Source organism: Rhodococcus sp. 05-2254-2 (genome assembly GCF_002259095.1).
Classification (GTDB): domain Bacteria; phylum Actinomycetota; class Actinomycetes; order Mycobacteriales; family Mycobacteriaceae; genus Rhodococcoides.
In genome coordinates, this window is the sequence record NZ_NOZJ01000009.1 from 1 (window position 1) to 115,343 (window position 115,343).

General features: G+C 65.3%; 107 protein-coding genes, 1 tRNA gene, 1 rRNA gene and 1 pseudogene (1 of these 110 running past the window's edge). 39 read left to right on the forward strand and 71 right to left on the reverse strand.

The window, feature by feature from the left end; translation table 11 throughout:
- From CH283_RS14640 to CH283_RS14650, 3 genes are all read right to left on the reverse strand, one after another.
- Positions 1-95, reverse strand: a 16S ribosomal RNA gene (locus CH283_RS14640); the annotation flags it as partial.
- A 582-nt stretch (positions 96-677) separates the two neighbouring features.
- Entirely contained in the window at positions 678-1,952 is a 1,275-nt protein-coding gene (gene tyrS, locus CH283_RS14645; protein WP_094640062.1) for a tyrosine--tRNA ligase, read from the reverse strand.
- 38 nt (positions 1,953-1,990) lie between these two features.
- Positions 1,991-2,635, reverse strand: coding sequence for a DNA-3-methyladenine glycosylase (locus tag CH283_RS14650; protein ID WP_094640378.1), 645 nt, complete (start codon positions 2,633-2,635; stop codon positions 1,991-1,993).
- Positions 2,636-2,715: 80 nt separating this feature from the next.
- On the opposite strand from CH283_RS14650, the gene CH283_RS14655 reads away from it, so the two are divergent.
- Entirely contained in the window at positions 2,716-3,447 is a 732-nt protein-coding gene (locus CH283_RS14655; RefSeq protein WP_094640063.1) for an ABC transporter ATP-binding protein, read from the forward strand.
- Positions 3,444-4,199 carry an ABC transporter permease gene (locus CH283_RS14660; RefSeq protein ID WP_094640064.1) on the forward strand — a complete coding sequence of 252 codons (756 nt, stop codon included), beginning with the start codon at positions 3,444-3,446 and terminating at the stop codon, positions 4,197-4,199. The genes CH283_RS14655 and CH283_RS14660 overlap by 4 nt, the downstream gene beginning before the upstream one ends.
- A gap of 29 nt (positions 4,200-4,228) precedes the next feature.
- Here CH283_RS14660 and CH283_RS14665 read toward each other — a convergent pair whose 3' ends face one another.
- The 17 genes from CH283_RS14665 to infC form a co-directional block, all read right to left on the reverse strand.
- Positions 4,229-4,435 (reverse strand): Trm112 family protein, encoded by a 207-nt coding sequence (locus CH283_RS14665; protein ID WP_094640065.1) that lies wholly within the window; start codon positions 4,433-4,435, stop codon positions 4,229-4,231.
- A gap of 86 nt (positions 4,436-4,521) precedes the next feature.
- Positions 4,522-7,539, reverse strand: a complete 3,018-nt coding sequence (locus CH283_RS14670; protein WP_094640379.1) for an AMP-binding protein — start codon at positions 7,537-7,539, stop codon at positions 4,522-4,524.
- 109 nt (positions 7,540-7,648) lie between these two features.
- Complete coding sequence (argH, locus tag CH283_RS14675; RefSeq protein WP_094640066.1) at positions 7,649-9,097, reverse strand: argininosuccinate lyase; 1,449 nt, start codon at positions 9,095-9,097, stop codon at positions 7,649-7,651.
- The gene (locus CH283_RS14680) at positions 9,094-10,293 is read right to left on the reverse strand and encodes an argininosuccinate synthase (protein WP_094640067.1); all 1,200 of its coding nucleotides are present in this window, start codon (positions 10,291-10,293) and stop codon (positions 9,094-9,096) included. The genes argH and CH283_RS14680 overlap by 4 nt, the downstream gene beginning before the upstream one ends.
- Before the next feature lie 51 nt (positions 10,294-10,344).
- Positions 10,345-10,860: an arginine repressor gene (locus CH283_RS14685; RefSeq protein WP_037192611.1), complete on the reverse strand. Its 516-nt coding sequence runs from the start codon at positions 10,858-10,860 to the stop codon at positions 10,345-10,347.
- Entirely contained in the window at positions 10,857-11,792 is a 936-nt protein-coding gene (gene argF, locus CH283_RS14690; protein WP_094640068.1) for an ornithine carbamoyltransferase, read from the reverse strand. Before argF ends, CH283_RS14685 begins: the two co-directional genes overlap by 4 nt.
- The gene (locus CH283_RS14695; RefSeq protein WP_094640069.1) at positions 11,789-12,994 is read right to left on the reverse strand and encodes an acetylornithine transaminase; all 1,206 of its coding nucleotides are present in this window, start codon (positions 12,992-12,994) and stop codon (positions 11,789-11,791) included. Before CH283_RS14695 ends, argF begins: the two co-directional genes overlap by 4 nt.
- The gene (gene argB, locus CH283_RS14700) at positions 12,991-13,905 is read right to left on the reverse strand and encodes an acetylglutamate kinase (protein ID WP_094640070.1); all 915 of its coding nucleotides are present in this window, start codon (positions 13,903-13,905) and stop codon (positions 12,991-12,993) included. Before argB ends, CH283_RS14695 begins: the two co-directional genes overlap by 4 nt.
- Positions 13,902-15,104 (reverse strand): bifunctional glutamate N-acetyltransferase/amino-acid acetyltransferase ArgJ, encoded by a 1,203-nt coding sequence (gene argJ / locus CH283_RS14705; RefSeq protein WP_176460295.1) that lies wholly within the window; start codon positions 15,102-15,104, stop codon positions 13,902-13,904. Before argJ ends, argB begins: the two co-directional genes overlap by 4 nt.
- A gap of 32 nt (positions 15,105-15,136) precedes the next feature.
- Positions 15,137-16,192, reverse strand: a complete 1,056-nt coding sequence (gene argC / locus CH283_RS14710) for an N-acetyl-gamma-glutamyl-phosphate reductase (protein ID WP_094640072.1) — start codon at positions 16,190-16,192, stop codon at positions 15,137-15,139.
- Positions 16,193-16,244: 52 nt separating this feature from the next.
- Entirely contained in the window at positions 16,245-16,802 is a 558-nt protein-coding gene (locus tag CH283_RS14715) for a hypothetical protein (RefSeq protein ID WP_068050959.1), read from the reverse strand.
- 113 nt (positions 16,803-16,915) lie between these two features.
- Positions 16,916-19,402: a phenylalanine--tRNA ligase subunit beta gene (gene pheT, locus CH283_RS14720; protein ID WP_094640073.1), complete on the reverse strand. Its 2,487-nt coding sequence runs from the start codon at positions 19,400-19,402 to the stop codon at positions 16,916-16,918.
- 56 nt (positions 19,403-19,458) lie between these two features.
- On the reverse strand, positions 19,459-20,526 hold the full coding sequence (pheS, locus tag CH283_RS14725) for a phenylalanine--tRNA ligase subunit alpha (protein ID WP_068283211.1): 1,068 nt from the start codon (positions 20,524-20,526) through the stop codon (positions 19,459-19,461).
- A 73-nt stretch (positions 20,527-20,599) separates the two neighbouring features.
- Complete coding sequence (locus CH283_RS14730; RefSeq protein ID WP_094640074.1) at positions 20,600-21,406, reverse strand: TrmH family RNA methyltransferase; 807 nt, start codon at positions 21,404-21,406, stop codon at positions 20,600-20,602.
- Between the two features lie 38 nt (positions 21,407-21,444).
- Entirely contained in the window at positions 21,445-21,834 is a 390-nt protein-coding gene (rplT, locus tag CH283_RS14735; RefSeq protein WP_032378959.1) for a 50S ribosomal protein L20, read from the reverse strand.
- Positions 21,835-21,920: 86 nt separating this feature from the next.
- Positions 21,921-22,115 carry a 50S ribosomal protein L35 gene (gene rpmI / locus CH283_RS14740; RefSeq protein WP_008715923.1) on the reverse strand — a complete coding sequence of 65 codons (195 nt, stop codon included), beginning with the start codon at positions 22,113-22,115 and terminating at the stop codon, positions 21,921-21,923.
- 116 nt (positions 22,116-22,231) lie between these two features.
- Entirely contained in the window at positions 22,232-22,972 is a 741-nt protein-coding gene (gene infC, locus CH283_RS14745) for a translation initiation factor IF-3 (protein ID WP_045199680.1), read from the reverse strand.
- 382 nt (positions 22,973-23,354) lie between these two features.
- Between infC and CH283_RS14750 the strand changes: the two genes are divergently transcribed.
- On the forward strand, positions 23,355-23,741 hold the full coding sequence (locus CH283_RS14750) for a DUF1844 domain-containing protein (RefSeq protein ID WP_068050975.1): 387 nt from the start codon (positions 23,355-23,357) through the stop codon (positions 23,739-23,741).
- 112 nt (positions 23,742-23,853) lie between these two features.
- Here CH283_RS14750 and uvrA read toward each other — a convergent pair whose 3' ends face one another.
- Positions 23,854-26,784, reverse strand: coding sequence for an excinuclease ABC subunit UvrA (gene uvrA, locus CH283_RS14755; protein ID WP_094640381.1), 2,931 nt, complete (start codon positions 26,782-26,784; stop codon positions 23,854-23,856).
- Positions 26,785-27,044: 260 nt separating this feature from the next.
- Here uvrA and CH283_RS14760 point away from each other — a divergent pair, with 260 nt between their 5' ends.
- The 3 genes from CH283_RS14760 (at position 27,045) to CH283_RS14770 (ending at position 31,533) form a co-directional block, all read left to right on the forward strand.
- A complete protein-coding gene (locus CH283_RS14760) occupies positions 27,045-27,734 on the forward strand; it encodes an MBL fold metallo-hydrolase (RefSeq protein ID WP_094640075.1) in 690 nt (229 codons plus the stop codon).
- A 137-nt stretch (positions 27,735-27,871) separates the two neighbouring features.
- Entirely contained in the window at positions 27,872-29,062 is a 1,191-nt protein-coding gene (locus CH283_RS14765) for a DoxX family protein (protein ID WP_068050978.1), read from the forward strand.
- 149 nt (positions 29,063-29,211) lie between these two features.
- The gene (locus CH283_RS14770) at positions 29,212-31,533 is read left to right on the forward strand and encodes a HelD family protein (protein WP_094640076.1); all 2,322 of its coding nucleotides are present in this window, start codon (positions 29,212-29,214) and stop codon (positions 31,531-31,533) included.
- A 70-nt stretch (positions 31,534-31,603) separates the two neighbouring features.
- On the opposite strand, the gene CH283_RS14775 is transcribed toward CH283_RS14770, so the two are convergent.
- Positions 31,604-32,056, reverse strand: a complete 453-nt coding sequence (locus CH283_RS14775) for a universal stress protein (RefSeq protein ID WP_068050983.1) — start codon at positions 32,054-32,056, stop codon at positions 31,604-31,606.
- A 184-nt stretch (positions 32,057-32,240) separates the two neighbouring features.
- Here CH283_RS14775 and CH283_RS14780 point away from each other — a divergent pair, with 184 nt between their 5' ends.
- The gene (locus tag CH283_RS14780) at positions 32,241-35,096 is read left to right on the forward strand and encodes an alpha/beta fold hydrolase (protein ID WP_094640077.1); all 2,856 of its coding nucleotides are present in this window, start codon (positions 32,241-32,243) and stop codon (positions 35,094-35,096) included.
- Complete coding sequence (locus tag CH283_RS14785) at positions 35,093-35,950, forward strand: ABC transporter permease (protein WP_094640078.1); 858 nt, start codon at positions 35,093-35,095, stop codon at positions 35,948-35,950. The genes CH283_RS14780 and CH283_RS14785 overlap by 4 nt, the downstream gene beginning before the upstream one ends.
- 6 nt (positions 35,951-35,956) lie before the next feature.
- Here the strand turns inward: CH283_RS14785 and CH283_RS14790 are convergent, their stop codons facing one another.
- Positions 35,957-36,823: an SCO6745 family protein gene (locus CH283_RS14790; protein WP_094640079.1), complete on the reverse strand. Its 867-nt coding sequence runs from the start codon at positions 36,821-36,823 to the stop codon at positions 35,957-35,959.
- 19 nt (positions 36,824-36,842) lie between these two features.
- Positions 36,843-39,005, reverse strand: a complete 2,163-nt coding sequence (gene uvrB / locus CH283_RS14795) for an excinuclease ABC subunit UvrB (RefSeq protein WP_094640080.1) — start codon at positions 39,003-39,005, stop codon at positions 36,843-36,845.
- Positions 39,006-39,083: 78 nt separating this feature from the next.
- On the opposite strand from uvrB, the gene CH283_RS14800 reads away from it, so the two are divergent.
- Positions 39,084-39,629, forward strand: coding sequence for a DUF402 domain-containing protein (locus CH283_RS14800; protein ID WP_094640081.1), 546 nt, complete (start codon positions 39,084-39,086; stop codon positions 39,627-39,629).
- Between the two features lie 16 nt (positions 39,630-39,645).
- On the opposite strand, the gene coaE is transcribed toward CH283_RS14800, so the two are convergent.
- On the reverse strand, positions 39,646-40,863 hold the full coding sequence (coaE, locus tag CH283_RS14805) for a dephospho-CoA kinase (protein WP_094640082.1): 1,218 nt from the start codon (positions 40,861-40,863) through the stop codon (positions 39,646-39,648).
- A 129-nt stretch (positions 40,864-40,992) separates the two neighbouring features.
- Between coaE and CH283_RS14810 the strand changes: the two genes are divergently transcribed.
- Positions 40,993-41,202: a hypothetical protein gene (locus tag CH283_RS14810; protein ID WP_068050934.1), complete on the forward strand. Its 210-nt coding sequence runs from the start codon at positions 40,993-40,995 to the stop codon at positions 41,200-41,202.
- A 157-nt stretch (positions 41,203-41,359) separates the two neighbouring features.
- Here CH283_RS14810 and rpsA read toward each other — a convergent pair whose 3' ends face one another.
- The gene (gene rpsA / locus CH283_RS14815; RefSeq protein ID WP_027497255.1) at positions 41,360-42,838 is read right to left on the reverse strand and encodes a 30S ribosomal protein S1; all 1,479 of its coding nucleotides are present in this window, start codon (positions 42,836-42,838) and stop codon (positions 41,360-41,362) included.
- A 215-nt stretch (positions 42,839-43,053) separates the two neighbouring features.
- Between rpsA and CH283_RS14820 the strand changes: the two genes are divergently transcribed.
- Positions 43,054-43,881, forward strand: a complete 828-nt coding sequence (locus tag CH283_RS14820) for a class I SAM-dependent methyltransferase (protein ID WP_068051863.1) — start codon at positions 43,054-43,056, stop codon at positions 43,879-43,881.
- 15 nt (positions 43,882-43,896) lie between these two features.
- On the opposite strand, the gene CH283_RS14825 is transcribed toward CH283_RS14820, so the two are convergent.
- The gene (locus CH283_RS14825; protein ID WP_094640382.1) at positions 43,897-44,994 is read right to left on the reverse strand and encodes an isocitrate/isopropylmalate dehydrogenase family protein; all 1,098 of its coding nucleotides are present in this window, start codon (positions 44,992-44,994) and stop codon (positions 43,897-43,899) included.
- Between the two features lie 10 nt (positions 44,995-45,004).
- Between CH283_RS14825 and CH283_RS14830 the strand changes: the two genes are divergently transcribed.
- The 3 genes from CH283_RS14830 to trxA all read left to right on the forward strand — a co-directional run bounded on the left by CH283_RS14830 (position 45,005) and on the right by trxA (position 47,178).
- A complete protein-coding gene (locus tag CH283_RS14830) occupies positions 45,005-45,511 on the forward strand; it encodes a 2'-5' RNA ligase family protein (protein WP_094640383.1) in 507 nt (168 codons plus the stop codon).
- Between the two features lie 210 nt (positions 45,512-45,721).
- The gene (locus CH283_RS14835) at positions 45,722-46,720 is read left to right on the forward strand and encodes a helix-turn-helix domain-containing protein (RefSeq protein ID WP_068051869.1); all 999 of its coding nucleotides are present in this window, start codon (positions 45,722-45,724) and stop codon (positions 46,718-46,720) included.
- Positions 46,721-46,806: 86 nt separating this feature from the next.
- Positions 46,807-47,178 (forward strand): thioredoxin, encoded by a 372-nt coding sequence (gene trxA, locus CH283_RS14840; protein WP_037192657.1) that lies wholly within the window; start codon positions 46,807-46,809, stop codon positions 47,176-47,178.
- A gap of 84 nt (positions 47,179-47,262) precedes the next feature.
- Here trxA and polA read toward each other — a convergent pair whose 3' ends face one another.
- A complete protein-coding gene (gene polA / locus CH283_RS14845) occupies positions 47,263-50,004 on the reverse strand; it encodes a DNA polymerase I (protein WP_094640083.1) in 2,742 nt (913 codons plus the stop codon).
- Between the two features lie 260 nt (positions 50,005-50,264).
- On the opposite strand from polA, the gene CH283_RS14850 reads away from it, so the two are divergent.
- From CH283_RS14850 to CH283_RS14865, 4 genes are read left to right on the forward strand one after another with little or no spacing between them, the layout of a single operon-like run.
- On the forward strand, positions 50,265-51,605 hold the full coding sequence (locus CH283_RS14850) for a branched-chain amino acid ABC transporter permease (protein WP_068052133.1): 1,341 nt from the start codon (positions 50,265-50,267) through the stop codon (positions 51,603-51,605).
- Positions 51,606-51,612: 7 nt separating this feature from the next.
- Entirely contained in the window at positions 51,613-52,602 is a 990-nt protein-coding gene (locus CH283_RS14855; RefSeq protein WP_068052136.1) for a branched-chain amino acid ABC transporter permease, read from the forward strand.
- On the forward strand, positions 52,595-53,692 hold the full coding sequence (locus CH283_RS14860; protein WP_255183226.1) for an ABC transporter ATP-binding protein: 1,098 nt from the start codon (positions 52,595-52,597) through the stop codon (positions 53,690-53,692). The genes CH283_RS14855 and CH283_RS14860 overlap by 8 nt, the downstream gene beginning before the upstream one ends.
- On the forward strand, positions 53,689-54,489 hold the full coding sequence (locus tag CH283_RS14865; protein WP_032394315.1) for an ABC transporter ATP-binding protein: 801 nt from the start codon (positions 53,689-53,691) through the stop codon (positions 54,487-54,489). The genes CH283_RS14860 and CH283_RS14865 overlap by 4 nt, the downstream gene beginning before the upstream one ends.
- Before the next feature lie 143 nt (positions 54,490-54,632).
- Here CH283_RS14865 and CH283_RS14870 read toward each other — a convergent pair whose 3' ends face one another.
- Entirely contained in the window at positions 54,633-55,967 is a 1,335-nt protein-coding gene (locus tag CH283_RS14870; RefSeq protein WP_068052226.1) for an ABC transporter substrate-binding protein, read from the reverse strand.
- 173 nt (positions 55,968-56,140) lie between these two features.
- Positions 56,141-56,773 (reverse strand): ANTAR domain-containing response regulator, encoded by a 633-nt coding sequence (locus CH283_RS14875; protein ID WP_068052227.1) that lies wholly within the window; start codon positions 56,771-56,773, stop codon positions 56,141-56,143.
- A gap of 120 nt (positions 56,774-56,893) precedes the next feature.
- Between CH283_RS14875 and CH283_RS14880 the strand changes: the two genes are divergently transcribed.
- From CH283_RS14880 to CH283_RS14885, 3 genes are all read left to right on the forward strand, one after another.
- Positions 56,894-56,970 (forward strand) — tRNA-Leu (locus CH283_RS14880).
- A gap of 58 nt (positions 56,971-57,028) precedes the next feature.
- Positions 57,029-57,205: a hypothetical protein gene (locus CH283_RS28315; protein WP_176460260.1), complete on the forward strand. Its 177-nt coding sequence runs from the start codon at positions 57,029-57,031 to the stop codon at positions 57,203-57,205.
- Between the two features lie 3 nt (positions 57,206-57,208).
- A complete protein-coding gene (locus CH283_RS14885) occupies positions 57,209-57,940 on the forward strand; it encodes an AAA family ATPase (protein ID WP_094640084.1) in 732 nt (243 codons plus the stop codon).
- Here the strand turns inward: CH283_RS14885 and CH283_RS14890 are convergent.
- Positions 57,925-59,019, reverse strand: coding sequence for an AraC family transcriptional regulator (locus CH283_RS14890; RefSeq protein WP_255183227.1), 1,095 nt, complete (start codon positions 59,017-59,019; stop codon positions 57,925-57,927). The genes CH283_RS14885 and CH283_RS14890 overlap by 16 nt on opposite strands.
- Positions 59,020-59,037: 18 nt before the next feature.
- Here CH283_RS14890 and CH283_RS14895 point away from each other — a divergent pair, with 18 nt between their 5' ends.
- Positions 59,038-59,529, forward strand: coding sequence for an anthrone oxygenase family protein (locus CH283_RS14895; RefSeq protein WP_094640384.1), 492 nt, complete (start codon positions 59,038-59,040; stop codon positions 59,527-59,529).
- Here CH283_RS14895 and CH283_RS14900 read toward each other — a convergent pair.
- Complete coding sequence (locus CH283_RS14900) at positions 59,505-59,708, reverse strand: hypothetical protein (protein WP_141215240.1); 204 nt, start codon at positions 59,706-59,708, stop codon at positions 59,505-59,507. The genes CH283_RS14895 and CH283_RS14900 overlap by 25 nt on opposite strands.
- A gap of 57 nt (positions 59,709-59,765) precedes the next feature.
- Between CH283_RS14900 and CH283_RS14905 the strand changes: the two genes are divergently transcribed.
- Complete coding sequence (locus tag CH283_RS14905; protein ID WP_094640087.1) at positions 59,766-60,284, forward strand: DNA-deoxyinosine glycosylase; 519 nt, start codon at positions 59,766-59,768, stop codon at positions 60,282-60,284.
- Here CH283_RS14905 and CH283_RS14910 read toward each other — a convergent pair.
- From CH283_RS14910 to CH283_RS14965, 12 genes and pseudogenes are all read right to left on the reverse strand, one after another.
- Entirely contained in the window at positions 60,250-61,074 is an 825-nt protein-coding gene (locus CH283_RS14910; RefSeq protein ID WP_231893833.1) for an acyl-CoA thioesterase, read from the reverse strand. The two genes, CH283_RS14905 and CH283_RS14910, sit on opposite strands and share 35 nt — an antisense overlap.
- Positions 61,075-61,179: 105 nt before the next feature.
- Entirely contained in the window at positions 61,180-62,598 is a 1,419-nt protein-coding gene (pyk, locus tag CH283_RS14915; protein ID WP_082073683.1) for a pyruvate kinase, read from the reverse strand.
- Between the two features lie 122 nt (positions 62,599-62,720).
- Positions 62,721-64,226: a glutamate synthase subunit beta gene (locus CH283_RS14920; RefSeq protein ID WP_094640088.1), complete on the reverse strand. Its 1,506-nt coding sequence runs from the start codon at positions 64,224-64,226 to the stop codon at positions 62,721-62,723.
- On the reverse strand, positions 64,219-68,802 hold the full coding sequence (gene gltB / locus CH283_RS14925) for a glutamate synthase large subunit (RefSeq protein WP_094640385.1): 4,584 nt from the start codon (positions 68,800-68,802) through the stop codon (positions 64,219-64,221). The genes CH283_RS14920 and gltB overlap by 8 nt, the downstream gene beginning before the upstream one ends.
- A gap of 266 nt (positions 68,803-69,068) precedes the next feature.
- Positions 69,069-69,563 (reverse strand): annotated as a pseudogene (locus CH283_RS14930) (TM2 domain-containing protein); the annotation flags it as partial.
- Positions 69,564-69,703: 140 nt separating this feature from the next.
- A complete protein-coding gene (locus CH283_RS14935; protein ID WP_094640089.1) occupies positions 69,704-70,603 on the reverse strand; it encodes a TM2 domain-containing protein in 900 nt (299 codons plus the stop codon).
- Complete coding sequence (gene lgt / locus CH283_RS14940; protein ID WP_068052596.1) at positions 70,596-71,615, reverse strand: prolipoprotein diacylglyceryl transferase; 1,020 nt, start codon at positions 71,613-71,615, stop codon at positions 70,596-70,598. The genes CH283_RS14935 and lgt overlap by 8 nt, the downstream gene beginning before the upstream one ends.
- A complete protein-coding gene (gene trpA, locus CH283_RS14945) occupies positions 71,612-72,415 on the reverse strand; it encodes a tryptophan synthase subunit alpha (protein ID WP_068052599.1) in 804 nt (267 codons plus the stop codon). Before trpA ends, lgt begins: the two co-directional genes overlap by 4 nt.
- Positions 72,412-73,683, reverse strand: a complete 1,272-nt coding sequence (gene trpB, locus CH283_RS14950) for a tryptophan synthase subunit beta (RefSeq protein ID WP_094640387.1) — start codon at positions 73,681-73,683, stop codon at positions 72,412-72,414. Before trpB ends, trpA begins: the two co-directional genes overlap by 4 nt.
- A gap of 108 nt (positions 73,684-73,791) precedes the next feature.
- Positions 73,792-74,601: an indole-3-glycerol phosphate synthase TrpC gene (gene trpC / locus CH283_RS14955; protein ID WP_037192691.1), complete on the reverse strand. Its 810-nt coding sequence runs from the start codon at positions 74,599-74,601 to the stop codon at positions 73,792-73,794.
- A 79-nt stretch (positions 74,602-74,680) separates the two neighbouring features.
- On the reverse strand, positions 74,681-75,346 hold the full coding sequence (locus CH283_RS14960) for a TIGR02234 family membrane protein (protein WP_094640090.1): 666 nt from the start codon (positions 75,344-75,346) through the stop codon (positions 74,681-74,683).
- Positions 75,343-76,911, reverse strand: a complete 1,569-nt coding sequence (locus CH283_RS14965; RefSeq protein ID WP_094640091.1) for an anthranilate synthase component I — start codon at positions 76,909-76,911, stop codon at positions 75,343-75,345. The genes CH283_RS14960 and CH283_RS14965 overlap by 4 nt, the downstream gene beginning before the upstream one ends.
- A gap of 56 nt (positions 76,912-76,967) precedes the next feature.
- Between CH283_RS14965 and CH283_RS14970 the strand changes: the two genes are divergently transcribed.
- Together CH283_RS14970 and CH283_RS14975 are read left to right on the forward strand one after the other, a co-directional pair.
- Positions 76,968-77,429 carry a peroxiredoxin gene (locus tag CH283_RS14970; protein ID WP_068052614.1) on the forward strand — a complete coding sequence of 154 codons (462 nt, stop codon included), beginning with the start codon at positions 76,968-76,970 and terminating at the stop codon, positions 77,427-77,429.
- 88 nt (positions 77,430-77,517) lie between these two features.
- Positions 77,518-78,024: a MarR family winged helix-turn-helix transcriptional regulator gene (locus tag CH283_RS14975; protein WP_068052632.1), complete on the forward strand. Its 507-nt coding sequence runs from the start codon at positions 77,518-77,520 to the stop codon at positions 78,022-78,024.
- Here the strand turns inward: CH283_RS14975 and hisI are convergent.
- The 12 genes from hisI to CH283_RS15035 all read right to left on the reverse strand — a co-directional run bounded on the left by hisI (position 78,015) and on the right by CH283_RS15035 (position 86,988).
- On the reverse strand, positions 78,015-78,368 hold the full coding sequence (hisI, locus tag CH283_RS14980) for a phosphoribosyl-AMP cyclohydrolase (RefSeq protein WP_068052616.1): 354 nt from the start codon (positions 78,366-78,368) through the stop codon (positions 78,015-78,017). The genes CH283_RS14975 and hisI overlap by 10 nt on opposite strands.
- 15 nt (positions 78,369-78,383) lie before the next feature.
- The gene (gene hisF, locus CH283_RS14985) at positions 78,384-79,157 is read right to left on the reverse strand and encodes an imidazole glycerol phosphate synthase subunit HisF (RefSeq protein ID WP_068052619.1); all 774 of its coding nucleotides are present in this window, start codon (positions 79,155-79,157) and stop codon (positions 78,384-78,386) included.
- Positions 79,154-79,984: an inositol monophosphatase family protein gene (locus tag CH283_RS14990; RefSeq protein WP_094640092.1), complete on the reverse strand. Its 831-nt coding sequence runs from the start codon at positions 79,982-79,984 to the stop codon at positions 79,154-79,156. The genes hisF and CH283_RS14990 overlap by 4 nt, the downstream gene beginning before the upstream one ends.
- A 7-nt stretch (positions 79,985-79,991) precedes the next feature.
- On the reverse strand, positions 79,992-80,726 hold the full coding sequence (gene priA, locus CH283_RS14995; RefSeq protein ID WP_008715867.1) for a bifunctional 1-(5-phosphoribosyl)-5-((5-phosphoribosylamino)methylideneamino)imidazole-4-carboxamide isomerase/phosphoribosylanthranilate isomerase PriA: 735 nt from the start codon (positions 80,724-80,726) through the stop codon (positions 79,992-79,994).
- A 56-nt stretch (positions 80,727-80,782) separates the two neighbouring features.
- Complete coding sequence (locus CH283_RS15000) at positions 80,783-80,989, reverse strand: hypothetical protein (RefSeq protein ID WP_094640093.1); 207 nt, start codon at positions 80,987-80,989, stop codon at positions 80,783-80,785.
- Positions 80,986-81,615 carry an imidazole glycerol phosphate synthase subunit HisH gene (gene hisH, locus CH283_RS15005; protein WP_094640094.1) on the reverse strand — a complete coding sequence of 210 codons (630 nt, stop codon included), beginning with the start codon at positions 81,613-81,615 and terminating at the stop codon, positions 80,986-80,988. Before hisH ends, CH283_RS15000 begins: the two co-directional genes overlap by 4 nt.
- Positions 81,612-82,730: an MFS transporter gene (locus CH283_RS15010; RefSeq protein WP_094640388.1), complete on the reverse strand. Its 1,119-nt coding sequence runs from the start codon at positions 82,728-82,730 to the stop codon at positions 81,612-81,614. Before CH283_RS15010 ends, hisH begins: the two co-directional genes overlap by 4 nt.
- Before the next feature lie 61 nt (positions 82,731-82,791).
- Positions 82,792-83,415, reverse strand: a complete 624-nt coding sequence (hisB, locus tag CH283_RS15015; RefSeq protein ID WP_032394340.1) for an imidazoleglycerol-phosphate dehydratase HisB — start codon at positions 83,413-83,415, stop codon at positions 82,792-82,794.
- The gene (locus CH283_RS15020; RefSeq protein WP_068052629.1) at positions 83,412-84,542 is read right to left on the reverse strand and encodes a histidinol-phosphate transaminase; all 1,131 of its coding nucleotides are present in this window, start codon (positions 84,540-84,542) and stop codon (positions 83,412-83,414) included. The genes hisB and CH283_RS15020 overlap by 4 nt, the downstream gene beginning before the upstream one ends.
- Entirely contained in the window at positions 84,539-85,891 is a 1,353-nt protein-coding gene (gene hisD, locus CH283_RS15025; protein ID WP_094640095.1) for a histidinol dehydrogenase, read from the reverse strand. Before hisD ends, CH283_RS15020 begins: the two co-directional genes overlap by 4 nt.
- A gap of 89 nt (positions 85,892-85,980) precedes the next feature.
- Positions 85,981-86,499 carry a DinB family protein gene (locus tag CH283_RS15030; RefSeq protein WP_094640096.1) on the reverse strand — a complete coding sequence of 173 codons (519 nt, stop codon included), beginning with the start codon at positions 86,497-86,499 and terminating at the stop codon, positions 85,981-85,983.
- A 21-nt stretch (positions 86,500-86,520) separates the two neighbouring features.
- Positions 86,521-86,988: an SRPBCC family protein gene (locus CH283_RS15035; RefSeq protein ID WP_094640097.1), complete on the reverse strand. Its 468-nt coding sequence runs from the start codon at positions 86,986-86,988 to the stop codon at positions 86,521-86,523.
- 82 nt (positions 86,989-87,070) lie between these two features.
- On the opposite strand from CH283_RS15035, the gene rhtB reads away from it, so the two are divergent.
- The 3 genes from rhtB (at position 87,071) to CH283_RS15045 (ending at position 88,235) form a co-directional block, all read left to right on the forward strand.
- The gene (gene rhtB / locus CH283_RS15040; protein ID WP_068052647.1) at positions 87,071-87,697 is read left to right on the forward strand and encodes a homoserine/homoserine lactone efflux protein; all 627 of its coding nucleotides are present in this window, start codon (positions 87,071-87,073) and stop codon (positions 87,695-87,697) included.
- Between the two features lie 11 nt (positions 87,698-87,708).
- The gene (locus CH283_RS28320; RefSeq protein WP_155292933.1) at positions 87,709-87,855 is read left to right on the forward strand and encodes a hypothetical protein; all 147 of its coding nucleotides are present in this window, start codon (positions 87,709-87,711) and stop codon (positions 87,853-87,855) included.
- 65 nt (positions 87,856-87,920) lie between these two features.
- The gene (locus tag CH283_RS15045; protein ID WP_306437453.1) at positions 87,921-88,235 is read left to right on the forward strand and encodes a YchJ family protein; all 315 of its coding nucleotides are present in this window, start codon (positions 87,921-87,923) and stop codon (positions 88,233-88,235) included.
- Here CH283_RS15045 and CH283_RS15050 read toward each other — a convergent pair.
- The gene (locus CH283_RS15050) at positions 88,232-88,648 is read right to left on the reverse strand and encodes a DUF5997 family protein (protein WP_094640099.1); all 417 of its coding nucleotides are present in this window, start codon (positions 88,646-88,648) and stop codon (positions 88,232-88,234) included. The genes CH283_RS15045 and CH283_RS15050 overlap by 4 nt on opposite strands.
- A 78-nt stretch (positions 88,649-88,726) precedes the next feature.
- On the opposite strand from CH283_RS15050, the gene CH283_RS15055 reads away from it, so the two are divergent.
- Both CH283_RS15055 and CH283_RS15060 read left to right on the forward strand, forming a co-directional pair.
- Entirely contained in the window at positions 88,727-89,710 is a 984-nt protein-coding gene (locus tag CH283_RS15055) for a LysR family transcriptional regulator (protein WP_094640100.1), read from the forward strand.
- An 80-nt stretch (positions 89,711-89,790) separates the two neighbouring features.
- Positions 89,791-91,704, forward strand: coding sequence for an HNH endonuclease signature motif containing protein (locus tag CH283_RS15060; protein ID WP_094640101.1), 1,914 nt, complete (start codon positions 89,791-89,793; stop codon positions 91,702-91,704).
- Between the two features lie 53 nt (positions 91,705-91,757).
- Here the strand turns inward: CH283_RS15060 and CH283_RS15065 are convergent, their stop codons facing one another.
- From CH283_RS15065 to nadA, 5 genes are all read right to left on the reverse strand, one after another.
- Positions 91,758-91,940 (reverse strand): hypothetical protein, encoded by a 183-nt coding sequence (locus CH283_RS15065; RefSeq protein WP_068052666.1) that lies wholly within the window; start codon positions 91,938-91,940, stop codon positions 91,758-91,760.
- Positions 91,941-92,004: 64 nt separating this feature from the next.
- A complete protein-coding gene (locus CH283_RS15070; RefSeq protein WP_037192726.1) occupies positions 92,005-92,379 on the reverse strand; it encodes an RNA-binding S4 domain-containing protein in 375 nt (124 codons plus the stop codon).
- A gap of 33 nt (positions 92,380-92,412) precedes the next feature.
- Positions 92,413-93,288 carry a carboxylating nicotinate-nucleotide diphosphorylase gene (gene nadC, locus CH283_RS15075; protein WP_094640102.1) on the reverse strand — a complete coding sequence of 292 codons (876 nt, stop codon included), beginning with the start codon at positions 93,286-93,288 and terminating at the stop codon, positions 92,413-92,415.
- A gap of 1 nt (position 93,289) precedes the next feature.
- Positions 93,290-94,858 (reverse strand): L-aspartate oxidase, encoded by a 1,569-nt coding sequence (locus CH283_RS15080; RefSeq protein ID WP_094640103.1) that lies wholly within the window; start codon positions 94,856-94,858, stop codon positions 93,290-93,292.
- Complete coding sequence (nadA, locus tag CH283_RS15085) at positions 94,855-95,913, reverse strand: quinolinate synthase NadA (protein ID WP_176460261.1); 1,059 nt, start codon at positions 95,911-95,913, stop codon at positions 94,855-94,857. Before nadA ends, CH283_RS15080 begins: the two co-directional genes overlap by 4 nt.
- 67 nt (positions 95,914-95,980) lie before the next feature.
- Here nadA and CH283_RS15090 point away from each other — a divergent pair, with 67 nt between their 5' ends.
- A complete protein-coding gene (locus tag CH283_RS15090) occupies positions 95,981-96,691 on the forward strand; it encodes an NUDIX hydrolase (RefSeq protein ID WP_176460262.1) in 711 nt (236 codons plus the stop codon).
- 10 nt (positions 96,692-96,701) lie between these two features.
- Here CH283_RS15090 and CH283_RS15095 read toward each other — a convergent pair whose 3' ends face one another.
- The 3 genes from CH283_RS15095 to bioB are packed head-to-tail and all read right to left on the reverse strand — an operon-like array spanning position 96,702 to position 98,538.
- On the reverse strand, positions 96,702-97,298 hold the full coding sequence (locus CH283_RS15095; protein WP_255183228.1) for a DUF2567 domain-containing protein: 597 nt from the start codon (positions 97,296-97,298) through the stop codon (positions 96,702-96,704).
- Entirely contained in the window at positions 97,299-97,523 is a 225-nt protein-coding gene (bsaP, locus tag CH283_RS15100) for a biotin synthase auxiliary protein BsaP (RefSeq protein ID WP_094640104.1), read from the reverse strand.
- 22 nt (positions 97,524-97,545) lie between these two features.
- A complete protein-coding gene (bioB, locus tag CH283_RS15105) occupies positions 97,546-98,538 on the reverse strand; it encodes a biotin synthase BioB (protein WP_094640105.1) in 993 nt (330 codons plus the stop codon).
- A 125-nt stretch (positions 98,539-98,663) separates the two neighbouring features.
- On the opposite strand from bioB, the gene CH283_RS15110 reads away from it, so the two are divergent.
- On the forward strand, positions 98,664-99,251 hold the full coding sequence (locus tag CH283_RS15110; protein WP_094640106.1) for a TetR/AcrR family transcriptional regulator C-terminal domain-containing protein: 588 nt from the start codon (positions 98,664-98,666) through the stop codon (positions 99,249-99,251).
- 4 nt (positions 99,252-99,255) lie between these two features.
- On the opposite strand, the gene CH283_RS15115 is transcribed toward CH283_RS15110, so the two are convergent.
- From CH283_RS15115 to CH283_RS15125, 3 genes are all read right to left on the reverse strand, one after another.
- Positions 99,256-99,663: an META domain-containing protein gene (locus CH283_RS15115; RefSeq protein WP_068052689.1), complete on the reverse strand. Its 408-nt coding sequence runs from the start codon at positions 99,661-99,663 to the stop codon at positions 99,256-99,258.
- Positions 99,656-101,959, reverse strand: a complete 2,304-nt coding sequence (gene secA2 / locus CH283_RS15120) for an accessory Sec system translocase SecA2 (RefSeq protein WP_094640107.1) — start codon at positions 101,957-101,959, stop codon at positions 99,656-99,658. The genes CH283_RS15115 and secA2 overlap by 8 nt, the downstream gene beginning before the upstream one ends.
- Before the next feature lie 66 nt (positions 101,960-102,025).
- Positions 102,026-102,415, reverse strand: a complete 390-nt coding sequence (locus CH283_RS15125) for a hypothetical protein (protein WP_094640108.1) — start codon at positions 102,413-102,415, stop codon at positions 102,026-102,028.
- A 62-nt stretch (positions 102,416-102,477) separates the two neighbouring features.
- On the opposite strand from CH283_RS15125, the gene CH283_RS15130 reads away from it, so the two are divergent.
- Positions 102,478-102,858 carry a helix-turn-helix transcriptional regulator gene (locus CH283_RS15130; protein WP_231893909.1) on the forward strand — a complete coding sequence of 127 codons (381 nt, stop codon included), beginning with the start codon at positions 102,478-102,480 and terminating at the stop codon, positions 102,856-102,858.
- A 38-nt stretch (positions 102,859-102,896) separates the two neighbouring features.
- On the opposite strand, the gene CH283_RS15135 is transcribed toward CH283_RS15130, so the two are convergent.
- Complete coding sequence (locus tag CH283_RS15135; RefSeq protein ID WP_094640109.1) at positions 102,897-103,676, reverse strand: SIR2 family NAD-dependent protein deacylase; 780 nt, start codon at positions 103,674-103,676, stop codon at positions 102,897-102,899.
- Between the two features lie 47 nt (positions 103,677-103,723).
- Here CH283_RS15135 and CH283_RS15140 point away from each other — a divergent pair, with 47 nt between their 5' ends.
- Positions 103,724-104,323, forward strand: coding sequence for a CHAP domain-containing protein (locus CH283_RS15140; protein WP_094640110.1), 600 nt, complete (start codon positions 103,724-103,726; stop codon positions 104,321-104,323).
- 3 nt (positions 104,324-104,326) lie between these two features.
- On the opposite strand, the gene CH283_RS15145 is transcribed toward CH283_RS15140, so the two are convergent.
- Positions 104,327-105,196, reverse strand: a complete 870-nt coding sequence (locus CH283_RS15145; RefSeq protein ID WP_176460263.1) for a GGDEF domain-containing protein — start codon at positions 105,194-105,196, stop codon at positions 104,327-104,329.
- Positions 105,197-105,343: 147 nt separating this feature from the next.
- Here CH283_RS15145 and CH283_RS15150 point away from each other — a divergent pair, with 147 nt between their 5' ends.
- On the forward strand, positions 105,344-106,141 hold the full coding sequence (locus CH283_RS15150; RefSeq protein WP_094640112.1) for a MerR family transcriptional regulator: 798 nt from the start codon (positions 105,344-105,346) through the stop codon (positions 106,139-106,141).
- A 214-nt stretch (positions 106,142-106,355) separates the two neighbouring features.
- On the opposite strand, the gene CH283_RS15155 is transcribed toward CH283_RS15150, so the two are convergent.
- Positions 106,356-107,570, reverse strand: a complete 1,215-nt coding sequence (locus CH283_RS15155) for an MFS transporter (RefSeq protein ID WP_068051889.1) — start codon at positions 107,568-107,570, stop codon at positions 106,356-106,358.
- Positions 107,571-107,864: 294 nt separating this feature from the next.
- On the opposite strand from CH283_RS15155, the gene CH283_RS15160 reads away from it, so the two are divergent.
- From CH283_RS15160 to treZ, 4 genes are all read left to right on the forward strand, one after another.
- Positions 107,865-109,997, forward strand: a complete 2,133-nt coding sequence (locus tag CH283_RS15160) for an acyltransferase family protein (RefSeq protein ID WP_094640113.1) — start codon at positions 107,865-107,867, stop codon at positions 109,995-109,997.
- Between the two features lie 78 nt (positions 109,998-110,075).
- A complete protein-coding gene (gene glgX, locus CH283_RS15165) occupies positions 110,076-112,367 on the forward strand; it encodes a glycogen debranching protein GlgX (RefSeq protein WP_094640114.1) in 2,292 nt (763 codons plus the stop codon).
- Positions 112,368-112,370: 3 nt separating this feature from the next.
- A complete protein-coding gene (gene treY, locus CH283_RS15170; protein ID WP_094640115.1) occupies positions 112,371-114,746 on the forward strand; it encodes a malto-oligosyltrehalose synthase in 2,376 nt (791 codons plus the stop codon).
- Positions 114,747-114,772: 26 nt separating this feature from the next.
- Positions 114,773-115,343: the start of a malto-oligosyltrehalose trehalohydrolase gene (treZ, locus tag CH283_RS15175; protein ID WP_094640392.1), read on the forward strand. The gene runs 1,175 nt beyond the window's last position; only the first 571 of its 1,746 coding nucleotides appear in the window; its start codon is at positions 114,773-114,775; its stop codon lies beyond the right edge, outside the window.

Genomic DNA, 115,343 nt, shown 5'->3' on the forward strand with positions numbered 1-115,343 from the left:
CCGCTCGTGTACCCCGAAAGGCCTTACCGCTCGACTTGCATGTGTTAAGCACGCCGCCAGCGTTCGTCCTGAGCCAGGATCAAACTCTCCGTAAAAGACTCTCGATCAACAGTCGAAACTGCAAATCAGTCATAAACATAAAGAGTCAAATCACTAGCAAAAAAACTCAACTAGCAAAACAAACAAAACCTTCTCACCTCAGACGGGAAGAATGAAGCAAGAAGATGTCACACCCACACCCCAAAAGGCATGAGCGCCAAAAACATTCGGCACTGACATTCATCGACACACTGTTGAGTTCTCAAAGAACACGCGCACACCATTCACCTTCGAGCTGAAGCTCGTGGATGTCCGGGGCAACCGTTCCAGCTTAGATCAGATGATCGAGCGCAGTCAAACTGGCTTCTCATCCGTGAAGAAGTCGAACCTTTCGGCTTTGACATCTTCATGGTGTCGGAAGCGAACTCCGCGTTGCTCAGGCCTTGCGGTCTGGGCTGGCGTCCGTGTCGCTCTGACCTGGACAAAGTTACGCCCCGGATAACAACGCGTCAAATCCCCAGGTCGTTCACGCGTGAATCGCGTGAACGGCCTGGTCGCAACCGGTCACTTACCCACCTGACGGGCGTCGTAACCAAATTACATGGATGTGACTCCGCCCACTGACTACAACTGAAAACTCAGTCCGCGATTCGGGCGCCTGCGAAGTTCCGCTTTCCGCGTCGGACCACCAACCACCGGCCGTGCAGGAGATCGTCCGCACCGGGCGTCCATTCTTCGTCGGAAATCTTGACGTTGTTGACCGATGCGCCGCCCTCCTTGACTGCGCGTCGGGCAGCGCCCTTGCTCTCGCTCAACCCCGTAGCGACGAGCAGATCGACGATGGTGTTCGGTGCACCGGCCTCGATGTCGGCCACAGACGCTTCCTGTAGCGCGGCGGCGAGCGTCTTCTCGTCGAGTTCGGTCAGTTCGGCCCGCCCGAAGAGCGCCTGGCTGGCCAGTTCGACCGAGCGAGTCGCTGCTTCGCCGTGGACGAGCGTGGTCATCTCGGCGGCCAGGCGCTTCTGCGCCTCACGCGCGTGCGGACGCTCGGTGGTCGCCGTCTCGAGTTCTGCCAACTCGTCCTTCGACAGGAAGGTGAACCAGCGCAGGTACTTCACCACGTCTGCGTCACCGGTGTTCACGAAGTACTGGTACCAGGCGTACGGGCTCGTCATCTCCGGGTCGAGCCACAGGCTGCCGCCTCCGGTGGATTTGCCGAATTTCTTGCCGTCGGCGGAGGTGACCAGCGGAACCGTCATGGCGTGCACCGACTCGGCGTCCTGGCGCCGGTTCAGCTCCACCCCGGCGATGATGTTTCCCCACTGGTCGGAGCCGCCGATCTGAAGACTGCAGCCGTATTGCCTGCGGAGCTGCACGTAGTCGTTCGCCTGCAACAGCATGTAGCTGAACTCGGTGTACGACATTCCGTCGCTCTCGAGCCTGTTCTTCACCGTCTCGCGAGCAAGCATGACGTTGATCGAGAAGTGCTTACCGATGTCGCGAAGGAAATCGATCGCGGACAGCTCCCCCGTCCAGGACAGATTGTTCACCACCACTGCACCCGTCGGGCTCTCGTCCAGGTCGACGAACCGTTCGAGCTGACCACGGATACGCGAGGCCCACTCGGTGACGACCTCGGGGGAATTCATGGTGCGCTCCCCTACATCGCGAGGGTCACCGATGAGTCCCGTCGCACCACCGGCGAGGATGATCGGGCGATGGCCGGCCCGCTGGAAACGCTTGAGCGCCAGCAACGGCACGAGGTGCCCTGCGTGCAGCGAGGGACCTGTCGGATCGAAACCGGAGTACAGCGTGATCGGGCCCTCGGACGTAGCCTTCTTCAGCGCGTCCACATCGGTGGACTGTGCGATCAGTCCACGCCAGGTCATTTCGTCGATGATGTTCTCACTCACGACGTCGATCCTCCCGTATGGACGCATCCAGGCGTCGGTCAGGCCTCCGAGCCACCGGGAGCGGCGGCGCGGGGACTGCGTTTGTAGCTCGACACCGCCTGCGACCCGATCACCCAGAAGCGCCACAGACGATCGGCTTCCGAACTCACCCCTACCCGTCGGCCGGATGCAACCGCCTTCTCGTTCAACGGGCGCTCGAGTAATTCGAGGGTGACGGCCGACGACGCGTCGAACACGTCCGATCCGTTGTCCGCCAGCGAGACGCCAAGGGCTCGACCGAGATTTCCGGGCCCGCGGGCCCAACCGGCCTCGACCCGCGCGGAGCGTGGACCGCGGCCCGCGCGCCTGGTCTCGACGATATGGTGACCGGCCACCACTTCACCCGCTCGAAGCAACACCGCAGCGGCGGTACCGTCCGGGCCGCAGCTCACGTTCACACAAAGATGCATTCCGTAGCTCAGGTAGACGTACAGACGCCCCGCAGGACCGAACATCACCTGGTCACGAGGGGTTGGGCCCCGGAAGGAATGCGCGGCCGGATCCGGCCATGGACCATCGAGCGGACCACCGTAGGCCTCGACTTCCACGATGCGCACCGACACGTCGCCCACGGTGACGGTTCCGCCGAGGATGCGTCGGGCTGCGGCGTCGGGTTCCCCGATCTCCAATTCAGCGACATTCATCGATCCCATGATGCTTCGCCCTTGACCACCGTGCGCCGACGGGGCTATGACTTCGACATCCGACAAGTCTGGAGGCCGCTATGGCGTTCACCTGTGAACACGCCGTCGAGATCACAGGGCTGACGGTTCGCCGCGGCAAGCGAACGGTGCTGAACAATCTGTCCCTGACAATCCCCCGTGGTGTCATCACCGGACTTCTCGGTCCATCGGGCTGCGGTAAGACGACTTTGATGCGATCGATCGTCGGCACTCAGATCGTCAGCAGCGGAACCGTGACAGTACTCGGATCGCCGGCCGGCTCGGCACCGTTGCGCCGCACCGTCGGGTACGTGACCCAGGCACCGAGCGTCTACCGAGATCTCACCGTTCGCGAGAACGTGCAGTACTTCGGGTCGCTGTACGGTCGCCGGCGCGCGGACGTGGCATCCGCCATCGCATCGGTCGGGCTGGCCGACCACGCGTCGTCACGGGCGGGCGAACTCTCCGGCGGCCAACTGGGGCGGGTCTCCCTGGCCAGCGCGCTGGTTGCCGAACCCCAGCTGATCGTCCTCGACGAACCGACGGTCGGCTTGGATCCCGTGCTGCGCTCGGAGCTGTGGTCGCGTTTCGCCGATATCGCGGCAAGCGGCACAACGGTGCTGGTCTCGAGCCACGTGATGGAAGAGGCGGAGCACTGCAGCCGTCTCGTTCTGATGCGCGACGGCACCGTTCTCGCCCACTCGAGCCCGGACGCGCTACTCGCGCGCACGAACGAAACGACCCTCGATCGCGCATTCCTGTCCCTCATCAGATCTACCGAGGAGACATCGTGAACGCGCGTATCTACGCAGCCGGCACGGGCCGCATACTGCGACAGCTACGAGCAGACCATCGATCGGTGGCCATGGTGCTGCTCGTTCCGTCCCTGCTGATGGTGTTGCTCTACTTCCTGTACCGAGATGTGCCGACCCCGCCTGATCAGCAGTCGTTGTTCGATCGGATCGCCATCACGATGCTCGGCATCCTGCCGTTCGTCGTCATGTTCCTGATCACGTCGATCTCGATGCAGCGTGAACGCTCCTCGGGAACGCTCGAACGCCTGCTGACGACTCCGATGTCCAAACTGGATCTGCTCGCGAGCTACGGGTCCGCGTTCTCACTGGCCGCCATCGGACAGGCGGTACTCGCATGCACCGTCGCGTTCGGATTTCTCGGGCTCGACATCGAGGGCTCGGTAGGGTGGGTACTGGTGATCGCAGTCCTGGGAGCGATGCTCGGCGTGGCCATCGGACTGCTGTGCAGCGCATTCGCTCGCACCGAGTTCCAAGCCGTCCAGTTCATGCCGGTGGTCGTGATTCCACAGCTGTTTCTCTGCGGACTCCTGGTGCCGCGCGACCAGATGCCGAACTGGCTGAGCACGATCAGCGATGTCCTGCCGCTGAGCTACCTGGTCGACGCGCTCCAGGAGATATCCAGGTACCCCGGAGTCACCGGGCGCATGTGGACCGACATCGCCGTGGTCACGGCGTTCACCGTCGCCGCGCTCAGCGGAGCCGCCGCGACATTGCGCCGACGAACCCAGTAGTCGACTAACCCAGTGCGCGGCCGAGAGTTCTAGGACGTGGCGCGCGCCAGGATCGACTCGTGCTCGGCGTCGTCGATATCGCGGGCGTCGTCGGCCAGCAACACCGGGATGCCGTTCTCGATCGGATATGCACGCCGCAGTCGCGGGTTGTAGAGCAGTTCCCCTTCGATCAACAGCAGCGGGCCCTTGTCCACCGGGCACGCGAGTATGGAAAGCAGTGTCGAATCGATTGCCACAGGTGTCCTTTGCTCTGCTCCGGTCGAACCGGAGTGGTGTACTCGCTTACGCTACCGAACCCGTTTTCTTCCGTGCCGACTCGTTCCTACGACGATTTTTCGGCCGCGGCCTCGCGCCCGACGAACCGTTCGGCCACAACAGCTTTCGTCAATCGACGGTAGCTGTTCGACGCGGAGTCGTAGAACCACGAACGCGCACTCGGCGTCGGAATGCCGACCTTCTTGAACGCCGTCGCGGTCGGTCGGTACGCGCGTCCCACCGGAATCTCGGGCACCACGTGCACGATCGCCGGACGCTCGGCCGGGAGCAGCACTCCGAGTGCGTCCGTCAATGCACGAGCGGTGATCACCGCCTCCGGTTGCAGCGAGATGGCGCAGACGGCGACCTCGGTGGCCGACGCCTCGACGCGCACCGATCGTGGCCGATCGGATGTCACCCGCACTCCGTAGACCACGGCCGAATCGACCTGATCCAGGTCACCTACCGCGTCGACGATCGGCTGGGTGTACACCGGACCGCACGCCGAACGCACCACGGTGTCCTTGCGGTCGACGAGCCAATAATCGCCGTCGGAATCGCGACGGAACAGGTTCTCGGTGGGGATCCAGGCGTCCGTGGGCTCGAACACTCCGCGCATGACGTGACTGGTCGCTTCGCCGTCTCCGCTCGGTCGGCCGAGGAGCAGGCCGATCTCGTCGTCGCGGCACTGCCGGACGAAACCGTCGTCGTCCTCTTCGAGGCGGCCGGTGATGGGGTCGTAGGCCGCCAGCGCAACCCGTGCGCTGCCGGGCAGCGGACGACCCTTGGAACCGATCTTCGAGCCGGCCACATTGGCCAGGATCACGTCGTTCTCGGTGGATGCGTAGAACTCGAGCACTCGAGCCGGGCTGAACCGCGCCAGCGTGCGACGCCACAGCCCCACCGGCATACCGGAGCCGATGAACAGGCGCACCGGGTGGCCGGAGTCGACCGGGAACCGGCCGTCGTCGAGAATCTGCCGCATCATCGTCCAGGTGTAGCTCACGACCGTGACGCCGTAGCGGTACACCTCTTCGCTGAACCGCTCGGGCTCGAGACCACGGGAGAGCGCGATGCGTGACCCGCCCGCGAGCGCGCCACCGATCGTGACGAGAATACCGGCCGAATGGTGCAGCGGGGCAAGGCAATAGACGGTATCGCCGGGTCCGAGCGCGGCCGTCGTCGCGGTACCGAACGCAGACAACGCCCAGCGATGATTGGTGATGTATCTCGGTTCGAGACCGCGATCAGTGGTCGTGAACAGAATCATCGCCAGTTCGCGGGCACGACCGGGATCCGGCTCGTACCACTGAGGCAGACGCACCGCGTCGGGATCGATGGCCTCGAGATCGACCACCTCGTAGCCTGCCGGGATGTCGAGTTGCCGCGTCTCACCACCGCCGAGCACCAGGACGTTCGGGGCCACCGGGACCGCCGCCGCAGCATTCTCCGGATCGGCGATCACCGTGTCGACGTCGACGGTCCGCAGCGCTGCGGTCAGGTCGCTGCCCGGCTGCAACAGAACAGGTACTGCCCCGATCCGCGAGAGCGCCGCCATCGCGGCCAATGCGCTGGGACGAGTCTCCATCAACACACCGATGCGCGACGCGGGTCGCACCCCGACACTGATCAGTCCACGCACCACGTTGTCGATGCGCACGTTGACCGCGTCGTAGGTGTGCACTCGGTCGTCGAACAGGAAGCACTCGCCGTTCGGAGACTTACGTCCCTGCTCGGCGATCAAGCGGCCCAACGAGACTCGACTGTGCGGCTGCATCTGCCCGAGGCGGGCGAGCCTCGGCAACGTGCGCACGGCCTCGGAGGAGATCTCGCGAGTACCACGCACCGCGCCGGTCGCCGCCGATGCCAGCCCGCGGCCGACACCGACGCCCACCTCGGCGATGGAGGCAGCGGTGTGGATCAGGCGATTGGTGATCGACACACCGCTCTCGGAATCGCCGTGGCCTTCGCGCTCCATCACGCGGACCGCCTCCGGCTTCGGTCCGAGGTCCTCACGCCACCGAATCCAGTTTCCCGTCGTCGGCCAGGTCTGTGCAGCCGCGGTACTTCCGACAACCAGACCGAAATGGCCTGCACGCAAAGTGGTTTCGAAGACCCGGGCGCGCGGGGCTGCACGCTGAATGCCGCGCACGGCCAACGGTTGCCCGATGTCGTCGACTTCGCCGACGAAGGCGAGCACCGGCACTGTGAGCTCGGCCAGAGTCAACAATCTGTCCTTGATGACGAACCCGCCGGTCATCATGCGGTTGTGGACGACGAACTGCTTCAACAACTCCGCAACAGCCGGGCCCGACCACGCCACCCACCCGTCCATCGCCAGAAAGCGACGCTGCGGCTCGCGCGGCAACAGTGCCTCACGATCGTGCAACTGACGCAGAAAATCCACTCGCGATCGCACGGTCTTCGCCGGATCGAGTAGCTGAAATCCAGTCCGCGCCATCCACCCCGATACAGCGAGCCGGGTGAACACATGGTCGGCCAGGAACTCCGCTCCCCGCGTGGCCACGCCGGCCGGAATCCCGAGAGGCAGACCGGCGAGAGTGTCGACCGGAGCTCCGAACGTGATGAGGCTGGCCAGATTTCGGCCACCGCGATAGGCGGCTGCCTGGTAGCAGAACATGCCGCCCTGAGAGTAGCCACCCAGGTGGACGTCGCGACCGGTGTGCTCGTGCACCTTGTCGACGACCTCACTGATCGCCACGACGTGATCGGCGAGCGTGCGCCCCCATCCGCCCTCTTCGGTATCGGGCGAACCGAAGTCGACCACCCACGGATCGAGCCCCATGCCGTGCAGGATTCCGGCGGCGCCCTGGTCGGTCGTGACGTCGTAGACGTCGGCGGAGACCATCATCGGCGGAATGAGCACCACCGGAGGACTGTCGGCGGGCACATCGTCGGGGAAGTACCGCCGAAGCCGATACATCGGCTCGCGGTCCATCACCCGAAACGGCGACGGATCCACCTCGGTCTCGAGACCACCGAGTCGGATGACCTCGAGACCGTTCTGCGCCGTGGCGATGGCACGGCGCAGTGGACCACGTACGGCGTCTGCATTCAGTCCCACAAATACACTCCTGCGTTCGGCCCCGACGGAACGACCGGCATCGGTCTTCGCGTGACGAAAGCTTCTCACATCACACTCGCGGAAACCGGCACGGATATCGATTGCGCACTCAGTGCCGCAACACCGGTTCCTCGGCCCATGCACGCAGGGTCGCGGCAGTCGTCCGCACTCCCCCGAGCTGATGCGCGACCTGCACGGCCGCCGTGCCACCGCGCGCATCCCGCGACGAGATGGAACCCTCCACCGTGAGCACCTCACGAACGGCCGGAGTGAGGGACGAATCGATCGCGGCCAGCTCCTCGTCGGTCAGATCCGCCAGCCCGACGCCGCGCGCCTCGGCCGCCCGGACACAGGCTCCTGCAGCCTCGTGAGCAACGCGGAACGCAATCCCCTGCCGCACCATCCATTCGGCGATATCGGTGGCGAGCGTGAACCCGGCCGGTGCCAGCTCCGCCATCCGTTCGGTGTGGAACTCGAGCGTCGCCGTCAATCCGGTGAGCGCAGGCAGCAACAGCTCGAGTTGCGCCACCGAATCGAACACCGGCTCCTTGTCTTCCTGGAGATCACGGTTGTACGCCAAAGGCTGTGCCTTGAGCGTGGCCAGCAGGCCGGTCAGATTACCGATCAATCGGCCGGTCTTTCCGCGGGTCAACTCCGCGACGTCCGGATTCTTCTTCTGCGGCATGATCGAGCTGCCGGTCGACCACGCGTCGGCCAGCGTGACGTAGCCGTACTCGGGAGTGCTCCACGAGATGACCTCCTCCGCGAATCGCGACAGATCGACCGCCGTCATCGCCAATACGAAAGCCGCCTCGGCGGCGAAGTCGCGCGAGGACGTGGCGTCGATCGAGTTCTCGGCGGACGAGTCGAACCCGAGCTCGGCTGCGATCTTCTCCGGACTCAGACCCAGCGACGAACCGGCGAGAGCACCGGAACCGTACGGCGACACCGCTGCTCGCGTGTCGAAATCTGCGAAGCGCTGCACATCACGCAACAACGGATGGGTGTGCGCGAGCAGATGATGCGCCAGCAACACCGGCTGCGCGGCCTGCGAATGCGTCTTGCCCGGCATGACGGCCGTCGGATGCGCCGCTGCCTGGGTGGCCAACGCGTCGACCACGTCGAGAACGCCGACCGACACCCGGCGGACGGCGTCGCGCAGCCACATGCGGAACAGCGTGGCCACCTGATCGTTACGCGACCGGCCCGCGCGCAGCCGGCCACCGACCTCGGGTCCGACCCGGTCGATCAACCCGCGTTCGAGAGCGCCGTGCACGTCCTCGTCCGATTCGGCTGCCACGAACGCGCCCGACGCGACATCGTCGGCGAGTCGTTGCAAACCGTCGAGCATGGTCTCGAGGTCCTGCGGGGTGAGCAGTCCGGCGCCGTTCAGTACGCGGGCGTGCGCCATGGATGCGCGGATGTCGTACGGCGCGAGGACCCAGTCGAAGTGCGTCGACTTGCTCAACGCTGCCATGGCGGCGGCCGGCCCCGATGCGAATCTGCCGCCCCAGAGCGAGCCTTCGTTGGTTCCGTGCGAGGTCTCAGAATTCGTCACAGGCCCAGGTCCCGCTTCGCGGCGATCTTCGACGACAATCCGTGCAGCTGAACGAATCCCTTGGCCGCGGACTGGTCGAACGTGTCGCCCTCGTCGTAGGTGGCGAGATTGAAGTCGTACAGCGACTCGCCACTGCGGCGTCCGTTGACGATGATCCCGCCCGCGTGCAGAACCAGGCGAATATCGCCGGAGACGTGCTCCTGCGTGTGCTCCACGAACGTGTCGAGAGCACCCTTGAGCGGGGAATACCACAGGCCGTCGTACACCAGCTCGGCCCACTTCTGGTCGGTGTGGCGCTTGTAGCGACCGAGTTCGCGCTCGAGGGTCACGTGCTCGAGCTCCTCGTGGGCGCGGATGAGCACCATGGCACCGGGTGCCTCGTAGATCTCACGACTCTTGATGCCGACGAGCCGATCCTCGACCACGTCCAACCGGCCGACACCCTGCGCTCCCGCACGAGTGTTGAGCTCCTGGATCGCTTCGAGCACCGAGACCGGGCGACCGTCGATCGCGACCGGGCGACCCTTGTCGAACGAGACGATCAGTTCGTCCGGAGCCTGGAAGTTGACCGTCGGATCCTCGGTGTAGTCGTAGACGTCCTTGGTCGGCGCGTTCCACAGGTCTTCGAGGAAGCCGGTCTCCACCGCGCGTCCCCAGACGTTCTGGTCGATAGAGAACGGCGACTTGGTGGTCACGTTGATCGGGATGTCGTTCTCCTCGGCGAACTTGATCGCCTTCTCGCGCGTCCACGCGTAGTCGCGAACCGGTGCCAACACCTCGAGCTCGGGGGCGAGGGTGTTGAAGCCGACCTCGAAGCGAACCTGGTCGTTGCCCTTGCCCGTGCACCCGTGTGCGACAACGGTTCCGCCGTGCGCCCGCGCGTTCTCCACGAGGTGCTTGACGATGAGCGGACGACTGATCGCCGACACGAGGGGATACCGATCCATGTACAGCGCGTTGGACTGCACGGTCGGCAGGCAGTACTCGTCGGCGAACTCGTTCCTGGCATCGACGACGACGGATTCGACTGCGCCGCAATCGAGTGCGCGTTGGCGCACGACGTCCATGTCCTCGCCGCCCTGCCCCAGATCGATGGCGACGGCAACGACCTCCTTGCCGGTCTCCCTGCCGATCCAGCTGATGGCGACGGAGGTGTCGAGTCCGCCGGAGTAGGCGAGGATGACGCGTTCGGCCATGGTGTTCAAGCTCCTTCGTTGTTCTTGATGCGCATGATGGGTAACCGGATCTCAGTTACCGCGTCGAGCAAGCTTTTCGATCTTGTCCGCGACCTCGCCACCGGTGTGTGGCTCGCGGGCGATCAACAGAATCGTGTCGTCACCGGCGATGGTCCCGACGATCTCCGGCATCGCAGCACGGTCCAGAGCGCTGGCCAGGTAGTGCGCCGCGCCCGGTGGCGTGCGAAGGACGGCCTGGTTCCCACTGTGATCGGTGGACACCAACAACTCCCCCAGCAACTTCAGGAGTCGGTCGGTGCCGCCGGACACTCCCCGGACCGGGCTGCCGTCCTCGGGCACGACGTACACCCCCACTCCACCGTCCGGCGCGCGCAGTTTCACGGCACCCAGTTCCTCGAGGTCCCGCGAGAGGGTGGCCTGAGTGGTGTCGATCCCCTCGGCTGCGAGCAACGACGCCAGCTGCGGTTGACTGCGCACCTGATGGGTGGCCAGCAACGCGATGATCCGTGCCTGCCTGCCCGCGCGGGTCGACGCGGTCAACGGCACCGCAGTGACGTCTTCGCTCATGGTCGTCGGGCCTGTTCGAGGAGCCACACAAGCAGTGCCTTCTGCGCGTGCAGGCGGTTCTCGGCCTCGTCCCAGACAACACTCTGGGGGCCGTCGAGCACCTCGTCGGTGATCTCCTCGCCGCGATGTGCGGGTAGGCAGTGCAGCACGACGGCGTCCGACTGGGCCTTCGAGAGCAGGTCCGAATCGATTCGATACGGCCGGAACGGTGCGACGCGATCGAGACCGTCGTTCTCCTGGCCCATCGACGTCCAGGTGTCGGTGACGAGCGCGTCGGCACCGGCCGCGGCCTCGACCGGGTCCTCGGTGATGGTGATGGTGGCCCCGGTTTCCTCGGCGCGCGCATGCGCCGCGTCGAGAACGTAGCCGAGCGGCGCAAATTCCTTGGGCGCAGCGATCCGCACGTTCAGCCCGGCCGTCACTCCGCCGATGAGCAGCGAGTGCGCCATGTTGTTGGCACCGTCACCGAAGTAGGCCAAGGTGCGCCCCTGCAGATTTCCCTTGTGCTCGATCAGGGTCTGCAGATCCGCCAGAACCTGGCACGGGTGGAACTCGTTGGAGAGGGCGTTGACGATCGGAATCGTTGCGCCGGTCGCCATTTGCTCGAGCCGCTTCTGCCCGAACGTGCGCCACACGACCGCCTCGACGTAGCGCGAGAGAACCCGCCCCGTGTCCTGCAGCGTCTCCTCACGCCCCAGCTGGGTGTCGCGGCCCGTCACCACCACGGCATGACCACCCAACTGCGCGATGCCCATCTCGAACGAGAAGCGGGTCCGTGTCGAGTTCTTCTCGAAAATGACGCCGACCCCCTTGGGGCCCTCGAGCGGACGCTTCGAGAACGGGGCACGCTTGAGTTCGGCTGCCAGAGCAAGGATTTCACCCTGCTGCGCGGGCGTGATGTCGTCGTCCCGGAGGAAATGCTGAACGGTCATGGCTGATGAGCCTCCTGTGCTGCGTCGAGAATTGCCGGTAACGCCGTCACGAACGACGCGGCTTGCTCTTCGGTGATGATCAACGGTGGTGCGAGCCGAAGCACGTCGGGCTGGGCCGCGTTGAGGAGGAAGCCCGCCTCGCGCGCGGCGGCTTCGGCCGCCGGTGCGACGGCGGCGGTGAGGACCACGCCGAGGAGAAGGCCCGAACCCCGAACATGGCTCACCAGAGGGTGATCCAGATTCTCGATGGAGTGTGCGATGGTCTTGCCGATGCTGTCGGCGTGCGAGAGCAGGTCCTCGTCGGCGATGGTGCGCAGCACGGCCAGAGCCGCCGCCGCGCATACGGGGTTACCACCGAACGTGGTGCCGTGCTTGCCCGGATGCAGCAACTCCCCCGCCGCTCCGATGCCGATGCAGGCCCCGATGGGCAGGCCGCCGCCCAGACCCTTGGCGAGCGTGATGACGTCGGGCACGATGCCGACCGACTGGTGAGCGTAGAACCAACCCGTTCGGCCGATACCGGTCTGCACCTCGTCCAGGACCAGCAGTGCACCGTGCTTCGCGGTGATCTCACGGGCGGCGAGAAGATATCCCTCGGGCGGAACCACCACGCCTCCCTCACCCATGATGGGTTCGAGAAACACTGCGGCAGTGTCGGAATCGACAGCGGCTTCGAGCGCGGCCACATCGCCGTACGGAACGTGGTGCACGCCGGCAGGCATCGGCTCGAACGGGATCCGCTTGTCCGGCTGACCGGTCAGCGCGAGAGCACCCATCGTCCGTCCGTGAAACGACTTCTCCGCCGCCACGATGTTGGGACGGCCGGTCAGGCGAGCGATCTTGAACGCCGCCTCGTTGGCCTCGGTTCCCGAGTTGCACAGGAACACCCGACCGGTGGCCCCGGCACCGAGCTGCGCGAGCAATTGCTCGGCCAACGCGATACCGGGTTCTGTCGCATACAGATTCGAAGTGTGCCCGAGGGTGGACAGCTGAGTGGTAACCGCCTCGATCACCGCCGGATGGGCATGTCCGAGGATGTTCACGGCGATACCCGCGAGCAGGTCCAGATACTGCTTTCCGTCGGCGTCGGTCACCACCGCGCCCTCGCCGCGGACGAGCCCCACGCGCGGAACACCGTAGTTGTCCATCAACGAATTCGACCACCGCTGTTGCAGATCGAGGGTGGACTCGGTGCCGGTCATGGCGTGGCTCCTGACGTGGAAGTGTGATCGGGGGTGACCATGGTGCCGATTCCCTCACCGGTGAACAGCTCCACCAGCACGGAATGTTCGACGCGACCGTCGATGACATGAGCCGACGGAACACCGGCTCGAACCGCCCGCAGGCACGCTTCCATCTTCGGCACCATCCCGGCGTCGAGTGAGGGCAGCAACGCCTCGAGCGTGGACGCGTCGATCTCGGAGGTCAACGAGCTGCGATCGGGCCAATCCGTGTACAGGCCTTCGACATCGGTGAGCACCACCATCTTCTCGGCACCGAGGGCACTGGCGAGCGCCGCTGCCGCAGTGTCGGCGTTGATGTTGTGGACGACGCCGTCGCGGTCGGGCGCGATGGTGGACACCACCGGAATACGTCCTGCGGCAATGAGATCGAAGACCGCGGCAGGATCAACCGACGTGACGTCGCCGACGAGACCGATGTCGGTCTCGGTGCCGTCGACCAGCACGGTGCGACGCGTCGCGGTGAACAGGTGCGCATCCTCACCGGAAATTCCGACGGCGTACGGACCGTGACCGTTGATCAGGCCGACGAGCTCGCGCCCGACCTGACCGAACAGCACCATCCGCGCGACGTCCATGACCTCGGGGGTGGTGACGCGGAATCCGCCGCGAAATTCACCGGCCAGGCCGAGTCTGGTCAGCATGGCCGAGATCTGCGGCCCGCCGCCGTGAACGACGACCGGATGGATTCCGACGGTGCGCAGAAACACCATGTCGGCCGCGAACGCCCGCTTCAGATTCTCGTCGATCATGGCATTTCCGCCGTACTTCACGACGACGACCTTGCCCGAGAATCGCTGCAGCCAGGGCAGAGCCTCGGCGAGCGTGAAGGCCTTCTGCGCGGCCGTCAACTGCAGTGCGGCCGAGGTCATGACGAGTACGCCGAATTCTCTTCGACGTACGCGTGCGAGAGATCGGTGGTTCGAATGGTGGCAGACCCTGCGCCGAGACCGAGATCTATGGTCACCGAGATGTCGACACCGGACAGATCGACCTGCCGAGCTCCCGGCGCTCCCACGCCGTCGATACAGACCGGATTTCCGTTGAAGGACACGGCAATTCGATCCGGATCGAGCTCGATCGGGGCGATACCGATTGCCGCGAGCACCCGGCCCCAGTTGGGATCCGACCCGAAGAGGGCCGTCTTGGTCAGGGAGTCCCTGGCGACCGCGCGAGCGCCGATCAGGGCGTCGTCCTCGCTCATCGCGCCCGACACGGTGATCCGCACCCGCTTGGTCACGCCCTCCGCGTCGGCCATCATCTGGTCGGCCAGGTCGTCGCACACCGCCAGGACCGCGGCGTCGAGTTCTTCCTGAGACGGTGCCACTCCGCTGGCCCCGGACGAGAGCAGCAGCACGGTGTCGTTCGTCGAGGACGCGCCGTCGACGTCGAGCCGGTCGTAGGACATTCGAGTCGCCGCGCGCAGTGCCTTGTCCAACTGGTCCGCGGTGGCGACGGCATCGGTGGTGATGACGCTGAGCATCGTGGCCAACGACGGTGCGAGCATGCCTGCCCCCTTGGCCATACCGCCGACGTTCCATTTGTCGGCATGATGAACGGCCGCCTGCTTGGGCACGGTGTCGGTGGTCATGATCGCGTACGCCGCATCGGTGCCACCCGAAATCCCGCCCGCGAGTTCGTGCACCACCTCGGTCACGCCGGGCAGCAGCTTGTCCATCGGGAGCCGGTCACCGATGAGACCCGTCGAGCACACGGCGACCTCGATCGCTCCGGTCTCGGAACCCCAATTGCTCAGTGCGGAGGCCACTTCCTCGGCTGTACGGTGCGAGTCCTGAAAGCCCGGCGCACCCGTGCAGGCATTGGCACCACCGGAATTGAGAATCACCGCGCGCAGCCGTCCGGTGGAGAGCACCTGCTGCGACCACAACACCGGCGCAGCCTTGACCTTGTTGCGGGTGAACACACCCGCCGCAGCGAAATCGGGACCCTCGTTGAACACCAAGGCAAGATCGGACTTGCCACTCGCCTTGATTCCGGCCGGAATACCGGCAGCGCGGAAACCCGCAGGACAGGTGACACCCTGCGTGCGCACGAGCTTGCCCGCCACCATGCCGACGGCCTCCGCCTGGCTCCCGACGCTGCTCATGGTGCTACTCCTACGGTAGAGAGACCATCGGTCTCGGTGATTCCCAGTGCAAGATTCATGGATTGGACGGCGGCTCCTGCCGTGCCCTTGGCCAGGTTGTCGATGGCGGCGATCACGACGAGCAAGCCGGCGTCCGCATCGACCGACACGCTCATCTGCACGGCGTTCGACCCGATGACCGAACCGGTCTGCGGAAGGCGACCGGCTGGAAGCACGTGCACGAACGGCTCTGCGGCATATGCCTTCTCGTAGACCTCGACGGCCTGCGCCTGCGTGGCGGTGGTGATCGCGGTGCAGGTGGCCAGGATTCCGCGAGGCATCGGTGCGAGAACCGGCGTGAAGGACACTGCAACAGCGCTACCGGCGAGCGCCGAGAGGTTCTGCACGATCTCGGGAGTATGGCGGTGCGCGCCCGCAACCGCGTACGCCCGAACCGAACCCATCACCTCCGAACCGAGAAGATCGGCCTTCGGAGCTCGGCCGGCACCCGAACTACCGCTGACGGCAACGATATTGACGCGGGGCTCGATGATGCCTGCGGCGACGGCAGGTGCGAGCGCGAGAGACGACACCGTCGGGTAACACCCGGGAACCGCGATGCGAGTGGCACCGACCAATCGCTCACGGCAGCCCGGCAACTCCGGCAATCCGTACGGCCAACTGCCCGCATGGGGACTCTTGTAGTACTTCTCCCAGGCCGCACCGTCGGTGAGGCGGAAGTCGGCCCCGCAGTCGATGATCACCACGGACTCGGGCAGCTGCAGCGCGAGTTCGGCGGACTTGCCGTGCGGGAGCCCCAGGAACACGACATCGTGACCCGCGAGCTCGTCGACGGTGGTCGGCGCGAGAACGCGGTCTGCGAGAGGCAACAGATGGGGATGGAATTCACCCAGCGTCGCACCGGCATTGCCGCCCGCGGTCAGCGTGCCGATGACCAACGAACCGTCGCGCACTCCCGGGTGCCCGAGCAGCAATCGAAGAATCTCGCCGCCGGCGTACCCACTTGCGCCCGCCACCGCGATGCGCCTCGGCGTGGCCTCCGAAATAGTCATGCGGTTTATTATGCAGCATCATGCAAGCTCATTCATGAACGGGTCCGGTGTGTCAGCGTCCGCCCATGGACCTGCGGATCTCGTCGAGCTTCTTTCGGCCGGCGTCCTGCCGCTCGTTCCACTGCTCGTCGAGGTCACGGCCCGCCCTGGACTCTCGGTCCAGTTCCTCCGCGCCGACGGCTGTGCCCGATCGCTGTTCGACCTTGTCGCGTACACCGTCCCACGTGGGCACCCCCGAATCGGTGAAGTCACCGATCGGCGCGCTCACCGCACCGGCACCGTATCCGCTACCGACGGGCTGGTCCTCGACCAGCTCCGCATCGATTATCCCCGGAACCGTGCCGCCGAGCGGAGCCCCCGGCGGTGGATCACCGAGCGGCTGGTCGATCCGCGGCTTGGTCACCTGCGGAACGTCGACGTCGGGAACCGTCCCGGGTGGTGCACCGCGATCGGGTCCAGTGGATTCGGGCTCAGCATTGCGCAACTCGACCGCCAGCGCCGATGCGGCTGCCGCCACCGGGGCCAACCGGGACCGACCGGCCACTGCAGCCAGGATCTCCTCGATCACCTGAAGATCCGTCGCCGCACCGTCTGTTCCGAATTCACTCATGCGCTGCTCCCGTCACCCGTCGTACTCGTGACTCCACGCTACGGACACCGGAGCCCGGGTGTGCACGGATCGACTGCGCAACTGCGCTTGTTCAACTGCGCAACTGCGCTGGTTCAACTGCGCAGCTGCGCGCCGACGGCCTTCGATGCCGCGTCGACCGCCGCATCGCGTGCAGCCGTTGCCTGATCCTCGGTCAAGGTGCCGTCTGCACCTCGGAACCGCAGCGCGAATGCCAGCGACTTGCGACCCTCGCCGACCTGTTCGCCCTCGTAGACGTCGAACAGCCGGATCGACTCGAGCAGGTCGCCCCCGCCGATCGTGAGCGCGGCTTCCACCGACGCCGCAGGTACGGACGCGTCGACCACCACGGCCACGTCCTGCAGCACCGCCGGATACGGCGACACCTCGGGGGCAGGGAGCGACTCGACGACGGGAAGAGCGCTCAAACTCAACTCGACGGCACACGTACGCGGCGGCAGGCCCGCCCGCTCGAGCACGGCCGGATGCAGCTCGCCCGCGTATCCGACGACCTCACCGTCGAGCAGGACCTCCGCGCACCGACCCGGATGCCACGGAAGGTGCTGCGCCGCCCGAAGATCGACGTGCACTCCGGACGCCTCGGCAACCGTACGTACCGCAGCGAACGCATCGGCGGCCTCTGCCGCGCGGCCGGGACCCCACGGACCCGACAACTCACGCTGACCGGTCAGCACCATGCCCACGTGCACCGGCTGCGCCGGCAACGAACCACGAAGCATGGCGATCTGGTCGTCGGTGGGACGACGGTCGACCGGCAACGCGTCCACAGCTGCGGTGGCATCGTGTCGGAGCACCACCTGAGCAATGCCGAACAGCGAGACGTCTCGCTGACCGCGCGCGATGTTCCGGCTCAGCATCTCGAGCAAACCGGGAAGCACAGTGGTCGCGAGCTCGGGACGGTCGGCCTCGAGTGGATTGAGCACCGAGGTGGTTGCGCGCCGTGGGTCGTCCGCGTCGAGACCCCACGTGTCGAACACGCCCTTGGGCAGGAACACCGGAGGCAACACCTCGACGTACCCGGAGAACGCGAGTGCCTTGCCGACGGCACGCCTGCGCTTCTGTTCGGCAGTGAGGCCACGACCGCCCGGGGCCGACGGCAGTACCGACGGGATCTGTTCGAGCCCTTCGAGCCGCAGCACCTCTTCCACCAGGTCGGCGCGCTGCACCAGATCCGGTCGCCAGGACGGCGGGGTGACGATGAGCTGGCCGTGTCCGGCGTCGTCGACCGATACCTCGACTCCGCAACCGATCTGCGTCAACCGTCGGGCAGCGGTTCCATTGGGGTACTGCACTCCGGCGATTCGGTCCGGCAGGTCGAAGTCCATCGTGACCGTGGGATATTCGGCTGCCTCGCCGATATCGGTCAACACGGGCTCGATCCGGCCGCCGGCGATCTCGACCAACAACTGTGCGGCCCGATCGAGTGCTGCGACAGGCAGAGCCGAATCCACGGTCCGCTCGAAACGCTTGCTGGCCTCGCTGGAGAGCTTGTGGCGACGACCGGTGCGGAACACCGCGAGCGGATCGAACGATGCCGCTTCGAGCACGACCTCGGTGGTCGAGTCGTCGACTTCGGTGGACGCGCCGCCCATGACACCGGCCAACGAAATCGCTCCCGAGCCGTCGGCGATGACGACGTCCTCGGCATCGAGAGAACGCTCGACGCCGTCCAGCGTGGTCAGCTTCTCCCCCGCGTTCGCGCGGCGGACGACCAGATCGCCGTCGAGCTTGGCCGCGTCGAATGCGTGCAGCGGCTGGCCGAGTTCGTGGAGCACGTAGTTGGTGACATCGACGGCCGCCGAGATCGGGCGTACGCCTGCCAGCAGAAGTCGACGCTGCATCCACCAGGGCGTCGTCGCCGTCGGATCGATGCCGACGATCTTGCGCAACGCGAATCGCGATGCGCCCGAGTTCGGTTCGACGCTGACCGACCAGGCGTCACCGGTGACCTCGGTGGGGACCGTGCGCGCCGGATCCACGAACGGAAGATCGAAACTGCAGGCCAGTTCGCGGGCGAGGCCGCGGACCGAGAAGGCGTAGCCGCGATCCGGGGTCACGTTGAGCTCGATGACCGAGTCCAGCAGACCGAGAACGGCTTTGGCGTCGTCACCCGGAGCGGCCGTGCCCTCGGGCAGCACCAGAATTCCGGAGTGATCCTTACCCAACCCGAGTTCGAGCGTCGAGCAGATCATGCCGTTGGAGTTGCGGCCGTAGGTCTTGCGCGACGCGATGGCGAATCCCCCGGGCAGGACGCTGCCCGGCAGCGCGGCCACGATCAGGTCACCCTCGGCGAAGTTCCTGGCCCCGCACACGATTTCCTGTGGCTCGGCTGCTCCGACGTCCACCAGGCAGAAGCGAATCGGTTTCTTGAACTCGGTCAGCTCCTCGATGGAACTGACCCGACCGACCACGAGTGGTCCGGTCACGTTGTCCAGCGAATCGAGTTCCTCGACCTCGAACCCGACCCGCACGAAACCGGCGTCGAGCTCCTCGGGCGAGACGGCCCAGTCGGGCGTCCCCGCGTGCAGGACCTCGGTCAGCCAGGATTGTGGGACTCGCACGTGTGCTCAGCTCTTTCTTGTATCCGAGAAGAAGTGGGGCGGGTGAAGAACGTCCGTCAGGCCTGAACACCGAAGGGCAAAGTGAACCTGATGTCGCCCTCGACGATGTCGCGCATGTCCGGGATGTCGTTGCGGAACTGGAGCGTCCGCTCGAGACCCATTCCGAACGCGAATCCGGTGTAGACCTCGGGATCGATGCCGCTGGCCTGCAGCACCTTCGGGTTGACCATTCCGCAGCCACCCCACTCGACCCAACCGGCCCCGCCCTTCTTCTTCGGGAACCACACGTCGACCTCGGCCGACGGCTCGGTGAACGGAAAGTAGTTGGGGCGCATGCGTGTACGGGTGTCGTTGCCGAACAACGCCTTCGCGAACGCATCCAGTGTGCCGCGCAGGTGCGCCATGGTCAGGCCCTTGTCGATCGCAAGACCCTCGACCTGATGGAAGACCGGAGTGTGCGTCGTGTCGAGTTCGTCCGTGCGGAACGTCCGTCCCGGGCAGACGACGTAGATCGGAACCTCACGCGAGAGCATCGACCGAACCTGCACCGGGGAGGTATGAGTGCGCAGAACCTGACGCGAACCCTCCGGCGCGATGTGGAACGTGTCCTGCATCGTGCGTGCCGGGTGGTCGGGCAGGAAGTTCAGCGCGTCGAAATTGAAGTGTTCGGTCTCTACCTCGGGGCCTTCTTCGACCTCCCAGCCCATTCCGACGAACACGTCGGCAACCTGTTCGGCGATGATCGTGATCGGGTGCCGGGCACCGACGGGAGCTCGGTCGGTCGGCAGTGTCACGTCGATGGTTTCTGCGACCAGGATGGCGGCGTCACGCTCGGCCGACAGCACGGCGCGTCGCTCGTCGAAGGCCTTCTGCACTCGATCACGCGCTGCCTTGACGCGTTTGCCCGCGTCCGCCTTCTGGTCCCCCGGGATCGCACCGAGCGCGCGCTGCGCCAGTGCCAACGGAGCCTTGCCGCCCACGTGATCGATCTTGACCTTGGTCAGAGCATCGAGGTCCGACGCGTCGGCGAACGCCTGCTCGGCCGAGTCCACTGCGGATCCGAGCGCGGACTCCTCGAGAACGGACGGATCTACCGGCTCGGGTCCGCCATCTTTCTTCGCCACGACAGCTGCACTCCTCGAGTAATAGTAGGTGTCTGCTCAGAACAGACAGGTATCGATCCTAGGTGAGACCTGCTCACGGGGTTTCGGAGCGTCGCTGCGCCCTGGCACTCGCGTACAGGCAGATCGCCGCGGCGGTCGCCAGGTTGAGGCTCTCGGCGCGGCCGTGGATAGGGATTCGAATGCGGTGATCGGCGTCGCGCGTCACGGACTCCGAGAGTCCGTGTGCCTCGTTGCCGAACAACCACGCGGTCGGTTGCGTGAGCAGCTCGTCCGCGTCGTCCAAGTCCACTTCGCCATCGGCGGCCGTCGCGACGATGGTCAGACCCGCCCTGCGCAACGCGTCGATCCCGGACTCGATCGATCGCTCCCGAGCGATGGGCAGATGGAACACGCTGCCCGCCGAGGCGCGGACGCATTTGCCGTTGTGGGGATCCACCGAATCGCCCAGCAGAACGACCGAATCCGCTCCTGCCGCGTCGGCGACGCGAATCACAGTCCCGGCATTGCCCGGCTCGGCCGTCTCCACCGGTACGGCCACCAGCCGCGGTGTTCCGGCCAACGCACGGTCGATCGGGACGTCGATCAATTCGGTGACTGCGATCAAGCCCTGCGGAGTGACCGTGTCGGACAATGCCTTCGCAGCACGGTCGGTGATCGGGTGAACTCGTGCGCCACCCGCCTCGATGGACGTGATGAGGTCATGGTGGCGCTCGAGAGCATCCGCGGTGAAGAACAGCTCACGAACCAACCGGGACCGGGCCGCCTCGGACACCGCATTGAAGCCTTCGGCCAGAAAGAGCCCGGTCTTCTTGCGTTCTGCGGCTCGAGCGAGCTTGACGGCCGAAACGACCCGCGGAGTTCGCTCGGTCAGCGAATCCACGGGCCGTTTCGGTGTTGAGTCGTCGTACGTCGACTCGCTCAGGCTGCTTCTCCGGCCGGAGCGTTGACATCGGCAGGCAGCGCGGCCTTGGCGATGGCGACCAGGCTTGCGAACGCCGCAGCATCCGACACAGCGAGCTCGGCGAGGATCTTGCGGTCGACCTCGACGCCTGCGGCCTTGAGGCCCTGGACGAAGCGGTTGTACGTGATGTCGTTGGCGCGAGCTGCAGCGTTGATACGCGTGATCCACAGCTTGCGGAAGTCACCCTTGCGCGCGCGGCGGTCCCGGTACGCATAGGTCAGCGAGTGGAGCTGCTGCTCCTTGGCCTTGGTGTACAGACGTGAGCGCTGTCCGCGGTAGCCCTTGGACGCTTCGAGAATCGAACGGCGCTTCTTCTGGGCGTTGACGGCCCTTTTTACGCGTGCCACTGGTGAATCCTGTCGATCTGGGGGTGTGTGAAACCCCGAATGGTAATGGGATGAAGCCGACCGAAATCAGTCGGCGGCGGGCCGAATCAGATGCCGAGCAGGCGCTTGATCCGCGGCACGTCGGCCTTCTTGACAACGGCGACACCATCGAGGCGACGAGTCACCTTGGTGGGCTTGTGCTCGAGCAGGTGGCGACGGCCGGCCTTCTGGCGCAGGATCTTGCCGCTGCCGGACACCTTGAATCGCTTCTTGGCACCACTGTGGGTCTTCTGCTTGGGCATGAAATCCTCTTCTTCTGTAATAGCTCTTCGGTGTTGCATGGCACAGCCGTACATCGCTACGGACCAGCTGTGTACCGAAGCAGGTGTAGGGCTGTCTTACTGGTAGAGCGCGAGGCTCAGTTGGTCTGCGCCGGAGTAGCCGGAGCTGCTGCGGCCGGTGCTTCGGCAGCCGGGGCTGCATCGGCGGGCTGTTCCGGCGCGGGGGCCGGTGCGCGCTGCGCGGGCGGTGCCGCTGCGCTCTCCTGTGCCTTGACGCGAGTCTTGGCACCCTTGTGCGGTGCCAACACCATCGTCATGTTGCGGCCGTCCTGCTTGGCCGAGGTCTCCACGAAGCCGAGCTCCGCGACGTCCGCGCCCAGGCGCTGCAGCAGACGGAAGCCGAGCTCGGGACGCGACTGCTCGCGACCGCGGAACATGATGGTGACCTTGACCTTCGAGCCGGCTTCGAGGAAGCGAACGACGTTGCGCTTCTTCGTCTCGTAGTCGTGCGCGTCGATCTTGGGACGGAGCTTCTGCTCCTTGATGACGGTGAGCGTCTGGTTCTTGCGCGATTCGCGCGCCTTCTGCGCAGCCTCGTACTTGAACTTCCCGTAGTCCATGATCTTGCAGACCGGCGGACGTGCGTCGGGAGCTACTTCTACAAGATCGAGGTCGGCTTCGAGAGCCAAGCGGAGTGCATCTTCAACACGCACGATCCCCACCTGTTCACCACCCGGTCCGACAAGCCGGACCTCGGGAACTCGGATGCGATCGTTGATGCGGGTCTCAGTGCTGATGGGGCCTCCTAGGTAGTGCGGTGTGGTGTGCAACCCGACCGCCTGCCACTGGCACAGCCCGTCGCCGTCGATCCTCGACATTCCCCGCAGCGATGTGAACCGCTGCAACGAAAAAACCCTGCTTTCGGTGTGATCCGATAGCAGGGCCCGATGTCGACCGGTCGACCCGCACGACAACTGTCGCCGTACAGTCTCCTCACTGGGAGGAAGCACGCAGGAGGCCGGTGAGGACTTCCTTCGTGCGACCGGACCGGGAAGTAGCTTGTTGAAGGCTACGTGCCGGTGGGAGTCGGGCTCCACTTGCTGCCTCCGTGCGGTGAACTCCATCGAGGAGCGCACGCCGAAGACGGTCGTCGAGTCACACTACCAGCCGATTCGAGAAACCGACAATCGAGCTCGATCGTCCCCGACAGCGTCGGCACCCGATTGTCCCCGCTGCAGCCGGCGTGGGATTCTCGTAGGCATGACCAGCGCCCCCACTCCCGCCGATGGCGATCCCGCGGGTGCCGACCCCGTCGGCACCGAGCCCGAAGTCCGTGAACTCGCCGAAGTCCCCGCGGTCGAGGTCATCAGCCGCGCTGCGGTGATGCTGATGAGTTCCGCAGCCGAGAAGTTGGGACTGTCCGAGCCGGATCCCGCGGAGAGCCCATACCTCGACCTCGACGAGGCACGCCGCGTCATCACCGCCTTGGCCGGCCTGGTCACCGCGTCGGTGGAATACCTCGGCCCCCATGCCGGACCCATTCGCGACGGCCTGCAGGCCCTGCAGCGCGCATTCCGGGAAGCGTCGGCCCATCCGGACGAGCCGGGAAAGGGCCCCGGCGAGAAGTACACCGGTCCGGTGCACTGAGCAGAACACCAGCCAAGTCGAGACCGACGCACGAAGCCGCATCCGGTAGTCAACGGATGCGGCTTCGTCGTTCACGGGGTCCGAATCGGACGGCTTCAGCCGACTGCAGCGCTTATCGGACGGCGGCGACCTTGCGAGGCCTACGCTTCTTTGCAGCCGCCTTCACCGGCGGGGCGACGACCGACTCGCGGGTGAGCGCCTCTTGCAGGAACTTGCCGGTGTAGCTTTCCGAGACCGCCGCCACTGCCTCCGGATCACCCTGCGCCACAACCGTTCCGCCGCCCGAGCCACCTTCGGGGCCCATGTCGATGACCCAGTCCGAGACCTTGATGACGTCGAGATTGTGCTCGATCACGATCACCGTGTTGCCCTTGTCCACCAAGCCGTTCACGACGCCGAGCAGCTTGCGAATGTCCTCGAAGTGCAAGCCGGTGGTCGGTTCGTCGAGAATGTAGACCGTGCGACCGGTGGACCGCTTCTGCAGTTCCGCTGCCAGCTTGACGCGTTGCGCCTCGCCGCCGGACAACGTCGTTGCCGGTTGGCCGAGTCGTACGTACCCGAGACCGACCTCGACGAGTGTCTTGAGGTAGCGGTGGATCGAGGTGATGGCCTCGAAGAAATCGGCAGCCTCCTCGATCGGCATGTCCAGGACCTCGGCGATGGTCTTGCCCTTGTAATGGACTTCGAGTGTCTCGCGGTTGTATCGCGCACCCTCACAGACCTCGCACGGAACGTAGACGTCCGGCAGGAAGTTCATCTCGATCTTGAGTGTGCCGTCTCCCGAGCATGCCTCGCACCGGCCGCCCTTGACGTTGAACGAGAATCGACCGGGCTGATAGCCGCGCACCTTGGCCTCGGTGGTCGCCGCGAACAGCGTGCGAATCTTGTCGAACACACCGGTGTACGTGGCCGCGTTCGAGCGCGGCGTGCGTCCGATCGGCGACTGATCCACCCGCACCAGCTTGTCGAGCTGATCGAGGCCGTTGATGCGCGTGTGCCGACCGGGAACCTGGCGGGCACCGTTGAGCTTGTTGGCCATCACCGTCGCGAGAATGTCGTTGACGAGTGTGGACTTGCCCGAACCCGACACCCCGGTGACCGAGGTCAGCACACCGAGCGGGAAGCTGACGTCGATGCCACGCAGATTGTGCTCGCGGGCACCGACCACGGTGACCTGACGCTTCTTGTCCACGACACGACGGGTGTCGGGCAGCGGAATCTCCATCCGTCCGGACAGATACGCACCGGTCAGCGATTCCTCGTTGGTCAGCAGGTCCTCGTACGAACCGCTGTGCACGACGCGTCCGCCGTGCTCACCCGCCAACGGACCGATGTCGACGATCCAGTCGGAAGTACGGATGGTGTCCTCGTCGTGCTCGACGACGATGAGGGTGTTTCCGAGGTCGCGCAATCGCGTCAACGTGTCGATGAGCCGACGGTTGTCGCGCTGATGCAGTCCGATCGACGGCTCGTCGAGGACGTACAGAACACCGACGAGTCCCGATCCGATCTGGGTGGCGAGGCGGATGCGCTGCGCTTCGCCGCCGGACAGCGAGCCGGCGGTCCTGGCCAGTGACAGGTATTCGAGACCGACGTCCAGCAGGAAGCCGAGGCGAGCCTGCACCTCCTTGAGGACCTGCCCGGCGATTGCTTCCTCGCGGCGACCGAGGGTGAGGCTGTTCAGGAAATTCGCGGTGTCGGCGATCGACAATTCGCACACCTCGGCGATCGACTTAGGGCCGAAGTCGCCCGCCGCGATCGTCACCGACAGGATCTCCGGCCGCAGCCGCGCCCCGTTGCAGGTGGGACACGGCACGTCGCGCATGTAGCCGTCGTAGCGTTCCTTCATCTGCTCGGACTCGGTCTGCTCCAACCGGCGGTGCAGGAACGGCATCACACCCTCGAACTCGGCGTAGTACGACCGCGTGCGGCCGTAGCGGTTCTTGTACTTCACGTGCACCTGGTGATCGCTGCCCTCGAGGACTGCGCGCTTGACCTTGGCGGGCAACTTGTTCCACGGCGCGTTCAGGTCGAATCCCATGGCGTCGGCGAGCCCGGAGAGCAGGCGGCCGAAGTACTCCGACGTCTGGCCCATCGACCACGGTGCGATGGCACCGTCGGCGAGGCTGAGATCGCCGTCGGGAACGACCAGCTCCGGATCGACCTCCTTGCGCACGCCGAGTCCGACGCAGTCCGGGCACGCACCGTACGGCGAGTTGAAGGAGAACGACCGCGGTTCGAGATCGTCGATGGACAACGGGTGTCCGTTGGGGCAGGCGAGCTTCTCGGAGAACCGGCGCTCACGGTCCGACGCATTCTCGTCACGGTCGACGAAGTCGAGCACCACGATGCCGTCGGCCAGCCGAAGGGCGGTTTCCACCGAGTCGGTCAGACGCTGCTTCGAGCTCGACTTGACGGTGAGGCGGTCGACGACGACCTCGATGTCGTGCTTCTCCTGCTTCTTGAGCACCGGTGGGCTCGTGAGCTGATGTACGACGCCGTCCACGCGAACACGCGAGTAGCCCTGCGTGTTCAACGAGTCGAACAGGTCGACGAACTCACCCTTGCGGGTACGAACCACCGGGGCGAGAACCTGGAACTTCAGGCCCTCCTCCATGTCCAGCACCTGATCGACGATCTGCTGCGGAGTCTGCTTGGCGATCTGCTCGCCGCACACCGGGCAGTGAGCCGTTCCTGCACGCGCGTACAACAGCCGGAGGTAGTCGTAGACCTCGGTGATGGTGCCCACGGTCGATCGCGGGTTGCGGTTGGTCGATTTCTGATCGATGGAGACCGCTGGCGAGAGGCCCTCGATGAAATCGACGTCCGGCTTGTCCATCTGACCGAGGAACTGCCGCGCGTATGCGGACAGCGACTCCACGTAGCGACGCTGCCCTTCGGCGAAGATCGTGTCGAAGGCGAGTGAGGATTTGCCCGATCCGGACAGACCCGTGAACACGATCAGCGCATCCCGCGGCAGGTCGATGTCGACTCCCCGCAGATTGTGCTCCCGTGCACCTCGCACTATCAGGCGATCCGCCACTGTGTTCCCTTCTTTCCGAACGAGCACGTCCAGCCGAGTTGCTGCGGGGCGCAGCACTGCACGACCTTCGAGTCGCGTGATGACGTGTGATGCCGACGCACCGGTCACACGTCGTGTAACCGTGGACCCCACGTCGAAAACCTGTTGTGGTGAGGGACGAACCTCACGCAGTAGCAATGGTAGATCCAGGCACCGACACACTTTTCCAGCTGCGCGACCCCGACGCCCATCATGCCGTCGACGACGGTAGCGTCCTGGAAATGGACGAGCACCTCATGGTCATCGATGACAACTACACCGGCGTCGTCTCTCAGGGCTCGCAGCCGCAGCGGCGAACGATTCCCGGAGCGACGATCACGAAGATGTCGGTCGGCCCCATGGACAACAACACCTACCTTGTCGTCTGTTCCGCAACAGGCCACTCGGTGCTGATCGACGCTGCAAACGAGGCCGACCGCATCTCGTCGCTCATCGACAGGAACGCGCCGACGCTCTCACTCATCGTGACGACTCATCAGCACGCCGACCACTGGCAGGCGCTGGCAGACATCGCCGGCGGTACGGACTCGCCGACCGCAGCCCACGAACTCGATGCAGGTCCCCTGCCTGTGGCTCCCGACCGCCTGCTCGCCGATCGGGACACCGTGTCGGTGGGAGAGCTCACGTTCGATGTGGTGCACCTGACCGGACACACTCCCGGCTCCATCGCACTCGCACTGACCGATGCCGAGGGCGCGCGCACCCACCTCTTCACCGGAGATTCCCTCTTTCCCGGTGGCGTCGGCAAGACGGACAGCCCCGAGGATTTCACCCGTCTGCTCGACGACGTGACAGCGAAACTGTTCGACCGCTTCGACGACGAGACCGTTGTCTACCCGGGGCACGGTAAGGACACGACGCTCGGTGCCGAGCGCCCTCACCTGGACGAGTGGCGCGCCAGGGGTTGGTAACGATCGGCGTGCTTGAGACCGCGAACCACGGGGTATGAATAGTGTGACAAAAGGACGCACAGGGGTAGGTTTTCGGACCGCCGTGCCGTCCATGGTTCCACCGCCGATGACACGAGAAACTACGCAGGAGGCTGTCAATGCTGGTCCGCCGTATCGCCCGTCCGCTGATGTCTACGATTTTCATCGCAGGGGGCGTCGACGCACTCCGTAATCCCACCGGCAAGGCCCAGGCCGCCACCCCGTTGATCGAGCAGGGCAAGGACGTCCTCCCCAACGAGGTCACCGCGAACGTGCCGAACGACCCGGAGACGCTGGTCCGTATCAACGGTGGAATCCAGGTCGCGGGTGGCATTCTGCTGGCCACCGGCAAGGCACCGCGCATCGCCTCGCTGGCTCTCGCCGGAAGTCTCGTACCGACGACGCTCGCCGGACACGCCTTCTGGAACGAGACCGACCCGGAGACCAAGGCTGCGCAGCGAATCCACTTCTTCAAGAACCTGAGCCTGCTCGGCGGACTGCTCATCGCAGCCGTCGACACCGAGGGCAAGCCGTCCGTCGCATGGCGTAGCAAGCGGGCAGCACGCCGCGCGCAGGAGACCGTCGTCTCGGCACTGCCGGGTCACTCCACCCATGAGACCGGTGAGCGCGTCAAGGAAATCGCAGCCGTCGCCGCGAGCCGCAGCGCCGATCTGGCCGAGGCTGCACAGCCGAAGCTGGCCAAGTTCGCCGATGCCGCCCAGCCCAAGTTGGCCAAGCTCGCCGATATCGCCACCGAGAAGGGCTCGGAGCTGGCCGACGTAGCTCAGCCGGCACTGAACCGCTGGGCTCACGTGGCCGCCGACAAGGGTTCGGTGCTCGCCGAGGAAGCACAGAAGCGTGGATCCAAGCTCGCCGAACTGGCCGCCGACCGCGGTAGCGACTTGGCCGACGAGGCACAGAAGCGCGGCTCCAAGCTCGCCGACAAGGCAGCCCATCGCGGGACCGACCTGGCGGAGCTCGCACAGAAGCGTGGCTCCAAGCTCGTCGACGTCGCTGCTGATCGTCGCGGCGAATTGGCCGATGTCGCGCAGAAGCGCGCGTCCAAGCTCGCCGATCTGGCGGCCGAGAAGGGTTCCGTCCTCGCCGACGAGGCGCAGAAGCGCGGAGTCACGTGGGCCGATCTGGCGTCCGATCGCGTCGACACGCTCAGCAAGCGCGCTCGCAAGCGCGCCGAGAAGCAGAGCAAGGAACTCGAGAAGGTGACCGAGCAGGCTCGCGCCAAGCTCGAGAAGCGAGTTGCCAAGGCTCAGAAGAACTTGGACAAGAAGCTGCAGCAGTACGCGAAGTAATTTTTCGCAGACAGCCACACAGCGACGTTCGCGTAGACGGCCCTGCCCCGGAACCAGCGGTTCTGCGGCAGGGCCGTTGTGCGGCGTAGACTGCTCTGGCTGATTTCGAGGCGATATCTTCGCCTCGGCCGAACTCCCGAGGAGACCCTTTGCCGGACGACGGCCACACATCGAGCGACTCCGTGGTGCCGCTCGAAGAAGACTTCGAGCAGGCGCATCTGACGCGGCTGTACACGCAGCTCGACGCGTTACGCGAGTATGCCGCGAACCGACTGCGCGCAGTGCTGTTGGAGACCGGCGGCACCCCGCAGGCCCGCAGCGAACGGGAATCGTTCAATCAGATGTACACCGAGGACATCGCCAAGTACGACGCCGCCGAGAACGGACTGTGCTTCGGGCGCATCGACCTCGATCCCGAGACCCTCGACCCCAAGGTCGACGACCGGCCCGAGCGATACATCGGCCGCGTCGGGATTCTCGACGACAAGAACGACTACGAGACACTGCTGCTCGACTGGCGAGCACCGATGGCCCGGCCGTTCTACCTGGCGACGCCCGCCGCACCCGAAAACGTGTTGCGTCGCAGACACATTCGTACCCGCGGCCGGCGAGTGACATCGATCGCCGACGAATTCCTCGACCTGAACTCCGCCCGATCGTCGAACGATGCCGCCGTGGCAGGCGGCGTCGCGAGCGAAGGCGCGCTGCTTTCGGCGCTCGATGCCGCACGTACCGGTCAGATGAACGACATCGTCGAGACGATCCAGAGCGAGCAGGACGCGATCATCCGATCGCAGCATCGCAGTGTGTTGGTGGTTCAGGGCGGACCGGGCACCGGCAAGACTGCCGTCGCGCTGCACCGCGCCGCCTATCTGCTCTACACCTACCGTCAGCAGCTCGGTAAGAGCGGCGTGCTGATCATCGGACCCAACGCCACGTTCCTCGATTACATCGGTCAGGTACTGCCGTCACTCGGCGAGACAGGCGTGCTGCTGTCCACGATCGGCGACCTCTACCCGGGAGTCCGCGCGCAACGCGAGGACTCGGCCGTGGCGACCGAGGTCAAGGGCAGGCTGTCGATGGTGGAGGTGCTGACCCAAGCGGTACGCGACCGTCAGGAAGTTCCCGCGCAGCCCCGTCGGCTGAAGTTCGACACCTACGACATCACGCTCGATCGCAAGATCGTCACCAGGGCTCGCGGCCGTGCCCGCTCGTCCCGGCGACCGCACAACCTGGCTCGTCCGCTGTTCGTGTCCTCGGTCATCGACCAGTTGGCCAACCAATTGGCAGCGAAACTCGGACAGAACCTCGTCGACGGGTCCAGCCTGCTCAGCGCCGACGACATCGCGGACATGCGCGACGAGATGCGCGAGGACCGGGACGTCATGGCCGCCGTCGACGAACTGTGGCCGGATCTGTCTCCCCAGCAGGTTCTCCGCGACCTGTTCGCCTCGCCCGAGAAAATCGCCTCGGCCGCGCCTGCACTGGACGAGATGGAGCGCGAAGCCCTCGTCCGCAGAGGCCACGGGTTCTCGTCGGCCGACGCTCCCCTGCTCGACGAACTCGCCGAGCTACTCGGCGTCGACGACGCGGCCGAACGTGAACAGGCACAACGTCAGTGGCGCGGCCAGATCGCCGACGCCCAGGGTGCCCTGGACATCCTGACCGGTTCGGCACCTCAGGACCTCGAGGACGAACTCGACCCGGAGATCCTGATGGCCTACGACCTCATCGACGCCGATCAGCTTGCGCGACGGCAGAATTCGGGCCAACGACTCACGACGGCCGAACGGGCCGCCGGTGACCGAACGTGGACCTACGGGCACGTGATCGTCGACGAAGCGCAGGAACTCTCTGCGATGGCGTGGCGAATGGTCATGCGGCGCATACCGAATCGGTGGATGACACTGGTGGGCGATACGGCGCAGACCGGTGATCCCGCCGGTACCTCGTCGTGGGGTTCGGTTCTGGAACCGTATGTGGCCAAGCGCTGGAAGCGAACCGAACTGACGGTGAACTATCGAACACCGTCGGAGATCATGACGGTGGCACACGACGTGTTGGCTGCCATCGACCCCCAGCAGTCCGAGCCGCGGTCCATCCGCAGCACCGGGGTACGACCGTGGGCCCAACGAGTGGCACCGGACGATCTGATCACCGCGGTCGAGAAGCGAGTGGCCGAGCACCCTCGCCCAGGCCTGAGTGCCGTGCTGGTTCCCGCAGGCCACGTCGACCGATTCCGCCATCTGGCATCGGAACTGGTCACCGTATCGACGGTCAAGGACGCCAAGGGACTGGAATTCGACTCGGTGCTGATCGTCGAACCCGGTGCCATCGTGGCGGATTCGGTCAAGGGTATGAACGACCTGTACGTGGCGCTCACCCGAGCGACTCAGCGACTCGGCGTCGTGCACGCGGACGCACTACCGGGTGAGCTCTCGGCGCTGCAGCCGTTCGAGCCGGAAGCCTAGAGAACCGCATACACCACCGGCCCGCTCCGTCGATTCGACAGAGCGGGCCGGTGGTGTGTGCAGCGTGCACTCAACGGACGGTGTGCACGATCAGAACGTCGCAGGTGGACTTGCGAGCGGCGTCCGACGGAACCGAACCCAACAGACGGCCCGTCAACGAGTTCAGGCCGCGGTTGCCGACGACGAGCAGGTCACCCTTGACCTCGTCCACGAGTGCCAGCAGCGACTCGACGGGAGCACCGACGATCGCCTTCTCCTCGATGTTCTTCGCACCGGCCTTGGTGGCGTGCTCGCGCGCCGTGCGCAGAATCTCACGCGTCGGTGCCGATCCGGTGATCTGGTAGGCGTCCTCGCGCAATGCGTCGGCGGCAGCGGACGTGTCCTTCGGATCGGCCGGGTAGTACGCACAAGCGATCACCAGGGTGGCAGCGGCGTCTCCCGCCAACGCCGCGGCCTTCTCCACTGCCCGCAGTGACGATTCGGAGCCATCGGTCCCGACGACGACGGTGCGGTAGGCGCTCATTCATTCCTCCATTTGTCGGTCACACACACAGATGTGACACTTCTGCTCGAACTCGATTGGTGCAAGTCACAGGACCGAAAAACGTGGTCCGGGGACTGATTCGCTGACATTAGCCGGAACCGGCCGATCGGCACGTGAACTTGGGGAACAACACGATCCGCGCCACTCACATACATTGGTTTCCATGCCGATTCCCCGCCCGCCACTGTCGAGACGGGCCATGACTGTCGGTGCCGCCGTGATTGCGGTTCTGGCTGTAGCCGCCCTCGCATTCGTACTCCTCCCCCAGGATTCGAGCGCCGACACATCCACGCGTGATGCGCGCATCACGCTACCGGACAGCCCCGGATCGACGGGCACCGTCGACATCGACGCTCGTCTGTACGTCCCCGCCGTCACCCCCGCTCCGACGGTGCTGCTCGCCCACGGCTTCGGCGGCAGCAAGGACTCGGTCGACGGCGAGGCACGTGACCTCGCAGCCCGCGGGTACACCGTGCTCGCCTACAGTGCACGCGGGTTCGGCGACAGCACGGGATCGATCTCTCTCAACGACCCCGACCGCGAGGTCGCCGACGCACGCGAACTCATCGACTGGCTCGCCGAACAACCGGAGGTGGAACTCGACGCCCCCGGTGACCCGCACGTGGGTGTCGCCGGCGGATCGTACGGCGGCGCACTGGCTCTGAGCGCAGGCGGCACCGACCCCCGGATCGATTCGATAGCCGCAGCGATCACCTGGAACGACCTGGGTCAGGCGCTGTTCCCCAACTACGGCGTCACCTCCGCCGAGGGCCGAGAGGCCCTCGGCGACACCGCCACCCCCGCAGCTGCCGAATACGGCGGACCCGGCGTCCTCAAGCGCGGCTGGGCGGGAGTGTTCTTCGGAGTGGGCGCGTCCGGTGCAGCACCGGCCGGCGACGGAAACGGCACCGACGGCACCCAAGCGGGCACCGCCGAGGAGACATCCGCCTGCGGACGGTTCGCACCCGAGTTCTGCGACGCCTACGCCCAGTCCGCAGTGACCGGAATACCCAGCCAACAGCTCCTCGATCTGCTCACGGCCCACTCGCCGGTCGCGGTGGCGTCGAACATCACCGCGCCGACCCTGCTGGTTCAGGGTAGCCAGGACACGCTGTTCGGTCTGGATCAGGCCGACGCGACGGCTCGTCAGATCGCGGCGGCCGGTGGGAACGTCACCGTGCGATGGTTCGACGGCGGTCACGACGCAGGTGGGACGGACGGCACGAGCGATCAGGCCATCGCCGACTTCTTCGACACGACCTTGCGTGAGAGCGATGCTGCTGCAGATAGCCAGCCGTTCGTCTACTCCACTCAGCGGGCAGCCGACGAGCGCGGTGGCGACCGCAACCGCCGAATGACGGCTCCCGACTACCCGGGGCTCATCCCCGACTCCGACCCCACCGAGACTCGATCGCTGACGTTCACTCCCGCTGCGGAGAACCAGTCGATCATCCGTCCGCCCGGAGCGTCGCCGTCGGCGATCTCGTCGATACCCGGTTTGGGCTCGGTGCTCTCGACCCTGGGATCGACCGGGGCCGGAGCAGCCCTGACCGCGGACCTGCCGGGCCAGTCTGCAACGTTCACCAGCGAACCCGTCGATTCGTCCGTGACGGTCACCGGTGTGCCGCGGGTGAATCTGCGGGTGGCGTCGTTGGCCTCGCCGGGTCAAGCGGTCCTGTTCGCGAAGCTCTACGACGTTGCGCCGAACGGCACGAGAACGCTTCCGGGCGGGGCTGTCTCGGCGATCCGCCTGCCCGACACCGAGGGCATCGATCCCGTCGATGTCACCGTTGCCCTGCCGGGCATCAGCTACCTCGTCCAGCAGGGTCATCGCCTCGAACTGAGCATCTCCACCACCGATCAGGCGTACGCCGTGCCGCTCGAACCCGCACAGTTCAGCGTGGCCATGACCGACAACACCATCGCGTTGCCCACCGTCCCCGCGGAAGCGAGCGCCAACAGCACCGTTCCGGTGGCACCACTGATAGGCATCGGGATCGTCCTGCTCGCGGTCGCCGGTGCGATCGTGACCGGGGTCGTTTGGACCAGACGCCGCGCGGTCGCCGAAGTGGACGAGAGTCTGACCGACACTCCTCTGGTGATCACCGATCTGGCCAAGACGTACTCCAACGGCTTTCGCGCAGTCGACGGCGTCAGCTTCGAGGTGAAGCAGGGCCAGGTTCTGGGTCTGCTCGGGCCGAACGGTGCAGGCAAGACCACCACCCTGCGCATGTTGATGGGCCTGATCACTCCCACCGGTGGTGACATCAGGGTCTTCGGCCACAAGGTGACGCCAGGCGCACCGGTGCTGTCCAGGTTGGGCTCCTTCGTCGAGGGGTCGGGGTTCCTGCCGCACCTGACCGGAACACAGAATCTGCGGCTGTACTGGGAAGCGACCGGTCGCCCGATCGAGGACGCCCATGTCGAGGAAGCCCTCGAGATCGCAGACCTCGGCACCGCGATCGAACGCAAGGTCAAGTCGTACAGCCAAGGCATGCGGCAGAGGCTCGCCATCGCCCAGGCGATGCTGGGGTTGCCGGATCTGATGGTCCTGGACGAGCCGACCAACGGACTCGACCCACCGCAGATCAGGACGATGCGCGACGTGCTGATCAACTACGCGAAAACCGGACGAACCGTGTTGGTGTCGAGCCATCTCCTCGCCGAAGTGGAGCAGACCTGCACCCACGTGGTCGTCATGAATTGCGGATCGGTGATCAGTTCCGGCACTGTGCGCGAACTGACCGCGGCAGGCGGACAAACGGAGATCAGGGTCGACGACGCCACCCGCGCGCAGTCGGTGCTCGGTACCTCCGGCCACGAGGGCGCAGTGATCGTCGACGACGGCACGGTGACCGTCGACCTGACCGACGCCGATGCCGCCGTCGTGATCCGAGAGCTCGTCACCGCGGGGATCTCGGTGCGCGGATTCTCGCAATCGACGCGCCTCGAAGACGTGTTCCTCGACCTCGTCCACCGAGACACCCCAGGGTCTTCCACCAGCAAGGATCGTTCATGAGCACCACACACGCAGACGGGCGCGCTGCCGGATACACCGGCGGTAGCACCTTGCCGTTCCGTACCGAGCTACGCAGGCAACTGGGACGTCGACGCACTCAGCTGGCGATCGGCTTCCTGGCGCTGCTGCCGGTAATTCTCGCCATCGCCTTCACCGTCGGCAGCTCGAGTGCGGACTCGGATGCCGATGGGCTCATCGAGCTCGGCACCCGCGGTGGCATGAACTTCACGGTCTTCGCTCTGTTCATGTCCGTGGGCTTTCTGCTGATCGTGGTGGTGGCCCTGTTCTTCGGCGACTCGGTGGCAAGCGAAGCCTCGTGGTCGAGCCTGCGGTACCTGCTGGCCATTCCCGTGCCCAGGAGTCGACTGCTGACGCAGAAGGCACTGGTGTCGGCGACGCTGTCCAGTGTTGCGATCCTGGTGCTCGTCGGGGTGTCCCTGCTGATCGGCACCGTGATGTACGGCGCGGAATCGTTGATCACCCCGCTGGGCGAGGGGCTGCCCTACGGCACCTCACTGGTTCGGCTACTGATCGCGGTCGCGTACATCGGCATCAACCTGCTGTGGGTCGCGGGCCTGGCCATGCTGCTGTCCGTGCTCACCGACGCCCCTCTCGGGGCCGTCGGCGGTGCGGTGATGACGTCGATTCTGATGCAGATTCTCGACCAGATCACGGCACTGGGATCACTCCGCAACTACCTGCCCGGGCACTACGCCAATTCGTGGATCGATGCATTCGGCACGAGCATCGACTGGAACGACATGGTGGTCGGTTCGTTCTCGGCCGTCACGTACGCAGCCGTGTTCGGGTTGATCGCGTGGCGACGTTTCGGCACCAAGGATATCACCAGCTGAGGCGGCCTACTTCTTCTTGATTGCGGGCCCGAAGACACCCTCGGGAATGACGCCCGCACCGACGATCGTCTCGCGCCACGGCGTCGCGAGCGAAACCAGCCGAGCGGCACCGTCCTCGCCGAGGGCGGCCCACGGTGCAACTGCGAGGTCGTTGGTGATGTCCTCGACCAACGTACGGAGATCTTTCCCGTCCTGGGTCAGCGCACCGTCGGACGAGAGCAGCTCACGGTCGGCCAGAGACGCGACCGCCCCGTCCCACTGCTCGGTCGACCATCCGCGACGCTTGCGGGCGAACTCCTTCTCGAAGCCGTAGCCGGTGGCGGTATGGGTGATGAGTGCTTCGAGACCGCTCAGTCCCGCCGTCTGCAGCGCCGCGAGGTGACCGTCGCCGCGGTATTCGCGGATCAGAGTCAGGGCGTGCCACAGCACGAGATGCGGAGCTGTCGGCCAGTCGAGCTCGGCATACGCGGCGTACAGGGGTCGGCCGTCGTCACCGGGAATGCCACGGGCTGCGATCGATGCCAGGTCTGCGGCCTCGGCCATGTCCGCGGACGTCAGGACCTCGGGCCCGAGCAGTCGGGCGAAGGCGGCATCGAGCGTGTCGTACCGGATTGCCATGATCTCGTCGGGCGACGCGATATCCCAGGCGGCCGGAATGAGCGGCGCGATCAGTTCACGATTGAAGTTGTAGAACGTAGCGGTGACGACACCTGCACCGACCCGCCCCAGAGGCGCTGCCCGGCCCGCGAAATAGCAGGCCCGCGGCGGCAACCCTGCGGCGACGAGAGCGTCCTGCGTCTCCGGAAGGAAATAGGTCATCGAGTGAATGAGCTCGAGCGCGCGAGAGGTGCGGCCGGCGGTGGTTGCGTCCATCGTTGAACCGTAACCGAACCTATTTGAGGCCTGCCGCATCCATCCCGCGCAGCTCCTTCTTCAGATCCTGGATCTCGTCGCGCAGTCGGCCGGCGAGCTCGAACTTGAGCTCGCGTGCCGCGTTCATCATCTGATCGGTCATGTTCTTGATCAGATCGGCCAGTTCGGCGCGGGGCATCGACGAGACGTCCTGGCCCTCGTACACCCCGGTGCTGACCGACCGGCCCGCCTCGCCCTGCGCTCGCCGACCCCGGCTGGAGTTGCGCCCGGATCCCCCGACTTCGACGACCGACTCGGTGTCCTCGGCTTCCTGGTACACCTGGTCGAGGATGTCGGCGATCTTCTTGCGCAGCGGCTGAGGGTCGACGCCTCGTTCCTTGTTGTACGCGATCTGCTTCTCACGCCGACGCTCGGTTTCCTCGATCGCGTAGGTCATGGAGTCGGTCATCTTGTCGGCGTACATGTGGACCTCGCCGGAGACGTTTCGGGCGGCACGGCCGATGGTCTGGATGAGGCTGGTGCCGCTCCGGAGGAAGCCTTCCTTGTCGGCGTCGAGAATCGCCACCAGCGAGACCTCGGGCAGGTCGAGACCCTCACGGAGCAGGTTGATGCCGACCAGCACGTCGTACTCGCCGAGTCGGAGCTGCCGGAGCAGTTCGACGCGGCGCAGCGTATCGATGTCGGAGTGCAGGTAGCGGACACGAATGCCCAGTTCGAGCAGGTAGTCGGTCAGATCCTCCGACATCTTCTTGGTCAGCGTGGTCACCAGCACACGCTCGTCCTTCTCCGCGCGTTCTCGAATCTGATGGACCAGGTCGTCGATCTGGCCCTTGGTCGGTTTGATGACGACCTTGGGATCGACGAGTCCGGTCGGACGGATCACCTGCTCGACGAACTCTCCCCCGGTCTGGCCCAGCTCGTACTTTCCCGGAGTTGCCGAGAGGTAGACCGTCTGACCGATCCGCTGAGTGAACTCCTCCCACGTCAACGGCCGATTGTCGGTCGCGGACGGCAGGCGGAACCCGAAGTCGACGAGGTTGCGCTTGCGGGACATGTCGCCCTCGTACATCGCCCCGATCTGCGGAACCGTCACGTGAGACTCGTCGATGACGAGCAGAAAGTCCTCGGGAAAGTAATCGATCAACGTGGCAGGCGCGGTACCTGCACCGCGTCCGTCGATGTGCCGCGAGTAGTTCTCGATACCCGAGCAGAACCCGACCTGCTTGATCATCTCCAGGTCGTATTGCGTCCGCATCCGCAGCCGCTGAGCCTCGAGCAGCTTTCCCTTGCCCTCCAGCTCCGCGAGCCGACCTTCGAGTTCGGCTTCGATGTCCTTGACGGCCCGTTCCATCCGCTCCGGCCCGGCAACGTAGTGCGTGGCCGGGAAGATGCGCACCGAATCGACCTGCCGAACGATGTCGCCGGTCAGCGGATGGAGGTAGTACAGCGCTTCGATCTCGTCGCCGAAGAACTCGATGCGAATCGCCAGTTCCTCGTAGGACGGAATGATCTCGACCGTGTCACCACGAACTCTGAACGATCCGCGGGTGAAGGCCATGTCGTTGCGGGTGTACTGCACGTCCACGAGCAACCGGAGCAGCGCGTCACGCTGCACTTCGACGTTTACCTCGAGTTCGATCGACCGATCGACGTAGGACTGCGGGGTACCGAGACCGTAGATGCACGACACCGACGCCACCACGACCACATCGCGGCGCGAGAGCAGAGATGCCGTCGCCGAGTGCCGCAGCCGCTCGACATCGTCGTTGATCGACGAGTCCTTCTCGATGTAGGTGTCGGTCTGCGCGATGTACGCCTCGGGCTGGTAGTAGTCGTAGTACGAGACGAAGTATTCGACTGCGTTGTTGGGCAACATGTCTCGCAGTTCGTTCGCCAACTGCGCCGCCAAGGTCTTGTTCGGTGCCATCACCAAAGTGGGGCGCTGCAGCTTCTCGATGAGCCAGGCAGTGGTGGCCGACTTACCGGTACCGGTGGCACCGAGCAGTACGACGTCCTTCTCGTCCGCCTTGATCCGCCGTTCCAGCTCGGCGATGGCGGTCGGCTGATCGCCTGCCGGCGTGTGTTCGCTGACGACCTCGAACGCCGGTCCGGTGCGCTCGATTGCGCCTACCGGACGGTGCTCGGAGTGCGCGACAACGGGATGTTCGGATGCAAACGCCATTTCACAAGCGTAGACGCGACCACCGACAAGTTCCGTCGGGCAGACCCCGGACGTCGGTTCCCGGTAGCTTCTACAGGCATGGTCGCTCACACGTCAGCCGGTGCGCACACCGTCGTTCATGCCCCCAAGCACGAGACGTTCGACCTCGTCGCCAAGACGAACGTGGATCCCAAGGGGTTCGTCCGTGTCGTCGACGAATACCGCGTCGAGCCGTGGGGGCTGTACATGGCCCGCCCGTCCGATCACGCCCACTTCGACTACCTGGAGTCCTGGTTGCTGCCCGCTCTGGGGCTACGGGCCTCGGTGTTCCACTATCTGCCCGCGCACGCCCGCGATCAGGACTACTACGTCGACATCGGCGAGTACACCGCCGGCGCCACCCGATGGACATCCGTCGACCACTATCTCGACCTCAGCGTGCGTACCGGCCGCGATTACGACCTGCTCGACGTCGACGAGCTGTTCGACGCTCGGGTGGCGCGCCATCTCGACACCCCCACGGCCGAGCTCGCGCTGGCCAGATCGATCACGGCCATCGAAGGACTGATGCGGCACGACTACGACCTGAACGCGTGGCTCGCATCCCTCGGAATGCCGACCGAGTGGAACGGCAAGCCGTCCTGACTCGGTCGGCCCCGATTCACGCGGTCCAGTCGGTCTGCTCCGCCCACTGCCATGCCCGACGGTATGCCACATCGAACCATGGGGCTTTCGCGTTCTCGTAGGCCTCGATGGCCGAGCCGAAGTCGGTGATTCCGGCAGCGGCCTCGGAGGCGCGTCGCTTGATTCCGGCGTATTCGGTGGTGATGTTGTCGTCCGCTCGCAGCCAGTCCCGGAACAGCAGGGCGAACGTCTGATTCGGCCAGCCGTCGACCCGGATATGTACGTTCGCCGGCCGGCCGGGGTCTGCGCTGCCGTGAAAACGCTTGGCCCACACGGCAGGATCGGCTTCTCCGCCGATTCCGTATGCGGGCTTTGGATAGTCGAAGTTGCTGGCCTCTCGCCGAGGGAACCCTGCCACGCGCAGCTGCTCGGCGACAGCATCGGCGTCGTCGAGCCCGCGCACGGTGATCTGAATGTCGATGACATCCTTCGCGTCGAGACCGGGCACCGCGGTGGAGCCGATGTGGTCGATTCGGACCGCTTTGTCCGCGCAGGCAAGGGCCAGGCGCGAGATGATGCGTCGGGCCTGCGATTCCCACGTGGGGTCGGCCGTCACCTGTTCCGGATGAACGCGCGCGATGATCCCCTCCCTGATGTTGCGCTCGAAGGGAATCAGGCGCTCGTTCCACAGGGCTCGGACGACGTCGTCGACGCTGCCTGGCGCACCGGTGTTGTCGATCCACACGTCTGCTGCAGCGCGGCGCGCATCATCGGTTGCCTGCGCTGCGATCCGCGCGCGAGCGTCGGCCTCGGGCATGCCTCGCTGTCCCGTCAGACGACGCACCCGTTCCTCGGCGTCGACCCACACGATGACCACGAGGTGAAAGAACGGGCCCATCGATCCCTCCACGAGGAGCGGAATGTCCTGCACCACTACGGCATCCGGCGCTGCACCGTCGATGATCGCGGCGGTGCGCTCGCCGACCAACGGATGAACGATGGCGTTGAGCTTCTTGCGGGATTCCTCGTCGCCGAATGCCTTGGTCGCCAACGCCGGACGGTCGAGCGAGCCGTCGGGTGCGAGAATGTCGACTCCGAAGGTGTCCGTCAGTCGTTGCAGCCCAGGCGTTCCCGGCTCCACGACTTCACGGGCAAGCACATCGGAGTCGACGAGCACTCCCCCGAGTTCGGTCAGCACCTTGGCAACGGTCGATTTTCCGGCACCTATTCCACCGGTCAGTCCCAGTCTCAGCATGCAACCAGTCTGACACTCGAACACGCCGAATCACACCAGCCTCAAATGCACCGTTTTCGGAGGTGGGTCGGTTATCTTCGACGGGCGAGACCTCGATGTGCCGACCCACAGCTATTGAAAAGGACACCCATGCGAAGCAATCAGATCCAACCGGGTCGGCACCGCCTTGGCATGGATGCAGGCGTTCATTGCATTCTCATCCCGGAAGTAGCCTCGGCGTTGGCCGACCATCGGCGTAACTGGTTCACCAACCTCCTGACCCCCGCCCGCCACAGCTTCGCCAGCATGCGCAAGCGCACGGAGAGCGTCGGCCAGTGGAGTCCAGCCACCGCCGCGTAGTTCGCACTCCCCCTCACACATGGGCCCGGTTCATCGGAACCGGGTCCATCGTCGTGTCCGCAGCTTCTCTGCTCCCCTGATTCGAAACGAGAAAGCCCCGGTTCTCACGTGGAGAACCGGGGCTCGGTGTCACACCCTCACGGGTGGACCACTTCTATCAGGCGTTGCCCGACAGCTTCTCGCGAAGTGCAGCGAGCTGCGCATCGCTGGCCAGCGAACCACCGGTCGAGGCCGGAGCCGACGCTGCGGGAGCGTCGCCTTCTGCATCGGCGGGGGCCTGACCCGACTCGGAGGAGTAGTTGGTGTTGGCGGCTTCGGCAGCTTCGTCCTTGGCCGTCTTCTCCATCTGAGCGGTGTGCATCTTGTGGCGACGCTCCGCCTCGGCGTAGCGACCTTCCCACTCTTCACGCTGCTTCTCGTAACCTTCGAGCCATTCGTTGGTCTCGGAGTCGAAGCCCTCGGGGAAGATGTAGTTGCCACCCTCGTCGTACGAGTCGGCCATGCCGTACTTGGACGGATCGAACTCTTCTGCGTAGTCCTCGTTGGCCTGCTTGAGGCTCAACGAAATCCGGCGACGCTCGAGATCGATGTCGATGACCTTGACGAGTGCGTCGTCGCCGACACCCACGACCTGGTCCGGAACCTCCACGTGGCGCTCGGCCAGCTCGGAGATGTGCACGAGGCCCTCGATGCCCTCTTCGACGCGCACGAATGCACCGAAGGGAACGAGCTTGGTGACCTTGCCGGGCACGATCTGGCCGATCGCGTGGGTGCGAGCGAACTGGCGCCACGGATCTTCCTGAGTTGCCTTGAGCGACAGCGAAACACGCTCGCGGTCCAGGTCGACGTCGAGAACCTCGACGGTGACCTCGGTGCCGACCTCGACAACCTCGGACGGGTGATCGATGTGCTTCCAGGACAGCTCGGAGACGTGCACGAGTCCGTCGACGCCACCCAGGTCCACGAAGGCACCGAAGTTGACGATGGAGGACACGACGCCCTTGCGGACCTGGCCCTTCTGGAGCTGGTGCAGGAACTCGCTGCGGACCTCGGACTGGGTCTGCTCGAGCCATGCGCGGCGCGACAGGACCACGTTGTTGCGGTTCTTGTCGAGCTCGATGATCTTGGCCTCGATCTCCTTGCCGACGTACGGCTGGAGGTCGCGGACGCGACGCATCTCGACGAGCGAGGCGGGAAGGAAGCCACGAAGACCGATGTCCAGGATGAGTCCACCCTTGACGACCTCGATGACGGTGCCCTTGACGGCCTCGTCCTTCTCCTTGAGCTCCTCGATCGTGCCCCAAGCGCGCTCGTACTGAGCTCGCTTCTTGGACAGGATCAGACGGCCTTCCTTGTCCTCCTTGGTGAGGACGAGTGCTTCGATCTCATCTCCAACGGAGACGACCTCGTTGGGGTCGACGTCGTGCTTGATGGAGAGCTCGCGGGAAGGAATGACGCCTTCGGTCTTGTAACCGATGTCGAGTAGAACCTCGTCACGATCGACCTTGACGATGGTGCCCTCGACGATGTCACCATCGTTGAAGTACTTGATCGTGGCGTCGATGGCGGCGAGAAAATCCTCTGCGGAGCCGATATCGTTGACGGCTACCTGCGGTGAGGTTGTGGTTGAGGGCATGTGTTGAGTTGCTCCGGACGGGTTGGGTATCGGTTGATGGATGTTCGGTCGGACTTGGTGAAACGTGTGCAACACGAGCATCTTCGGCGAATCCGTTGCCGGATCCGTGTGCGCCGAGGTCGAGGGAACCCGACCTGGGCGCAGCATGAACACACTCGCGTTGAACAGGGTACGCGATGCCGCAGTACCAGCACAAACCCGGTTAGAGTCGGCGTGTGACCGATCTTTCCACACCGTCGTCCACTCCCGGCCGCGGCCGAATCGATTCGGTCGCGAGTGACCGCGCGAGTCGTCTCTGGTGGGATTCCGACGCCGAGAGCTACCACCGTACGCACGGCGCGTTTCTCGGAGTGTCGACCGAATCCGGGGAGTTCGTCTGGTGCCCGGAGGGGCTGCACGAGGGCGACGTGCATCTGCTGGGCGACGTCGCGGGCAAGGACGTCCTCGAAGTGGGCTGCGGCAGTGCACCGTGCGCCCGCTGGCTCGGAACCCAGGGTGCGCGCGCGATCGGTCTCGACATCTCGATGGGCATGTTGCAGCGCGGCGTCGATGCAATGGCCGCGGGCGGGTCGACGGTTCCGCTGGTGCAGGCCAGTGCCGAGTCCTTACCGTTTGCCGACGAGCGGTTCGACATCGTCTGCTCGGCCTTCGGTGCGGTGCCGTTCGTCGCGGACTCCGCCAATGTGATGAAGGAAGTCGCGCGGGTACTGCGGCCGGGCGGGATCTGGGTGTTCGCCGTCAACCATCCGATGCGCTGGGTGTTCCCCGACGATCCCGGGGTCGGCGGTCTGACCGCGACGATTCCGTACTTCGATCGAACCCCGTACGTCGAATACGACGCCGACGGGACTCCCAACTACGTGGAGCACCACCGGACGATCGGTGACCGCGTGCGCGAGCTGGTCGCCGCAGGTCTCGAGGTGCGCGACATCGTCGAACCGGACTGGCCGGAATGGCTCGACCGCGAGTGGGGACAGTGGAGTCCACTGCGCGGGCAGCTCTTTCCGGGCACCGCGATCTTCAGCAGCCGCAAACCGCTCTGACCGAGTGCGCCGCGATCAGCGCCGGTGCACCCGGGCTTCCACGGCCTCGGTGAATGCGCTGGTCGACGCCTGCCCACCGAGGTCGGCTGTCGCGACCCCGGATTCGACCGTGGCGTCGACGGCGTCACGGATCCGGCCGGCGGCCGCGGCCAGCCGATCGTCCGTGTGGCGCGGGGCGAGCCACTCGAGCAGCATTGCAGCGGACAGGAAGAGTGCCGTCGGATTGGCCCGGTTCTTCCCTGCGATGTCCGGGGCCGATCCGTGCGAGGCCTGCGCCATCGCCCGAGTTTCCGAGGAATTGATCGACGGCGCCGTGCCGAGCGACCCGGACAACTCGCCCGTCAGGTCCGACAGGATGTCCCCGAACATGTTCTCGGCCACGATGACGTCGTAGTCCTCACCGCGTCGAACCAGGTGTGCCGCCAACGCGTCGACGTGCTCCTCGGTGACCTCGACGTGCGGGAAGTGCTCGCTCACCGCGCGGCACGCATCACGGAACAGTCCCGTCGTCATCGACAACACGTTGGTCTTGTGCACGATGGTCAGCGTGCGACGGCGCCGGTCTGCCAGCGAGAACGCCTCGCGTGCAATGCGTTCACACGCGGGGCGGGTGAACACTCCGACTGCCAGCGCCACATCGGGAGTCGGCATGAACTCGCCACTGCCGACGAACATGTTGCGATCGGCGTAGAAGCCTTCGGTGTTCTCCCGCACCACCACCAGATCCATCCGCGGGGACATAGCCCGCACGCCGGCCAGTGCTCTTGCCGGCCGGATGTTGGCGAACAAGTCGAAATTCTTGCGAATCCGTCCACCGGGCGTCAGCTGCGAACGGAACGGCTCCGGATACGACGCACTGTCGTGCGGTCCCAGAATCCAGCATTCGAGTGCGGACAGTTCTCCCAACGTGCTGTCGGGTATCGGCATTCCGTGCTGGTCGATGGCGTCCAGGCCCAGCGGCAGGTGCACCCAGTCGACGGCCGGTCCGCCGACGGCCGCCAGTGCCGCGTCGACCACCCGGATAGTTGCGGGCACGATTTCGTGGCCGATCCCGTCGCCGGTCATGGCCCCGATCCGTATCGTCGTTGCATTCCGGCCGTCCGTCTGCGACATCATGGTCTCCATGGTGCAGTCCGCAGAACTCCTACTCGACTCCGGCCTCGACGCAGCAGTTCGCCGCGAGTGGGCGGCGCTGTCCGAGGCCGGCCTCCCGAGCCAGAACCGGCACCGCGGGGACTCGAATCGCCCACACATCACCGTCGCGGTGGCGTCGTCGATGCCCGTCGCGGTGGACGACGGCGCAGCGATCCGCTTCGATCCGCTCGGTGTGCGCCTCGGTGGCCTCGTCGTGTTCGGCGGTCGGGCGATCACTCTGGCCCGCCTGGTCGTTCCGAGCGTCGAATTGCTCGACCTACACGCCAGGGTGCACGCAGCCGTGGGCACGGGATCGTTCGACAACGTCGACCTCGGCCGTTGGACGCCGCACGTGACACTGGCCAGGCGATTGACGTCCGAGCAGGCAGGATCGGCCGTGCGACTGCTGTCGACGAGCATCGAGGACCTGGTGGGCTCCGCCGTGGCCCTGCGTCGATGGGACGGTGAAGCCAAGCGCGAATGGCGGATCGGCTGACCCCGGGCACCCTAGAACCGGAAGTCGCCGAACTGGGTCACCTCCGCGTGGGTATCGGGAGCGAGGCCTGCGAGCACGACGGCGTCGAGGGCCAGGAACAGCAGCACAACTACCAATACAATTGTCATGCCGCAAGCTTCCAACCTGCGAAGAATGCGCACGAGTGGCAGTAATGCCATATATCGACGACTTTCTGCCATACTTCTTTTCATGCTGAAACGAGTGGTTGTCGCGCTGATGCCGTTGACCGAACAGTTCGAGCTGGGCGTCGCCTGCGAGGTGTTCGGATTCGATCGCTCGGACGAGGGCCTACCCACCTACGACTTCTCTCTGATCGCAGGTGTCCCCCAACCGATCCGCACCCGCGTCGGTTACACCATCGACGTGCCGCACGATCTCGACAGTCTCGACAGCGCCGATCTGATCATCATTCCGGCCGGTGGCACCGAGACGGCTGTGGACGGCAGCTTCGTGTGCGGAACCGAATACGACGCATCCATCGAACCCCTGCTGGCCAAGCTTCGCGCAGCGGTGGAACGAGGCGCGATGGTCGCGAGCCTGTGCAACGGTGCTTTCGTACTCGGCAAAGCGGGACTTCTCGACGGCAGACCCTGCACGACGCATTGGCGGCACTCCGCCTCACTGGCCGCAAAATACCCCCTGGCACAGGTGGATCCGAACGTCCTCTACGTGGATGCGGGCAACGTACTCACCAGCGCAGGGACGGCAGCCGGAATCGACCTGTGCCTGCACATCGTGCGCAAGTACCAGGGCAGCGTCGTGGCCAACGGGATCGCTCGCCGGATGGTCGTTCCTCCGCATCGTGATGGCGGCCAGGCTCAATTCGTCACCAGTCCGCTGCCCGCCACTCGTACCGAGACACTGGCTCCGCTGCTGGACTGGATGACCGAGAACCTCGACTCCGAGCTGACCATCGGTCGACTGGCGGCGCGGGTGAACATGTCGGCGCGAACCTTCGCCCGCAAGTTCGCGGCCGAAACCGGAACCACACCCGCGCGCTGGCTCAACGACCAACGAGTACTGGCGGCGCAGCAGCTGTTGGAGAACTCGGACCTGCCGATGGATTCGATCGCCGAGGTGGTCGGTTTCGGCAATGCCGCGGCCCTGCGGCAGCATTTCGTGAGGTTGCGATGCACCACGCCGAATGCGTATCGCCGCACGTTCCGTGCCGCACCCCAGCCCGCCTGACGCAGGCGCTCCGACCCGACCGGGATGATTCCGGTCAATACCTGCGTTGAGACACACCAGAAGCGCAATCAATCGAAAGGGACCGCGTGGCCACTCAGACTTTGACCCAGCAGAATTTCGACGAGATCGTGACGAACAACGACGTGGTGTTGGTCGATTTCTGGGCGTCCTGGTGCGGACCGTGCCGCCAGTTCGCGCCGACGTTCGAGAAGTCGTCCGACGCGCACCCCGACGTGGTGCACGCCAAGGTGGACACCGAGGCCGAGCAGGGACTTGCTGCCGCGGCGCAGATCCAGTCGATCCCGACGATCATGGCGTTCCGCGAAGGAATTCTGGTGTACGCACAGCCCGGTGCACTGCCTGCGCCGGCGCTCGAGGACCTCGTCGGTCAGATCAAGGCACTCGACATGGACGTCGTGCGCCAGCAGATCGCCGAGCAGGCTCCCGCGGCGGAGTAGTTTTTCGTCGCTGCACACGACGCGAAGGGCCGCTCACCGAATTCGGTGAGCGGCCCTTCGTCGTTCTTCCTGCGCGGCCTCGAATCAGTGCGCAGCGGCATCCCAGCTGCGGCCGGTGCCGACCGAGACTTCCAAGGGCACCGACAGTTCGATGGCCGAGGACATCTTGTCGCGTACGAGCGCTTCGACTTCCTCACGCTCGGATTCGACGACCTCGAGCACCAGTTCGTCGTGGACCTGCAACAGCATTCGTGACTTCAGCGTCGACTCCGCCAGTGATCGGTGCACGTCGATCATCGCGACCTTGATGATGTCTGCGGCGGTGCCCTGGATCGGGGCGTTGAGAGCTGCCCGCTCGGCGACCTCGCGGCGCTGACGGTTGTCGCTGTTGAGATCGGGCAGGTAGCGGCGCCTGCCGTACAGCGTGGAGGTGTATCCCACCTTGCGCGCTTCCTCGACGGCGTTGCGCAGGTAGTCACGGACACCACCGAACCGCGCGAAGTACGCCTCCATCTGCTGCTTCGCCTCGTCGGTGGAGATCTTGAGCTGCGCGGCGAGACCGAATGCGCTGAGTCCGTATGCCAATCCGTACGACATCGCCTTGACCCGGCGACGCAGTTCGGGGGTGACCTCCTCGATCGGCACGCCGAACGCCCGGGCACCGACGAAACTGTGCAGATCCTCGCCGGTGTTGAACGCCTCGATCAGACCTTCGTCGCCGGATACGTGCGCCATGATGCGCATTTCGATCTGGCTGTAGTCGGCAGTGAGCAGCGTGTCGTATCCGGCCCCGACGACGAAGCCGTCACGGATGTGGCGTCCCGCCTCGTTGCGTACCGGAATGTTCTGCAGGTTCGGCTCGGTGGACGACAGTCGTCCGGTGGCCGCGACCGTCTGGTTGAACGTGGTGTGAATGCGTCCGTCGTCGGCGACGGATTTCAGCAGGCCGTCGACCGTGACCTTCATCCGCGTCGCGTCCCGGTGATCGAGCAGGAATTTCAGGAACGGATGCTCGGTCTTCTCGAACAGCCCCTGCAGCGCATCGGCATCGGTGGTGTACCCGGTCTTCGTCTTCTTCGTCTTGGGCATGTCGAGTTCCTCGAACAGCACCACCTGCAACTGCTTCGGAGATCCGAGGTTGATCTGCTTGTCGATCACGCCGTAGGCGGAGTTCGCGGCCTCGTCCACCTGCGCGGCGAATCCGGACTGCAGCGCGCGGAGGTGATCACCGTTCACGGCGATACCCGTTGCCTCGACATCGGCCAACACCGTCAGCAGCGGCAGCTCCATCTCGGAGAGCAGGGTGGTCGACTCGATGGCGGCGAGCTCGGCGTCCAACGCATCGGCCAGGTCGATCACGGCCCGCGCCTTGAGAATCTCTCCCTCCGCGAACGCCGCATCGGCGGTGTCCTCCGCGTCGAGCAACGACATCTGACCTTCTCCCGCATCCTCGACGCGGAGTTCGCGCTTGAGGTAGCGCAACGACAGGTCGTCGAGATTGAACGATCGCTGACCGGGCCGCACCAGGTACGCCGCCAGTGCGGTGTCGGTGGTCAAGCCGCCGAGGGTCCAGCCGCGCCCACGAACCGCATGCAGAGCCCACTTGGCCTCGTGCAAGGCCTTGGGTTGCGCTGCATCTGCGAGCCAGGCCGCGAGTGCCTGCTCGTCGGATTCGTCCAGAGCGGTCGTCGTGACGAACGCGCCCTCGCCGTCGGCCGCGGCGATCGCCACCGACGTCGCATCGCTGTCGAACGGCCGACGCGGGCCGAGAATCGACAGCCCACTACGCCTGCCGTCGGCTGCGTGTTCCGCGAGCCATGCGGCCAGTTCACCCGGTGCGACGATGCCGCCGCGGACGTCGAACCCTTCCTCCGCCTCGGGTTCGACCGACGCGAGTGTCTCGAACAACCGGTCCCGCAGAATGCGGAACTCCAGGTCGTCGAACAAGGCGTGGATCTTCTCGCGGTCCCACGGAGCGAGTTCGAGCTGATCGGGGGTGTAGGGCAACGGCACATCTCGGACCATCTCGGTGAGCTCGCGGTTGAGCACCACGCTCGACAGGTTGGCGCGCAGTGCATCTCCCACCTTGCCCTTGACCTTGTCCACGTTGTCGACAAGGGCGGTGAGGGAACCGTATTCGATGATCCACTTGGTCGCCGTCTTCTCGCCGACACCAGGAATGCCAGGAAGGTTGTCGCTCGGGTCTCCGCGCAGGGCCGCGAAGTCAGGGTACTGCGACGGCGTCAACCCGTACTTGGTGGCGACCTCGTCGGGAGTGAACCGAGTCAGATCCGAGACGCCCTTGCGCGGATACAACACCGTGACGTTGTCGGTCACCAGCTGCAGCGCATCGCGGTCGCCGGTGACCACCAGGACGCGGTAGCCGAGCGCCTCTGCCTGGGTCACCAGAGTGGCGATGATGTCGTCCGCCTCGAAGCCGGCCTCTGCCATCACCGGAATACCCATGGCCCCGAGTACGTCCTTGGTGATGTCGACCTGGCCGGCGAACTCGTCCGGGGTCTTGCTGCGGTTGGCCTTGTACTCGGGGAACCGCTCGGCGCGGAAGGTCTGCCGCGAGACGTCGAACGCCGCCGCGATGTGCGTCGGTTTCTCGTCCCGCAGCAGATTGATCAACATCGAGGTGAACCCGTACACGGCGTTGGTGGACTGACCGCTGGTGGTCTTGAAGTTGTCCGCAGGCAACGCGAAGAAGGCACGGAACGCCATCGAGTGGCCGTCGATGAGCAGCAACGTGGGCCGCTCCCCGCCCGCCTTCGCGTCGGTATCGGCTGCGGGCGCTGCACTTTTCTCCGTTACTGGGCTCACGGTTGACCAGTCTAGGGAGCGGGTCCGACAACTCGAAGCCGGATGCAGGCGCCGCGACGCGATCGCTCTCACGGCGCGCGTCGTGCACCGCGAAACACAACCGATACTTTCCGGAAATCTCAGTCGCCGATTTTGCGTCGTTTCAGCGGATAGAGTCCGACAATTGCAGTAAATCCCCAACCCGTGACTCAACGACAACCGTCCGGAGGACGTGCGTGGCTCCAAATGTTCGATGGACCAGAAAGGTGCAACCGCCGAGGTTGCGCGCAAGATCTGCCGTTCGGCTCTTCCAGCGAACACTCCTACTCGCCGTTCTGAGTTCCATTGCCGCGCTGCTGTTCAGTGCGCCGGCATTGGCCCAGGAACCTACCCCCACTCCCCCGGCAGCACCGGGGACCAGCGCCGAACAGGCACCGCCTGCGGACGCGGTCAGCGTCGCCGGATCTCTCAACAACGGTGGCGAAAGACTCATCGGCGTCGATGTCGCGGCGCTGGACGCGTCCGGCTCCGAAGTCGCCCGCACCACCAGTGAAACCGGCGGCCGGTGGACCCTCGAATTGTCTCCCGGCACATACACATTCCAGGTGGTCCAGGAAACGCTCCCCGACGGCGTCAGCGTTCAGGGCGAGGTCCAGCGCGATGTGGAGGCCGGGCGTTCCAACACCGTCATCTTCTCGTTCGGCGAGGCCAGAACCGCCACCAGCATTCCGTTCTACGAGAAGTTCGTACGCACTACGGTCGACGGCTTTCGCTTCGGCCTCGTCATCGCGCTCGCCGCGGTCGGACTGAGTCTGATCTTCGGCACCACCGGTCTGACGAACTTCGCGCACGGAGAGATGGTCACCCTCGGTGCCGTCGCGGCGTGGTTCTTCAACGTCAGTGTCGGGATACAACTCATCCCGGCCACGCTGCTGGCGATCGTCGTGGGAGTCGCGATCGGCTGGCTCAACAACGCTCTGATATGGCGGCCGTTGCGCAAACGACGGACCGGCCTCATCGCACAGCTCGTGGTGACGATCGGCCTCGCAATCGCACTGCGCTATCTCATCCTGATCTTCTTCTCGGACCGCTCCGAACCCTTCGACGACTACCAGGCTCAGACCGAGAACAACTGGGGTCCGCTCTCGATCACCAACGTCAACCTCGCCTGCATCGTCATCAGCATCGTCGTTCTGGTCGGCGTCGCACTGATGTTGCAGCGCACCAAGATCGGCAAGGCCATGCGTGCGGTTGCCGACAACCGGGACCTCGCTGCGTCCTCCGGCATCAACGTCGAGCGCGTGGTCACGTTCGTCTGGTGCCTCGGCGGCGGCCTGGCTGCCCTCGGCGGCGTGTTGTTCGGGCTCTCCGAACTCGGCGGTCGCGTCCAGTGGGAGATGGGCTTCAAACTCCTGTTGCTCATGTTCGCCGGCATCACACTCGGTGGACTGGGAACGGCCTACGGCGCCTTCCTCGGTTGCGTCATCGTCGGTCTGCTCGTGCAGTGGTCGACGCTGGTCATCAATCCCGATCTCAAATACATCGGAGGGTTGCTCGTCTTGATTCTCATCCTCGTCGTCCGTCCACAGGGCATCCTCGGCTCGCGACAAAGGATCGGGTGACCTTCACATGGATATCATCGGCGCACTTCAGATCTCACTCGCTCAGCTGGTCGGCCCGTCGGCCATCTTCTACGCTCTACTCGCCATCGGCCTGAACCTGCACTTCGGTTACGCCGGACTGCTCAACTTCGGTCAGATCGGCTTCGCACTGCTCGGCGGCTACGGCGTCGGCATCACCACGATCACCTACGAACAGCCGCTGTGGCTGGGCATTCTGGTCGGCCTCGCTGCAGCCGGGTTACTGGCCCTGGTTCTCGGCATTCCGACGCTGCGACTGCGAGCCGACTATCTCGCGATCGTCACCATCGCCGCCTCGGAAATTCTCCGATTGGTGTTTCGGTCCACCGCAACGGATTCGGTGACCAAATCCACCAACGGCATCACCGGCTTCGCCGGCCCGTTCACCAGCATGAGCCCGTTCGAGGGTGGTAAGTCCTACGAATTCATCGGCGTGCGGTTCCTCGGCAACGATCTGTGGGCCATGCTCGTCGGCTGGACACTGGTCCTGCTGCTGTGCGGCGTGGTCTACCTGCTGACGCACAGCCCGTGGGGACGCGTCCTCAAGGCTGTCCGTGAGGACGAGGACGCAGCCCGTTCGCTGGGCAAGAACGTCTTCGTCTACAAGATGCAGGCACTGGTTCTCGGTGGCGTCATCGGCGGTATGGGCGGTGTGTTCAACGCACTGCAGACCCAATCCATCAACCCGGACTTCTACTCGACGGCGCAGACATTCTTCGCCTTCGGCGCACTGATTCTCGGTGGGGCGGCAACAGTGTTCGGCCCGGTACTGGGCGCGATGCTCTTCTGGTTCCTGCTGTCCATACCCGATGCGATTCTGCGGCAATTGATCTCCGGCGACGACCCGGTGCTCAATCTCACCGGCGCTCAGGTCGGTGCCACGCGATTCGTGCTCCTGGGAATCCTGATCGCCGTCTTGATGGTGTTCAGACCTCAGGGCATTCTCGGCAACAAGCGAGAGGTTCAACTCAATGCCTGACCCGAGCAAGGATGCTGCTTCAACGGCCGCACCGAGCAAGAAAGCAAGCACACTCGAATCACGCGCTGCGCAGGCGTTGTCGAGCGATCAACGCGCCGCCCTGTTCGCCGGTGTTCCCAACGAACCCGGCGCACCGAAACCGGACGCCACGATGGTCGTCGACGGCGTCTCGCGCACCTTCGGTGGCCTCAAGGCCGTCGACGTGGCGCACCTCGAGATTCAGCGGGGCTGCATCACCGGACTGATCGGGCCCAACGGCGCAGGCAAGACCACCCTGTTCAACCTGCTCACGGGATTCGATCGACCCGACACGGGAACCTGGTCGATGGACGGCCAGGAACTGGGCCGGATGCATCCGCACCAGGTGGCACGCAAAGGTGTGGTGCGCACGTTCCAGTTGACCAAGGCGCTGTCGAAACTGACTGTGCTGGACAATGTTCGGCTGGGTGCGACGGGTCAGCGCGGTGAGCGCATGATCAACACCTTCATGCCGTGGACGTGGAAGGCCCAGGAACGTCAGATCACCGAACGCGCCTACGAGCTACTGGGCCGCTTCAAGCTCGACGCCAAGGCCGACGACCTCGCCGGCTCGTTGTCCGGCGGCCAGCGCAAGCTGCTGGAGATGGCGCGTGCGTTGATGACCGATCCGTCGGTGGTCATGCTCGACGAGCCCATGGCCGGGGTCAATCCGGCTCTGACGCAGTCACTTCTGGGGCACATCAAGTCGCTTCGCGACGACGGTATGACGGTGGTGTTCGTCGAGCACGACATGGACGTCATCCGCGACATCAGTGACTGGGTGGTGGTGATGGCTCAAGGCAGCATCATTGCCGAGTCCACCCCCGAGGAGCTCTCCAACAACGGAGCCGTCGTCGACGCGTATCTCGGTAGCCATCACGATCAGGCTCTCGAGTTCGATGCCGACGGCAATCCGGTCGGTGCCACAGCGGAGCTGGCGGAGGCACTGAAGAAGGCCGAGGCCGAGGAACTCGAAGCGGGAGGCGACCTCTCGGAGCCGGAGTTCGCCCGCCCGATCGCAACCGACGGCACCGAAGGCGGCTCGCACCGGGCCAAGGAGGACGACCGATGAGCGAACAGACATTGACGCCGGCGGAATTCGCCGCGACACCCGAGGAACATGCTCGACTCGCCGAAGGTGCACTGCTGCGCGCGGACGGGTTGGTGGCCGGATACATCCCCGGTGTCAACATCCTCAGCGAGTGCAACTTCTTTCTCAACGACGGCGAGATCGTCGGCATCATCGGACCCAACGGTGCCGGGAAGTCGACTCTCCTCAAGACCCTGTTCGGTCTGGTCGCCGTCCGTGAGGGCAGCGTCAAACTGCGCGGCGACAACATCACCTCCGCAGAAGCGCATGTGTTGGTCACCAAGGGAGTCGGCTACGTTCCGCAGACGCAGAACGTGTTCCCGTCACTCACCATCGAAGAGAACCTCGAGATGGGAATCTATCTGCGTCCCAAGAAGTTCGGTGAGCGTTTCGAGTTCGTCAGCGAGCTGTTCCCGCTGCTCGGCGAGCGCAAGAAGGTCAAAGCAGGCGCGCTGTCCGGCGGCGAACGACAGATGGTCGCCATGGGACGCGCACTGATGATGGAGCCGTCGGTACTGCTGCTCGACGAGCCGTCGGCCGGATTGTCTCCGATGTTCCAGGACGAGGTGTTCATCCGCTGCAAGAAGATCAATGCAGCGGGCGTCTCGATCATCATGGTCGAGCAGAACGCTCGTCGCTGCCTCCAGATCTGCGACCGTGGCTATGTACTCGATCAGGGCCGCAACGCCTACACCGACACCGGTCCGGCATTGATGAACGACCCGAAGGTGATCGAGCTGTACCTCGGCACACTGGCGGGAAGCAAAGAGAAGAAGTAGCTGCTCGGCAAACGACGACGGCCCCGGTTCGACATCGAACCGGGGCCGTCGTCGTTGCCGTCGAACGTGTGACACCTACGAAAACCTCTGGGCCCGAGTCCTGATCGAGGACTCGGGCCCAGAGGCTGTGTGACAGTTACAGATCACTCACCGACGACGATGTAATCTTCCGTCGTCAGGGTGTTGTCCGGTCCGAAGACCAGGTTGCCGTAGGAACCGGTGGCGGGCTCTCCTGCGTCACTGAAGTTCAGCGCGCCGGTGATTCCGTCGTAGTCGATATCGGTTCCGGCCTTGACGAGCGGAAGGCACTCGGCGTAGCTGGTGCACTTGGTGCCGTCCTTGGTGACGCTGTTGATGTTGGCCGCGATGTCGGTACCTGCCGTCGACTTGGCCTGCTCGGCAGCGAGCGCCGAGATGATCACTGCGTCGTAGGACTCACCCGCGTAGTTGAAGTCCACCAGAGCCGGATCGACGACCTTGAGACGATCCTGGAATCCGGTGCCGACATCGGTCAACGGAGTGGTGCCGCGCATCGTGTCCAGCAGACCCGCTGCGACCGACTCACCGAGGGCGTTGCCCATGTTGCCGTCGACGCCGTAGACCAGCGTGCCGTCGGACGGTCCGATGCCGATCTCGTGCATACGGGTGATGATCTTCGCGGACTCCTCGAAGCCGATGATGGCCACGGCGTCCGGGTTGAAGTTCTTCACACCGTCGACCTCGGCGTTGAACGACTGTGCGTTCGGGTCGTAGATCGTGGTCTGGATCTGGTCCGCCGCGATGCCCGCCTCTTCGAGGTTGTCCGCGGTGTTCGCGGCCAGGCCCGTGCCGTACGGGTCGTTGAGCGCGAGGATGGCGACGCGCTGCGCACCGTCCTGGGCGATCAGCTGGGACAGGGCCTGTGCCTGCAGCACGTCGGTGGGTGCGGTACGGAAGTACTGCCCCTTGTCCGGGTAGCAGACGAACTGATCGGACGTGTTGGCCGGCGAGAACTGCACGACGCCTGCGCTGGCGATCTTGTCGATGACCTTGAGCGAGACCGAGGACGACGCTGCACCGACGATGACGTCGGAACCGCCGGCGAGCAAGCGGTCCACCGTGGTGTTGGCGGTATCGGTCGTCGTGTCGCCCGAGTCACCGGGGATGAGCGTGACGGGCTGCTCGAGGACGCCACCGGCTTCGTTGACGTCGTTGACGGCCAGCTGCACACCGGCAACTTCGGGCGGGCCGAGGAAGGCCAGGGTTCCGGTCTCGGGGAGAAGGGTTCCCACCACCAGCGGGGCCGTGTCCGGGGTTGCCCCGGCAGTGGCCTGCTCGGGCGTGCAGTCGGTGGAGACGGTCGTTTCCGCGGCTGCAGTGCCGCCGCTGGCACTGGTGGAGTCGGTCGAGCCCGAGTCGTCGCTCGACGAACAGCCGAACAGTGCGAGCGAGGTAACGCTCAGCACCGCAGCCGTGCGGACATAGGTCCGAATTGCCATCTAGGTTCTCCTTGAAATTGCTCGTCGATGAAGCGCACCTGAGTTACATGTGGCTCACGTGTGGGTCAGACGCTAATGCTCGGAGCCGATTCGCAAAGCCTAGAACGACGCTCGTGACCTGACTGTGACCTAGAGAGTCGAAGTTTTACGTGGCCGTAGCTTTCGCCGGCCGATCAGCTTTCTCCCACGGGCTTGTTCGCAGGGGTACCGAGCGTGTCGATCACGACCTCCGCGACGGCCTTCATCGTCGTCCTGCGATCCATCGCGGCGCGCTGAATCCACTTGAACGCCTGCGGTTCTGTGAGCGATTGCGATTCCATCAGGATGCCCTTGGCCTTCTCGATGAGCTTGCGCGTCTCGAGCCGATCCTGCAGATCCACGATCTCGGATTCGAGGGCGGAGATCTCACCGAAACGGCTGGCGGCCAACTCCACCGCAGGCATCAGATCGGCTTTGGTGAACGGCTTGACCAGATACGCCATGGCCCCGGCATCGCGAGCTTTCTCCACGAGTTCGCGTTGACTGAACGCGGTGAGAATGACGACGGGCGCAATGCGCTTCTCTGCAATCTCCGACGCCGCATCGATTCCGTCCCGACGCGGCATCTTCACATCCATGATGACCAGATCGGGACGCAGTTCGACGGCCAACTCCACCGCCTGCTGACCGTCGGCCGCTTCACCGACCACGTCGTACCCCTCCTCGCGGAGCATCTCCACGAGGTCCAATCGGATCAGGGATTCGTCCTCTGCCACCACCACACGAAGCGGGGGCTTGCCAGTACCGTGCGCACCAGGAGCATTCATCTGTATCGGTCTCCTTTGACAGTCATCGCCCATCAGGGCCGTCGAGCATCTGAAGGGTACCGGTGCGCGAGGCCGAAAGCGCATCTTCTAAACTCGTCAATCGTTGCTTGAAAGACGCCAGCCCTCGTATCCCAATTGGCAGAGGAAACGGATTCAAAACCCGTCCAGTGTGAGTTCGAGTCTCACCGAGGGCACCACAGCAGCCACGAATCGGTATCGGTAAAGGCCGCTCGTGATCGCGCCTACAGTGGAGTGATGTACATACCCAGCAGTCTTCGTTGCCACGACACCAGCGCGGGAAATTTGTGCGCAGCGAAGGTCGACCATCGTTTCGGGGATTCGGCGGACCGGTCCGCCCAGTGGGTCTTCTACACCTGCAGCGCCGATTCCACTCACGAGACCGGTTACGTCGACCGCCTGGTCACTGCCTGAACCATGTTCGTAGAACGCGCGTACGTCCATGCCGACGATGTCGGATCGGACTGGCCCTTCACCGTGCCTGCTGTCGCCGACCTCGCTCGCGAGGGACTCGAATTCCTGGCACCGGTCACAATTCTGGTCGGAGACAACGGTTCCGGTAAATCGACTCTCGTCGAAGCAATAGCCGAGGGATTCGGAATCGATGCCCGCGGCGGTCGCGCGGCGCAGCAGTCGCGTCGAATCGACGAGGTGACCAGCGCGCTCGGAGAGGTACTCGAACTCGAGACCACGCCACGAGGTTCTCGAATGCTTCGTGGCCCACGACTGAACAAGCGCGGCTTCTTCCTGCGCGCCGAGACCGCGTTCGACATGGCCGAGAACCTCGGCGGCGTGCCGGGTTTCTGGGACGAGAACACCGCCGAGATGAGCCACGGTGAAGGGTTCCTGACCATGTTCGGTGCAATGTTGGACGAACCCGGTTTCTACGTTCTGGACGAGCCCGAATCGGCCCTGTCGTTCACCGCGAGCCTGCAGCTCGTTGCACTGATGTCCGAGCTGGGCGATGACGGCGCGCAGATCGTCTGCGCCACCCACTCACCGATTCTGGCGTCGACGCCCGGTGCGGACATCGTCGAAGTAGGCGAACACGGTCTACGCCGAAGCACTTGGGACGAACTCGAATTGGTACAGCACTGGCGCCGCTACCTCGACGACCCGAACAGCTATCTCCGTCACCTGCTCGACTGACCGTCGGCCATCGGCACCTCACGACGGCGACGCACACTTCCCGGCGAGACGCCCGTGGCGCGCTTGAACGCCTTCCCGAACGCAGCCTCCGACAGATACCCACTGCGCCGGGCCACTTCGGCCATCACCACGTCCTCGGATCGCAACGTGCCGTACGCGACCTGCATCCGCCACGTCGCGAGATAGCTCATCACGGAATCACCGACCAGCTCGGTGAAACGTGCCGAGAACGCAGAGCGAGACATGTTCACCCTCGATGCCAGACCCGCAACGGTCCACCGCTCGTGCGGGTGTCGATGGATCAGCGCCAACGCCGTTCCGATCCGATCGTCCTGCAATGCACCGAGCCAACCCGACTGCGCACCTGGCGTATTCGCGATCCACGACCGCAGCGCATGGATCACCAGAATGTCGGACAGCCGGGTGATCACCGCTTCTCCCCCGGGCTCGAGCACACGCGCCTCGTCCGCGACCATAGCCAGTACGTTCTGCATCCTCGATTGCCTCGGGCCCGGATCAGCGTCGACCACCACCAGCGCGGGCAACAGGCGAACGAGCTTCTGCGCTGCAGGATGATCCAGCCGCACCGCCCCGCACACGAGAGTCGCAGCACGGCCGGCACCGCCCGCGTCGTGAGTGAGCACCGCGTAGCGATCGCTGATGTACTCGTGCGGGAGATCGTGAACGCTCGTCGCCTGAACCGATGCGTCGCCGGCTGCGGTGAGCACGTGCCCTCGCCCGTGCGGCACCAACGCGAAATCGCCGGGGATCAGCTCACGCGTCGGCTCGCCGGGAACCGACAATGCGCAACTGCCGTCGACGACCGTGTGAAACCACAGCGCATCCTCCATGGCGGGCAATGCGAGACCCCAGGATCCGCTCATCTCGGAGCGCACGTAGAACGATCCGGTCATCCGTAGAAAGTGCAGCGCTTCACCCAGGGGGTCGGACGACTTCCAGGGATCTGCGCCGCGCATGCACCGATCGTCCCACGAAATGGACGATCGGACATCGAACGCGGCTGTGTGCGCATTGCTCATCCAGCCTCTCGGGACGAGGGTGGACAACTGAACGCTCACCTACTGGAGGGAATCACCGTGTTGGATCGAATGCTCGCAGTCGCCACCGCCGTTGCCGCCGTCGGATGTGGGCTCGTTGCCGGAGTGCTGCTCGCCTTCTCCATCAGCGTGCTCCCCGGCCTGGCAACACTGCCGGTACCCGACGCGATCGCCGCCATGCAGAGATTCAATGCTGCGATTCTGAACCCACTGTTCCTGGCACTGTTCGTCGGGACAGCCGTATCGTGCACTCTCGCAGCGATTCTCGCCGTATCGACCGGTCGGGGTTCACCGGTGCTGGTCGTGAGCGGAGCCGCTCTCTACGTTCTCGGATGCGTCGCGATCACGGCCGTTGCGAACGTCCCCCTCAACGACGCGTTGGCCGGGGTGGATCCCGGCAGTGCTGCCGGTGCCCAGGTGTGGCAGAACTTCACCGAGAAGTGGACGCGATGGAACACCGTCAGAACAGTGGCCGCGACTGCGGCCTGCGCCGTTCTGATCCTCGGTCAGGGCAGATCGGCGCTGGGCTGATCGGACACCGAGTCCTGGTGTCGCTTACGGATTTCTTCCTCGAACCGCGCGATGAGGTGGTCGGTGTCTGCCGTGGACACATCGCGTGCGCCCTCGTCCATCGAGGCGTCACGACCCCGGCGCAATGCAGCAAGTTCGGCTTCGAGTTCGTTGTTGTCGAGTACACGTGGATCCAGCATGACCTCCATTGTGGTCCCCTGTCCGGTGCCCCCGCGGGGATTTGCTGTAATCACGCAATGAACGTCGTGCACAGCTTCGCACCGATTCTCGGCCGCGGCGCGAACACCTTGATTCTGGGCTCGATGCCCGGCGTCGCGTCGCTGGCCGCGCAGCAGTACTACGCGCACCCACGAAATGCGTTCTGGCCGATCATGGGAACGCTGTTCGGTGCAGGCCCCGAACTTCCCTACGATGCGCGCACCGAGCGTCTGCGCAGCCAGGGCGTCGCGATATGGGACGTGCTGAAGCTGTGCACGCGTGAAGGAAGCCTGGATTCGGCGATCGTCGAATCGTCCATCGAGACCAACGATTTCGAGCAATTGTTCGCCGAGAATCCCGGCATCGACCGGGTGTTCTTCAACGGAGCCAAGGCCGCCGAGACCTACCGGCGGTACGTGAAATCGGCAACGCCCCAGGTGGGATTCGAACGACTGCCGTCGACCAGTCCGGCGCACGCAGCACTCGATCTGCAGGCGAAGACGCGAATATGGACCGACGCACTCAGTCGCGGACCCGTTTCGGGAAGTGCCGGATGAGACCTTCCTGAACGACGGTGGCGAGCAGCTGCCCGTCCATCGAGAAGAAGCGGCCGGTGGCCAGTCCGCGCGAGCCGGCCGCGACCGGGGATTCGGTGGCGTAGAGAGCCCATTCGTCGAACCGGAACGGCCGGTGAAACCAGATGGAGTGATTCACGGTCGCCGCAACGATGCGGTCGAGTCCCCACGACAGGCCGTGGGTGGTGATGATCGAATCGAGCACGGTGGTGTCCGACGCGTAGCCCATGGTCGCGGCGTGGAAGATCGACGCGTCGGGCAGATCCCCGTCGGCCTTCATCCACACGCGATTGTGATTGAGCTTCTCCCCGGTGCCGTGCATGATCCACGCGGGATCGTTCGCGTAACGCATGTCGATCGGCTTGAGGGCGTCGACGAACATCTGCAGACGGTCCTCGTACCCGACGAAATGATCGCCGAGCGGAGGCAGTGCGTCGGGATACGGAACCTCGGGAACCTCGACGCTGTGCTCGAGGCCCTTACCGAAATCCTGGAAGGCCGCGAGCATGACGAACAGCTCGTTGCCGTCCTGTACGGCGGTGACCTGCCGGTTGGCGAAGGCTCGGCCGTCGCGCTGTCGCGAGACCCGGTACTCGATGGGCTTCTTGACGTCACCCCCGCGAATGAAGTGCGCGTTGATCGCGTGCACGTCCCGCGACGTACCGGATACGGTCCGGCCCGCCGCGATCAGGCCCTGAGCAACGAGCTGCCCCCCGAACGTTCGACTGCCCACCTGCTCGGGGTGAACCCCGAGGAACACGTCCTCCTCGATCTCCTCGAGTGCGAGGAGATCGAGGAGCGTCTCGAGATCTGTCCTGCGTACAGCTGTACTGCTCGGCGCGCTTTCGCTGACGCCGGTTCCCCCCGCTTCGACCACTTACCGGTCCTCTTCTCCGATTCGGTGCACATGGATCAAGTTGGTCGAGCCTACTGTGCCGGGAGGGGCACCGGCCACGATCACGACCTGATCGCCCTTGTTGTACCGACCGAGTTCGAGGAGCGCCTTGTCGACCTCTTTGACCATCGCGTCCGTCGAGCCGACATCGGGGACCAGGAACGTCTCGGTTCCCCAGCTCAGCGACAGCTGGCTGCGCACTTCGGAGATGGAGGTGAAGGCGAGCAACGGAAGCTTGGTGTGCAGACGAGCCAACCGTCGAACGGTGTCACCCGACTGGGTGAACGCAACGAGTGCCTTCGCGTCCAGGCGCTCACCGATGTCGCGGGCGGCGTAGGAGATGACGCCACGCTTGGTGCGCGGGACGTGCGTCAGCGGAGGAACACTGTCGCCCTCGGTCTCGACCGTCTCGACGATGCGAGCCATCGTCCGCACGGTTTCCATCACGTACTTACCGACCGAGGTCTCACCGGAGAGCATGACCGCGTCGGTACCGTCGAGCACTGCGTTGGCGACGTCGGACGCCTCGGCGCGCGTCGGGCGGGAGTTCTCGATCATCGATTCGAGCATCTGGGTCGCGACGATGACGGGCTTGGCGTTGGCGCGGGCGATCTGGATGGCGCGCTTCTGCACCAGAGGTACCTGCTCGAGGGGCAACTCGACGCCGAGGTCACCGCGGGCGACCATGATCGCGTCGAATGCGAGCACGATGGCTTCGAGATTGTCGACGGCCTCGGGCTTCTCGAGCTTGGCGATGACGGGAACTCGACGGCCCACGCGGTCCATCACGGCGTGGACGAGTTCGACGTCCGCGGGAGAACGGACGAACGAGAGCGCGATGAAGTCGACACCGAGGGCAAGGGCGAACTCGAGGTCGGCGATGTCCTTCTCGCTCATGGCGGGGACGGACACATCCATGCCCGGCAGGGACACGCCCTTGTTGTTGCTGACCGGTCCACCTTCGGTGACACGGCACAGTACGTCGTTGCCTTCGACGCCGGTGACCACGAGGCCGACCTTGCCGTCGTCGACGAGGAGGCGGTCGCCTTCCTTGGCGTCCTGGGCCAGCTCCTTGTACGTGGTCGACACTCGGTCGTGGGTGCCCTCGCACTCCTCGACGGTGATGCGGATCAGCTCACCGGCCGCCCAGGTGGTCGAACCCTCGGCGAATCGGCCGAGACGAATCTTCGGTCCCTGCAGGTCGGCCAAGATACCCACGGCTTTGCCGGTGGCGTCCGATGCTGCGCGGACCCTCTCATAGTTGGCCTGATGATCGGGGTGATCACCATGGCTGAAGTTCAGTCGTGCGACATCCATTCCACTCTCGACGAGTTCGCGGATGCGCTCTGTGGTTGCGGTTGCGGGTCCAAGGGTGCAGACAATCTTCGTACGTCGGCTCACGAAGGCGAGCCTAGCCGCTGGACGCCGCGTTCTCTATCGCAGACGCATCCACCCGAACACTACCGACGGGTAGCCGCACTATCCCGCTGCTGGGACAGTCTGTACCGGTTCAGAGACGGGGGTCACACGACCGCCAGGGGCAGTGCGGTCGGGTGTACGGGCGACGGCAATTCCGAGTGTCCGGTGAGGAAAGCATCGACTCCGTGAGCCGCGGATCGACCCTCCGCGATCGCCCACACGACCAACGACGCACCGCGATGCGCATCCCCGCACACGAACACGCCCGGTGCCGTGGTCTGCCAGTCGGGACCACACGAGAGCGCACCCCGCTTGGTCAGCGCCAGGCCGTACTCGTCGAGCAGCGGACCGTGCTCGACACCTTCGAAACCGATCGCGAACAACGCCAGATCACAGGGCAATTCGATCTCCTCCCCGATGGGTGTGACGATGCGTCGACCGTCCGCGTCGCGCTGCACCTCCACCTCGGCGAGCACCATCGCACGAACGTGCCCGCGCTCGTCACCGAGGAATCGCTGCACCGCGACCTGATGACGCACGACGCCACCCTCGGCGTGCGCGGGTGAGGTGCGCAGCACCAGCGGCCACGACGGCCACGGCGAGAGACTGTCGTCGCGAGCCCCGGGCAGAGCGGGGTTGTAATCGAGCTGAGTGACCGACGCAGCACCTTGGCGGTGGGCCGTTCCCAGGCAGTCGGCTCCGGTGTCGCCGCCGCCGATGATGACCACGTGCTTGTCCGCAGCGGAGATCGAGGTGGGACCGTCGCCCTCGCATTCCTTGTTCGACGGCACCAGATGCTCCATGGCCAGGTGGATGCCGTCGAGTTCGCGACCGATGACCTCGGCGTTGTCACGAGCCCGCAGAGCTCCGACTGCGAGAACGACTGCGTCGAAGGATTCACGCAGTTGCTCGACGGTGAAGTCGATCCCGACCTCGCAGTCGGTGACGAAGTGCGTTCCCTCGGCCCGCATCTGCATGAGGCGCTGATCCAGCACGGACTTCTCGAGCTTGAACTCGGGGATGCCGTAGCGCAGCAGACCGCCGAGACGATCGTCCCGCTCGTACACGGTGACGTCGTGCCCGGCGCGTGTGAGCTGTTGCGCTGCAGCCAATCCCGCAGGGCCGGATCCGACGACGGCGACCCGCTTGCCGGTGGTGATCGTCGGCGGCTGCGGAACGATGCTGCCGTCTTCCCAGGCCAGGTCCGCGATGGTCTGCTCGACCCGCTTGATCGTCACGCTTCCGCCGGTGGCCGCCTCGGAGATCGACAGCACACATGCCGATTCACACGGGGCCGGGCAGACCCGCCCGGTGAACTCCGGAAAATTGTTGGTCGCGTGCAGTCGGTCGCTGGCCGCATCCCAGCGGCCGCGGCGCACCAGGTCGTTCCATTCGGGGATCAGATTTCCCAGCGGGCAACCTGCAGTACCCGAGTGGCAGAACGGAATACCGCAGTCCATGCAGCGACGCGCCTGATCGGAGACCTCGGCGGCACGCTCGCTCGTCGGCTGGTGCGAGTACACCTCGTTCCAGTCCTTGACGCGCTCGCCGATCGGACGCTTGGCAGCCTCACGCTTGACGACTTTCAGAAATCCCTGTGGATCAGCCACGTGCAGCCTCCATGATCGCAGCATCGACGTCGCGCCCTTCGGCACGCGCCATTCTTGTCGCCTCCAGCACTCGCTGGTAGTCGACGGGCATGACTTTGGTGAACAACGCAGACCGGCGGGGCCAGTCGGCCAGCAGCGAGGTCGCGACGGTGGAACCGGTCCACCGGCGGTGATTCTCGACGGTCTCGCGCAGCCACACCAGATCGTCCGGGTTGGGCACCTGCAGTTCGACCATCGCCATGTTCACGTCCGCCGGATCGAGACCGAGGACGTACGCGATGCCGCCGGACATACCTGCAGCCATGTTGCGACCGGTCGGCCCGAGCACCACGACCCGACCGCCGGTCATGTACTCGAACGCGTGGTCGCCCACGCCCTCGTTCACCGCGACGGCTCCCGAGTTACGGACCGCGAACCGCTCCCCTGCCTTGCCGCGCAGGTACACCTCACCCGAGGTGGCACCGTAGAGAATCGTGTTTCCTGCGATCACGTTGTCCTCTGCGACGAACGGTGCGTCGTCGGCAGGGCGCACGACTATTCGGCCGCCCGACAATCCCTTACCGACATAGTCGTTCGCGTCACCGACCAGATCGATGGTGATACCCGGCGGCAGGAAAGCCCCGAGAGACTGACCGGCCGATCCGGTGAACGCGATGCGAATGGTGTCGTCCGGCAACCCGGCCGCGCCGTAGCGCCGGGTGACCTCGGACCCCAGCAGCGTTCCGACGGTGCGATTGACGTTGCGTACCGGCAGCTCGAGCTTGACCGGATGCGCATCCTCCAAAGCTCCCTCTGCCAACTGGATCAGAGTCCGGTCCAGCGCGAGATCGAGACCGTGGTCCTGCGCGCGGAGGCGTCGACGCTGCGTCATCGGGGCACCGTGGCGGTCGACGGGCATCGCGAAGATCGGGGTCAGATCGAGTCCCTTGCTCTTCCAGTGCGCCACTCCGGCTGCCGTCTCGAGCACGTCGGCGTGACCGACCGCCTCGTCGATACTCCGGAAACCGAGCTGCGCAAGGTACTTTCGCACGTCCTCGGCGATGAACTTGAAGAAGTCCTCGAGGAACTCGGGCTTGCCGGTGAACCTCTTGCGCAGCTCCGGGTTCTGGGTGGCGACACCGACCGGGCAGGTGTCCAGGTGGCAGACGCGCATCATGATGCAGCCCGCCACGATCAGCGGGGCCGTCGAGAACCCGAACTCCTCTGCGCCGAGCAATGCCGCAACGATGACGTCGCGTCCGGTGCGCATGCCGCCGTCGCACTGCACGGTGATGCGATCACGCAGGCCGTTGAGCACCAGCGTCTGCTGGGCGTCGGCGAGGCCGATCTCCCACGGAGCGCCTGCATGCTTGAGAGAGGTCAACGGCGCAGCACCGGTTCCGCCGTCGTATCCGGAGATGAGAACGACGTCGGCGTGTGCCTTGCTCACCCCCGTCGCCACCGTGCCGACGCCGACGGAACTGACGAGCTTGACGTGCACGCGCGCCTTCTCGTTGGCGTTCTTCAGATCGTGGATCAGCTGCGCGAGATCCTCGATCGAGTAGATGTCGTGGTGCGGGGGCGGCGAGATGAGGCCGACACCCGGCGTCGAGTGTCGGGTCTTGGCCACCCATGGATACACCTTGTACCCGGGCAGCTGACCGCCCTCGCCCGGCTTGGCACCCTGCGCCATCTTGATCTGAATGTCCGTGGCGTTGACCAGATAGTCGCTGGTGACACCGAACCGACCGCTGGCGACCTGCTTGACGGCACTGCGTCGCGTCGGATCGTAGAGCCGGTCGACGTCCTCGCCGCCCTCCCCCGAGTTGGACCGTCCGCCGAGATTGTTCATCGCGACGGCCATAGTCTCGTGCGCCTCGGCGGAGATGGATCCGTAGCTCATCGCGCCGGTGTTGAACCGGGTGACGATCGACTCGACCGATTCGACCTCGTCGAGCGGAACCGGCGGCCGGACACCGTCCTTGAACTCGAACAGACCGCGCAGCGCACCGCCCTCGCGAGCGAGCCGGTCCACCTCGTCGGTGTACTTCTGGAACACGTCGTATCGACCGGTGCGCGTGGCGTGCTGCAGCAGGAACACCGTCTCAGGGGTGAACAGGTGCAGCTCACCCTCGCGTCGGAACTGGTATTCGCCGCCGATTTCCAGCCGGCGATGGACGCGGTCGGTCGGATTCTCGGGGTACGCCCTGCGGTGGCGCAGCTTGACCTCCTCGGCGAGCACGTCGAGGCCGACGCCGCCGAGCTTGCTGACCGTGCCCTTGAAGTACTCGCGCACCACCTCGCGATCGAGACCGACGGCCTCGAAAACCTGTGCGCCGGTGTAGGACCCGACGGTCGAGATGCCCATCTTCGACATCACCTTGAGTACGCCCTTGCCGAGACCGTACAGATAGTTCCGTACCGCGATCGTCGGTTCGACTCCGGTCAGTTCGCCCTCGCCGACCAGATCCTCGATCGATTCCATCGCCAGATACGGATTGACGGCTGCGGCACCGAAGCCGATGAGCAGCGCCAGATGGTGCACCTCGCGCGCGTCACCGGATTCGACGACGAGCGCGATCTTGGTGCGCTCCTTGGTGCGAACCAGGTGATGGTGCACCGCCGAGGTGGCCAGCAGCGACGGGATCGGGGCCCGAGTGTGATCCGAATCGCGATCGGAGATGATCAGCGTGGTGTAGCCCGCAGCGATCGCTTCCGATGCCCGGGCCCGCAACTCCTCGATGGCCTCGGCAAGGCCTTCGCCGCCGCGCTCCACCTCGTACAGCCCACGCAACACCGTGGCCGACAGTCCCGGATGGTCTCCGTCGTCGTTGATGTGGATGATCTTGTTGAGCTCGTCGTTGTCGAGCACCGGCCACGGCAACACGATCTGCCTGCACGACGCCGCAGTGGGCTCGAGCAGGTTCTGTTCCGGACCCATCACCCGCGCGAGCGAGGTCACGATCTCCTCGCGGATCGAGTCCAGCGGCGGGTTGGTGACCTGTGCGAACAGTTCGATGAAGTAGTCGTAGAGCTGACGCGACCGCTGTGACATCACCGCGGCCGGGGTATCGGTACCCATCGATCCGAGCGGCTCGCCCCCGGATGCGGCCATCGGCGTCAGCACGACGCGGAGGTCTTCCTCGGTGTAGCCGAAGGCGACCTGCCTGCGCACCACCGAGTCGTGGTTGTACTGGATGTGAGCCCGCTCGGGCAGGCTCTTGATCTCGAGCAGGCCGGCGTGCAGCCACTCCTGGTACGGATGTTCGGTTGCCAGTTGGAGTTTGATCTCCTCGTCCGGCACGAGACGTCCGGCGACGGTGTCGATCAGGAACATCTTTCCTGGCTCGAGGCGACCTTTGGCGACGACCTCGGATTGGGGCACGTCCAGCACGCCTGCTTCACTGGCGAGGATCACACGGCCGTCCGCCGTCTGCCACCAGCGGCCGGGGCGAAGGCCGTTGCGGTCCAGCACAGCTCCGACATAACTGCCGTCGGTGAACGTCACGCAGGCCGGACCGTCCCAGGCCTCCATCATCGACGAGTGGAACTGGTAGAACGCCCTGACACGCGGATCCATCGTGCGGTGGTTCTCCCACGGCTCGGGCACCATCATCATCACCACGTGCGGCACGCTGCGTCCGCCGAGGTGCAGTAGTTCGAGCACCTCGTCCAGCGACACCGAGTCCGAGGCATCGGGGTTGCAGATCGGGAACAAGCGCTCCAGGTCCCCGGGAATCAGGTCACTCGACAGCAACGCTTCGCGAGCCCGCATCCGGTTTCGGTTGCCCTTGACGGTGTTGATCTCGCCGTTGTGGGCGACGTAGCGATGCGGGTGCGCCAGCGGCCACGACGGGAACGTGTTGGTCGAGAAGCGACTGTGCACGATGGCAATGGCGCTCGTGCACAACGGGTTACGCAGTTCCGGAAAGTACAGCGGCAGCTGCATCGTGGTGAGCATGCCCTTGTAGACGATGGTGCGCGAGGACAACGACGGAAAGAACAGTCCCGACCCCTCGGCCTCGATCTCGGGGGTGACCCGCTCGGAACGCTTGCGCAATCCGTAGACGAGACGGTCGAGAGCGAGACCGGCCGGACGCGTGCCGTCGACCTCGGGAGCGGTGACGTAGAGGTAGCTCATGTACGGCATGCAGCCGAGGGCGGTGAGGCCCACATCGGCTCGATCGGGATCGACCTCGACCGGAACCCAACCCAGGATGTCCAGACCTTCCTCGGCCGCAACGGATTCGACGCGCTCGACGGCGATGGCCCGCTCACGGATGCCCTGCGGCAGAAAACACACTCCGGCCGCGAACGTGTTGTCACCGTCGGCTCCGGGCGCGGGCAGGTCGAACGGCGCGAGGGAGTCGAGGAGTTCGACAGGGAGCTGAATCAGAATGCCCGCGCCGTCACCGCTGTTGGGCTCGGCACCGGCAGCTCCGCGATGTTCCAGGTTCTCCAGCGCCAGAACCCCGTCGGCGACGATCGCGTGGGAGCGGCGACCCGCGATGTCGGCGATCATCGCCACGCCACAGGAATCCTTCTCCGAGCTCGGGTCGTACAGACCTTGCTCCGCAGGCATCCGAGAAAACAGCACCACGATCACCTCCACGTAGGCCGGTGGGGTGCGTGCAGGCGGTGCAGTGTCTTCGACCCTGCATCGGAAGTCTCGGCAACCCCGTCGGCTGGTCGGCTCGAGTCGACCGAAACGGTCGGATGAGCCGAATTGAACTGCCTATCGGGAATTCACCGGGACAGCTCTGGCCCGCGAAAGAATCCGGGATCTCTCCCGGATGGCGAAATCGTAGCAGCTGGCATTCGCATCGATGCAATCGCGAATGTCGGCTGTGACGAATGCGATCGTCAGTCGCGCAACGGTCGACCGTGCTGATCACGCACGCTGCCGGTGAGCATCAATATGCCGTCGATCAACGGCCAGATTCCGCCGATACCGCAGGTGAGCCACGTGACGGCTATCTGCGCCACCGCGATGCCCGGCTGGTTGAGATAGAAGCGACCTGCTCCGAACGCGCCCAACAGGATGCCGAGCAGACCTGCCGTCAGCTTCTGCTTGTCCGAGAACGGCTCACCGGTGACCGGGTGCCGACCGTACGGAGCCATCGGGTCCATGTATCCGGGCCCGCCTGGGTACTGGGGACCACCGTATTGGGGAGCGCCGTACTGTGGGCCGCCGTACTGGGGGCCGTCGTACTGGGGAGCGCCGTACTGGCCGGACCCCTCGGATGGCGGTGGGTAACCGGTGCCGGGTGGAGGCCCGAACTGCCCCTGCTCGTCGACGCCGGGAGTGCCGTAGGTCGGAGTGCTGTACTTGGGATCGGGTGCGCCGTAGACGGGACCCGGCCCTGTAGGGGTGTTCTTCTCGAACGAGATCGTCGGCTCCGTCGAACCGGATCCGTCTTCCGGCGAACCGTTGGACGGCCATTTACCTGAGTCACTCACGTCGGGCTCCCTTGTGCGGATGCGGTGCGAACAAGGGCTCAGTCTCTCAGTTTTCGCCCCTGAGGGTCCGTCACATTGCCCACCAGTATCAGCACGCCGTCGACGAGGTGCCAGACGAACAGCCCGAACAACACGATCAGTCCGAGGCCGAACACTGCCGTGAGCAGCACCCCGAAGAAGAACAGGAGCAGCTGGGCGACACCGATCCCGATACTGCCGAGATAGAAGCGACCGACACCCAACCAGCCGAGAAATATCTGCAACAGGCCGCCGACGATCTTGGACTTGTCCGACAGCGGCTCGCCGGTCATCGGATCACGCCCGTACGGCGCATCGGGGCCTACACCGAACCCGGGTCCGCCCTGGTAGCCAGGATGTACGCCATAGCCCTGCTGGCCGTAGCTCTGTTGCGGGAAACCCTGCTGGCCGTACCCCTGCTGTGGGTAGCCCTGCTGTTGATAACCCGGCTGTGAGTAACCCTGCTGTTGATACCCCTGCTGACCGACATTCTGTGGCAGGCCGTACCCCTGTTGCGGATACCCCTGCTGACCGTAACCCTGCTGGCCGTAACCCTGCTGGCCGTAACCCTGTTGACCGTAACCCTGCTGCTGGTAGCCGGGGGGTGGCGGAAATCCACCCAGCGGATTGTCGGTACTGCCGTCCGGACTCGGCGCCGGGTAGCTCGGTGTGCTGGACCAACCCGGCCCGTTTCCGATACCCGAGTACGTGTCCCACCCCGGACCCGTGGGGCCGGTCGGACCGTGCGAGGGCGCGGACTCCGAGGTTCCAGGAGGCTCCGAGAGCGACGCTTCGGCAGTGGCGTCGTAGTCGAACGGCGTGCCGAACGATGCGGTCCGCTCGGTCGCGTTGTCGCTGGAATCGGCAGTGCCGGAACCCGGCTCGGGCTCGGGTCCAGGGGTCTTGTCGAAATCAACCACGCGTACTGCCTTCTTCCTCGGCTTTCTTGTCGGACGTCCCAGCGGGCTGCACGTCGGCGGTGCCCGCGTCCGTGGTGTCGTCGACCGGCGTCGGGCGCGAGTCTGTCGCATCCGACGAGGTGACCTCGGAGACCTCGCGATCCTCGTCGTCGTTCGACCTCAGCGTTGCCGGTTCTTCTCGGCCCTTGGTGGCGATCACGAAGTACGCGACCGCCAGAACGAAGATGATGGCGGAGGTGAAAGTGTTGATGCGGATACCGGCGATCGTCGTGGCGAAGTCGTCGCGCATGAGTTCCACCCAGAACCGCCCCGCGCAGTATCCGGCAACGTACAGCGCGAACAGTCGACCGTGGCCGATCGTGTACTTGCGGTCCACGAGAACCAGAAGGACGACGACCGCGACGCTCCACAACAGCTCGTACAGGAACGTCGGATGCACCACTTTTTCCACGAAACCGGTCGAGACTCCGTTGAGTGGATCGAGCCGTCCGTTGGCGTCGACCCGCTCGTAGATCTCCAGACCCCACGGCTGAGTGGTGGCACGGCCGTACAGTTCCTGGTTGAAGTAGTTACCGATGCGGCCGATCGCCTGGGCGAGAAGAATCGGTGGGCCGACAGCGTCACCGAATGCCGGCAACGGAATTCCGCGTCGACGGCAGGCGATCCAGGCACCGACGCCGCCGAGGAACACCGCTCCCCAGATTCCCAATCCGCCGTTCCAGACGTACAGCGCTTCGATCGGGTTTCCGCCGGGACCGAAGTAGGTCTTCCAGTCGGTTGCGACGTGGTACAGACGCCCGCCCAGCAGCCCGAACGGGACGGCCCAGACTGCGACGTCGAGGACTGTACCCTTGGTTCCGCCTCGGGCCACCCAGCGTCGATCACCCCACACCACGGAAACGACGATGCCGATGATGATGAACAGGGCGTAGGCCCGCAGAGCCAACGGTCCGACGTGCCACACCCCCTGCGGCGGACTGGGAATGTAGGCCAGGATCGCGGTCGAAGTCACGACGCTACGTTAGCGGAACGGACACCCTCGGCGAGTTCCGTCGTCAGGTCGCGCACGGCGTCGAGTCCCTTGTCCACGGCACTGACCAATGCCGAACCGACGATCACGGCGTCGGCATACCGGGCGATCTCGGCAGCCTGCGCGCCGGAACGGACACCGAGGCCGACACCGATCGGGATGTCGGAGTGCTCACGAATGCGCGCCGAGAGCGCGGGGGCCATCGAGGACACCGCGTCGCGGGCTCCGGTGACGCCCATAGTCGAGGCCGCGTAGACGAAGCCGCTACTTGCTTCGACGGTGCTGACGAGCCGCTCCTCGGTCGACGACGGAGCGACGAGGAAGATTCGGTCGAGTTCGTAGCGGTTCGAGACCTCGATCCATTCCTGCGCCTCGTCGGGAATGAGATCCGGAGTGATGATTCCGAGCCCACCAGCGCCTGCGAGATCCCGCGCGAAGTTCTCGATGCCGTACTTGAGCACCAGGTTCCAGTAGGTCATGACAACCGCTTTTCCGCCCGCGGCAGAGACCTGCTCGGTCACGGCGAACACGTCCTTGACCCGAGCACCGGCTCGCAGCGCAACGTCGGCTGCAGCCTGAATCGTGGGGCCGTCCATCACCGGATCGGAATACGGAATGCCCACCTCGACGATGTCGCATCCGGCGTCGACCATGGTCTTGAACACCTCGACCGAGCGCGGCACGGTCGGAAAACCCGCGGGTAGGTATCCGACGAGTGCTGCGCGCCCTTCGGCACGGCACTGCGCGAAGGTCCCCGAGAGGCGAGAGTCGTTGTTGCTCATGGCTTGATCCCCACTTCGTCGTCCACGTTCGCTTCGCCGCCTCCGTCGATCAGCCCGAACCACTCGGCCGCGGTGTCGACATCCTTGTCGCCACGCCCGGAGAGGTTGACCAGGATGATCGCGCCTTCACCCAACTCCCTGCCGAGTGTCAATGCACCGGCGATGGCATGCGAGGACTCGATGGCCGGAATGATGCCTTCGGTGCGGCACAGCAGCTTGAAGGCGTTCATCGCCTCGGTATCGGTGATGCCGCGGTACTCGGCGCGCCCGATGTCGTGCAGGTACGAATGCTCCGGACCGACGCCCGGGTAGTCCAACCCCGCCGAGATGGAGTGGGAGTCGACGGTCTGACCGTCCTCGTCCTGCAGCAGATACGAGTAGGCACCGTGCAGCGCTCCCGGGGTTCCACCGCTGATGGTCGCGGCGTGGCGACCCGTCTCGACGCCGTCACCTGCCGCCTCGAAACCGATCAGTCGAACGTCGGCGTCGTCGATGAAGGCGTGGAAGATGCCGATCGCGTTGGAGCCACCGCCGACGCAGGCAGCGATGGCGTCGGGCAGCCTGCCCGTGGACGCGAGCACCTGCTGCCGCGCTTCGAGGCCGATGATGCGCTGGAAGTCGCGCACCATGACCGGGAACGGGTGCGGCCCGGCGACAGTGCCGAAGCAGTAGTACGTGTTGTCCGCGTGGGTGACCCAGTCGCGCAGCGCCTCGTTGATCGCGTCCTTGAGAGTGCGTGAACCGGACTTCACTGCTACGACTTCCGACCCGAGCAAACGCATTCGGGCGACGTTGAGGGCCTGGCGCTCGGTGTCGACCTCGCCCATGTAGACGACGCAGTCGAGACCCATCAGCGCACAGGCCGTGGCGGTCGCGACGCCGTGTTGACCGGCACCTGTCTCCGCGATGACACGAGTCTTGCCCATCCGCTTGGCGAGCAAAACCTGGCCGAGAACGTTGTTGATCTTGTGAGAACCGGTGTGGTTGAGGTCTTCTCGCTTGAGAAGAATACGAGCGCCGCCTGCGTGCTCGGACAGCCGTGTCGCCTCGAAGACCGGTGACGGGCGACCGGTGTAATCGCGCTGCAGTCGGTCGAGTTCAGCGAGGAACTCGTTGTCGCTGCGCACCTTCTCGTACTCGGCGGTGACTTCCTCGATCACACCCATCAGAGCCTCGGGCACGAATCTGCCGCCGTAGACGCCGAAGTGGCCACCCACATCGGGCTCGTGCGCGCTGCGATCGGTGAGGCCGATGCTGCTCTGCGGCAGATCAGCGCCCTTGAAACGGACTGCCTGCGGGGCGTCCGTGGTGGAAGAAGAATTGCTGGTGCTCACCGGTCCAGTGTGCCCCAACGGCGGACCGCAGCCGCGCTCGGGTCAGCGTGCGGGCTTGGGGCACGAGGGATGCGTTCCCGCCGTCACCAGGTCCGAGACGGCCGTGCGTGGATCCCCTGCCGTAACCAAGCCCTCGCCGACGAGTACCGCGTCGGCACCGGCACCGGCGTAGGCGAGCAGATCTGCAGTGCCCCGCACCCCGGACTCCGCGATACGGATGATCTCGCTGGGCAACCCGGGCGCGATACGGCCGAAGCTGTCACGATCGATCTCGAGCGTCTTCAGATTGCGGGCGTTGATACCGATGACGCTGGCACCGGCTTCGAGGGCGCGATCCGCTTCGGCCTCGGTGTGCACCTCGACGAGCGCAGTCATCCCCAGCGACTCGGTGCGGTCGAGCAACGAGGTCAACGCATCCTGTTCCAGTGCCGCGACGATCAGCAAGATGACATCGGCACCGTGGGCCCGAGCCTCGTGGATCTGGTACGGACCGACGATGAAGTCCTTGCGCAGCACGGGAATCGAGACGGCGGCCCGGACCGCGTCGAGGTCTGCGAGTGAACCGTGGAACCGACGCTCCTCGGTGAGAACGCTGATGATGCGAGCGCCGCCCTGCTCGTACGCGCGGGCGAGAACAGCCGGATCACCGATGTCTGCCAACGCGCCCTTGGACGGGCTCGCCCGCTTCACTTCGGCGATGACGCCGATGCCGTCCTCACGGAGGGCAGCTGCCGCGTCGAGGGGGGCCGGGGCTGCTTTCGCTGCTGCTTTCACGGCGGCGAAATCGACCACCGATTCACGCGCGGCCACGTCGGCTCGCACACCGTCGAGAATCGAGTCGAGAACAGTCATGGTGCCCCCAGTCCTTTCTGAGCGTCGACGTCCGATGTGAGGAATCTCATCGGGGTCGGACCTAGCGTAGAGGTCCGTTTCAATCCGACGAACGCCGGGTACCGGACTCGTCGGTAGGGTCTTCGCCTGCGTCGAGCGCGTCCCACATCATGCGTTCGGTGAGGTCCTCTCCCTCGTCCGCCGCGCCGGCACCGGATGCCGTGGTGCGCGCGCGCCGAGCGACCTCGTCGCGACGCACCGCCGGGGCGTCGTACTTGGACGAGAGTACCTGCGGGGCAAACGTTTTCCGAATCGACACCACAGCAGCAGCGAAGGCGCAGACAGCACCGACGAGGGTGACGATCGCCGGCAGAATCGAGACGTCCGTCATCGAGACCTGGGCGCGTGCAGGAAGCTCAGCCAGCGCCGCGGATTCGGAATCCGAAGCCCCGGCAGTGAGCAGTCGAACTGCCGGAATCGCGGCCGCCACGGCTACCACGGCGATCAACAGGGCCAGCACCCGAGAGGCCCACCCTCGCACGGCGAACGACGCGGCGATCGCTGCCACCAGCACCAGCGCGAGCGGCGTCGTGGCAGCAGCCCAGGTGCTGCCGAGCAGCTCGTCCGTCCGGCTCTCACCGAGGCCGTCGAACGACGTCACCCGAACCCAGGTCATTCTCGACGCGCCCCACAGGCACGCCGCTGCAACGACCAGAAGCGCGACGGGAAGAGCGGCCGACCCGCGGCGACCGGATCGCTCGGTCATCGGCCGCCGACCTCACGGAGCGATTCCGCTGCCGCGACGGCTCCCAGCACCGCCATCGCCTTGTTCCGTGCCTCGTCGTCCTCGTACTCCGCAACCGAGTCGGCCACGACGCCTGCCCCGGCCTGAACGTAGGCCGTGCCGTCCTTGATCAGAGCGGTGCGAATCGAGATGGCCGTGTCGGCGTCCCCCGCGAAATCGAGGTAGCCCACGATGCCGCCGTAGATTCCGCGTCGAGTCGGCTCCAGCTCGTCGATCAGTTCCATCGCGCGCACCTTCGGGGCCCCGGAGAGGGTGCCTGCCGGGAAGCAGGCCTTGACCGCGTCCAGGGCGCGCTTGCCCTCGGACAACCGTCCGGTGACCGTCGACACCAGATGCATGACGTGGCTGTATCGCTCGATGTGGCGGTAGTCGCTCACGCGAACGGTGCCGGGAGCGCAGACGCGTCCGAGATCGTTGCGGCCCAGATCGACGAGCATCAGGTGTTCGGCGTTCTCCTTCTCGTCGGCGAGCAGGTCCTTCTCGAGCAGCACGTCCTCTTCCTCAGAGGTTCCGCGCCAACGCGTACCCGCGATCGGATGTGTGGTGGCAAGACCGTCGACCACCGTCACCAATGCCTCGGGGCTCGATCCGACGATGGAGAACGCCGTCTCGTCGTTCTCGCCCGGTACGTGCATCAGATACATGTACGGGCTGGGATTGGAGGCCCGCAGCATTCGGTAGACGTCGAGGGGTGACGCCTCGGTGTCCATCTCGAAACGCTGGGAGAGCACCACCTGGAACGCCTCCCCTGCTTCGATCTCCTCGACCAGGCGAGCGACATCGGCTCCGAAGCCCTCGGACGTGCGCTGCCGGCGGAACTGCGGCGCAGGCCTGGACACGGTGGAGACGGTGGAGGCAGCGGGCTTCGACAGGTCCGCACACATGCGATCGAGACGACGCACGGCGTCGTCGTACGCCTCGTCGACGTGATCGTCGGTGCCGTTCCAGTTCACGGCGTTCGCGATCAGGGTGATCGCGCCTTCGTGATGGTCGACGGCCGCGAGATCGGTGGCGAGCAGCATGACCATTTCCGGGACACCGAGGTCGTCCTGCGCGTGCTCGGGCAGTTTCTCTATGCGCCGCACCGAGTCGTATCCGAGATAACCCACCATGCCTCCGGTCAACGGGGGTAGACCGGGCAGCCGCTCCGAGTGCAGCAGCTCCAATATCCGCGCCAGCACCTCGAGAGGATCGCCGCCGCTCGGCACGCCCGCGGGGACGTTGCCGCGCCACGCGGCCTCACCGTCGATGACCGTGAGCGACGCCGGAGCGCCTGCACCGATGAACGACCACCTGGACCACGAGCTGCCGTTCTGCGCGGATTCGAGCAAGAAGGTTCCGGGTCGGTCGGCACCGAGCTTGCGGTATGCAGACAGTGGAGTCTCGGAGTCGGCGAGCACCTTTCGCGTCACGGGCACCACGCGGTGCTCTGCGGCGAGATGCCGGAACACCTCACGTGAGGTGGTCGAGTCCGAGTTCTCGGTATCGGGAGTGGGGCAGGTGTCGGTGGTCGTCTCGCCGTGCATTTCTCCATCCTCCCAGGTGCGGCAGGAAGGTCGGTGCTCGCGGTAACCTGCCGAGCATGAAACCAGGCGAGCTCGTTCCCGATTTTTCCCTGCCGGACCAGACCGGAAAGACCCGAACACTGACCGAATTGCTGGCGAACGGTCCGATCGTGCTGTTCTTCTACCCCGCGGCCTTCACTCCCGGTTGCACCGCCGAGGCGTGCCACTTCCGGGACTTGGCATCGGAGTTCGCCGAGGTCGGAGCAACCCGCGTCGGCATCAGCGCCGATGCTGTCGCCAAGCAAGCAGAGTTCGCCGCCGCCAAGTCCTTCGACTACCCGCTGCTCTCCGACGAGGACGGCAGTGTCGCCACCGCATTCGGCGTCAAGCGCGGTCTGCTGGCAAAGCTCTCCCCGGTCAAACGCGCGACGTTCGTGATCGGCACCGACCGGAAGGTCCTCGAGACCTTCTCGAGCGAAGTACGGTTCGAAGCCCATGCGGACAAGGCTCTGGAGTACCTGCGAGCACATCGCAGCTAGAGCACTGTCCGACGCGATGCCTCGGGTGGGGGGAACCTCGAGGCATCATGTGCAGGCGACAACCAACTCGATCGAGAGGTTCCCCGCGATGAACACGTCGGCGACACCGCAACACACGGTGGATCCCCGTTGGCTCACCGAGAGTCAACAGGAGGCCTGGCGATCACTCGTCGCGCTGGTCACTCGGTTGCCGGCAGCGTTGGACGCTCAGCTGCAGCGCGATTCGCAGCTGACCCACTTCGACTACTTCGTCCTCGCGACGGTCAGCGAGAATCCCCAGCGGCGGATCCAACTCCGCGATCTGGCCGAGTACGCGAATGCGTCGCTCTCGCGCCTGTCACACGTGGTGACGAAGCTCGAGAAGGCCGGGTGGGTCGAGCGCGAGAGCATCCCGGGCAGCCGGGGATCCTATGCGGTGCTGACCGACGCAGGTATGGCCAAGGTCGTGGAATCGGCACCCGGGCACGTCGGCACGGTGCAGTCGCTGGTGTTCGAGGGTCTGTCCGACGCGGAGGTCGAGCAGCTCGGGACCCTGAGTTCGACTCTGCTGGCTCAGTTGGACAAGGGAATAGCAGCGGGAACCGGTCACGCCTGAGTATCGGGGCCCAACAGGACGTCGGCGTCGAAGCAGGTATGTGTGCCGGTGTGGCATGCCGCGCCGACCTGATCGACGACCAGCAGCACGGTGTCACCGTCGCAGTCGAGTCGAACCTCGTGCACGTACTGCGTGTGACCCGACGTCTCACCCTTGACCCAGTACTGCTGCCTGGACCGCGAGTAGTAAGTGCCCTTACGGGTGTCGAGGGTTCGAGCGAGTGCCTCGTCGTCCATCCAGGCAACCATGAGTACCTGACCGGTGGATCTTTCCTGCACGACAGCGCTGAACAGCCCGGCCTCGTTGCGCTTGAGCCGCGCGGACAGCGTCGGGTCGAGTGTCATCGAAAATCCTCTTCGCTATCGAACGACGATGTGCTCGGCGCGCATCGCATCTTTGACCTGGCCGATGGTGAGATCGCCGAAGTGGAAGACACTCGCGGCAAGAACGGCGTCCGCTCCGGCGTGCACTGCCGGCGAGAAGTGCTCGACGCTACCGGCTCCACCGCTGGCGATCACCGGCACGTGCACCGCAGACCGAACGGCGGCGATCATCGGCAGATCGAATCCAGCCTTCGTTCCGTCGGCGTCCATCGAATTGAGCAGGATCTCCCCGACGCCCAGTTCTGCACCGCGTACTGCCCATTCGACGGCGTCGATGCCGGTGCCGCGTTTGCCGCCGTGCGTGGTTACTTCCCAGCCCGACGGGGTGTCCTGCTGCCCCTGAGGGACGGTTCGGGCATCGACCGAGAGCACGATGCACTGTGAGCCGAACCGTTCGCTGAGCTCGCGCAACAACTCCGGTCGGGCGATCGCAGCGGTGTTGACGCTGACCTTGTCCGCACCGGCTCGCAACAGCCGATCCACATCGGCGACGGTGCGCACTCCCCCGCCGACGGTGAGCGGGATGAAGACCTGCTCGGCGGTGCGGCTGACGACGTCGAGCATCGTGCCCCTGTCCGAGGTCGACGCGGTGACGTCGAGGAAGGTCAGTTCGTCGGCACCCTGCGCGTCGTAGGCGGCCGCGAGCTCCACGGGATCGCCTGCGTCACGGAGGTTTTCGAAGTTGACTCCCTTGACGACCCGTCCGGCGTCGACGTCGAGGCACGGAATCACTCTGACCGCGACGCTCATCGCACCGGTCCTTCCAGATAGTCGACGGGATCACCGAGTTCGGTGATCACCTTCAGCAATTCTTCGTGCACTCCTGGCCCGGCTGCCAGGACCGATGCAGAGTCGACGGTCCAGGGTTCACCCGCGAGGTCGGTCACGATTCCGCCTGCTGCGCGTACCAGCAGCGCACCGGCCGCGTTGTCCCAGGCACGGTGACCGAAGACGACTGCGCCGCCGAGTACTCCGCTGGCCGTGTACGCCAGATCGACTCCGGTGGCACCGTGCATCCGCAGTCGCGAGGAATGCATCGACAACTCTTCGAGAATGCGGAATCGGAACCGGCCCGGCAGCGAACCGCGGCTGGCGACGTTGAACGCACCGAACCCGATCATGGACTCGCGCAACGCTTTCGGCTTCAGCGCCGGGAGGGCGACACCGTTGAGCAGCAGGGGCCCGCCTGCCACAGCGCCGAAACGCTGATCCACCAACGGCAGCCAGGTGAGCCCGAGCACCGGCTCGCCGTCGTCGAGCAACGCCAACAACGTTCCGGCCGAGGGTAATCCCGACGAGTAGTTGAAGGTCCCGTCGATCGGGTCCAGCACCCAGACGAGTCCCGAGTTCAGGTCCGGTCCCCCGAACTCCTCACCGTGAACGGCGATTCCGGTGGCCTCGTACAATTCCGCACCGAGCCGCCGCTCGAGTTCCAGGTCCACCGCCGTGGCGAAGTCGTCGGGGCCCTTCTGCACCGCGCTCGGTGCGCCGACGCCGGCGACGAACCGATCGTGGATGCCGTCGAGCAGACCGCCGGCGATCTCGAGCAGACGAGTCGGGTCCTCTGGAACGGTCATTCCTGCGTTACCGAGACACCGCGGCGAGGGCGTCCGGGAGCGTGAAACGTCCGGCGTACAGCGCCTTTCCGACGATGGATCCCTCCACCCCGCGGTCGACGAGTCCGGCGATCGCCTCCAGGTCTGCAATCGTGGACACGCCACCCGACGCGATGACCGGCTTGTCGGTCTTGGCACACACATCGGCGAGCAGTTCCAGGTTGGGTCCGGTCAACGTGCCGTCCTTGGTGACGTCGGTGACGACGTAGCGCGAGCACCCGTCGCGCTCGAGCCGCTCGAGAACCTCCCAGAGGTCGCCGCCGTCGCTCACCCAACCGCGACCGCGCAACCGCGGCGCTCCGTCGACGATGAGCACGTCCAGACCGACGGCGACACGATCACCGAACTCGCCGATCGCGCGGGAGCACCACTGCGGATCTTCGAGGGCTGCGGTGCCGAGATTGACTCGCGCGCAACCGGTCGCCAGCGCCGCGCGCAGCGACTCGTCGTCACGAATTCCGCCGGACAGCTCCACCTTGACGTCGAGCTCGCCGACGACCGACGCCAGCAGCTCGCGGTTGGATCCGCGGCCGAACGCAGCGTCGAGATCGACGAGGTGGACCCACTCCGCACCGTCGTTCTGCCACGCGAGTGCGGCGTCGCGAGGCGACCCGTACTTCGTTTCGCTTCCTGCTTCTCCTTGAACGAGACGGACAGCTTCGCCGCCTGCGACATCGACAGCAGGCAATAAGACCAGGCTCACGTGCGGTTATGCTACGGGCCGAGCGTGTGTGAACTCAAAACGGGTCGACTGTGGTGCTACCGGAGTTCTTTGCGCGTCATGCGGGTGGACACCACACCCATGGCCGCGATCGCGCCGACCACACCGGCCAACGCGATGACCAGACCCACCCCGGCGCTCGGCTGCAGCACCGCGATCAGTGCCGTCGCGAGGACGAGCACGATCACGGCCGCACCGAGTGCTCGAAAGGCCAAGCGCCCGAGTGAGAACTCGCGCTCGCTCACACCGATCGGACCCAGTTCTCCAGCAGCGCGGCCCCGGCGTCACCGGACTTCTCCGGGTGGAACTGAGTGGCCGAGAGCGCACCGTTCTCAACTGCAGCGAGAAACCGACCGCCGTGATCGGCCCAGGTGAGCAACGGGGCAGCGATGGTGTCGCTGGGTTCGAGCTCCCACTGCTGCGCGCCGTAGGAATGGACGAAGTAGAACCGGGTCTCGGGATCGATGCCGTCGAACAGCACGCTCTTCTCCGGTGCCTCGACGGTGTTCCACCCCATGTGGGGCAGCACCTCGGCCTGCAAACGCTCCACCGTTCCCGGCCACTCCCCGCAACCGTTCGCCTCGACACCGAACTCGACGCCGCGGTCGAACAGGATCTGCATTCCGACGCAGATGCCGAGCACGGGACGTCCGCCGGCCAGGCGGCGGCCGATGATGCGGTCGCCCTTCACCGCCAACAGGCCTTCCATGCAGGCGGCGAACGCACCGACACCGGGAACGACCAGCGCTTCTGCGTTCAGAGCCTCGTCGAAGTCCGAGGTCACGGTCACATCGGCACCGACCCGGGCGAGAGCCCTCTTCGCCGAGTGCAGATTGCCCGAGCCGTAATCGAGCAACACCACAGAAGTCATGTGGAAAGTCTATCGGGGCGTGGTCTCGCGATGAGCGCCACCGCCGCGACGACGACCACCGTGGCAGCGGCGGCGGTGAATCCAGCGGTGTACCCCACACTGGTCGCCAGGACGCCGAGGGCGAGTGCGCCCGCCCCGGTCCCCGCGTCGAAGCTGATGTTCCAGACGGCGCTCGCGCTGCTGTACCGGGCGGGGCCGGCTGCGTCGAACGCCATCACGAGACTGTCGTTCTGGCATGCGCCGTACCCGATTCCGAACAGGACGGCTGCGACGAAGAACAGCGCCGCTGGCATGTTGCCGAGCGCGGCGATTGCGAAGAGAGCGATGCCGATCGCCGCCGACACCAGAGCCGGAAACACGGAGCGTCCGATACCGATTCGATCCGCCACCGACCCTGCGACGTATCGTCCGACGAGCATCGCGGCGCTGACGACGGCCAGTGCGAGTCCGATCATCGCGGCTCGGTTCGATTCGGCGATCGGCAACAGACTGGTGATTCCCCCGTATGCCGCGGACACCGAGGCCACGACGAGACACGGCACCAGGAATTGACGTACGTCGAGGCGAACCCGCTCGATCCTCGGCGGCTGCGGTGCGGGCCGGGTCGGCGGCAACAGCGCCACTCCGATCAGGCCGGCTGCGGGCACCAGAGCACCGATGACGAACACGGCCGTCGGACTCGCCGCGAAAATCACCAGACCCAGTGGCAGCGTGACCATCTGAGACAAGGCGACGGCGATGCCCTGCGCGCCCGTTGCCCGGCCGAGCAACGCGGTCGGAGCGAGCTCGGCGACGATGGCGGCACCGGCGACCGTCAACATTCCGAACCCGGTGCCCCGCAGGGCGGACACCGCCAGCGCCGGTGCGGCCTCGACGGAGACGATGAACAGCAGCGCGGGTAACCCGAGGAGCAAGCATCCGGCCGCGAGAACCGCGCGGTGGCCGACCTTCATCAGCATGCTCGGCACGAACAGTTGAGTGATCACCGTCGTGGCCATGAAGATCGCGGTGCTGGCAGCCGCCACTGCATCCGATGCCCCCGACTGGGACACCGCGAGGGGGACCACCGGAAGCAGCAGTCCCCAGCCACCGAACGACGCCGCACCCATGGCCATCGCGGCCGGAAGACCGCGGATGGAGCTCAGGCCGCTCAATGCACGAGCGCCGATCGACCGATCACAGACTTCCCTTGGTGGACAGCACACCGGTGACGCGGGGGTCGTACTCCGTTGCCTGACGCAGCGCCCGAGCCACAGCCTTGAACTCGGCCTCGGTGATGTGATGCTGGTCGCGGCCGTAGATCACCCGGACGTGCAGTGCGATCCGGGCATTCGAGGCCAGCGTCTCGAACACGTGCTTGTTGATCACCGTGGAGTACGGAACGCCGGGATAGCCGCCGATGACGGAGTGCACCATGTAGTCCGGCTCGCCGGTGTGTACGCAGTACGGACGACCTGACACATCGACGGCCGCGTGCACGAGCGTTTCGTCCATCGGAATGAACGAGTCACCGAACCGAGTGATGCCCGCCTTGTCGCCGAGGGCCTGACCGAGGGCCTGGCCGAGCACGATCGCGGTGTCCTCGACGGTGTGGTGCGCCTCGATCTCGATGTCGCCCTTCGCGCGCACCGTCAGGTCGAAACGAGCATGGGTGCCGAGCGCGGTGAGCATGTGGTCGTAGAACGGAACGCCGGTGGAGATGTCGACGATGCCGGTGCCGTCGAGGTTCAGCTCGACCGAGATGTCGGATTCCTTGGTGGTGCGCTCGATCTTGGCGATGCGGGGAGCGGGTGTGGTCACTTCGGTGCCTCTGCTGTTTCGGTCGATGCGAGTGCTGCGCTGACGGTGAGGAATCGGTCGTTCTCGTGCGCCAGTCCGATGGTGACGCGAAGATATCCGGGGATTCCGACGTCCCGGATGAGCACGCCTTCGTCCAGGTACCGCTGCCAGGTCACGGCCGCATCGGAGAACCGGCCGAAGAGCAGGAAGTTGGCGTCGGACGGCACCACGTCGTACCCCTGGCGGCCGAGAGCCGCTGCCACCCGATCTCGTTCGGCGGAGAGTTCGGCCACACTCCCGAGGGTGTCCGAGGCATGCCGCAGGGCCGCTCGCGCAGCTGCCTGCGTGACGACCGACAGGTGATACGGCAAGCGCACCAACAACATTGCGTCGACCACGGCCGGGGCAGCCACCAGATATCCCAGCCGACCGCCGGCGAACGCGAACGCCTTGCTCATCGTTCGGCTGACCACGATCTTGCTGGGGTAGCTCTCGATCAACCCGATCGCGCTCGGCGCAGAGGAGAATTCCGCGTAGGCCTCGTCGACCACCACGATTCCCGGTGCCGCGTCGAGGATTCGGCGCAGATCGGCCTCGTCGATGCTGTGGCCCGTCGGATTGTTGGGGCTGGTGACGAACACGACGTCGGGTCGACGTTCTTCGATCGCCTGCACTGCATAGTCGACGTCGAGAGAGAAATCTGCCCGACGCTTCGCCGGAATCCATTCGGTCTGCGTCCCGGAGGAGATGATCGGGTGCATCGAGTACGACGGTACGAAGCCCAGCGCGGTGCGATCCGGTCCGCCGAACGCCTGCAGCAACTGCTGCAGAATCTCGTTGGAGCCGTTGGCCGCCCACACGTTGGCGGTGTCGACAGCGAAGCCGGTCTGCTCGGTGAGGTACCGGGCGAGGTCGGCCCGTAATTCGTCGGCATCGCGATCCGGGTAGCGGTGCAGCTGCCCGGCGGCGACCCGAACGGAGTCCGCCACATCGTCGATCAAGGCCTGCGTCGGCGGGTGCGGATTTTCGTTGGTGTTCAACTGAACCGGCACGATGAGCTGCGGCGCACCGTACGGTGACTTGCCGATCAGTGCCTCACGCAGTGGGAGGTCGTCCAGCGAGACCGCCTGTCCCAGAGCATCGGTCATGACGGATCACCGGTACGCAACCCTTCGAACCGCAGCCGCACCGCTTCTCCGTGAGCCGGCAGGTCCTCTGCGTTCGCGAGCGCAATGACGTGTGCTGCAACATCTTTCAGCGCGGATTCGCTGTAGTCCACCACGTGGATTCCGCGCAGGAACGTCTGCACACTCAGGCCGGACGAGTGGCGCGCGCATCCCGCCGTCGGCAGGACGTGATTGGAGCCGGCGCAGTAGTCACCGAGGCTCACCGGAGACCACGCTCCGACGAACACGGCACCGGCGCTGCGCACCCGGGCTGCGACGTCGGACGCGTCCTTCGTCTGGATCTCGAGGTGCTCGGCGGCGTAGGCGTTGACCACGGCCAATCCCTGCGTGACGTCGTCGACCAGCACGATGCCGGACTGGCTTCCGTTCAGTGCGGTGGCCACGCGTTCTGCATGCCGGGTGGTCGCCATCTGTGCGTTGACGGCCTCGTCCACGGCATCGGCCAGTTCGATACTGTCGGTGACCAACACGCTGGCCGCCATGACGTCGTGTTCGGCCTGGCTGATGAGGTCCGCTGCCACGTGAATCGGGTCCGCGGTGGCGTCGGCGAGAATCGCGATCTCGGTTGGTCCTGCCTCGGAGTCGATTCCGATGAGCGAGCGACACAGTCGCTTGGCGGCCGTGACGTAGATGTTGCCCGGACCGGTGATCAGATCGACCGGTGCCAACTCGCCGCCGTCGGTGTCGACGCCGCCGTAGGTGAGCAGCGCAACACCCTGTCCACCGCCGACGGCCCAGACCTCGTCGACGCCGAGCAGCTGCGCCGCAGCCAGGATCGTCGGGTGCGGCAGGCCGCCGAAGTTCTTCTGCGGCGGCGATGCCACCACCAGAGAGCCGACGCCTGCGATCTGCGCGGGCACCACGTTCATCACGACCGACGACGGATACACGGCGTTGCCGCCGGGCACGTACAGGCCGACGCGATCGACGGGGATCCAGCGTTCGGTCACCGTGCCGCCGGGTACCACCTGGGTGGTGTGGTCGGTTCGACGCTGATCCGAGTGCACCAGACGGGTTCGTTCGATCGCGACCTCGAGAGCAGCGCGAACATCGGAATCGAGCTCGGCGAGGGCCTTGACCAGTTCTTCCTGCGGGACGCGAATGCGATCCGGCCGGACGCCGTCGAACTTCTCACTGAACTCGAGCGCAGCCTCGGTGCCGCGTTCGCGGACGGCATCGACGACGGGGCGAACCTGATGCAGCACCGAATCGACATCCACTCCGCCTCGAGGAAGTGCGCCGCGTAGTTCGGCGGTGGATGGAGTTCGTCCGCGTAGATCGACGCGGGCGAGCTCGATGCGGGCAGGCATAGTGGGCCCCTTCGTGAAGTCGGTTCGGTGCCGGGGTTCGGTCGAAACAGTGTGGTTCGAACACCCAGGATAGTTCCACCGAATTCCGCTCAGCCCCGCACGTCCCACAGATGATGGATGGGGTCGTGAATGTAGTAAGCGGCCAGTGATTCGACCGAGAAGTTCGATCCGTCGCTGCGCCGACCGGTCCGATGCCGATTCTCGGGCGGAACAGCAGCGAAATCGTCGGCGAGAGCGCGAGCGGCGTCGCCGAGTTCCGACGCCACTGTCGCGGGATTCTGGGAGTTGTAGTTTTCGGCCAGTGCAGTGGCGTCCTGGTCCCAGTTGGCGAACTCGGGATCGTCCTCGGTCAATACCAGCGCCAGCCGGGTACGGAAGATTCGGTGCGCGTCACGTACGTGCGCGGCGTACTCGAGGGCGGACCACGTCGAGTCGTCGGGTCGCAGTGCAACGTCTTTGCGCCGCAGAACCGCTTCCCAACGCTCGACGTCGGCGCGAATCAGGTCCGGGATGTCGTCGTATACGACGGCACTGGAGTCGAACCCGCAATCCGGGCACGCTCGTTCGAGTACCCAGGTCCAGTTCTTGGTGTCGGGATCGATCGGCATGCCGGTCAGAATAGATGCAGGTCAGGCGTAGCGGGCAGCCAGGTTGTGCAGCGTGCTCTTGATGCCCTGGGCGTTCTTCTGCGGCATCTTGAACAGTTCCAGCATCTTCGGGGACTTCGCTGTTCCGTACTTGAAGCTCTCGGTGACCGTCGTCAGTCCCGGCTGCTTCTCCTCGAACTCCCAGCGCCAGCTGTGCCCCAGCGGATGCTGCCACTCGACGACCTTGTGCTTGTCTGCGTCGACGAACTCGGTGACGGTGCTGGTGATCTTGTACGGCACGCCGTACTGCTTCATACCGACCGAGAATGTGGCACCGCTACTGAGACGATCGGGGCCTTTGACGGTGTCCTTGACGGTTCCGGACCCGTCGAGTTCGCCGTGGCGGCGCGGATCGGCCACGATCGCGAACAATTCGGCCGCAGGCGCTCGAACCTCGGTCTGCTTGGAAACTTGCTGCGGTCCTGTGTCGATGGTTCTGATGTCTGCCATTCGGTAGGTCTACCCCGTCGCGCTGCGTTCGACACCCGCGGCCGGGCGGAATCGGAGTTGACGGGCGTAGTTCAATGAACGCATGTCCTGGTCAGTGTGGCTCGCATTCCTCGGCGCGAGCATCGTCATCAGTCTCTCCCCCGGTGCCGGTGCCATCGCGTCGATGTCCACCGGGCTTCGCTACGGCCTACGCCGCGGATATTGGAACATCTTCGGGCTGCAGATCGGGTTGCTCCTGCAGATCGGCATCGTCGCCGTCGGACTCGGAGCCGTTCTGGCGAACTCCGCGCTGGCCTTCACCGCCATCAAGTGGTTCGGCGTCGCCTACCTGGTCTATCTGGGCGTTCGGCAATGGCGTGCGGCCCCCACCGATGTCGCCGATGCTCCAGCGGTGGCCGACCGCGGAACGACGATGCTCGCCCGCGGATTCCTCGTCAACGCAAGCAACCCGAAGGCGGTCGTCTTCATGGTCGCCGTGCTCCCCCAGTTCCTCGACCCGGCTCGGCCCCTGCTCGCCCAGTACCTCGCGATCGCGGCCACGATGGTGGCAGTCGACATGCTGGTGATGACCGGATACACCTCCCTGGCATCTCGGGTTCTGCGGCTGATGAAGTCGCAGCGCCAGCAGAAAACGATGAATCGCACGTTCGCCGGGATGTTCTTCGCGGCTGCGACGTTTCTCGCGACCGTCCGGCGCGTGACTCCGTGAGGAAATATCGCGTGATCATGAAGAATGCCCTCGGCGGCGACCCGATTCCACTGGGGCTGTTCGACACACTCCTGGAGGCCAACACCTGGATCCAGGACGTCGGCAAGCGGGACGAACACGAACTGGGCACCTATACGGTCGAAGTAGTCGACGAATGAGTGGGCGGTGTCCGTGCTCGAGCGGTGACACGTTCGACGCATGCTGCGAGCCGTACCTTCTCGGAGTGGCGAACGCACCGACGGCGGAGACGCTGATGCGATCGCGATTCACCGCGTTCGCCGTCGCAGACGTGGACTACCTCCGTAGATCGTGGCATTCCGACACCGCTCCGGCCGAGCTGGAATTGGACCCCGATCAGCGGTGGTATCGCCTGGACATTCTGGCAACCGACGCCGGTGGATTGTTCGACGACGCGGGGACCGTCGAATTCCGAGCTCGGTACAAGCATCCCGACGGGGCGGGCTCGATGACCGAGGTGAGCCGCTTCGTCCGAGTGGACGGCCGCTGGCGTTACCTCGACGAGGTGGTCTCCCGCTAGAGGTTGCGGAGCTTTGTCGGCCGATTACCGGCGGTACGACGTGCTTCCTGCTTCTCCTTGATGCGTTCGGCATCCTTGCGCACCTGAATCTGGGTGCGACGCTCCCGGACGAGCCACTGCGGCGGGCTGGCGACGAGCTCGTCGATGGCATCACTGGTCAACGCTTCGGTGACACCGCCGCGGGCCAGTCCTGCGATGGACACGCCGAGCTTCTTCGCGATGACGTCGCGCGGGAAGGGTCCGCTGGTCTGCAAGTCGGTCAACCACTGAGGCGGATCGCTGCGCAACGCGTCCAGTTCGGACCTGCTGACCATCGAATTCTGGAATTCTTCGGGTGCTGCGGGAAGATAGATGCCGAGCTTGTTCGCCGCGGTCAATGGCTTCATGGTCTGCTGCTTGTTCTCCGGGCTCACCGGAACAGCTTATCCGGCCACGAGCGCTCTCGACGCCACGGTCGCTCGCGGCCCGCGTCGTCCCATAGGGTCGACACCGTGAACATCGATGTGCAGACACTGCGCTGGTACGCGGCCGTGGCGCAGCAACTGCATTTCGCGCGCGCTGCTCAGTCGCTGGGAATTTCGCGAATCCGATTGAGCAAGACGGTCGTGGAACTGGAGGAGCAGCTCGGCGTCGACCTGTTCGTACCGGGTGCCTCGCCCACCGAGCTCACCGCGGACGGCCGCGATCTACTGCAACGGGCGCTGGCGGCGATCGCCGAGGACGACCGGCTCTCGGAACTCGCGCAGGTTGCTGCCGCCGAACCGACGACCTTCACCATCGGGTACGCCGAGGGAGTCACGCTCACCAAGTGGACACGCATCTGGGCCGATCGGTTCCCCGGTGTCACTCTCTCCGTGGTGGCGACCACACCGGATACACAGGTGGCGGCCTTGCACGACGGCACGGTCGATGTGAGCTTCGTTCGTCCGCCGATCGATCGCGAAGGCCTCAACGCAATCGGTCTCTATCAAGAGGTACAGGTCGTGGTGGTACCGAAGGACCACGCAGTCGCCGCATTCGATTCGGTCACCGCAACCGACCTCGCCGACGAGCATCTGCTCGCCGACCCCGCGACGGTGCCCGAATGGGCAGCTGTGGCAACCGAACTCACGACCGGCAATCGCCCGGAACTTCCGCCGATGAACTCCGCCGCGGAGACGTTCGAGTACGTGGCTGCCGGGCTGGGGGTGGCGATCGTGCCGCACTCGGTGGCGCGATTCAACGCCCGTAAGGACCTCGTCTACCGCCCCGTGACCGACGTCGAGCAGTCGCAGATCGCACTGGCCTGGGTCGCCGAACGCGAGGACGACCGCATCGAGGAATTCATCGGCATCGTCCGCGGCCGCTCGACCCGCAGCTCACGCGGTGCATCGGACGAGGCACCGGTCAAGAAGAAGAAAGCGCACCCCTCCAAACCTGCTCGCCCCGTTGCCAAGACGAAAACGAACGCCCGACGCAGCGGGAAGCGCCGCTGAATCTGCACCCTCGCGCCGGCCCGAATCCTGGACGAACCTGTGTTCGAAAGTTTGTCGGTGGGTCGCGGTAGATTCTGTTCATGCTTTCGGGGGACGGCGGATCAGGGGTGGACGGCATCGATGTGGTGCCGCCTACGCCTGACGTGTCCGATCCGGACTTGTCGGTGCTGGTGGAGCGGGTCGAGTCTGCGGTTGCCGAGTTGGCGGGGCAGGCGTCGGTGTCGTGGACGAACCCGGATCGGCGTGCGGTGATCCAGCGCATGGAGATGCTGAGGCGGTCGCTGACCGCGTACTCGTACACCTGGCTGAACGAGTTGATCGCGCAGCACGGCCTCGACGTGTATCCGGGCTCGGTCCCGTCCTCGGTGGCCTGGATGCTGCGGATCACCCCACGAGCAGCCGGTGCACGAGTGCGTCTGGCTGCACAATTGGGTGACCGTACTGCGTTCTCCGGAGAAGTACTGGCCCCGTTGCTGCCGCGGACAGCGCAAGTACTGCGGGCGGGGCTGCTCGACGCCAAGCACGTGCAGATGATCCGCGAATTCTTCCGCCATCTGCCCTCGAGTGTCGATCCGCAGACCCGCGACCTCGCCGAACAACAGTTGGTGGAACAGGCAGTGAAATTGCGGCCGGACGATTTCGCACCGGTGGTGGCGTGCCTGGACGCGATGGTGAACCCGGACGGCGACCACGATGACGATGACGACGATGACGATGACGACGGAGACCCGCCGAAGCCACGGAAGCGGAGGGATGCGTTCTTCTACCTCGGCGAGCAAGGGGTCGACGGAATGTCGGAAGGAAAATTCTGCGTCGACCCCGAACTACGCGCCTACCTCGAAGCCCTGTTCTCCAAAGCGGCAAAACCGGGCACGTACAACCCCGCCGACGGCAAACCGATCGTCGACGACGAGAACGGAAGCGACGAGGACGACCAGACCTCGGGCGAGGATGCTGACGCACGACCGCAGCCCGGCACCACGCCCCGCGAAGCAGGGGCGAGTGATGCAGGATCGGGGGACTCCAATTCCGAGACACCACCGCTACCTGAGCGTAAAGACCGGTGGCGAAGTGATGCGGGACTCTGGGACGACGGTCCATGTGGCTGTGACGGCCCTTGCGGTGACGGCCCTTGCGGTCACGACGAGTGCGGAGGCGGCATCGAATGCGGTTGCGGTACAGGCTCTGACGACACCTCCCCCGACGGCACCTCCTCCGACGACACTTCCTCCGACGGCCCTGCTGCCAGGCGTACCGCTGCCGGGCACGGCGATACCGAGAGCAGTGAGGCACGGGCCGAGGCGGCGGCGTCAACGCGCGAGGCCGCCGTCCAGCGTGACATCCGCACCCAGAACGAACGTCGTCACGACGCCCTGAAGGTGGCACTCCGGCACACCCTCGCCTCCGGGACCCTCGGCACCCACCGAGGCCTGCCCGTCACCGCCATCGTCACCATGAGCCTGAAAGATCTGGAAGCCGGCTGCGGATACGCGAAGACCGCCACCGGATCACGAGTGTCGATCCGCGACGCGATCCGCATGGCTTCCCACGCACACCACTACCTGACGATCTTCGACGACAACGGCAGAGCCCTCTATCTGGGTCGATCGAAACGCATCGCCTCCGCAGACCAACGCATCGTGCTCATCGCCCGAGACCGTGGCTGCAGCTTCCCCTCCTGCACCCGCCCCGCAACCTGGTGCCAAGCCCACCACCTCACCGACTGGATCGACGGCGGCAACACCGACATCGACGGATTGACCTTCGGCTGCGACATGCACCACGCACTCGTCGGCACCGGACCCGGAAAGTGGGCAACCACGAAAACCGGAGCAGCACATCGCTATCCGGGCCGCACCCTGTGGCATCCACCGGCCGGGATGGACCCACGTAGGCGTGGGCTGATCAATCACGCACACCACCCCGAAGAGGTGCTGTATCCACCCGACCAGCATGACGACACCGGCGACGAGGAACCACGACAACCCGCCTGACCACCCACACCAGTCTCAGGGCACAGCCCTGCCTGCACCCGCGCTGACGTGATTCAGCGAACCGGGTGGCGCTTTCGATTGTGAATCAGAACAGCTACCCCGAGTCCCACCAACGTCAACAGAAGCGGTGCAGCGATGACGAGGGAGGCGTCGATCGCCACGAACAGAATGAGCAGCAACGCTGCTGCCAGGAAATACACGGCGGCGAAACGTGGAGTCCACAGGACGGAGTCCATTCCACACCTCCTTGCGTACGAACTACTTGTCGTTACCGAAGGTAACTGAAAGGAGTCGGATGCACTAGAGGCCAAGGCCCCGCAGACGGTCGATCTCACGACGATCGCGCTTGGTGGGCCTGCCTGCCCCTCGATCACGCCTCGGCACGGAAGCCAGTACTTCCTTCGGGGGCGGCGGCGGACTGCGATCGATCAAGCACTCCGGCACGACCGCTGCGCCGACGCGTTTGCCGATGGCCCGCACCACGACGACGATCTTCTCCACTCCGTCGGACCGGAGCCTGATCTCGTCGTCGGGGCCGATGCGATGCCCGGGTTTGGCAGGAGTTCCGTTGACACGGACGTGGCCGCCGCGGCAGGCAGCAGCGGCGGCAGACCGCGTCTTGAACAACCGGACCGCCCAGATCCAACTGTCGAGGCGGACACTCTGAACTTCCATCTTCGAACGAATTCCTCACATTGCGAGGCTCGACTACATGTCCAGGCCGAGATCGAGCACTGTCACCGAGTGTGTCAGACCGCCGACAGCAAGAAAGTCGACCCCCGTGCGCGCATAGTCACGTGCCACGTCGACGGTCAGGCCACCCGAGGATTCCAGCTTCGTCTGCGGCGCGAACTTGTCTCGGCGCTGCACGGCCATCTGCGTCTGCCACAGCGCGAAGTTGTCCAGCAGAACGAGTTCCACGTTCTCCGCCAGCACCTGGTCGAGTTGCTCGAGGCTGTCGACCTCGACCTCGCACGCGATGTCGGGAGCCGCAGCCCGCACCGCGTTCAGAGCGGCGACGACCGAACCGGCCGCTGCCACGTGATTGTCCTTGATCAGCGCGGCATCGCCCAGACCCATCCGGTGATTGACGCCACCACCTGCGCGTACCGCGTACTTCTGTAGCGAACGCAACCCCGGCAACGTCTTTCGACTGTCCCGGATCTTGCACTCGGTGTCTGCGACCTCGGCGACCCAGCCGGCCGTCGCAGTGGCGATTCCAGAGAGATGGCAGACGATGTTGAGCATCGTGCGTTCGGCAGTGAGCAGACCCCGCGTCGGCGCCTCGACCGTCAGAACGGCCTGTCTCGGTTCGACCTCGGATCCGTCCTCGATGCGATGCACGACGGAGTATCCGTCGGCTCCGATCACCTCGTCGAGAACCAGGAGGCCGACGTCGATCCCGGCGATCGTGCCGAACTGGCGCGAGACCACCGACGCCGTGGTGACAGCATCCTCGGATACCGTCGCCAGCGTGGTGATGTCGGGTCCGTACCGCAGGTCCTCGTCGAGCGCGGTCCGAATCAGTGCGAGTACCTCGGTGCGATCGACGCCCGGGTTCACCTCGTTCACGGTGTCGGTCATGTCAGCGTGCTCCCGTCATCACGTCGTCGTTGACTATCGCCAGCCGTCCGTCGAGATCTCGTTCGACGAACAGGCTTCGGCGTTGCGCAGGCGCGCTCTCCGGATGATCGCGTCGGGTATGGCACCCTCGGCTCTCACGGCGCTCGGCCGCGGCCAGCACGATCACCTCCGCCGCAGCGGTCAACGCTGCGTCCTCGACGGCGCGCGCATCCACCGGCGGTTCCGATACCACGCCGTGCGCCAGAACACCCTGCGCTGCAACAAGACCCGCTGCATCTCGCACCACTCCGACCTCGGCGGTCATGGTTCGCTGCAGTACCGCGCGGTCGATACGGGAATACGTGGGCATTGCGACATCGGAAATGCTGCCGTGTCTGCCGACTCGTTCGACGGCCACGTAGGCCGCACGCTCACCGACGACGAGACCCTCGAGCAGACTGTTCGACGCCAACCTGTTGGCTCCGTGCAAGCCGGTGCGCGCCACTTCACCTGCGGCGAGCAAGCCGGGAACCGAGGTGCGCCCGGATGTATCCGTCGCCACGCCCCCGCACGAGTAATGCGCTGCAGGTGCCACCGGAATCAGGTCTTTCGCCGGATCGATGCCGGCCTGTAGACATGAGGCGGTCACGGTCGGGAACCGTTCGTGGACGCGTTCCACCGCGCGGGCATCCAGCAGAACGTGGTCGTCACCACGCTCGTGCAGCAGCTCGGCGATGGCGCGGGACACCACGTCGCGTGGCGCGAGGTCGCCGAGCGGGTGCACTCCCGCCATGAAGGCACGGCCGGTGACATCGACCAGGCGGGCTCCCTCTCCTCGCACCGCCTCGCTGATCAACGGGCGACGGCCTGTGGACCCGGCGGCGAACAGCACCGTCGGATGGAACTGCACGAATTCCAGATCCGCGATCCGAGCACCGGCGTCGAGCGCGAGTGCGATGCCGTCGGCCGTCGCGCCCGGCGGGTTGGTGCTGCACGAGAAGAGTTGTCCCAGTCCGCCGGTCGCGAGCAGCACCGTCGGGCAATGAACGACGCCGACACCGCGAGGCCCGCGCACGAGCAGACCGACCACCTCGCCGTGGGTGGTCAGTACCCGCAGCGCGGTCGTGTCGAAATGCACAGTGGGCACGGACGCGTCCAACGTGCGCTGCACCTCCGCTCCGGTGGCGTCTCCCCCGGCATGAACGATGCGACGAACGCTGTGGCCACCCTCGCGGGTCCGCGCAACGGTGCCGTCGGCCGCTAGGTCGAACTGAGCGCCCGCAGCTTCGAGCGAGGTGATCGCCGCCCGCCCGCCGGAGACGATGGAACGCACCGCGTCCTCGTCGCACAGGCCGGCACCGACGACGCAGGTGTCGGCCACATGCGATTCGATAGAATCCTCGAGTTCGGGGCCGACGACCGCGATCCCACCCTGGGCGTACTGCGTCGCGGTGTCGGTGGAACGCCCCTTGCTGACGGTCAGCACCCGCAGGCCGCGAGCTGCCGCCGTGCGAGCCGCGGTGAGTCCGGCAATTCCACCGCCGACCACGACGAGATCGGCCGCGGTTTCCCACGCGACCGATGGATTCACTCGCCGCCGCCAGGGGTGCCGATCTCGATCATCCGCTGCACCGACTTGCTCGCGATGTTCGCGGTCTCGAGGTCGACGTGCACCTCGTCGCGCCCCTCGACGAGGCAGCGCAGCAGAGCAGCAGGGGTGATCATCTTCATGTAGCCGCACGATGCGCGGTCGTTGACGGCGAGGAAGTCGACGTCGGGTGCCGCCATCCGCAGCTGATGCAGCATGCCGATCTCGGTGGCGACCAGAACCTGCTTGGACGCGGTGGTGCGGGCAGCGTCGAGCATGCCGCCGGTGGAGAGGATCTTGACCTTGTCGGCGGGTACGAACCCCTCGCCTGCGAGGTACAGAGCCGATGTGGCGCAGCCGCATTCGGGGTGCACGTACAGCTCGGCATCGGGGTGGGTGCGAGACTTCTCGGCCAACTCGTCGCCGTTGATACCGGCGTGCACATGGCATTCTCCGGCCCAGATGTGCAGGTTCTCGCGCCCGGTCACGCGCTTGACGTGCGCGCCGAGGAACTGATCGGGCAGGAACAGGGTGTCGCGGCCCGGATCGATCGACTCGACGACCTCGACGGCGTTCGACGAAGTGCAGCAGATGTCGGTCAGTGCTTTGATCTCGGCGGTGGTGTTGACGTACGAGACGACGACGGCGTCGGGAAAATCGGCCTTCCATTCGCGGAGCTGGTCTGCGGTGATGGAATCGGCCAGTGAGCAGCCGGCGCGCTGGTCCGGGATGAGGATCGTTTTCTGTGGGCTCAGGATCTTTGCCGTCTCGGCCATGAAATGAACTCCGCAGAACACGATCGTGTCCTCGGAGACCTCGGCGGCCATCCGCGAGAGCGCGAGCGAGTCGCCGACATGGTCGGCAACGTCCTGAATCGCAGGCAGCTGGTAGTTGTGCGCGAGCAGCGTCGCGCCGCGCAGATCGGCGAGCCGTCGAACCTCTGCCGCCCACTCGGGAGTTGCCTCCACTCCCCCGTAACCACCTGCTCCGTCGACGATGTCGCGAACTCCGGCGAATGCCGAGTCCAGGATGTTCACCCGGGTAGCGCTGCTGGTCATGACGGTTCTCCTTCACCGATCATCCGGTCGTCGGTGACCGAATTTCCTCCGAGGGAGTTTTCGACCTATGATCGAAAACGTGACCTATCGTAGCACCGTCCACGAAGTACTCATTGCGGTGTTCCAAGTTCGAGCCTTTTCCGACCCCGACGCCCCGGAACTGGCGGTGCTGCTGTGGCAGCGCGCCCTCGACCCCGAGGCCGGCACCTGGTCGCTGCCCGGTGGCACGCTGCGCGACGACGAGAACCTCGCCGCCTCCGCGCGCCGTCAGCTCGCCGAGAAGGTCGACGTGCGCTCGGTGGCGCACCTCGAGCAGCTGTCGGTCTTCAGCGAACCCGAACGCGTACCGGGAGATCGGCGGATCGCGTCGACCTTCCTGGGCCTGGTACCGATCTCGGCCGAGCCGACACTTCCCTCGGACACCGCATGGCACCCGGTTGCGGCACTGCCCGACATGTCGTTCGATCACGGAACCGTCGTCGCGCACGCGAGACATCGACTGGTCGCCAAACTCTCGTACACCAACATCGGATTCGCACTGGCTCCGGTCGATTTCGCCATCTCGTCGCTGCGCGAGATCTACGGTGCCGCACTCGGATATCAGGTCGATGCCACCAACCTGCAGCGGGTGCTGAGCCGGCGCGGAGTGATCGAACCCACCGGACGGCGCGCGCCGTCGGGCAAGGCCGGTGGTAGGCCGCCTGCACTGTTCCGCTTTGCCGACAACAGCATTCGAGTCACCGACGAGTTCGCCGCATTGCGACCGCCCCAGGCGTGAACGGCTGCTGTCAGTCGGCTCGATTCGAGTCGAACGACGGTGGCGGCGGGAAGAACTCGACATCGAGGTCGTCCGGATCGGGATCGGTGTGTTGCAGATTGTCGTTGGGATTCATCGCGGCCAGAAGCATGATCACCAGCGAAGCCATCAGCGCCTGAACGATCAGCACCTGCGGAGTCTCGATACTGGGCGCAACGGTGACGATCGACCCGACCGCCGGATCGGTGACCTTCGGAAACCGAAGAGCAGCAATCCCGTTGCCCACCAGGATCGCAGCGACCGAGCCGACGAGTGCGCCGACGAAGACGGCACCGAACAGCCGTGGCCCCCGCTCGGACCTCCACAGCCACCACCCGATCGGGAGAACGAGACCGAGGGCCAAGGAAAGGAACGAGAACATCGCAAGCCCGTCGAAGCTGTGCAGGCTCTCCCCGGTCAGGGCCGCCCCACGATCCTGCGCCACCACGAGCAACTGCTGCGCCGGTGCCAGGAATCCCCACAGCATCCCACCCAGAGCCGAGACTGCCACCGAGATTCCGACAACCACCGACAACACCCGAACGGTGCTGCTCCGCGGCGGCACTTCGAGAACGTCCGACGTGACCACCTAGCGCCTACCCGTCGTGGCCGAATCGACGAGGCCGTGACGCGAGCACAGCGACGTCCACCCGTCGGGGACGATCTGCACCACCAGGCGGCGACCGCATTCTGCGCAGAACCGCGGCGGCTCCAAACCGAGCCGGACGGCGACCGACAACGAACCCGCACTCACCTCGGCTCCGGCGTCGACAGGCCGACCGGTGTACGGGTCGTAGTGGGTCTCGCTCGTCATTCGACCCACCCTAATACGCCCATCAGATCGTCGAGTTCAGCGCTTTGATCGGCATCTGCAGCTCGCCGAGAAGATCGAGATCCTGCTCCGCCGGGCGGCCGAGTGTCGTCAGGTAGTTGCCGACGATGACGGCGTTGATCCCGCCGAGAATTCCCTGCTTGGCACCGAGGTCGCCGAGGGTGATCTCGCGTCCGCCTGCAAATCGCAGAATCGTGCGTGGCAGAGCGAGACGAAACGCGGCGACGGCGCGCAGAGCATCGGACGCCGGCAGCACATCGAGATCTCCGAACGGCGTTCCAGGCCTGGGGTTGAGGAAGTTCAGGGGCACTTCGTCGGGTTCGAGAGCAGTGAGATCGGCGGCGAATTCGGCCCGCTGCGCGAGCGTCTCCCCCATACCGAGAATTCCGCCGCAGCACACCTCCATGCCGGCCTCCCGCACCATGCGCAGGGTATTCCACCGCTCCTCCCAGGTATGGGTGGTCACCACGTTCGGGAAATACGAGCGAGAGGTCTCGAGATTGTGGTTGTACCGATGCACGCCCATCGCCGCGAGCTGATCGACCTGGTCCTGGTCGAGCATGCCGAGCGAGCACGCGATATCGATCTCGACTTCGTTCCGGATGGCTTGGATACCGGCGGCGACCTGCGCGAGCAGCCGAGCGTCGGGGCCGCGCACCGCCGCGACGATGCAGAATTCCGTGGCTCCGGTCTTCGCGGTCTGCTTCGCAGCTTCCACCAGCGACGGAATGTCGAGCCACGCAGCACGAACCGGGGAAGCGAAAAGTCCGGACTGCGAACAGAAGTGACAGTCCTCGGGACACCCACCGGTCTTGAGGCTGATGATTCCTTCCACCTCGACCTCGGGCCCGCACCACTTCATCCGCACCTCGTGGGCCAACAGCATCGTCTCCTCGAGACGGTCGTCGCCGAGCTCGAGAACCTCGAGAACCTGAGATCGATCGAGCGCGATGCCGTCGCCGAGCACCTGAGTACGCGCCGTGCGCAAAATGTCCATTCCGGGTCCCCTCGTAGTCGAACGGCATCATCATTGAACACCGTTCAAGTTGAACGACGTTCACGTTAGGCGCCGGGCTCGGCTACTGTCAAAGCGAAGATGCGTCGAACGACTTGGGGGCAGCAGTGCAACTGAACAGGCAGGACGTCCTGGACGGCGCGATCGCCATTCTCGACGAGTACGGCCTGGCAGACCTGACGATGCGGCGACTCGCTATGTCGCTGCACGTGCAACCCGGCGCGCTGTACTGGCACTTCCCCAACAAACAGACGCTGCTCGGTGCCATCGCCGATCACATACTCTCCGGTGCCGATGCGCCGTCCACCGAAGATTCGTGGGACGCACAGATCGGGCAGATCGCCCACCGACTGCGCGACGCCCTTCTCTCCCGACGCGACGGTGCCGAATTGGTGGCCGCGACCTACGCGTCGAGGCTGACCACCAGCCACATTCGCGAACGCATTGCCGCCGTGTGCATTCGAGCGGGACTGCCGCGACGCGACGCGGAACTCACCGCCGACACGTTGCTGTACTACATCCTGGGCCAGACCGTGGACGAGCAGGCGCGCCTACAGATGGACTCCGTCGGAGCCCTCACGCCCGACGCGTCACCGCTGTTCGAAGAACCCGACCCGACGAGCAGATTCGATTTCGGACTGAAGCTCTTCCTCGACGGAGTACGGCATACCGCGGCGGACCGCATCCGCCACTAGTCGATCAGAATTCGGCGAAGACGATCCGCCCGTTCCCGTTGTCCAAAGTCATGGTTCCGTCGTCCCGAGACCACCGCGGGGTGGAGGTCAGGAACTCCGACAGCCACCGGTCCTGCTCCATCAACGCCTCCGGGCAGGCCATCCGCGTCGACCCGAGAGAGTCGATGGTGATCCTGCCCTGCGAGGTGTCCACGGTGCCGAACAACCTGTTGCACCCGGCCTCGGCCGAGATTCGGTCGTCGACGAACTCGAGCCTGACCGTCGTTCCGGCGACCGGCGTGTAGGAGTCGGGTGCCTCGACCGACGAGTACGTCTTGCCGGCCGGGAATTCACCGTACGAGTCGGTGCACCCGGAGGCCACCGCACTCGCACCCAACGCGAGAGCGACCAGCGCGCGCCGCGCGTCAGCCACCGAAGATCGGCCCCAGACCGGCCGCACCGGCATTTCCGCGGGACGCGAACGGGTTGTCGTGCACCATGTACGTCCAGGTCGACGTCGGGCGTCGCAAGCCCGCTTCGTCCAGATCGATTCCGTCCGAGGTGATCTCGGCCGACTCGAACGTAGCGTGCGAGAGATCCATCGCCTTGGAGGACACCGTCTTGAACGCCTCGACAGCGATCCGGTGGTACTCGTCCAACGGATTCTCCCGACCCAGTGCGCGCAGGTGAATACTCTCGCGCACGTCGGCGAGGTGCGCGAGATAGTCCGACCACGACCGATCGAGGTGGTACAGAACGATCTGACGGGCGACCTCGACCAGAGTCTCCTCGGACACGTTCTCGCGCAACTCCTTCGAGCGCGCAGGCGCGTGCTGCTCGAGTAGCGTCAACGCCTCGTCGGTGTCGAGCAACGTGGCCCGGCGGCGGTCCAGGATCTCACGGTGCTGAGCCGTCAGCTGGTTGTAACGCCAGGTACGCGAATGTATCTCGAGCATCTGACCCTCGGCGATGCGCTGTGCATGATCGACGCGGTCGGCCGCAGCCGAGGAAGTGAACATTCCGCTCTCGTCGGTGTCCTTCGGTGCATCCTTGTCGCCGATGTTGTTCTTGACGACGTCGTCCTCCCAACTGCCGAAGAACAGCGAGCGCCCTGGATCTCCCTGCCTGCCTGCACGTCCGCGGAGCTGATTGTCGAGACGCTCGGTGGTGTGACGACCGGTACCGAGAACGAACAGTCCGCCGAGCTCGGCAATACGTTCGCGATCGGTGCCCTCGGGACCACCGAGCTTGATGTCGGTTCCGCGCCCGGCGATCTGCGTCGATACCGTCACTGCGCCGTGCACACCCGCCGCGGCGATGACCGCCGCTTCCTCGGCGTCGTTCTTGGCGTTGAGTACCACCACGTCGACGCCCGAGGCGGTGAGCGTCTCGGCCAGCGCCTCGGACTCGGCGACATCGTGGGTACCGATGAGAATCGGCTGACCGGTCTCGTGAATCTCTTTCACCTGCAATGCAATTGCAGCGTTCTTGTGCTCGATCGTGTCGTACACACGGTCGTCCTCGTCGACGCGCACTGTCGGCACATTGGGGGCGATGACCGAGACACCGAGGCTGTAGAACGTGCGAAGCTGCTCCCCCGCCGCCATGGCCGTACCGGTCATACCGCACACCGTTGCGTACCGGTTGATCAACGCCTGCACGGTGATCGTGTCGAGAATCTCACCGGTCTCGGTGGGGGCGAGCCCTTCCTTGATCTCGACCGCGGCCTGCAACCCGTCCGGCCAGCGCTGCAGTTCGGCCACTCGGCCACGTGAGGCGTTGATCAGCTGCACGCGTCCGTCACGAACGATGTAATCGACGTCGCGCTGGACCAGCACCTGGGCGTGCAGGGCCACGTTGACCGCAACCAACGTCGTCCCTACGTGCTGCTCGGAGTACAGGTCGATTCCGCCCAGTTCCTTCTCCATCCGCAACGCGCCCTCGTCGGTGAGGAACACGTTGCGTCCTTCGGCATCGGTGTCGAAATGAACGCCCTTGTCCAACAACCGGACTGCATCCATGACCGTCGAAGTCGAGACGTCACCGGAGACCGAACCGGCCAACACCAGCGGAACGAGCGCCTCGTCGACCAGCACGGAATCGGCCTCGTCGATCAGGGCAACGTCCGGCACGGGCGCGACCAGATCGTCGCGGTCGTTCACCAGATGATCACGCAGAACATCGAAACCAATTTCGTTGACCGAGGCATAGGTGATGTCGCAGGCGTAGGCGGTGCGCCGCTCCTGGGCAGTCGAGGACTCGCCGATGGAACCTACGGCGATACCGAGGGACTCGAACAGCGGTTGCATCCACTGCGCGTCGCGTTGCGCGAGAAAGTCGTTGACCGAGATTACGTGCACCGCGCGTCCGGACAACACGTATCCGACGGCAGCGATCGCGCCGGCCAACGTCTTGCCCTCGCCGGTTGCCATTTCCACCACGTCACCGGCGAGCAACCGCACGGCACCGTGCAGCTGCACGTCGAAGGGCCGTAGCTTCAGCGCACGCTCACTCGCCTCGCGCGTCAGCGCCAGATACCGCGGAACGTCGAGACGCTCGGCGGCGTCGACACGCAGCGCGGCCGCCTCGGTCGCCAATTCACTCTCGCTCAGGGCGGCTGCCCACTCCGCGTGCTCCCGGGCCCGGTCGACGCTTCGACGCGAGGTGCTCTGCGCCTTCTGTGCGGATCGGCCGAGTACACGCCAGAATCGGTCGGAGCCCAAAGCCATCTGTTATCCCTACCTGAGAAAGAAAAACCGTTCTCGCCCACAGTACCGATGCGGCTCCGCCCAGCTCTAGGCATCGAGCGGCGTCGTCACCGCGATCCGGCGCGTGCCGTCGTCCAACGTCACCACCTGATAGGCATTGCGCTCGGTTCCCACCGGCGAACCGTCGGAGTCGAGGTTCTCGAGAAGAAGATGCCCGACCCAGATACCCGGCACCTCGGCCTCGGTGACGATGTCGCGGGCCCGCACACCCTCGATTCCGCGCGACCGATAGTAGGTCTGCCCCTGCCGAAAGAACTCTCGGGTCTGCTGCGGCTCGGCGATCGCCGCACATCCCCGCGCTGTGACCGCCAGAGCCGGATAGTTGTAGATCTCGGCCAGACCGTCGAGATCACCCGAGGTCAGGTACCCCGTATAACGAGCGAAGAAGCTGTCGACCGATTCGTTGTCAGGTGTCATATCGACAACGGTAGGACCCATTCCCGTCAGGGCTGTGTCGGGAATCGGGAAAAATTCGGACGGTGCCGAAGCAGAATGCGCCCCGGTCGCTCGACAGCGCACTCACCCTGCGCCGCGTCGCGCGTCAGCAGCGGATCGTCGAGTGGCTGGGGTCGGCGGCTGCGCCGTTGACCTCGCCCGAACTCGCGCAGCGGCTCGGGGTCTCCGTGCGCACCGTCGAACGCGACCTCGCCCGGTTGCGTGAGTCCGGGGTCCCCCTCGATGCGGTGCCGGGTGTGCACGGCGGATCTCGGCTGGCAAGTGTCGCCTCGCCTCGGCCAGTGCGGTTGACCGCCCCCGAGATAGCAGCACTCATCGCCAGCCTCGCCGCTCTGGGGCCCACCGAAACCGACAGTGCCGCATCGGCAATGAACGCTCTGATCGAGGCATTGACCACCGAGTGATCCGGGAGTGGGAATCACCGTTTTTCACGCCACCAGGGTCAGAGTTGCGCAACCAACGCAGGCAATCCCGTCGCGGCCGTGGTGCGCCACCGGTGATCGGCCATGTCCGAGACCTCGGTCTCGACCGGGTTGATCTCGACCACCGTCGCTCCGGCGCTGCGGGCGATCGCGGGCAGCCCGGCGAACGGGTACACCACTCCCGACGTGCCGACGACCAGAACGAGGTCGGCCTCACGAACCGCGTGCTCGGCCGCCTCCCACGCGGCCTCGGGCAAAGATTCGCCGAACCATACCGCTCCGGGCCTGATCAGCCCGCCGCACAGCGGGCATTCCGGCGGCGGAACTCGCTGATCGGCCTCGGCCGGGGCGTCGGCCGCACCGTCGTCGAACGATGCTCGTGTTCCACAGTCGCTGCAGTACGGCTCGAACAGACTGCCGTGCACGTGCGCGAGAACCGTGGCCCCGGCCCTCTCGTGCAGGTCGTCGACATTCTGGGTGGCGATGTCCACGTGCGCCCGTTGCTGCCATTGCGCAAGTGCCACGTGACCGGCGTTGGGCTCGGAGCGTCGGACCAATTCGGCTCGCCATCGATACCAGCCCCACACCAGATCGCTGTCGGCCGACCACCCCTCCGGGCTCGCGAGATCTCTGGGGTCGAAGTCCTTCCACAATCCGCTCTGGGCATCCCGAAATGTGGCGATCCCCGACTCGGCGGACATGCCTGCGCCGGTGAGTACGGTGATCCGCGAGGCCTCTCGCGCGGAGTCCACGACGGGCTTCGGAACGGCTACGGGCGACTGGTTCTCGGAAGTGCTCACCCGGTTATTGTGCCGAGCGGTGTGCCACGTCGCGCTACCGTGGTCGCATGAGCATCGACACCACCGCGCGCACTCGACGACGCCGGCCACTGTGGTTGGCCGCCGGCGCAGCTGCCGTCGTGGTGGTGGTGGCTGTCGGGGTTCTGTGGCTGGCACCGAGCCGGTACCTCCCGTGGGACACCGAAGCGTTCCCCGAGGTGAGCACCGGCGAGCTGACCGCCGATCAGGCTCGGGTGGTCGAACTCCTGCGTACCGAGCACGAACTGCAGCGTCCGGGCACGTTCTACGCCGAGGGCGTCGAGGAAGCGTGGTGCGCCGATTTCGTCAGCTGGATCATGAAGGAGGCCGGCCTGCCGTTGTCGAACCCCCATTCGGGTTCGTGGCGCATTCCCGGCGTCTACACCCTGCAGGAGTACTACCAGGAGCAGGGACGATTCGAGGCCGTCGGCGACTACACGCCATCGGTGGGCGATGTGGTGCTCTACGACAACACGAGCTTCAGCGGACAACACACCAACGTGATCGTCGCAGTCGACGGCGACGAGGCCGTCACCGTCGGCGGCAACGAGGCCGGCAAGATCAGAGTGCACACGCTGCACTACGAATCCGATTCCGGGGTAGTCGGATTCGGTCGACTCCAGAGCTGACGGTCACTCCGGCGGGATTGCATCTGCGTCACCGTACGAACGAGCGCCGCCGTCTCGTTTGGCTCGATAGAGCAACATGTCCGCGCGGTCGAAGCAGTCGTCGACGGACTCCCCGGCACGCAGTGTCGTGTAGTCGGCAGAGAAGTTCTGTCCGTCGGGCACGACCGCCGACAACTCGGCCAGCACGGCCGACATGGTCGTCGCACCCACGCCGGGCATCACCAGAGCGAACTCCTCGCCGCCCCATCTGGCGATGGATCCGCGGCCACCGAGCAGGTCCTCGACAGCAGCAGAGAACTGGATCAACAGCCGATCTCCGCGTCCGTGCCCGTACTTGTCGTTGTACGACTTGAACCGGTCGAAGTCGAGCATCGCCAGAGCCAATACGACATCGGCACCGCGCGGTGTCGTCAACTGATGCAGCCGATCTCGCCATCCACGCCGGTTGAGCAATCCGGTGAGGGCATCGGTCTGCGCGGCCTGCCGAAGGTCGTCCTCGACGCGCCGACGATCGGTGGTGTCGTGCACTACAGCCATCGTCCACCGAATGCCTCCGGGGCCCGGGACCTCACTGGCCGAGACCCATCCCCACCGGACCGTGCCGTCCGGATGCAGGTAGCGCTTCTCGACGTGCACCGATTCCCCACGCGCCTTGGCGTCGGCCATGATCTGTTCCATGGCGGCATGCTGGGCCAGATCGTCGGGATGAGTGAACTCGCGAGAGGACCGGCCGGCCAACAGGTGACGGGGACAACCGACGATGGCCGCGTACGCCTCGTTTGCGAGAACCAACAATCCGTTCTCGTCGGCCAGGGCCAATCCGACCGTGCTGGCCTCGAACATCTCCCGATACCAACGTTCGGTGTCGACCATCTTCAGCCGGTCTCTTCCTCGAACAGTGCAAGCCACGTCGAATCGCACGGACCACCGAGAATACTCGGTGCGTCGCACCCGGGCGGCACGTGAGCAGGGCTCTGCCGATCTTGACCTTGACATAGCGTCACGGTTCACACTGAACACATGAGAATCGGATCCCTGGCCGACGCCGCCGGAACGACACCTCGAACAGTGCGGCACTATCACCGTCTCGGCCTGCTCGGTGAGCCACGCCGTCTGTCCAACGGGTATCGCGAGTACACGATCGACGACGTGGTTCGACTCATGAGAATCCGCTGGCTCGCCGATGCCGGAATGCCCCTCGGCGCGATAGCAGCCGCCCTCGACCGGTCCGAGGCGGACGAGAGCAACGTGGTCGCCGATCTACGGGCTCTGCTGGCCGGTATCGAATCGGAGCAGAAAGCGTTGGCGCACAAGCACACTCGACTGTCGGTCCTGCTCGACGACGCCGTCGAGCATCGTCCACTGACCGCTCTGCCGCGCGATGCGGCGGACACACTTGCCGCATTGATCGATGCCGCTGCGGAGACCGAGCGAGAAGCGCTGCTCCGTAAGCGTGACCTGCTCGAGGTGATGGCGATCGCGGGCACCGTCCCCGCATCGTTCTTCGAGACGACGACAGCGGCGCTGGTCGATCCCGGAACCCGGCAGACATACCTGGCGCTCCTGCGTAGATTCAGCGCGCTCGAAGGCCGAGACGTCGACGATGCCGCAGACGACATCGATTCGCTCGCAGCAGAATTGGCCTCGATGCTCGATATCGGCGCTCTTCTCTCGGCTGCGCCCGACGACACTGCCGACGAGACCGGCCCGCTGAGCATCGACGACATCGTGCCCGATCCCGCTCAGCGCGCAGTGATCATCGAAGCCACCGCACGTCTGCAGACCACCGAACCGAGCAGACCGGGTGATAGTCGATGACGGTCGTCGCGACGGTGGACCGAGCGAGCATCGTCTCCACCCGAGTTCACCGCCGCTTCGGCGTCGTGTCGCCGACGCTCGACGGCGGCCGACTCGTCCTACCGAATCAGGACGGCACCACCGTCGACATCGATTTGTCCTGCGCAACAGTGGTGTCCGTGCCCGCACCCCTGCGGCGGTGGAGGGTCGAGGGTAGTGCCCACTCCTTCGGCCTTCACGTGGACGATCCCGCGGCACTGGTCGCAGCGCTCGGTCGGTCCGCCCCCTCGATCGGATCCGCGTCGGCGCGTCGGAGCAGTCCGGTTGCGAACAACAGCACCATCAAGGCCGCCGCGGTGATACCGGATCCGGCCCAGATGGGCGAGGTGTAGCCGAGACCGGCCGAGATCGTCACACCACCGAGCCACGCGCCCAACGCATTTCCCAGGTTGAACGCGGCGATGTTCGCGCCGGACGCCATCGTCGGAGCGTCGGATGCGAACGACATCACCCGCATCTGCAGCCCCGGGACCGTCGCGAAGCCGAACGCACCCATCAACACGAGGGATGCGATCGTCGCCGGGCGACTCTCCGCGGTGAGCGCGAAGAAGACGAGTACGACGGTCAGTGCACCCAGCAGAATCGTCAGCGATCCGGTGAGGTTGCGGTCTGCTGCCTTGCCGCCGAGGTAATTGCCGACGAACAATCCACCGCCGAACAGCACGAGCAGCCACGGCACCGAACTCGACGCGAAGCCACTGACGTCGGTGAGCGTGAACGCGATGTAGGTGAACGCACCGAACATGCCGCCGTACCCGAGCACCGTGACCGCGATGGACAGCCACACCTGCACCGACCGGAACGCGCGCAGCTCTCGACGCAGATTGCTTACCTCACCGCTCCCGTTGTCACGAGGAACGAGGGCGGCGATACCGATCAGCGCAACGACGCCGATCACCGTGATCGCCCAGAACGTCGAGCGCCAACCGTGGTTCTGACCCAGGAACGTCCCGAACGGAACTCCGAGGACGTTGGCGGCGGTCAGACCGGCGAACATCATGGCGATCGCACCCGCCTTCTTCGCCGGCTCGACGAGGCTGGCCGCCACGACGGCACCGATGCCGAAGAACGCTCCGTGACACAGCGCTGCAACGACGCGGCCGAGCAGCATCATTTCGTAGCTGCTCGACAGTGCGGAGACGAGATTGCCGACGATGAACAGACACATCAGTGCGAGCAGGACACTCTTGCGAGGAAACCGTGTCACGGCGGCGGTGACGAGCAGGGCCCCGACGACCACGGACAGCGCGTAGCCCGTGATGAGCCAACCGGCCGTGGCCTCGCTGACCGCGAAATCGGCCGCGACTTCGGGCAGTAGCCCCATGATGACGAATTCGGTCAAACCGATTCCGAATCCCCCGATGGCGAGGGCGAGCAGGCCGAGTGGCATGTCCGATACTCCTGATTGGAATATGCGTACGCAATTATCGCGCTATCGCGTGTAGTTGCACGCGCTGAGCAAATGCTTGCATACGCGCTATACATGCGCAAGCCAGACACCGCTGGATCAGACCGAAACCGTCCCCGAACTGGGCATATCGCGGCAAAGCAGACTCCGAGGGTTACTTCACCTCACGTACACGTATTGTTTGCCCCAGAATCCCGTCTTCACCAGAACCGGGTACCACCGTCCGCGACCCCCGACCGAGTGGTCGATACACAGCCGGGAAGTCACCTCTCCTCCATGCACGTACCCCACAGCAGCTCCGATACTTCGGCTTCGGTTGTTCCGGCTCAGGGGGACACCGCTCTTTCGCCCAGCGGACCGCAGCGGCCACCGCAGCGGCACGACCTCGACGGGCTGCGCGGCGTGGCCATCGCGCTCGTTGTCGTATTCCACATCTGGATGGGTCGGGTGTCGGGAGGCGTCGATGTATTTCTCACCCTGTCCGGCTTCTTCTTCACCGCATCTCTGCTGAGATCGGCCGAGGCCGGGGCGAGCCTGAATCCGTTCACCCGGATCACTCGGGTGCTGCGCAGGCTCGGGCCTCCCCTGCTGATCACGCTGGCCGCGGTTGCCGTCGCATCGGTATTCCTGCTGCCGCGCACTCGCTGGGCCGACCTGGGCGATCAACTCGTATCCGGCGTCTTCTACTACGTGAACTGGCAGCTGGCGACGACGGCGAACGACTACCTTGCGGCCGACCCCTCGGTGAGCCCTCTTCAGCACCTGTGGTCGGTGGCCGTCCAGTTCCAGTTCTATCTACTGGCCATCGCTGTCGTGTTCGGTCTCGCGTGGATACGACGCACCGTGCGTCCCGACGGACCACGAAGCTTTCGACCGCTGACGTTCGCGGTGATATTCGCCGTCATCGCGGTGGTCTCCTTCGTGTACGCAGCGGACGGTGTGCGACGCCACCAGGCGTGGAACTACTACGACACCGGTGCCCGGCTGTGGGAAATCATGCTCGGAGCCGCAGTCGCCGCCGTGTTCGCCGCACGCAGCGGCGAGCCGTCCACCGAGCCGTCCTCCGATGACACCCGAACGCGGTCGCAGCTACGCGGGGCCCTTGCCGGTATCGGAATAGCGATCATCGTCGCGTGCGGCTTTCTCGTGGACGGTGTATCGGCGTTTCCCGGTCCCCTGGCCCTGATTCCGGTGCTGGCCACCCTCGCGTTGATCGTCGCGGGCTCCGAGACCGCAGTGGCGGCCACGCTCTCCAACCGGTTCTTCGCCTGGCTCGGATCCATCGCGTTTCCGCTGTACCTGTGGCACTGGCCGCTGCTGATCTTCTACCTGTCGGCCACCGGCCGACCTCACGCCGACGTTCTCGGCGGTCTCGGCATCGTCGGAGCCTCGGTTGCATTGGCATGGCTCACCGTCCGCCTCGTCGAGCGACCCACGCAGTCGCCGACATTCACGCCGGCACGCATCGCGGTGACTGCGACTGCGGCGATCGCTGCCGTCACGGTGACGGCAGGGTCGATCGGATGGAACTTCCACATCGACCGGTCGATCAACGCCGTGCAAGCCGACGGATCGGTCGACGAGCAGACTCACCCCGGAGCGCTCGAACTGACCGACGGGATTCGCGTGGAGCCGGCCGACGTCAGTCCCCCGCTGTACTCCGCCCCCGAGGATCTGCCGGCCACCACCCTCGAGGGCTGCATCGCGGACTTCGAGACGCGCGACGCGGTCTCGTGTACCTACGGCGACGTCGACTCGGACCGGACGATCGTGCTTGCAGGCAGCTCGCACGCCGAACACTGGGTGACCGCCCTCGACACGCTCGGTCTCCGGCACGGCTTCGCGGTCGTCACGTTCTTGAAGATGGGCTGCCCGCTGAGCACGGACACGATGCCGATGCTCGGCCCCAACGAATACCCCGACTGCCTGGACTGGACACAGACCGTGCTGGCCGAGGTGGCCGAGATGCAACCCGACTACCTGTTCACCACCGCCACCCGGCCCAGGGAGGACGCGCCCGGCGACTTCACACCGCCCTGGTACGCCTCGGTGTGGCAGCAACTGACCGCGAACGGCGTCGGAATTCTGGGCATCCGAGACACCCCGTGGCTCGCGTATCGGGCCATCGACTGCCTCGCCGACGGCGGCACGGCCGCCTCCTGCGGTATCCCGAGGGACGAGGCGCTGGACCCCGTCAACCCGGCCCTGGCCTCCTCGTTCCAGCTGCCCGGGTTCTCTGCTCTCGACCTGTCCGATGCGGTGTGCGACGACACCGTGTGCCGCGCCGAGCAGGGGAACGTTCTGATCTACCGTGACGAACACCATCTGACCGCCACCTACGTGCGAACGCTCACCACCGAGCTGGGCCGACAGATCGGATCGGCCACCGGCTGGTGGGCCGGACCGTGATCGGAGTCGGTCCAAGGCCAGGGGCATGCGGCTCGCGCTCGGTAAGCCCGGGCCCAGCCGCCACAGTAGGGTTGATCCATGCTGCACGAAGCCTCCGACGACACGCCTGCCATCGCAGTATGGCCGGGATCCGCTTATCCGCTCGGCGCGACCTACGACGGAGCAGGAACCAATTTCGCATTGTTCTCCGAGGCCGCTGAGGCCGTGGATCTGTGCCTGATCGCCGCTGACGGAACCGAGACCCGCATCCGTTTCGAGGAGTCCGACGGCTACGTCTGGCACGCGTATCTGCCCACGGTGGAACCGGGTCAGCGCTACGGCTACCGCGTGCACGGCCCGTGGGATCCAGCGGCCGGGCACCGCTGCGATCCGAGCAAGCTGCTCGTCGATCCGTACGGCAAGGCGTTCGAGGGATCGTTCGACGGCGACCGATCGCTGTTCTCGTACAACATGGATGCGCCGGCTCCCGAACCCGAGGCCGCGGTACCGACCGACGACGAATCCGCGGATTCACTCGACTCCGAGGCACCGTTCGAGGACACCACCGATCTCACCGATCCCGACGACGAGATCATCGAGGACGCTCCCCTCGCGCACGACGACGCGCCGAACAACGACTTCCCCCAGCACGATTCGCTCGGACACACGATGACCACCGTCGTCATCAACCCTTTCTTCGACTGGCAGGCCGATCGCGCCCCCAAGCGCCCGTACCACGAGACGGTGATCTACGAGGCCCACGTCAAGGGCATGACGATCAACCATCCCGACATCCCCGAAGCCGAGCGCGGCACCTACGCGGGCCTGGCGCATCCGGTGATCATCGACCACCTCAACCACCTCGGTGTCACGGCCATCGAGCTCATGCCGGTGCACCAGTTCATGCAGGATCAGGTTCTGCTGGACAAAGGGCTGCGAAACTACTGGGGCTACAACACGTTCGGCTTCCTGGCCCCGCACGCGGAGTACTCCTCACACAAGTCCCCCGGTGCCGCCGTCACCGAGTTCAAGGCCATGGTTCGTTCGTTCCACGCCGCAGGCATCGAAGTGATCCTCGACGTGGTCTACAACCACACCGCCGAGGGCAACCACATGGGCCCGACCATCAGCTTCCGCGGGATCGACAACGCCGCGTACTACCGGCTCGTCGACGGCGACCTCGAGCACTACATGGACTACACCGGAACCGGCAACAGCCTCAATGCGCGACACCCGCACACGCTGCAGCTCATCATGGACTCACTGCGCTACTGGGTCACCGAGATGCACGTGGACGGATTCCGATTCGACCTCGCGTCCACCCTGGCGCGCGAACTGCACGACGTCGATCGCCTGAGCGCGTTCTTCGATCTGGTGCAACAGGATCCGGTCGTCAGCCAGGTGAAGCTGATCGCCGAGCCCTGGGACGTGGGCGAAGGCGGCTACCAGGTCGGCAACTTCCCCGGCCTGTGGACGGAGTGGAACGGCAAGTACCGCGACACCGTCCGCGACTACTGGCGGGGTGAGCCTGCCACGCTGGGCGAGTTCGCGTCGAGGCTGACCGGATCCTCGGATCTGTACGAGGCCACCGGCCGTCGCCCCGGTGCCAGCATCAACTTCGTCATCGCGCACGACGGGTTCACGCTCAACGATCTGGTGTCGTACAACGACAAGCACAACGACGCCAACGGTGAGGACAACAACGACGGCGAGAGCCACAACCGCTCGTGGAACTGCGGTGTGGAAGGCCCGACGGACGATCCGGAGATCCTGGACCTGCGTGCCCGCCAGATCCGCAACATCATGGCGACGTTGCTGCTCAGCCAGGGCACGCCCATGATCGCCCACGGCGACGAGATGGCGCGTACTCAGCAGGGCAACAACAATGTCTACTGCCAGGACTCCGAACTCGCCTGGATGGACTGGTCGTTGGCCGAGAAGAACGCCGAACTGATCGAGTTCACCCGCAACGCCATCTCGCTGCGCGCAGAGCATCCGGTGTTCCGGCGTCGACGATTCTTCGAGGGCCGCCCCATTCGCACCGGCGAGCAGGCCCGAGACATCGCCTGGCTCACTCCGGCGGGCGAGGAGATGACCCCGGAGGACTGGGACAGCGGTTTCGGCAAGTCGCTGACGGTCTTCCTCAACGGTGACGGAATCCCGGAACCGAACCAGCGCGGCGAGCGCGTCGTCGACGACTCGTTCCTGTTGTGCTTCAACGCACATCACGAGACCATCGAGTTCGTGACCCCGGACGGGAACTACGCCAAGGAATGGACTGTGGCGCTGAACACCGCGTCGCGAACCGGGACAAGTGAGAAATCGATCGAAGCGGGTACACCCGTGGAAGTCACCGCTCGTTCCCTGCTCGTTCTACGAAAGACTGCCTGACATATGCCGCTGCCCACCAGTACATACCGGTTACAACTGCGGGGCGATGCCTTCACCCTGGCCGACGCCTCCGACGTGGTCGACTACCTCCACGACCTCGGGGTCACCCACCTGTATCTGTCGCCCATCCTGACTGCGACCGAGGGCTCGACCCACGGCTACGACGTCACCGACACCGCCACGGTCTCGGCCGCACTGGGTGGCCGGGAAGCGTTGACGCAGTTGCATTCTCGCGCGGCAGAGCTGGGCATGGGGATCATCGTCGACATCGTCCCCAACCACGTCGGAGTGGAGGACCCGCGGCAGAACGCATGGTGGTGGGACGTGCTGCGACGCGGCCGTGACTCCGACTACGCGACGTACTTCGACATCGACTTCGGAGCCGACAACGGCGTCGACGGCAAGATCGCCATTCCGGTTCTCGGTAGCGCGAGCGACGTCGGCGAACTGACCGTCGACCGCTCCGAGGACCAGCCTCTGCTCGCGTTCTACGAGCACCGCTTCCCCATCGCCGACGGCACGGACAGCGGCGACGCGCAGGCCGTACACGATCGTCAGGCGTACCGACTGGTGAGCTGGTCCGATGGACTGATCGGGTACCGACGGTTCTTCTCGGTGAACGGCCTGGCAGGAATTCGGCAGGAAGACCTCGACGTCTTCACCGACTCCCATCGCCAGGTGGCCAGTTGGATCGAGGACGGTCTGATCGACGGACTTCGCGTCGACCATCCCGACGGCCTGGCCGACCCGGCCGGCTACCTCACCGAACTACGCGGGCTCCTCGGCCCCGACCGGTGGCTGGTCATCGAGAAGATTCTGGCCGACGGCGAACCGCTGGACGAATCGCTCCCCGTCGACGGCACGACCGGATACGACGCTCTGGCCGCGGTCGGCGGAGTCTTCGTCGATCCCGAGGGCGTGCACGCGCTCACCGCACTTTCTCAGGTGCGCTCGGGCATCGCCTACGACAGCGAGACGCTGCACGAGACGGAACTCGACCTCAAGACCGGTGTCGCCCGCGGGGATCTGTCCCCGGAGGTGCGACGCCTCGCCCGGGCGGTCGTACGGGAGTCCGGCACCACCGTCGAACTCGAGTCCGTCATCGACGCGATCGTCGCTGTCGTCGCGGCCGTCCCCGTGTACAGGACCGACTATGCACCGCTGGCCCGCGTACTGCCCGGCGTGATCGCGGACATCGACGAGGAGCAGCCCGAATTGGCAGCCGGCCTCGGTGCGTTGACGACAGCTCTCATCGGCGGTGCCGAATCGCCGGTGCGATTCGATCAGGTGTGCGGTGCCGTCACCGCCAAGGGCGTCGAGGACTGCCTGTTCTACCGCGCCAACCGGCTCATCTCGTTGCAGGAGGTCGGCGGCGATCCCAGCCGATTCGGTTGCAGCACAGAGTTCTTCCATCTCACCAATGCGGACCGCGCGAAGCGATGGCCGGCGGCGATGACGACGCTGTCGACTCACGACACCAAGCGAGGCGAGGACGTGCGAGCGCGCATCGGCGTGCTGTCGCAGACTCCCGAGCTGTGGGCCCGATGCATCACGGACTGGGAAGAACTGACCCCGAGTCCCGACGGCACCACCGGAATGTTCTTGTGGCAGAACCTGTTCGGAGTTTGGCCGGCGGACGGCGTGGTCACCTCCTCGTTGCGTGAACGCGTCCATGCCTACGCGGAGAAGGCGATTCGCGAGGCCGCCCTTCGCACCACGTGGACCGATCCGGACGAGGAATTCGAGTCCGCGGTACACAGCTGGCTGGATGCGATCTTCGACGGTGCCGTCGCCCGTTCGATGTCGATGCTCGTCGAGAAGCTCGCTCCGCACGGCCATTCCGACGCTCTGGGCCAGAAGCTGTTGAATCTGGCCGGACCCGGCATCCCCGATGTGTACCAGGGCACCGAGCTGTGGGAGGACTCGCTCGTCGACCCCGACAACCGCAGGCCCGTCGACTACTCGGTTCGTCGATCGATGCTCGCCGCGTCGAACCCCGCTGCGCTCTCGGTCGATACGGGTGCCGCCAAGCTCGCCGTCGTTCGCTCCGCCCTGCACGTGCGACGCGAGCGACCCGCGAGTTTCGTCGGCGGAACCTACGCACCCATCGTCGCGGACGGATCCGCAGCCGAGCACCTCGTCGGGTTCGCACGTGGCCCACTGCCCGGCAACGCCGACGTGGTGGCACTGGCCACCCGGCTCTCCCTCGGTTTGGCCGAGCAGGGGTGGGGCGAGACGACCGTGACCCTGCCCGACGGTCGCTGGCGCGATCGGCTCACCGACGTCGAACACACCGGCACCGTGTCGGTGGCCGAGGTGTTCGCCTCGCTCCCGGTCGCACTTCTGGTGCGCGACAACGAAGGAACGGTGACACAGTGACGTCTCCCGCAGTGACATCACCGGCAGTGACATCGGCAGCAGCAACTCGTCGGTTCCAGGTCTGGGCACCGACCCCCGAGACGGTCCGGCTCCAACTCGACGACACGGTGCATCCGATGCAGCGCTCCTCGAACGGGTGGTGGCACGCGGATGTCGAGTGCAGCCCGACGAGTCGTTACGGCTTCCTGCTCGACGACGCAGACAAGGCCCTCCCGGATCCGCGGTCGCCGCGGCAGCCCGACGGAGTCCACGAGCTGTCCCAGGTCTTCGACGTCGATCCGACGCTGTGGACCGACGCGGCCTGGACCGGCCGGCAGCTGCCCGGCTCGTCGATCTACGAACTGCATATCGGCACGTTCACCGACGAGGGCACGTTCGATGCGGCCATCACCAAGCTCGATCATCTCGTCGATCTCGGCGTGACGTTCATCGAGATCATGCCGGTCAACGGGTTCAACGGCGTGCACAACTGGGGCTACGACGGTGTTCTCTGGTACACCGTGCACGAGGCGTACGGCGGCCCGGAAGGCTTGCAGCGCTTGGTCGATGCGTGCCACGGCCACGGCATCGGCGTCGTTCTGGACGTGGTCTACAACC

Coding starts and splice junctions, on each gene's coding strand:
- CH283_RS14650 (WP_094640378.1), bottom strand. CDS start 2,635: ATGAATGTCGCTGAATTGGAGATCGGGGAACCCGACGCCGCAGCCCGA.
- CH283_RS14655 (WP_094640063.1), top strand. CDS start 2,716: ATGGCGTTCACCTGTGAACACGCCGTCGAGATCACAGGGCTGACGGTT.
- CH283_RS14680 (WP_094640067.1), bottom strand. CDS start 10,293: ATGGCCGAACGCGTCATCCTCGCCTACTCCGGCGGACTCGACACCTCC.
- CH283_RS14685 (WP_037192611.1), bottom strand. CDS start 10,860: ATGAGCGAAGACGTCACTGCGGTGCCGTTGACCGCGTCGACCCGCGCG.
- argF (WP_094640068.1), bottom strand. CDS start 11,792: ATGACCGTTCAGCATTTCCTCCGGGACGACGACATCACGCCCGCGCAG.
- CH283_RS14695 (WP_094640069.1), bottom strand. CDS start 12,994: ATGACCGGCACCGAGTCCACCCTCGATCTGCAACAGCGGTGGTCGAAT.
- argB (WP_094640070.1), bottom strand. CDS start 13,905: ATGACCTCGGCCGCACTGCAGTTGACGGCCGCGCAGAAGGCCTTCACG.
- argJ (WP_176460295.1), bottom strand. CDS start 15,104: ATGGTGGCGGGCAAGCTCGTGCGCACGCAGGGTGTCACCTGTCCTGCG.
- argC (WP_094640072.1), bottom strand. CDS start 16,192: ATGACTATTTCGGAGGCCACGCCGAGGCGCATCGCGGTGGCGGGCGCA.
- CH283_RS14715 (WP_068050959.1), bottom strand. CDS start 16,802: ATGAGTGAATTCGGAACAGACGGTGCGGCGACGGATCTTCAGGTGATC.
- rpmI (WP_008715923.1), bottom strand. CDS start 22,115: ATGCCCAAGCAGAAGACCCACAGTGGTGCCAAGAAGCGATTCAAGGTG.
- infC (WP_045199680.1), bottom strand. CDS start 22,972: ATGTCGAGGATCGACGGCGACGGGCTGTGCCAGTGGCAGGCGGTCGGG.
- CH283_RS14750 (WP_068050975.1), top strand. CDS start 23,355: ATGACCAGCGCCCCCACTCCCGCCGATGGCGATCCCGCGGGTGCCGAC.
- CH283_RS14760 (WP_094640075.1), top strand. CDS start 27,045: ATGGACGAGCACCTCATGGTCATCGATGACAACTACACCGGCGTCGTC.
- CH283_RS14765 (WP_068050978.1), top strand. CDS start 27,872: ATGCTGGTCCGCCGTATCGCCCGTCCGCTGATGTCTACGATTTTCATC.
- CH283_RS14775 (WP_068050983.1), bottom strand. CDS start 32,056: ATGAGCGCCTACCGCACCGTCGTCGTCGGGACCGATGGCTCCGAATCG.
- CH283_RS14780 (WP_094640077.1), top strand. CDS start 32,241: ATGCCGATTCCCCGCCCGCCACTGTCGAGACGGGCCATGACTGTCGGT.
- CH283_RS14785 (WP_094640078.1), top strand. CDS start 35,093: ATGAGCACCACACACGCAGACGGGCGCGCTGCCGGATACACCGGCGGT.
- CH283_RS14790 (WP_094640079.1), bottom strand. CDS start 36,823: ATGGACGCAACCACCGCCGGCCGCACCTCTCGCGCGCTCGAGCTCATT.
- uvrB (WP_094640080.1), bottom strand. CDS start 39,005: ATGGCGTTTGCATCCGAACATCCCGTTGTCGCGCACTCCGAGCACCGT.
- CH283_RS14800 (WP_094640081.1), top strand. CDS start 39,084: ATGGTCGCTCACACGTCAGCCGGTGCGCACACCGTCGTTCATGCCCCC.
- coaE (WP_094640082.1), bottom strand. CDS start 40,863: ATGCTGAGACTGGGACTGACCGGTGGAATAGGTGCCGGAAAATCGACC.
- CH283_RS14810 (WP_068050934.1), top strand. CDS start 40,993: ATGCGAAGCAATCAGATCCAACCGGGTCGGCACCGCCTTGGCATGGAT.
- rpsA (WP_027497255.1), bottom strand. CDS start 42,838: ATGCCCTCAACCACAACCTCACCGCAGGTAGCCGTCAACGATATCGGC.
- CH283_RS14825 (WP_094640382.1), bottom strand. CDS start 44,994: ATGTCGCAGACGGACGGCCGGAATGCAACGACGATACGGATCGGGGCC.
- CH283_RS14830 (WP_094640383.1), top strand. CDS start 45,005: ATGGTGCAGTCCGCAGAACTCCTACTCGACTCCGGCCTCGACGCAGCA.
- CH283_RS14835 (WP_068051869.1), top strand. CDS start 45,722: ATGCTGAAACGAGTGGTTGTCGCGCTGATGCCGTTGACCGAACAGTTC.
- CH283_RS14855 (WP_068052136.1), top strand. CDS start 51,613: ATGGATATCATCGGCGCACTTCAGATCTCACTCGCTCAGCTGGTCGGC.
- CH283_RS14860 (WP_255183226.1), top strand. CDS start 52,595: ATGCCTGACCCGAGCAAGGATGCTGCTTCAACGGCCGCACCGAGCAAG.
- CH283_RS14865 (WP_032394315.1), top strand. CDS start 53,689: ATGAGCGAACAGACATTGACGCCGGCGGAATTCGCCGCGACACCCGAG.
- CH283_RS14870 (WP_068052226.1), bottom strand. CDS start 55,967: ATGGCAATTCGGACCTATGTCCGCACGGCTGCGGTGCTGAGCGTTACC.
- CH283_RS14875 (WP_068052227.1), bottom strand. CDS start 56,773: ATGAATGCTCCTGGTGCGCACGGTACTGGCAAGCCCCCGCTTCGTGTG.
- CH283_RS28315 (WP_176460260.1), top strand. CDS start 57,029: ATGTACATACCCAGCAGTCTTCGTTGCCACGACACCAGCGCGGGAAAT.
- CH283_RS14885 (WP_094640084.1), top strand. CDS start 57,209: ATGTTCGTAGAACGCGCGTACGTCCATGCCGACGATGTCGGATCGGAC.
- CH283_RS14900 (WP_141215240.1), bottom strand. CDS start 59,708: ATGCTGGATCCACGTGTACTCGACAACAACGAACTCGAAGCCGAACTT.
- CH283_RS14905 (WP_094640087.1), top strand. CDS start 59,766: ATGAACGTCGTGCACAGCTTCGCACCGATTCTCGGCCGCGGCGCGAAC.
- trpA (WP_068052599.1), bottom strand. CDS start 72,415: ATGAGCAACAACGACTCTCGCCTCTCGGGGACCTTCGCGCAGTGCCGT.
- trpC (WP_037192691.1), bottom strand. CDS start 74,601: ATGACTGTTCTCGACTCGATTCTCGACGGTGTGCGAGCCGACGTGGCC.
- CH283_RS14960 (WP_094640090.1), bottom strand. CDS start 75,346: ATGACCGAGCGATCCGGTCGCCGCGGGTCGGCCGCTCTTCCCGTCGCG.
- CH283_RS14965 (WP_094640091.1), bottom strand. CDS start 76,911: ATGCACGGCGAGACGACCACCGACACCTGCCCCACTCCCGATACCGAG.
- CH283_RS14970 (WP_068052614.1), top strand. CDS start 76,968: ATGAAACCAGGCGAGCTCGTTCCCGATTTTTCCCTGCCGGACCAGACC.
- CH283_RS14975 (WP_068052632.1), top strand. CDS start 77,518: ATGAACACGTCGGCGACACCGCAACACACGGTGGATCCCCGTTGGCTC.
- hisI (WP_068052616.1), bottom strand. CDS start 78,368: ATGACACTCGACCCGACGCTGTCCGCGCGGCTCAAGCGCAACGAGGCC.
- hisF (WP_068052619.1), bottom strand. CDS start 79,157: ATGAGCGTCGCGGTCAGAGTGATTCCGTGCCTCGACGTCGACGCCGGA.
- CH283_RS14990 (WP_094640092.1), bottom strand. CDS start 79,984: ATGACCGTTCCAGAGGACCCGACTCGTCTGCTCGAGATCGCCGGCGGT.
- hisH (WP_094640094.1), bottom strand. CDS start 81,615: ATGACTTCTGTGGTGTTGCTCGATTACGGCTCGGGCAATCTGCACTCG.
- CH283_RS15010 (WP_094640388.1), bottom strand. CDS start 82,730: ATGGCCATGGGTGCGGCGTCGTTCGGTGGCTGGGGACTGCTGCTTCCG.
- CH283_RS15020 (WP_068052629.1), bottom strand. CDS start 84,542: ATGACCGATGCTCTGGGACAGGCGGTCTCGCTGGACGACCTCCCACTG.
- hisD (WP_094640095.1), bottom strand. CDS start 85,891: ATGCCTGCCCGCATCGAGCTCGCCCGCGTCGATCTACGCGGACGAACT.
- CH283_RS15030 (WP_094640096.1), bottom strand. CDS start 86,499: ATGCCGATCGATCCCGACACCAAGAACTGGACCTGGGTACTCGAACGA.
- CH283_RS15035 (WP_094640097.1), bottom strand. CDS start 86,988: ATGGCAGACATCAGAACCATCGACACAGGACCGCAGCAAGTTTCCAAG.
- rhtB (WP_068052647.1), top strand. CDS start 87,071: ATGTCCTGGTCAGTGTGGCTCGCATTCCTCGGCGCGAGCATCGTCATC.
- CH283_RS15060 (WP_094640101.1), top strand. CDS start 89,791: ATGCTTTCGGGGGACGGCGGATCAGGGGTGGACGGCATCGATGTGGTG.
- CH283_RS15065 (WP_068052666.1), bottom strand. CDS start 91,940: ATGGACTCCGTCCTGTGGACTCCACGTTTCGCCGCCGTGTATTTCCTG.
- CH283_RS15070 (WP_037192726.1), bottom strand. CDS start 92,379: ATGGAAGTTCAGAGTGTCCGCCTCGACAGTTGGATCTGGGCGGTCCGG.
- nadC (WP_094640102.1), bottom strand. CDS start 93,288: ATGACCGACACCGTGAACGAGGTGAACCCGGGCGTCGATCGCACCGAG.
- nadA (WP_176460261.1), bottom strand. CDS start 95,913: ATGACCAGCAGCGCTACCCGGGTGAACATCCTGGACTCGGCATTCGCC.
- CH283_RS15090 (WP_176460262.1), top strand. CDS start 95,981: ATGATCGAAAACGTGACCTATCGTAGCACCGTCCACGAAGTACTCATT.
- bsaP (WP_094640104.1), bottom strand. CDS start 97,523: ATGACGAGCGAGACCCACTACGACCCGTACACCGGTCGGCCTGTCGAC.
- bioB (WP_094640105.1), bottom strand. CDS start 98,538: ATGGACATTTTGCGCACGGCGCGTACTCAGGTGCTCGGCGACGGCATC.
- secA2 (WP_094640107.1), bottom strand. CDS start 101,959: ATGGCTTTGGGCTCCGACCGATTCTGGCGTGTACTCGGCCGATCCGCA.
- CH283_RS15125 (WP_094640108.1), bottom strand. CDS start 102,415: ATGACACCTGACAACGAATCGGTCGACAGCTTCTTCGCTCGTTATACG.
- CH283_RS15140 (WP_094640110.1), top strand. CDS start 103,724: ATGAGCATCGACACCACCGCGCGCACTCGACGACGCCGGCCACTGTGG.
- CH283_RS15145 (WP_176460263.1), bottom strand. CDS start 105,196: ATGGTCGACACCGAACGTTGGTATCGGGAGATGTTCGAGGCCAGCACG.
- CH283_RS15150 (WP_094640112.1), top strand. CDS start 105,344: ATGAGAATCGGATCCCTGGCCGACGCCGCCGGAACGACACCTCGAACA.
- CH283_RS15155 (WP_068051889.1), bottom strand. CDS start 107,570: ATGCCACTCGGCCTGCTCGCCCTCGCCATCGGGGGATTCGGAATCGGT.
- CH283_RS15160 (WP_094640113.1), top strand. CDS start 107,865: ATGCACGTACCCCACAGCAGCTCCGATACTTCGGCTTCGGTTGTTCCG.
- glgX (WP_094640114.1), top strand. CDS start 110,076: ATGCTGCACGAAGCCTCCGACGACACGCCTGCCATCGCAGTATGGCCG.
- treY (WP_094640115.1), top strand. CDS start 112,371: ATGCCGCTGCCCACCAGTACATACCGGTTACAACTGCGGGGCGATGCC.